96 protein-coding genes and 2 pseudogenes (2 of these 98 running past the window's edge) are annotated in these 115,343 nt (G+C 64.0%); 41 read left to right on the top strand and 57 right to left on the bottom strand.

What is annotated here, in order from left to right; genetic code table 11:
* Nucleotides 1-1,411, bottom strand: partial view of a DUF7125 family protein gene (locus tag AC0X69_RS06465; protein WP_482613319.1) — the 5' portion only. It extends 71 nt beyond the left edge of the window; 1,411 of the gene's 1,482 nt are visible here — the first part of the coding sequence; it begins with the start codon at nt 1,409-1,411; the stop codon falls past the left edge of the window.
* A gap of 590 nt (nt 1,412-2,001) precedes the next feature.
* On the opposite strand from AC0X69_RS06465, the gene AC0X69_RS06460 reads away from it, so the two are divergent.
* From AC0X69_RS06460 to AC0X69_RS06450, 3 genes and pseudogenes are all read left to right on the top strand, one after another.
* A complete protein-coding gene (locus tag AC0X69_RS06460) occupies nt 2,002-2,712 on the top strand; it encodes a L,D-transpeptidase (protein WP_482612422.1) in 711 nt (236 codons plus the stop codon).
* A 320-nt stretch (nt 2,713-3,032) separates the two neighbouring features.
* A pseudogene (locus tag AC0X69_RS06455) lies at nt 3,033-4,417 on the top strand (DUF1254 domain-containing protein).
* Nucleotides 4,418-4,670: 253 nt separating this feature from the next.
* Nucleotides 4,671-5,159 carry a hypothetical protein gene (locus tag AC0X69_RS06450; RefSeq protein ID WP_482612420.1) on the top strand — a complete coding sequence of 163 codons (489 nt, stop codon included), beginning with the start codon at nt 4,671-4,673 and terminating at the stop codon, nt 5,157-5,159.
* A gap of 146 nt (nt 5,160-5,305) precedes the next feature.
* Here the strand turns inward: AC0X69_RS06450 and AC0X69_RS06445 are convergent, their stop codons facing one another.
* From AC0X69_RS06445 to AC0X69_RS06420, 6 genes and pseudogenes are all read right to left on the bottom strand, one after another.
* On the bottom strand, nt 5,306-6,934 hold the full coding sequence (locus AC0X69_RS06445) for a hypothetical protein (RefSeq protein ID WP_482612418.1): 1,629 nt from the start codon (nt 6,932-6,934) through the stop codon (nt 5,306-5,308).
* Between the two features lie 128 nt (nt 6,935-7,062).
* Nucleotides 7,063-8,180: pseudogene (locus AC0X69_RS06440) on the bottom strand (ISAs1 family transposase).
* A gap of 78 nt (nt 8,181-8,258) precedes the next feature.
* The gene (locus AC0X69_RS06435) at nt 8,259-9,440 is read right to left on the bottom strand and encodes a patatin-like phospholipase family protein (protein WP_482612416.1); all 1,182 of its coding nucleotides are present in this window, start codon (nt 9,438-9,440) and stop codon (nt 8,259-8,261) included.
* Between the two features lie 257 nt (nt 9,441-9,697).
* Nucleotides 9,698-10,558 carry a tRNA nucleotidyltransferase/poly(A) polymerase-related protein gene (locus AC0X69_RS06430; protein ID WP_482612414.1) on the bottom strand — a complete coding sequence of 287 codons (861 nt, stop codon included), beginning with the start codon at nt 10,556-10,558 and terminating at the stop codon, nt 9,698-9,700.
* 94 nt (nt 10,559-10,652) lie between these two features.
* A complete protein-coding gene (locus AC0X69_RS06425) occupies nt 10,653-10,997 on the bottom strand; it encodes a hypothetical protein (protein ID WP_482612412.1) in 345 nt (114 codons plus the stop codon).
* A 66-nt stretch (nt 10,998-11,063) separates the two neighbouring features.
* A complete protein-coding gene (locus tag AC0X69_RS06420) occupies nt 11,064-12,032 on the bottom strand; it encodes a beta-ribofuranosylaminobenzene 5'-phosphate synthase family protein (protein ID WP_482612410.1) in 969 nt (322 codons plus the stop codon).
* A gap of 98 nt (nt 12,033-12,130) precedes the next feature.
* Here AC0X69_RS06420 and AC0X69_RS06415 point away from each other — a divergent pair, with 98 nt between their 5' ends.
* The 7 genes from AC0X69_RS06415 to AC0X69_RS06385 all read left to right on the top strand — a co-directional run bounded on the left by AC0X69_RS06415 (nt 12,131) and on the right by AC0X69_RS06385 (nt 18,968).
* A complete protein-coding gene (locus AC0X69_RS06415; RefSeq protein WP_482612408.1) occupies nt 12,131-12,508 on the top strand; it encodes a 4a-hydroxytetrahydrobiopterin dehydratase in 378 nt (125 codons plus the stop codon).
* An 11-nt stretch (nt 12,509-12,519) separates the two neighbouring features.
* On the top strand, nt 12,520-13,365 hold the full coding sequence (folP, locus tag AC0X69_RS06410) for a dihydropteroate synthase (RefSeq protein ID WP_482612406.1): 846 nt from the start codon (nt 12,520-12,522) through the stop codon (nt 13,363-13,365).
* A 6-nt stretch (nt 13,366-13,371) separates the two neighbouring features.
* On the top strand, nt 13,372-13,851 hold the full coding sequence (gene folK / locus AC0X69_RS06405) for a 2-amino-4-hydroxy-6-hydroxymethyldihydropteridine diphosphokinase (RefSeq protein WP_482612404.1): 480 nt from the start codon (nt 13,372-13,374) through the stop codon (nt 13,849-13,851).
* A gap of 543 nt (nt 13,852-14,394) precedes the next feature.
* Nucleotides 14,395-15,165 (top strand): bacterial ammonia monooxygenase, subunit AmoC, encoded by a 771-nt coding sequence (gene amoC / locus AC0X69_RS06400; RefSeq protein ID WP_482611377.1) that lies wholly within the window; start codon nt 14,395-14,397, stop codon nt 15,163-15,165.
* A gap of 274 nt (nt 15,166-15,439) precedes the next feature.
* Nucleotides 15,440-16,198: a bacterial ammonia monooxygenase, subunit AmoA gene (amoA, locus tag AC0X69_RS06395; RefSeq protein ID WP_482611375.1), complete on the top strand. Its 759-nt coding sequence runs from the start codon at nt 15,440-15,442 to the stop codon at nt 16,196-16,198.
* Nucleotides 16,199-16,359: 161 nt separating this feature from the next.
* Nucleotides 16,360-17,622, top strand: coding sequence for a bacterial ammonia monooxygenase, subunit AmoB (gene amoB, locus AC0X69_RS06390; protein ID WP_482612402.1), 1,263 nt, complete (start codon nt 16,360-16,362; stop codon nt 17,620-17,622).
* Nucleotides 17,623-17,960: 338 nt separating this feature from the next.
* Complete coding sequence (locus tag AC0X69_RS06385) at nt 17,961-18,968, top strand: nickel/cobalt efflux transporter (protein WP_482612400.1); 1,008 nt, start codon at nt 17,961-17,963, stop codon at nt 18,966-18,968.
* Between the two features lie 2 nt (nt 18,969-18,970).
* On the opposite strand, the gene AC0X69_RS06380 is transcribed toward AC0X69_RS06385, so the two are convergent.
* The 3 genes from AC0X69_RS06380 to AC0X69_RS06370 are packed head-to-tail and all read right to left on the bottom strand — an operon-like array spanning nt 18,971 to nt 23,188.
* Complete coding sequence (locus tag AC0X69_RS06380) at nt 18,971-19,870, bottom strand: SDR family oxidoreductase (protein ID WP_482612398.1); 900 nt, start codon at nt 19,868-19,870, stop codon at nt 18,971-18,973.
* Nucleotides 19,871-19,912: 42 nt separating this feature from the next.
* On the bottom strand, nt 19,913-22,666 hold the full coding sequence (locus AC0X69_RS06375; protein WP_482612396.1) for a heavy metal translocating P-type ATPase: 2,754 nt from the start codon (nt 22,664-22,666) through the stop codon (nt 19,913-19,915).
* Nucleotides 22,667-22,702: 36 nt separating this feature from the next.
* On the bottom strand, nt 22,703-23,188 hold the full coding sequence (locus tag AC0X69_RS06370) for a methyltransferase family protein (protein ID WP_482612394.1): 486 nt from the start codon (nt 23,186-23,188) through the stop codon (nt 22,703-22,705).
* Nucleotides 23,189-23,316: 128 nt separating this feature from the next.
* Between AC0X69_RS06370 and AC0X69_RS06365 the strand changes: the two genes are divergently transcribed.
* The 4 genes from AC0X69_RS06365 to AC0X69_RS06350 are packed head-to-tail and all read left to right on the top strand — an operon-like array spanning nt 23,317 to nt 26,709.
* Entirely contained in the window at nt 23,317-23,661 is a 345-nt protein-coding gene (locus AC0X69_RS06365; RefSeq protein WP_482612392.1) for a ClpX C4-type zinc finger protein, read from the top strand.
* A 17-nt stretch (nt 23,662-23,678) separates the two neighbouring features.
* Nucleotides 23,679-24,812 (top strand): 8-amino-7-oxononanoate synthase, encoded by a 1,134-nt coding sequence (locus AC0X69_RS06360; protein WP_482612390.1) that lies wholly within the window; start codon nt 23,679-23,681, stop codon nt 24,810-24,812.
* Nucleotides 24,809-25,444, top strand: coding sequence for a dethiobiotin synthase (gene bioD, locus AC0X69_RS06355; protein WP_482612388.1), 636 nt, complete (start codon nt 24,809-24,811; stop codon nt 25,442-25,444). Before AC0X69_RS06360 ends, bioD begins: the two co-directional genes overlap by 4 nt.
* On the top strand, nt 25,441-26,709 hold the full coding sequence (locus AC0X69_RS06350; protein ID WP_482612386.1) for an adenosylmethionine--8-amino-7-oxononanoate transaminase: 1,269 nt from the start codon (nt 25,441-25,443) through the stop codon (nt 26,707-26,709). Before bioD ends, AC0X69_RS06350 begins: the two co-directional genes overlap by 4 nt.
* Here the strand turns inward: AC0X69_RS06350 and AC0X69_RS06345 are convergent.
* From AC0X69_RS06345 to AC0X69_RS06335, 3 genes are all read right to left on the bottom strand, one after another.
* Entirely contained in the window at nt 26,706-28,463 is a 1,758-nt protein-coding gene (locus AC0X69_RS06345) for an AMP-binding protein (RefSeq protein ID WP_482612384.1), read from the bottom strand. The two genes, AC0X69_RS06350 and AC0X69_RS06345, sit on opposite strands and share 4 nt — an antisense overlap.
* Before the next feature lie 144 nt (nt 28,464-28,607).
* A complete protein-coding gene (locus AC0X69_RS06340; RefSeq protein WP_482612382.1) occupies nt 28,608-29,609 on the bottom strand; it encodes a nickel/cobalt transporter in 1,002 nt (333 codons plus the stop codon).
* Complete coding sequence (locus AC0X69_RS06335) at nt 29,606-30,250, bottom strand: DUF1007 family protein (protein ID WP_482612380.1); 645 nt, start codon at nt 30,248-30,250, stop codon at nt 29,606-29,608. The genes AC0X69_RS06340 and AC0X69_RS06335 overlap by 4 nt, the downstream gene beginning before the upstream one ends.
* 275 nt (nt 30,251-30,525) lie before the next feature.
* Here AC0X69_RS06335 and AC0X69_RS06330 point away from each other — a divergent pair, with 275 nt between their 5' ends.
* The 6 genes from AC0X69_RS06330 to AC0X69_RS06305 all read left to right on the top strand — a co-directional run bounded on the left by AC0X69_RS06330 (nt 30,526) and on the right by AC0X69_RS06305 (nt 38,668).
* A complete protein-coding gene (locus AC0X69_RS06330) occupies nt 30,526-34,041 on the top strand; it encodes an indolepyruvate ferredoxin oxidoreductase family protein (protein WP_482612378.1) in 3,516 nt (1,171 codons plus the stop codon).
* Between the two features lie 180 nt (nt 34,042-34,221).
* A complete protein-coding gene (locus AC0X69_RS06325) occupies nt 34,222-35,028 on the top strand; it encodes a cobalt-precorrin-6A reductase (RefSeq protein WP_482612376.1) in 807 nt (268 codons plus the stop codon).
* Complete coding sequence (locus AC0X69_RS06320; protein WP_482612374.1) at nt 35,025-36,482, top strand: cobyric acid synthase; 1,458 nt, start codon at nt 35,025-35,027, stop codon at nt 36,480-36,482. The genes AC0X69_RS06325 and AC0X69_RS06320 overlap by 4 nt, the downstream gene beginning before the upstream one ends.
* Complete coding sequence (gene cobD, locus AC0X69_RS06315) at nt 36,479-37,507, top strand: threonine-phosphate decarboxylase CobD (RefSeq protein ID WP_482612372.1); 1,029 nt, start codon at nt 36,479-36,481, stop codon at nt 37,505-37,507. The genes AC0X69_RS06320 and cobD overlap by 4 nt, the downstream gene beginning before the upstream one ends.
* Nucleotides 37,497-38,225, top strand: a complete 729-nt coding sequence (bluB, locus tag AC0X69_RS06310) for a 5,6-dimethylbenzimidazole synthase (RefSeq protein ID WP_482612370.1) — start codon at nt 37,497-37,499, stop codon at nt 38,223-38,225. The genes cobD and bluB overlap by 11 nt, the downstream gene beginning before the upstream one ends.
* Nucleotides 38,226-38,377: 152 nt before the next feature.
* Entirely contained in the window at nt 38,378-38,668 is a 291-nt protein-coding gene (locus AC0X69_RS06305; RefSeq protein WP_482612368.1) for a hypothetical protein, read from the top strand.
* A gap of 1 nt (nt 38,669) precedes the next feature.
* Here AC0X69_RS06305 and AC0X69_RS06300 read toward each other — a convergent pair whose 3' ends face one another.
* From AC0X69_RS06300 to AC0X69_RS06260, 9 genes are all read right to left on the bottom strand, one after another.
* Nucleotides 38,670-41,780: an efflux RND transporter permease subunit gene (locus AC0X69_RS06300; protein WP_482612366.1), complete on the bottom strand. Its 3,111-nt coding sequence runs from the start codon at nt 41,778-41,780 to the stop codon at nt 38,670-38,672.
* Nucleotides 41,777-44,935, bottom strand: a complete 3,159-nt coding sequence (locus tag AC0X69_RS06295) for an efflux RND transporter permease subunit (RefSeq protein WP_482612364.1) — start codon at nt 44,933-44,935, stop codon at nt 41,777-41,779. The genes AC0X69_RS06300 and AC0X69_RS06295 overlap by 4 nt, the downstream gene beginning before the upstream one ends.
* The gene (locus AC0X69_RS06290) at nt 44,932-46,197 is read right to left on the bottom strand and encodes an efflux RND transporter periplasmic adaptor subunit (protein WP_482612362.1); all 1,266 of its coding nucleotides are present in this window, start codon (nt 46,195-46,197) and stop codon (nt 44,932-44,934) included. Before AC0X69_RS06290 ends, AC0X69_RS06295 begins: the two co-directional genes overlap by 4 nt.
* Complete coding sequence (locus AC0X69_RS06285; protein WP_482612360.1) at nt 46,194-47,735, bottom strand: efflux transporter outer membrane subunit; 1,542 nt, start codon at nt 47,733-47,735, stop codon at nt 46,194-46,196. The genes AC0X69_RS06290 and AC0X69_RS06285 overlap by 4 nt, the downstream gene beginning before the upstream one ends.
* A gap of 281 nt (nt 47,736-48,016) precedes the next feature.
* Nucleotides 48,017-48,586, bottom strand: a complete 570-nt coding sequence (locus tag AC0X69_RS06280) for a DUF2147 domain-containing protein (protein ID WP_482612358.1) — start codon at nt 48,584-48,586, stop codon at nt 48,017-48,019.
* Nucleotides 48,587-48,658: 72 nt separating this feature from the next.
* Entirely contained in the window at nt 48,659-51,253 is a 2,595-nt protein-coding gene (locus tag AC0X69_RS06275; protein WP_482612356.1) for an MMPL family transporter, read from the bottom strand.
* Nucleotides 51,254-51,409: 156 nt separating this feature from the next.
* On the bottom strand, nt 51,410-52,627 hold the full coding sequence (locus AC0X69_RS06270) for an acetyltransferase domain-containing protein (protein WP_482612354.1): 1,218 nt from the start codon (nt 52,625-52,627) through the stop codon (nt 51,410-51,412).
* On the bottom strand, nt 52,585-53,313 hold the full coding sequence (locus AC0X69_RS06265; RefSeq protein WP_482612352.1) for a cytochrome c biogenesis CcdA family protein: 729 nt from the start codon (nt 53,311-53,313) through the stop codon (nt 52,585-52,587). Before AC0X69_RS06265 ends, AC0X69_RS06270 begins: the two co-directional genes overlap by 43 nt.
* Before the next feature lie 113 nt (nt 53,314-53,426).
* Nucleotides 53,427-54,194, bottom strand: a complete 768-nt coding sequence (locus AC0X69_RS06260; RefSeq protein WP_482612350.1) for a Bax inhibitor-1/YccA family protein — start codon at nt 54,192-54,194, stop codon at nt 53,427-53,429.
* A gap of 464 nt (nt 54,195-54,658) precedes the next feature.
* Between AC0X69_RS06260 and AC0X69_RS06255 the strand changes: the two genes are divergently transcribed.
* Nucleotides 54,659-55,402, top strand: coding sequence for a hypothetical protein (locus tag AC0X69_RS06255; protein ID WP_482612348.1), 744 nt, complete (start codon nt 54,659-54,661; stop codon nt 55,400-55,402).
* Between the two features lie 74 nt (nt 55,403-55,476).
* On the opposite strand, the gene AC0X69_RS06250 is transcribed toward AC0X69_RS06255, so the two are convergent.
* Nucleotides 55,477-56,286, bottom strand: a complete 810-nt coding sequence (locus tag AC0X69_RS06250) for a lytic murein transglycosylase (RefSeq protein WP_482612346.1) — start codon at nt 56,284-56,286, stop codon at nt 55,477-55,479.
* Between the two features lie 307 nt (nt 56,287-56,593).
* Here AC0X69_RS06250 and AC0X69_RS06245 point away from each other — a divergent pair, with 307 nt between their 5' ends.
* On the top strand, nt 56,594-57,889 hold the full coding sequence (locus AC0X69_RS06245) for a hypothetical protein (protein ID WP_482612344.1): 1,296 nt from the start codon (nt 56,594-56,596) through the stop codon (nt 57,887-57,889).
* A gap of 183 nt (nt 57,890-58,072) precedes the next feature.
* Nucleotides 58,073-59,524: a tryptophanase gene (locus AC0X69_RS06240; RefSeq protein ID WP_482612342.1), complete on the top strand. Its 1,452-nt coding sequence runs from the start codon at nt 58,073-58,075 to the stop codon at nt 59,522-59,524.
* Between the two features lie 42 nt (nt 59,525-59,566).
* On the opposite strand, the gene AC0X69_RS06235 is transcribed toward AC0X69_RS06240, so the two are convergent.
* The 3 genes from AC0X69_RS06235 to AC0X69_RS06225 form a co-directional block, all read right to left on the bottom strand.
* Nucleotides 59,567-59,836 (bottom strand): hypothetical protein, encoded by a 270-nt coding sequence (locus tag AC0X69_RS06235; protein WP_482612340.1) that lies wholly within the window; start codon nt 59,834-59,836, stop codon nt 59,567-59,569.
* Nucleotides 59,837-59,929: 93 nt separating this feature from the next.
* Nucleotides 59,930-60,775, bottom strand: a complete 846-nt coding sequence (locus tag AC0X69_RS06230; RefSeq protein WP_482612338.1) for a class I SAM-dependent methyltransferase — start codon at nt 60,773-60,775, stop codon at nt 59,930-59,932.
* A 33-nt stretch (nt 60,776-60,808) separates the two neighbouring features.
* Complete coding sequence (locus tag AC0X69_RS06225; protein ID WP_482612336.1) at nt 60,809-61,576, bottom strand: bestrophin-like domain; 768 nt, start codon at nt 61,574-61,576, stop codon at nt 60,809-60,811.
* A 273-nt stretch (nt 61,577-61,849) separates the two neighbouring features.
* Here AC0X69_RS06225 and AC0X69_RS06220 point away from each other — a divergent pair, with 273 nt between their 5' ends.
* Nucleotides 61,850-64,267 carry a GAF domain-containing protein gene (locus AC0X69_RS06220; protein WP_482612334.1) on the top strand — a complete coding sequence of 806 codons (2,418 nt, stop codon included), beginning with the start codon at nt 61,850-61,852 and terminating at the stop codon, nt 64,265-64,267.
* 480 nt (nt 64,268-64,747) lie between these two features.
* Here AC0X69_RS06220 and AC0X69_RS06215 read toward each other — a convergent pair whose 3' ends face one another.
* Together AC0X69_RS06215 and AC0X69_RS06210 are read right to left on the bottom strand one after the other, a co-directional pair.
* Nucleotides 64,748-65,020 carry a hypothetical protein gene (locus AC0X69_RS06215; RefSeq protein WP_482612332.1) on the bottom strand — a complete coding sequence of 91 codons (273 nt, stop codon included), beginning with the start codon at nt 65,018-65,020 and terminating at the stop codon, nt 64,748-64,750.
* Nucleotides 65,021-65,045: 25 nt separating this feature from the next.
* Entirely contained in the window at nt 65,046-65,462 is a 417-nt protein-coding gene (locus AC0X69_RS06210) for an Lrp/AsnC family transcriptional regulator (protein ID WP_482612330.1), read from the bottom strand.
* A gap of 136 nt (nt 65,463-65,598) precedes the next feature.
* Here AC0X69_RS06210 and ocd point away from each other — a divergent pair, with 136 nt between their 5' ends.
* Together ocd and AC0X69_RS06200 are read left to right on the top strand one after the other, a co-directional pair.
* A complete protein-coding gene (gene ocd / locus AC0X69_RS06205) occupies nt 65,599-66,657 on the top strand; it encodes an ornithine cyclodeaminase (protein WP_482612328.1) in 1,059 nt (352 codons plus the stop codon).
* 41 nt (nt 66,658-66,698) lie between these two features.
* Complete coding sequence (locus AC0X69_RS06200) at nt 66,699-67,619, top strand: dimethylarginine dimethylaminohydrolase family protein (protein WP_482612326.1); 921 nt, start codon at nt 66,699-66,701, stop codon at nt 67,617-67,619.
* Here the strand turns inward: AC0X69_RS06200 and AC0X69_RS06195 are convergent.
* From AC0X69_RS06195 to AC0X69_RS06185, 3 genes are read right to left on the bottom strand one after another with little or no spacing between them, the layout of a single operon-like run.
* Nucleotides 67,603-68,160, bottom strand: coding sequence for a peroxiredoxin (locus AC0X69_RS06195; protein ID WP_482612324.1), 558 nt, complete (start codon nt 68,158-68,160; stop codon nt 67,603-67,605). The two genes, AC0X69_RS06200 and AC0X69_RS06195, sit on opposite strands and share 17 nt — an antisense overlap.
* Before the next feature lie 30 nt (nt 68,161-68,190).
* Nucleotides 68,191-68,496: an antibiotic biosynthesis monooxygenase family protein gene (locus AC0X69_RS06190; protein ID WP_482612322.1), complete on the bottom strand. Its 306-nt coding sequence runs from the start codon at nt 68,494-68,496 to the stop codon at nt 68,191-68,193.
* 32 nt (nt 68,497-68,528) lie between these two features.
* On the bottom strand, nt 68,529-68,768 hold the full coding sequence (locus AC0X69_RS06185) for a hypothetical protein (protein ID WP_482612320.1): 240 nt from the start codon (nt 68,766-68,768) through the stop codon (nt 68,529-68,531).
* Nucleotides 68,769-69,101: 333 nt separating this feature from the next.
* Between AC0X69_RS06185 and AC0X69_RS06180 the strand changes: the two genes are divergently transcribed.
* Nucleotides 69,102-69,401 carry a YMGG-like glycine zipper-containing protein gene (locus AC0X69_RS06180; protein ID WP_482612318.1) on the top strand — a complete coding sequence of 100 codons (300 nt, stop codon included), beginning with the start codon at nt 69,102-69,104 and terminating at the stop codon, nt 69,399-69,401.
* 18 nt (nt 69,402-69,419) lie between these two features.
* Nucleotides 69,420-70,094, top strand: a complete 675-nt coding sequence (locus AC0X69_RS06175; RefSeq protein ID WP_482612316.1) for an SOS response-associated peptidase — start codon at nt 69,420-69,422, stop codon at nt 70,092-70,094.
* A 36-nt stretch (nt 70,095-70,130) separates the two neighbouring features.
* Here AC0X69_RS06175 and AC0X69_RS06170 read toward each other — a convergent pair whose 3' ends face one another.
* Genes AC0X69_RS06170 through AC0X69_RS06160 form a run of 3 tightly spaced genes read right to left on the bottom strand, consistent with a single transcriptional unit; the run spans nt 70,131 to nt 73,243 of the window.
* Nucleotides 70,131-70,973 carry a GNAT family N-acetyltransferase gene (locus AC0X69_RS06170; RefSeq protein ID WP_482612314.1) on the bottom strand — a complete coding sequence of 281 codons (843 nt, stop codon included), beginning with the start codon at nt 70,971-70,973 and terminating at the stop codon, nt 70,131-70,133.
* Nucleotides 70,974-71,027: 54 nt separating this feature from the next.
* On the bottom strand, nt 71,028-72,545 hold the full coding sequence (locus AC0X69_RS06165) for a ribose-phosphate diphosphokinase (RefSeq protein WP_482612312.1): 1,518 nt from the start codon (nt 72,543-72,545) through the stop codon (nt 71,028-71,030).
* A 38-nt stretch (nt 72,546-72,583) separates the two neighbouring features.
* A complete protein-coding gene (locus AC0X69_RS06160) occupies nt 72,584-73,243 on the bottom strand; it encodes a dienelactone hydrolase family protein (RefSeq protein ID WP_482612310.1) in 660 nt (219 codons plus the stop codon).
* A gap of 139 nt (nt 73,244-73,382) precedes the next feature.
* Here AC0X69_RS06160 and AC0X69_RS06155 point away from each other — a divergent pair, with 139 nt between their 5' ends.
* Genes AC0X69_RS06155 through AC0X69_RS06130 form a run of 6 tightly spaced genes read left to right on the top strand, consistent with a single transcriptional unit; the run spans nt 73,383 to nt 78,473 of the window.
* A complete protein-coding gene (locus tag AC0X69_RS06155; RefSeq protein ID WP_482612308.1) occupies nt 73,383-73,946 on the top strand; it encodes a cold shock domain-containing protein in 564 nt (187 codons plus the stop codon).
* Nucleotides 73,946-74,398, top strand: coding sequence for an archease (locus AC0X69_RS06150; protein WP_482612306.1), 453 nt, complete (start codon nt 73,946-73,948; stop codon nt 74,396-74,398). The genes AC0X69_RS06155 and AC0X69_RS06150 overlap by 1 nt, the downstream gene beginning before the upstream one ends.
* 15 nt (nt 74,399-74,413) lie before the next feature.
* Nucleotides 74,414-75,844, top strand: coding sequence for an RtcB family protein (locus AC0X69_RS06145; RefSeq protein ID WP_482612304.1), 1,431 nt, complete (start codon nt 74,414-74,416; stop codon nt 75,842-75,844).
* Nucleotides 75,844-76,911, top strand: coding sequence for a hypothetical protein (locus AC0X69_RS06140; protein ID WP_482612302.1), 1,068 nt, complete (start codon nt 75,844-75,846; stop codon nt 76,909-76,911). Before AC0X69_RS06145 ends, AC0X69_RS06140 begins: the two co-directional genes overlap by 1 nt.
* Nucleotides 76,912-76,933: 22 nt before the next feature.
* Complete coding sequence (locus AC0X69_RS06135; protein WP_482612300.1) at nt 76,934-77,605, top strand: phosphoribosyltransferase; 672 nt, start codon at nt 76,934-76,936, stop codon at nt 77,603-77,605.
* 16 nt (nt 77,606-77,621) lie between these two features.
* Entirely contained in the window at nt 77,622-78,473 is an 852-nt protein-coding gene (locus AC0X69_RS06130) for an ROK family protein (RefSeq protein ID WP_482612298.1), read from the top strand.
* On the opposite strand, the gene AC0X69_RS06125 is transcribed toward AC0X69_RS06130, so the two are convergent.
* A complete protein-coding gene (locus AC0X69_RS06125) occupies nt 78,422-80,236 on the bottom strand; it encodes an ABC transporter ATP-binding protein/permease (protein ID WP_482612296.1) in 1,815 nt (604 codons plus the stop codon). The genes AC0X69_RS06130 and AC0X69_RS06125 overlap by 52 nt on opposite strands.
* A 158-nt stretch (nt 80,237-80,394) precedes the next feature.
* Between AC0X69_RS06125 and AC0X69_RS06120 the strand changes: the two genes are divergently transcribed.
* From AC0X69_RS06120 to AC0X69_RS06110, 3 genes are all read left to right on the top strand, one after another.
* Nucleotides 80,395-82,524, top strand: coding sequence for a glycoside hydrolase family 3 N-terminal domain-containing protein (locus AC0X69_RS06120; protein ID WP_482612294.1), 2,130 nt, complete (start codon nt 80,395-80,397; stop codon nt 82,522-82,524).
* Between the two features lie 18 nt (nt 82,525-82,542).
* Nucleotides 82,543-84,129, top strand: coding sequence for an alpha-amylase family glycosyl hydrolase (locus AC0X69_RS06115; RefSeq protein WP_482612292.1), 1,587 nt, complete (start codon nt 82,543-82,545; stop codon nt 84,127-84,129).
* A 96-nt stretch (nt 84,130-84,225) separates the two neighbouring features.
* Nucleotides 84,226-84,795, top strand: a complete 570-nt coding sequence (locus AC0X69_RS06110; RefSeq protein ID WP_482612290.1) for a L,D-transpeptidase — start codon at nt 84,226-84,228, stop codon at nt 84,793-84,795.
* Here AC0X69_RS06110 and yidD read toward each other — a convergent pair.
* The 13 genes from yidD to AC0X69_RS06045 all read right to left on the bottom strand — a co-directional run bounded on the left by yidD (nt 84,792) and on the right by AC0X69_RS06045 (nt 103,084).
* The gene (gene yidD / locus AC0X69_RS06105) at nt 84,792-85,136 is read right to left on the bottom strand and encodes a membrane protein insertion efficiency factor YidD (protein ID WP_482612288.1); all 345 of its coding nucleotides are present in this window, start codon (nt 85,134-85,136) and stop codon (nt 84,792-84,794) included. The genes AC0X69_RS06110 and yidD overlap by 4 nt on opposite strands.
* Before the next feature lie 122 nt (nt 85,137-85,258).
* Entirely contained in the window at nt 85,259-89,437 is a 4,179-nt protein-coding gene (gene rpoC / locus AC0X69_RS06100; RefSeq protein WP_482612286.1) for a DNA-directed RNA polymerase subunit beta', read from the bottom strand.
* A gap of 137 nt (nt 89,438-89,574) precedes the next feature.
* The gene (rpoB, locus tag AC0X69_RS06095; RefSeq protein ID WP_482612284.1) at nt 89,575-93,714 is read right to left on the bottom strand and encodes a DNA-directed RNA polymerase subunit beta; all 4,140 of its coding nucleotides are present in this window, start codon (nt 93,712-93,714) and stop codon (nt 89,575-89,577) included.
* Nucleotides 93,715-93,901: 187 nt separating this feature from the next.
* Nucleotides 93,902-94,285, bottom strand: a complete 384-nt coding sequence (gene rplL, locus AC0X69_RS06090) for a 50S ribosomal protein L7/L12 (RefSeq protein WP_482612282.1) — start codon at nt 94,283-94,285, stop codon at nt 93,902-93,904.
* A gap of 39 nt (nt 94,286-94,324) precedes the next feature.
* Nucleotides 94,325-94,840, bottom strand: a complete 516-nt coding sequence (rplJ, locus tag AC0X69_RS06085) for a 50S ribosomal protein L10 (protein ID WP_482612280.1) — start codon at nt 94,838-94,840, stop codon at nt 94,325-94,327.
* A gap of 511 nt (nt 94,841-95,351) precedes the next feature.
* On the bottom strand, nt 95,352-95,690 hold the full coding sequence (locus AC0X69_RS06080; protein ID WP_482612278.1) for a hypothetical protein: 339 nt from the start codon (nt 95,688-95,690) through the stop codon (nt 95,352-95,354).
* On the bottom strand, nt 95,687-98,098 hold the full coding sequence (gene pheT, locus AC0X69_RS06075) for a phenylalanine--tRNA ligase subunit beta (RefSeq protein WP_482612276.1): 2,412 nt from the start codon (nt 98,096-98,098) through the stop codon (nt 95,687-95,689). The genes AC0X69_RS06080 and pheT overlap by 4 nt, the downstream gene beginning before the upstream one ends.
* 191 nt (nt 98,099-98,289) lie before the next feature.
* Nucleotides 98,290-99,369 (bottom strand): phenylalanine--tRNA ligase subunit alpha, encoded by a 1,080-nt coding sequence (gene pheS / locus AC0X69_RS06070; protein ID WP_482612274.1) that lies wholly within the window; start codon nt 99,367-99,369, stop codon nt 98,290-98,292.
* A gap of 232 nt (nt 99,370-99,601) precedes the next feature.
* Nucleotides 99,602-100,594 carry a bifunctional enoyl-CoA hydratase/phosphate acetyltransferase gene (locus AC0X69_RS06065; RefSeq protein ID WP_482612273.1) on the bottom strand — a complete coding sequence of 331 codons (993 nt, stop codon included), beginning with the start codon at nt 100,592-100,594 and terminating at the stop codon, nt 99,602-99,604.
* 15 nt (nt 100,595-100,609) lie between these two features.
* A complete protein-coding gene (locus tag AC0X69_RS06060; protein ID WP_482612271.1) occupies nt 100,610-101,137 on the bottom strand; it encodes a DUF3280 domain-containing protein in 528 nt (175 codons plus the stop codon).
* On the bottom strand, nt 101,134-101,901 hold the full coding sequence (locus AC0X69_RS06055) for a M48 family metallopeptidase (protein ID WP_482613318.1): 768 nt from the start codon (nt 101,899-101,901) through the stop codon (nt 101,134-101,136). Before AC0X69_RS06055 ends, AC0X69_RS06060 begins: the two co-directional genes overlap by 4 nt.
* A gap of 116 nt (nt 101,902-102,017) precedes the next feature.
* Entirely contained in the window at nt 102,018-102,665 is a 648-nt protein-coding gene (locus AC0X69_RS06050; RefSeq protein ID WP_482612269.1) for an SCO family protein, read from the bottom strand.
* A gap of 74 nt (nt 102,666-102,739) precedes the next feature.
* Nucleotides 102,740-103,084: a hypothetical protein gene (locus AC0X69_RS06045; RefSeq protein ID WP_482612267.1), complete on the bottom strand. Its 345-nt coding sequence runs from the start codon at nt 103,082-103,084 to the stop codon at nt 102,740-102,742.
* Nucleotides 103,085-103,241: 157 nt separating this feature from the next.
* Here AC0X69_RS06045 and AC0X69_RS06040 point away from each other — a divergent pair, with 157 nt between their 5' ends.
* The 3 genes from AC0X69_RS06040 to rpoH all read left to right on the top strand — a co-directional run bounded on the left by AC0X69_RS06040 (nt 103,242) and on the right by rpoH (nt 106,333).
* Complete coding sequence (locus AC0X69_RS06040; RefSeq protein WP_482612265.1) at nt 103,242-104,759, top strand: helicase HerA-like domain-containing protein; 1,518 nt, start codon at nt 103,242-103,244, stop codon at nt 104,757-104,759.
* Between the two features lie 295 nt (nt 104,760-105,054).
* Nucleotides 105,055-105,270: a DUF2283 domain-containing protein gene (locus AC0X69_RS06035; RefSeq protein ID WP_482612263.1), complete on the top strand. Its 216-nt coding sequence runs from the start codon at nt 105,055-105,057 to the stop codon at nt 105,268-105,270.
* Nucleotides 105,271-105,448: 178 nt separating this feature from the next.
* Nucleotides 105,449-106,333, top strand: a complete 885-nt coding sequence (rpoH, locus tag AC0X69_RS06030) for an RNA polymerase sigma factor RpoH (RefSeq protein WP_482612261.1) — start codon at nt 105,449-105,451, stop codon at nt 106,331-106,333.
* 6 nt (nt 106,334-106,339) lie between these two features.
* On the opposite strand, the gene AC0X69_RS06025 is transcribed toward rpoH, so the two are convergent.
* The 3 genes from AC0X69_RS06025 to AC0X69_RS06015 all read right to left on the bottom strand — a co-directional run bounded on the left by AC0X69_RS06025 (nt 106,340) and on the right by AC0X69_RS06015 (nt 109,374).
* The gene (locus AC0X69_RS06025) at nt 106,340-107,248 is read right to left on the bottom strand and encodes a M48 family metallopeptidase (RefSeq protein WP_482613317.1); all 909 of its coding nucleotides are present in this window, start codon (nt 107,246-107,248) and stop codon (nt 106,340-106,342) included.
* Between the two features lie 75 nt (nt 107,249-107,323).
* On the bottom strand, nt 107,324-108,310 hold the full coding sequence (locus tag AC0X69_RS06020; protein WP_482612259.1) for a transposase: 987 nt from the start codon (nt 108,308-108,310) through the stop codon (nt 107,324-107,326).
* A gap of 35 nt (nt 108,311-108,345) precedes the next feature.
* A complete protein-coding gene (locus AC0X69_RS06015) occupies nt 108,346-109,374 on the bottom strand; it encodes a YjgN family protein (protein WP_482612257.1) in 1,029 nt (342 codons plus the stop codon).
* 128 nt (nt 109,375-109,502) lie between these two features.
* Here AC0X69_RS06015 and AC0X69_RS06010 point away from each other — a divergent pair, with 128 nt between their 5' ends.
* Entirely contained in the window at nt 109,503-110,180 is a 678-nt protein-coding gene (locus AC0X69_RS06010) for an SDR family oxidoreductase (RefSeq protein ID WP_482612255.1), read from the top strand.
* A gap of 430 nt (nt 110,181-110,610) precedes the next feature.
* On the opposite strand, the gene AC0X69_RS06005 is transcribed toward AC0X69_RS06010, so the two are convergent.
* From AC0X69_RS06005 to AC0X69_RS05980, 6 genes are all read right to left on the bottom strand, one after another.
* Entirely contained in the window at nt 110,611-111,384 is a 774-nt protein-coding gene (locus AC0X69_RS06005; protein ID WP_482612253.1) for an ABC transporter ATP-binding protein, read from the bottom strand.
* Complete coding sequence (locus AC0X69_RS06000; protein ID WP_482612251.1) at nt 111,326-112,081, bottom strand: ABC transporter permease; 756 nt, start codon at nt 112,079-112,081, stop codon at nt 111,326-111,328. The genes AC0X69_RS06005 and AC0X69_RS06000 overlap by 59 nt, the downstream gene beginning before the upstream one ends.
* Complete coding sequence (locus AC0X69_RS05995; RefSeq protein WP_482612249.1) at nt 112,078-113,061, bottom strand: ABC transporter substrate-binding protein; 984 nt, start codon at nt 113,059-113,061, stop codon at nt 112,078-112,080. Before AC0X69_RS05995 ends, AC0X69_RS06000 begins: the two co-directional genes overlap by 4 nt.
* A gap of 176 nt (nt 113,062-113,237) precedes the next feature.
* Nucleotides 113,238-113,981 (bottom strand): oxygen-binding di-iron domain-containing protein, encoded by a 744-nt coding sequence (locus AC0X69_RS05990; RefSeq protein ID WP_482612247.1) that lies wholly within the window; start codon nt 113,979-113,981, stop codon nt 113,238-113,240.
* A gap of 49 nt (nt 113,982-114,030) precedes the next feature.
* Nucleotides 114,031-114,525 (bottom strand): DUF6790 family protein, encoded by a 495-nt coding sequence (locus AC0X69_RS05985; RefSeq protein ID WP_482612245.1) that lies wholly within the window; start codon nt 114,523-114,525, stop codon nt 114,031-114,033.
* Nucleotides 114,522-115,343, bottom strand: partial view of an alpha/beta hydrolase family protein gene (locus AC0X69_RS05980; protein WP_482612243.1) — the 3' portion only. Its footprint extends 726 nt past the window's final position; only the last 822 of its 1,548 coding nucleotides appear in the window; its start codon lies off the right edge, out of view; it ends in the stop codon at nt 114,522-114,524. The genes AC0X69_RS05985 and AC0X69_RS05980 overlap by 4 nt, the downstream gene beginning before the upstream one ends.

Below are 115,343 nucleotides of genomic sequence, written 5' to 3'. Positions count from 1 at the left end.
GCGGCTCGCTGACGTCGACGCCTCCCGTTCTCATCGTCAGCTTGCGGATTGTGTGCTCGTGTCGGCCGCCACGCTTCTTGACGACCGACAAAGCCTTGTGCAGGGCGCCGTCAAGCTCGAAAAAGCGCAGCAGGAACACATTGTCGGCCAGGAAGCTGAAGTCCAGCGGCGCGGAGAGTTCCGTTCCAAAGAGTCCGTGCTGGGTCAGCGTCATGAGGGTGACAATCTGACGACGGCTCATAAAGGAGAGCAGCTCCCTGATGTGAAGAATGACGCTCGGTTCTTCCATCGCGGATTGCAGATACCCGTTCAGCGTGTCCATCACGACGAGCTTCACGTCCTGCTTCTCGATTCGATCCACAAGCAGGGAGGCGATCTCGCCGACGCTCAGTTCGGCCGGATCAAGATGCCTGAGGTCGATGCGTCCGGCTTCGACTTCAGCGCGCATGTCGAGGCCTAATCCCTCGCTGCGCTTCATATAGCTCTCCTCGCTCTCATCGAACAGCAGGACGGCGCATTTTTCGCCGCGCTTGGCCGCAGCCATTGCGTAGAGAGATGAAATGGTCGATTTGCCCACGCCTGCGGGTCCGATGACGAGCGTGTTCGAACCGCGGGGAAGCCCGCCGCCGACAAGCGCGTCAATCTCCGGATTGCCGGAGTCGAGCGGCGGCCCCGCCGTGAGGCTCGGAAAGCTCTGCGCGACGAGGCGAGGGTGCACGGTCAGCCCGCCTGCGGCGATCGTCACGTCATGCGAGCCGCTCACATAGCTGCAGCCGCGCAGCTTTTTCACGCGCAATGCGCGGCGGTCGGCGCCGTATGCAGACGGCTTTTGCCGCAATTCGATGATGCCGTCGGACATCGTCTGGCTGCGAAGATCCTTTTCCCCCGTCGATGCTTCATCCAGCATGACCGTCGTGCAGTCGCGCGCCGCCATGAAGTCGCGAATACGTTTCAGTTGGCGCCGGTGGAAGGCCGGCGTCGGCGCCATAATGCGCAGACTCGAGATGGTGTCGAGCACCAGCAGCTTCGGTTTCAAGCGTTCGACTTCGGAAAAAAGATGGTCGAACGTCTCGCCGATCTCGACCTCCGCTTCGGGGAACAGCGTGTAATCGAGCCATTTGTCTTCGGCGCTCGGCGGCTCGGACAGGCCCGTGATATTGACCCCGTCGAGACTCCATCCGTGCGAGGCGGCGATCGAGCGCAGCTGTTGCGGCGACTCGGCGCTTGTCGCGAGCAGGCAGGTTTCACCCGCGCGAACCGCCTGGAACAGGAACTGCAGCGCCATGGTGGTCTTGCCGCTGCCGGGCGGGCCTTCGATGAGAATCAGCGCGCAGCGCGGAAGACCGCCGTGAAGAACTCTGTCGAGTCCCGGAACGCCTGTCGGAAAACGCGGAGTGGACTCTATGGGCACGGACAATGAGGCGCGCTCCCGACAATCGTGACTGACCAATGTACAGCACCGGAATTATTCGACAATGTCGCACTTCGCAACGCTTCTTGACCGCGGCCTTCATCGCGACGAGACGGATGCATTCGCAGGCTTGACTGTGCGGCGACGGTTCTCCGCGATCGTGGCGCAAATCTCCCCGCAAGCGGGGAGAGGCGGCGGCTATGCCACGCCAGTTCGACCGAGCTGCATAGCGAACGAAGCGCGCGAGCGGCCTGCTTCGCCAACGAAGGGCGCGATCGATCTTCGGAGCCCCCGCGCGCCTGAAATGCGCGGAAGCGCCGCCTCGGGGCGACGCATCCGCGCAACATCATAATTCTTCAAAGCAATTTCTCAGCCGACGCGGCGCCATGAGCGGACGGGGTAGGCGGCAGGACGATGCGCTTCGTCGCGCGTGGCGGACGGCGCCACAGAATGACCGAAATCACGCGGCAAAGCCGACGTTCTTTACATTCCGAAAAGCAAGTTATGGCTATCTCGGCTCAGCCAAAACGCTCAGCGGGTTTATGCCGGAGCATTCTCTGATCGGCGACAGGGGTGGGGACTCCAAAATCATGAACATGGACAACGGGATCGCCGGCGCCGGCGAAAGCAGCGATGAAGCTCAACATGGGCTTGCGTCGGGGCGCCTCAGCCGCCGGTCGTTTCTGGTCGGCTCCGCCGCCGGCATAGGCGCCGCCGGCCTCGCCGGCTGCGTATCGTCCGACGACTTGCTGCGCGCCGAGGCGGCGAAGTTTTACGCGGCCGTGCCGAGCGAGAAATTCCCGATCCCTGCAGTCGACATCAGCAGAGTCGATCCGAAATATTTTCGCCAGAAGGTGCGCTACGACAGCAAGGAAGCGCCGGGCACGATCATCATCGATCCCGGCAAGTTCCATCTCTACCGCATCGAAGGCGATGGAATGGCGACGCGCTACGGCGCCAATGTCAGCCGACCCGGGTTTCTCTGGAGCGGCGAAGTCTATGTCGGGCGCAAGGCCGAATGGCCCACATGGACGCCGCCCAAGGAGATGATGGCGCGCCAGCCGGAGGCGCGCAAATACGCCGGCGGCATGCCGGGAGGTCTGGAGAATCCGCTCGGCGCGCGCGTGCTGTATCTCTATAAGAACGGCGTTTACACGGTCTACACGATCTACAGCACCAGCGACCCCGACACGCTCGGGCAGGGCATCACGAGCGGCTGCACCGGCCTCCTCAGTCAGGACATGCTCGACCTCTATTCGCGAACGCCGGTCAAGACGAAAGTGATCATGCTGCCGGCATAGTCAGCCGGAACGGTCGCGCGCTCTCTTCCCGCCGCCGTTCGATATGGCGCGCGGCGCCATCACGAAGTAGCTGAATCCGTTTTTTATTTCGCGCGGGCGCCGATTCTTTCGACGATGCGCAATCGAGAATTTTGTTGGCGCCGGCGTAAGGCCGCGCCGATCGAAGCGCGTTCGCGCGCCGGCTATCCGCGCCGTCTTTGTTTCGCCCCGAGTGGAATCGGCTAGTATGGCGAGGCGGCCGGGCTCTGTTTGCGCTCTCTGTCGCGTCCATAAAAAGGAGGCGGCCAGTGCGTCTGCATTTTGGAATTCAGATTGTCGCCATAGCGGCGCTTGGGCTGGGATCGATCGCCTTTCAGCACGCCGCCCGCGCCGCCGAGCCGATCACTGAACAGGAAGCCTATGAGATCGGCAAGGAGGCCTATCTCTACTTCTATCCGCTGATCAGCATGGACGTGACGCGAAAAGTCATGACCAACATCGAGGCGGGAAAGAAGCCGGGCGCAGGACCGATGAACGAATTCCACCACGTGCGGACCTATCCGCCGGCGGACTTTCGCGACGTCGTGCGCCCCAATTTCGATACGCTCTACTCCATCGCCTGGCTCGATCTGACCAAGGAGCCGATCATCCTTTCGACGCCCGACACCAAGGGGCGCTACTACCTGCTGCCGTTGCTCGACATGTGGACGGACGTCTTCGCCGTCCCCGGCAAGCGCACCAGCGGCGCGGGCGCCGGCGATTTCGCCATCGTCCCGCAGAATTGGAAAGGGCGACTCCCCGCCGGCGTGAAGCGGATCGATTCGCCGACGCCCTATGTCTGGATCGTCGGGCGCACGCAAACGATGGTCCCAAGGATTATGACGCCGTCCACGCCGTTCAGGACGGCTACAGGCTCACTCCGCTTTCGCATTGGCGCAAACCGGCAAAGCCCGCAGCGACGAAGATCGACCCGAACGTCGATATGAAGACGCCGCCGCTCGAGCAGGTCGACTCGATGCCGGCGGCCAAATTCTTCGCCCATGGCGCCGAGCTGATGAAAGCCAACCCGCCGCATGGGACGGACTGGTCGCAGCTCACGCGCTTGAAGCGCATCGGCGTCGAGCGCGGCAAGAGCTTCAATTTCGACTCCGCCGATCCCGCCGTGAAGCGCGCGCTCGAGAAGGCGCGCACAGATGGTCTTGCGCTGATGAAGGAAAAGACGCCGACGCTGGCGCGCGTCGTGAACGGCTGGCAGATGAACACCGATACGATGGGCGTCTATGGGAACTATTATCTGAAACGCGCCATCGTCGCGCAGGTGGGACTCGGCGCGAACCAGCCCGAGGACGCGATCTACCCGCTCAATCTCGCCGACAGCGACGGCAAGCCGCTCAAGGGCGAGGAGAAATACGTCCTGCATTTCACGAAGGCCGAGCTGCCCCCCGTCGACGCTTTCTGGTCGATCACGCTTTACGACGGCGCCGGCTTTCAAGTCGCCAATGCGCTGAACCGCTTTGCGATCGGCGACCGCGATCCGCTGAAATACAACGCCGACGGCTCGCTCGATCTTTACATTCAGAGCGCCAATCCCGGGCCCGACAAGGAGTCCAACTGGCTTCCGTCCCCGGCGAGCGGCAGCGAGAACATCACGATGCGCCTCTATGCGCCAAAGCCGCCGGCGCTCGATGGCCGCTGGGCGCCGCCGCCGATCCGGCGTGCGGAATAAGATCGAGCGCCGGGTTTGCCGCGGCGGCTCTTCGCGCCGCGGATGACGGTCCGCGATCGGCGCGATGCGGATCTCTGATCGGAGACAAGCTCCGCGCCGCTGCATTCGATAAGGTTGCGCGCGGAAGGCGTGGCAACGCGTCGCGGGCGCCCGCAGCGCGGATGTGTCGCGCGGCGGGAATGAGAATCCCTTGGCGCGGCCAGCCTCGCCGGGATTAGCATTCGGCCGTTCTCGCCGTTTTTGAGAGGCGCATATGAAACATCGCATTGTCGCCGCAGCCGCTTTCATCGCCCTGGCGCTCGCCGGCGCCGGCGCGTCGGCCTCGACCGCCGCGCAGCGCGAATACAAGCGCGGCTACGCCGATTGCAAGGCCGGCCGCTGGGACGAGAACCAGCACGGCGAATCCTACAAGAGGGGCTGCCGCGCCGCCGAGGATCAGCGCGCCGGTTCAGGGGAGGGCGCCGGAGCCGTGGCAGGTGCGGGAGCAGGGACCGCGACGAAGCCGGCCGACGGCGCGTCGCCCGCCGGCGCTGGCGGGCTGCGCGGCGACAAGACCGCCTGCCTGCTCGCCGTGAAGCGCAAGACCAACAATCCGAAGGTCGTCGTTCTCAACGTCGAAACCGCGGAGGCGAACAATACGGTGACGATCGGCGTCGGACCCGACCGCGCGCCCTGGCGCTGCCTCGTCAAGCGCGGAATCGTCGCCGACGTCATGTCGCTGACGGATGAGGGGAAGCTGTGAGGGCAGGGCGGTGTGCATTCAGTGCCACCTGCCAAAAAAATTCTCTTAATCGCGTCGGTTATGCGGCTTCAAAAGCAAGGGGGCGAAGGAAATCGCCAATGTATCTTACGGGCGTTCTGCACAAACACTGCTCGCCTATAGACGTGTTACACCCTGCTGAGTTCTTTGTTGACATCAAGGTAATGCTCGACGTGCTCACAAAAATCGAGAAGATCCACAATCTCGGGCGATTGGGGAGGCCAATTAGTCGTCTTTGCGGCAGGATCGCGTAGCCCAGTCATCATTTTGATCGCATGTTCACCGAGTGCTCGGTAGCTTTCAAACTGCGATTCAGTGAACCACTGGTTCAAGGTTATATCGTGTGGAAACTTTGCGTTGGCAGCGGCATAGGCCTTGACGTCGGCGGGGGCGTCGACGTAGAGACCGGGCTTGATGTAAATAATTTTGCCATCTTTCGCGCCCTTCTCCGGATATCGTACACGGCCAACAGCTGCATATATTCCTGTCTTCGGCAGCATCTTTTCACGTGCTCGCACATCAATCCGTTCAAAATCTATTTCAACCCCGAGATCAATGTAAATCTTTCTTACTGCGTTGCCGAGGTCCTCTAACGTACAATCAAAGTCAGCGCCCGCGTCGCAGACAACGATGACGTGGCATCGGCGCCTAACCATTTCATAGAGGGCCAAGTTTTCGAAATGCCCGCCGTCCGAAAGATAAACGAAAGGTTGCTTGTCGGACGCGAATCCTAGCGCCTCCTGTATGAAGCGCCGGTAACTAGCATCGGGGCCGTTCTTGTTCCAACCCGTGGGATCTTTCGGATTGCCAAACCACCCGCCTAGGCGGGCGTTGAAAATCGTCATGACAAAGCTCGTCGCTGTGGAGGAATGGTAGCCCCAATTGGGGCTGACCGCGGCACCTGACAGCGACATAGCGGTTCCGAGCGTTATACCGTTGCAGTAAGCTTTCGAACTCCGATACCCGACAAGATTTCCGCCGGTGTGCAGAGGCGTGCATATAAAAGATGCGGCCTTGGGCTCTTGCCACGCCCTATTATCAGTAGCAGTCAAGTTAAGCGTGATGTTGACGACGTGGAACAGTTTGGCTTTGGGGCCGCGACGAAGTTCGTGCATCTCAAGATTATCACTGTCCGCAAAGCCATCAAATGAGCTGCGATCCTTAGCGCCTGCGTTCGAGGCACCGAGGAATGCCCGTACAAGGCGATTACGATACATCGCGTTTAAAGAAAAATAGTTCACGTTGACGTAGAATGACGTTACGAGGCTGAAAATGAAAAGCGCTAATGTGGCGAGAACGGTCGACTTGAGGTTAACCTCGGCGGTCGTAGCATTTGGTAGTGTCTCAGGATCCAACTCCAAAAACGGAACTGGCGACATCGCTTCAAGCAATAGCATTGACGAATGAGCGATCCAAATTGCAAGGCAGAGCAAGAAGACGATCGACGCCAGGGTAAGCAATTTGGCGACGGAAAGCTTGATTCCTTTCAAGGTTTCGCCCAATGTGCCTGAGATTGGACTGGCGCCGAGAAGGCTAATCGCGCCGGATCCTCCTGCGACGGCGAGCATCTCGGTTTGCAGATGCTTCACCGCGTCCCAACCAAATATCACGAGCCAAAACGCCGCGACCCACATAACGGCCCACGCCCCGTAGTAGCCGCTGGCTCGCGCCCACCACTCTCGGTGCCGATCGCCGGCCTTGGGATACAACCTGCTCGTCAATGCGGCCAAGAGAACTTGGCCGAGAAGGAAGGCCATCAAATACCATGGGACGCCAAACACTGCGTCATACTTGATTGCGTCTTCAGGATGACCACGAGTTGTTACATGCCTTAGCCAAAGTCCCGACCAGATAAGGGCACCTATAACGCAGGGCTGTTTAGTTCTCAACAAATCCAATGCATTTTTAGGACTTCGTTGAGATCGATAGCGTTGCGCCATCTGGCGTTTTTGATGTTTTGGCAGCCGTCTGCGCGCAGCAGATTGTAGGCGAATGAGCGTATGCGTGCGACGATGTCGGGGTTTTTGCGGATGCGCGAGGCGTCTTCGGCGAAGGCGACGTCGCGCACATAATGACTGCCGTTCTCGATGCGCCAATGGCCTCTGATCCATTCGTTCCATTGTTCCGGCGGCGAGCCGACGGCGGAAGAAACCCAAAAGACGATCTCCGTCGTTTGTTTGAAAAGCCCGGTCGCCGGATTGCGCCGGCAAACCGTGCGCTCAAGCCGCAATACGGTTTTGATCAGCGGCTCCCAAGGCGTATGGCGGAACCACGCCTTGGCGGGAAAGACCGTCAGTTCGCGCGTCTCCCAACGGTTGCGGCCTTTCGCCATGCTCTTGGCATAGCCGCTCGGCTTGCGGCCCGCGGCGCCCAGTTCGAGCCGGCTCCGCAGCTTGGGTTGATTGTCTTTCACCTGGGTCAGCAGATGATTGCCGCATGCAATCACGCGTTCGAACAATTTTTTTGGCAATGTTCGGCGTCGAGCGTGAACAGGCAATCCTTCAGCCCCAAGGCTTCGATCAATTCGGGCGCCGCAGGAATTTCATTACTCTTTTCCGCCACCATCACATGTGCGAGCACGATCTGGTCGACGTGACGCAGCGCCGACATCATATGCGCGGCCTTGCGATCAGCGAAGGCGTCGAAGCTGCCGCGTAGCGTTTTTCCGTCAACGGCGATTGCGGTCAGCTCCTCTGCCTGCGGCGGACGCGGCAAGCTCGCGGCGTGACGACGGAACGCCGTCTCCAGCGCCGCCGGGTCGATGCTTTGCAGGATCAGACGCAATCCGGTGTAGGACGGAGAATAAGGCAGCTCCAGGCCAAACGCCGCATTGAGCCGTTGCAGATGCGCACGGATGAACTCATGCATCTGCCGGTAGGAATTCGCGCCGGCGACCATGGCGAGGATCGAGTAAAGCAGCACGGTCGCCAAATCGAACCGCTTGCCTTCTCGCCGACGATGGTCCGGTATCTCGCGCAAAATCTCCAGCAGCGACGCCTGCATGCGACAACCTCCGATTCGGGTTGTCGCATATAGATTCACATATCTACCGAGCCGGGAATCGGGAAAATGCCTCACAGTTCAGAGAACTGAACAGCCCTGACCTATAACGGCTCCTGCAACTATCTGTGCACAGAACTCTAGCCCCGCTCTCCTAAGCTTACCGAAGTTGAGTTTCTCTTTACGCACCCAGAAGATGATTCCAGCCATCCATGCGAAGGCGAGGACGTAAGCGACGCAGAAGGCTGCTGCACCATAGGTAACCCACTCGAGAAACTGCTTCTCATCGGGGAGGGAGCCGTTTGGCACCCAGTAGCAACTTTGCATGACGAGCAGGAAAGCCCCCACGACGAGCGGAAGCATCACCCAATTTCTAAAGCCATCTTCGTCGAGAGCCTCCGTCGCATTCCGGGATCGATTCACGATCGAGTTTACAAGACCCCAGATGACGAGAACTACTCCTATCGAATCGAGCCAATAATGCCAGTCCCAAAAAAACTGCAGCGGCTGCTGCTGCGGTATTTTTCCCATGGCGAGATCCCAAAAATGATAACCCACCGCGAGGAGAAACGTGTCTGCGCCTTCCTTCGATTTTGTCCAGGCGACCAGTAGCCATTCAACCACTCTGGGCACAAACAAGATTGAAGCAACGAGCGGAAGGAACACCAGCCAATTCAGGAGCATGTTTCGGATGATAATAGACATTGCTGCCCAGGTATCGGCGGAGCCCAGACCAATCTTTGGGGTGATGAATGCGTGATTCTGTCGTAATTCAACGAGAGGCTTCGGCTCGATTCCAGTGCGGCACCCACTTGCACCGCAGGTCTTCGCGAGTTGATTCTCGATTTCACCGAGCTGCACTTCGCGCAGGCTGAACTCCCGTGTGGCCCAGGCCGACAGCCAGCCGCCGATGTAACCACCGCCGGAAACTGTTGACAGATAGTCAAACTGGGAAAGCAATTTGAGACGAGCAAGACCCTGCATTATTCCAAGACAGAACGCTGCGCTTCGAATGCCGCCGCCAGACAAACAAAGCGCGGTCTGCCCAGCATGCTTGTCGTTTTTTTTTAGGCTATGGACCGCTTCGTTGTAAACGTCCTGTAACCGCTTCTCTTCTTCTTCGCTTCGATGGCGCGCATTTTTCTGTTTACTGGCGTCGGGCACCGTTATGCGATTGACTTCGTCTGGGTGCAAATTTCTAAATTCATCGAACAAGACATCGCTGGTTAGTAGTAACCCGGTGATTTCGGAGCCTTCAATCATTTTTCAACTCTCTGGAAACATCAAATAGCGCAAAGATTAGGTGATTTGTGAGCATTCAAAATGGTCTTAAAACAATTAAGAGAAATCAAAACGGCGACGTCAACACCCTCGTATGAACTTAACTCGACCACGTTGGGCCAGTCCCCTTCAAAACGTCCGCTCAATTAGAGAGGTTCGGTCGACGGGATCGATGTACGACTCGCAAGAACATCGATCATGGGCGTACGGAAGTCTCTGAGAAGGCGAATCACTATTTCCTACCCCACTTCGCTCGACCAGCGCTCCGAGCGAAAGGCAAGCGCGATCGCCTCGGCGCGGGCGCTCTGGCGCGCCTCGGCTGACTCGTTCTCCGTAACGCCGGCGCAGGCCTTGAGCGCGATCTCCAGCAGCGCCGCCTTCGGATAGTTTTGGCCCTCGCGACCGGGGTGGGCGCCAAAATCGCAGGCGCAGACGATCATCAAGTCGCGAAAGCGCTCCGGCGCGTCGAAGGCGCCCAAACGTTCCAGCATCAGGGCGACGGGGCCCGCGCGCATTTTCGTCACGCGGTGCACGCGTTCGCATTCGCCAAGCGCCAGCAGCGCGAGATCGCGGCATTCGGCCGGCGCGCCGAAGCGCGCGCAGATTTCTTCAATGCGCGGGCGCCCGCGCTCGACATGCCGGTAATGCACGGGCAGATGCTCGCGCGGCGAATCCGACTTGCCGACATGCATCGCGAGCAGCGCGAAACGCACGGGTAACGGCGCGCCGCGTTTCGCCGCTTCATCGAGCGTCTTCAGCAGGTGTTCGCCAAGATCGACCTCGGCCTCGCCGTCGGACATCTGCGGCACGCCGACGAGCGCGGCGACCTCGGGCAGGATTTCGAAGAGCGCGCCGCATTCGCGCAGCGTCCTGATCATCTTCGAGGGCGCGGGGCTCATCAGCCCGCGCACGAGCTCCGGCCACATTTTTTCGGGCGCGGCGTCGACGAGATGGCCGGCCTCGACCTGTTCGAAGAGGAGATCGAGAGTCTCGTCATCCGGGCCGGCGCCCGATTCGGCGATCAGCGCCGCCATCCGCAGCACGGCGAGGCCAGGATCGGTTTGTCCGAAGTCGGACGCGGAATCGGGTTCAAAGGCCATGGGGACGCAACCGTGGGGGAGAACCCGGCGCGACATGCAAGGCGCTTGCCGCAGCAGTCTTGCGGCGCGATGCGCCGGTTGGCGTCGCGCCGCGCTAGCGGGCGGGCTTCGCCGGCGCTTCGGGCCGGGCGACGCCGGCCGCCCGGCGGCGGTTCTCGGCGGCGGCGGCTTCGAGTCCGGCGGCGAGGGCGCGCACGTCGGCCGCGGATTTCTTCTTGGGGTCCTTCGGCGGCGTCGGATCGAAGGCGCGGTACTCGAGCCGGTCGGGCCGCGAGGCGCGGACGAAATCCTGCGCCTGCGGCGCCGGGCTGCGCAAGCCGGTGGCGTCGAACAGGCGGCCGATGAAGGCGCCGCCGCTCGAGGGCGGGGCCTCCTGGGCGAGGGCCGCGGCGGGGCCGAGCCCGGCGATCAGAATAAGGGCGATGCGCGCGTAGTTCATGGCGGCGAGCAGGCCATAAAAATGCGGCGCCAGTGGGTCGGCGCCGCGTGCGGTTTGAAGCGCGCTCTAGGCGATCTGCGCGTAGACCGCGTCGATCTTCGCGCCCCGGTTGAGGCCGCGATGGATCGAAATGTCCAGCCCTTCCTCGCGCGCCTTCGCGCCGTGGCGTCCGAGCAGTCGGCGCGCCGCCATGTCGCTGTCGACGAAGGCGAAGCCGGTCGGCCCCCATGAGGTCTGGCCGCCGCCGGTCGCGCCGTCGGCGAGCAGCTGGGCGACGGTCGCCTCGACCCTGGCGCTGGTGAAGCGGCGTCCGCCCTGCGCCGCGGCGAAATGGTCGCCGACGAGCGCCTGGATGCGCGTCAGCGCCGCGCCGAAGGGCGCGAGCTCCTTTTCGGCGAGCGCCGGCAGGATCTGCATCAGCACCAGCCGGCACACTTCGCCGCTCATCGCCGCGTCGACGGGCGGCAGTTCGGCGAAGGCGTCGCGCTCGTCGGCCCCATGCAGCCCGGCATGGCCGGGATCGCAGACCAGCAGCACGCGCCAGTCCTCGGGAAAGGCGGCGCGGGCGACGACCGGCGGCGTTATCGTGTGCGGGCCGCGGCCGCCGTCGACGACGACGCCGCCGAGCTGGAACAGGCCGGCGCCGAGCCCCGAGCGCGCGCCGCGCGCCATCAGCGCCGCGTCGGCGGCGGGATCATGCGGCAGGTCCTCGAGGCGGCGCAGCGCCGCGCTGACGGCGAGCGCCAGCTGTGTGCCGGAGCCAAAGCCGGCATGGGCGGGAATCGCCTCCTCCAGCGTCAGCCGGTGGCGGCGCGCGACGCCAAGCGCCTCCTGCGCGCGCTCCAGCAGAGCAGAGGCGCGCGCGCTTTCGGGGCCCTCGACTAAATTCCGGTCGGCGCGGGTCAGCGTCAGCCGCGTCGCCGGCGCGTCGAGCGAGAGGCCGACGCCGCCGAACTTGCGTCCCAGGCCGCCGTTCATGTCGAGAAAACCGAGATGCAGCCGCGCGCTCGCCGCGACGCTCACACTAGCCGGCATGGCGCCTCTTGTGTCGGAGGGAAGACTTCGGGCCGGTTTAGGCTATAACGCGTCTCGACGAAAGAATGTTGCGTCGCAAGCGCAGGAGGGGAGCCGTCATGGCAAAGGAAGAGCGCGCCTATTCCGAAGACGAGATCGCCGCGCGGCTGAAGAGCGAACTGCCGCACTGGCGATACGAGAACGGCTGGATCCGGCGAAGATTCAAGACGCACAGCTGGAAGGGCACGCTGATGGTCGTCAATACGGTCGGCCATCTCGCCGAGGCCGCCTGGCACCATCCCGACATCGCCGCCTCCTACGCCTGGGTCGAGGTGAAGCTTCAGACCCATACTGCGAAGGGCATCACCGACAAGGACTTCGAGCTCGCCAGAAAGATCGAGGAGGTCGTCTCCTGGCGGCCCGGCAAGGCCGGCGGCGCGCTCGAAGGCACGCCCGAGACCGATCAGCGCTTCGCCTATGTGAAATACGACGACTGACGGGACCCGGCTTGGCCTTCGACCTGCAGGCGATCGCGACGCAGCGCGATCGCTTCCTTTCGCTGATCGGGACGCGCCCGGTGATCATGGGCATCGTCAACGTCACGCCCGATTCCTTCTCGGACGGCGGGCTTTTCGCCAGTCGCGAAGCGGCGCTGGCGCAGGCGAAGCGGCTCGTGGGGGAGGGCGCCGACATCGTCGACGTCGGCGCCGAGTCGACGCGCCCGGGCCACACCCCGCTGACGGCCGAGGAGGAGTGGGCGCGCCTCGCGCCGCTGCTCGCCGCGCTGGTCGCGGAGGCGGGCGCGCCGGTGTCGATCGACACCTACAAGGCGGAGACGGCGCGCCGCGCGCTCGGCCTCGGCGTCTGCCTCGTCAACGACATCTGGGGCCTGCAGCGCGATCCCGAGATGGCGCAAACGATCGCGCAGGCCGGCGCGGCGGTCGTCATCATGCACAACCGCGAGACGACCGAGCCCGAGATCGACATCGTCGCAGATATCAAGCGATTCTTCGCCCGCTCGCTCGACATCGCGCGCCGCGCCGGCGTGCCGGAGCGCCACATTCTGCTCGATCCGGGCGTCGGCTTCGGCAAGAGCCGCCAGCAGAACTATGATGCGCTGCGCGCCATTCCGGAGCTGCTGACGCTCGGCTTTCCGCTGCTGATCGGCGTCTCGCGCAAATCGCTGTTCAAGGGCCTGGGCGAGGGGCTTCTCGAGGGACGGCTCGTCGGCACGCTCGCGGCCAATCTGCTCGCGGCGCGCGACGGCGCGCAGGTCTTCCGCGTGCATGACGCCGCCGAGCACCGCGCCGCCTTCGAAGTGCTGCGCACGCTCGGCGCGCGTCCGGGAGGTTGAGAGACGATGCGAGTCGGATTTGGTCTTGGCAGCAACATCGGCGACAAGCCGGCCAATATTCGCGAGGCGCTGCGGCTGGTCGAGGCGCGGGGGCTGGCGCGGCTCGAGAGAGTCTCGCGAATCTATCGCACCCCTCCGTGGGGCGACCTCGACCAGGGCGATTTCGCCAACGCCTGCGCCATCGGCGACACCGCGCTCGCGCCCTATGAGCTGCTCGCGGGGGTCAAGAAGATCGAGGCCGACATGGGCCGCGCGCCGACGCGGCGCTGGGGGCCGCGGCTGATCGACGTCGACATCCTCTTCCTCGGCGAGCATGCGATCGACGATCCCGAGCTGACGCTGCCGCACAAGGAGCTTTTCCGCCGCGGCTTCGTTCTCGCGCCGCTCGCGGAGATCGCGCCGGACCTCGAGCTGGACGGCGTCACGATGCGCGATGCGCTCGCCGGCGCCGACGCGACCGGCGTGCGCCCATGGTCGGAGAAATAGCCGCCCACCCCGGATGGTTGCCGCTCTTCGCGGCGCAGCAATTCACGAGATCGCGCCGGCGAACGCTGATACGCTGATCGTAAATATCGCGTTGTTCCAGCGACATGGATGAAATGATGCGCTGCGCTGAGATTCTTCGCGGAGCTCCGTAGGGGTGGGCTTTTAACTATCCCCTAGGGTTGCATTGGCTATTCGATAGATTGTTTTGCTCTATACCAAGGGGTATTGTGGTTAGGGGGGCGTTGTTGGAATTGTTGCGGCACGCTGAGCTGGGTCTGTTGTCTGCCCTTTCAAGGGGGCGGGTTTGGATTTTGGCTTAGGCGGCGACGTCGGTGTTCGTCCGATAACAACAAGCAGCCGGGTTCCGGGGATTCCGCGATTTCCGGGAAGGCTGCGGCAAGACAAGGGCGGGTTTGCGTGTTTTTAGCAAGAAGACGCGCTTTCGCTTTATGCAAGAAACGAGGACGAAGCGGCTCCGTTGTGGGAGGCGGAGCGATACCGGTCACGCGCAATTCCCTGGGAGCACATTAGGAGGAGAAAGGTATGAGCTCGACGACTGACACAGCAGCCCGGGCTGCTGCTGGCACGGAAGCTGTAGTTGACCTTAAGGGCATGTGGATTGGCCTTGCGGTTCTGAACGGCTTCTATCTTGTTGTCCGGATTTACGAGCAGATTTACGGCTGGCGCGCTGGCCTTGACTCGTTTGCTCCTGAATTCCAGACGTATTGGATGTCGATCCTTTGGACCGAGATCCCGCTCGAGCTGATCTCGGGCGTTGGCCTTGCCGGCTTCCTTTGGAAGACGCGCACGCGCGATTTCTCGACCCTGACGGCCCGCGAAGAGATGCGCCGGCTTGTGGTCGAGGTTCAGTGGCTGGTGGTTTACGCGGCCGCCATTTACTGGGGCGCGTCGTTCTTCACTGAGCAGGACGGCACCTGGCACATGACGGTGATTCGCGACACGGACTTCACGCCGTCGCACATCATCGAGTTCTACATGAGCTACCCGATTTATTCGGTTATCGCGGTTGGCGGCTTCTTCTATGCGAAGACTCGTCTTCCGTATTTCGCGAAGGGGTACTCTGTCGCGTATCTGATCGTGGCGATTGGCCCGTTCATGATCATCCCGAACGTCGGCCTGAATGAGTGGGGCCACACGTTCTGGTTCATGGAAGAGCTGTTCGTTGCGCCGCTGCACTGGGGCTTCGTGTTCTTCGGCTGGATGGCGCTTGGCGTGTTCGGCGTCGTGCTTCAGCTGCTGATCAACATTCAGCGTCTGATCGGCAAGGAAGGCGTCGCCCTCCTGACCGAGTAATCGAGACCCGCGCCGCCCGCTTCGCGGCGGGCGGCGTCACGGCTCTGAGCTTTCGCTAAAAGCAGAGATCTTCGCCTTTCGCTTTGTGAGCGTGGGTTGGGTTTCTGCGGCCTGGATCGGGGGTTTCGGTTAGGAGCCCTGGCGGGCGAAGGCTTTGAAGGATGCGGGCGGCGGGCGATCCGCCGTCCGGGCGCCGGCGGCGGGAAGGCTGCCGGGAGCCATAAGGAAAGAACTCGGGCTTTTACGGGTTCGAGAAACACCAAGGAGAAGAGTGATGTCACAATCGAAAAGCGGGGGGGCGGTCGGTCCGTTCAACTCCGTCGCTGAGGCGGCGGGTTGCGTCCAGACGGTCGACTGGATGCTTCTTGTTCTTCTGTTCTTCGCCGTTCTTGGCGGCTACCACGTCCACTTCATGCTGACGGCGGGCGACTGGGACTTCTGGGTTGACTGGAAGGATCGTCGTATGTGGCCGACGGTCGTGCCGATTCTGGGCGTGACCTTCTGCGCGGCGTCGCAGGCGTTCTGGTGGGTGAACTTCCGTCTGCCGTTCGGCGCGGTGTTCGCGGCTCTCGGCCTCCTGATTGGCGAGTGGATCAACCGCTACGTCAACTTCTGGGGCTGGACCTACTTCCCGATCAGCCTTGTGTTCCCGTCCGCTCTGATCGTTCCGGCGATCTGGCTTGACGTGATCCTGCTTCTGTCGGGCTCCTATGTGATCACGGCGATTGTTGGTTCGCTGGGCTGGGGTCTGTTGTTCTACCCGAACAACTGGCCGGCGATTGCGGCGTTCCACCAGGCGACGGAGCAGCATGGTCAGCTGATGACGCTTGCGGATCTGATCGGCTTCCACTTCGTCCGCACGTCGATGCCGGAATATATCCGCATGGTCGAGCGCGGCACGCTGCGCACCTTCGGTAAGGACGTTGTGCCGGTTGCGGCGTTCTTCTCGGGCTTCGTGTCGATGATGGTTTACTTCCTGTGGTGGTTCATGGGTCGTTGGTATTCGACGACCAAGATCATCGACACGATCTAAGCATCGTCGCTTGCTGCGGCGCTTTAAGAGGGGCGCCGCGGCGGCCTGCAAGGAAAGAAGAGCGGCGGACTGTGGCTGTTGGCTTTAAGTCCGCTGCGAGAAGCAAGACCGGTTGGCGCGCGAGGCGGCGGCCGGTGAAGAGGAACCTGGGAGGTTTATCGATGAAAAAGTTCGTCAAGCTCGCCGCGATTGGCGCGGCGGCGGCTGTGGCGGCGACCCTGGGAGCGGTTGCTCCCGCGTCGGCCCACGGCGAGAAGTCGCAGCAGGCGTTTCTTCGGATGCGCACGCTGAACTGGTATGACGTTCAGTGGTCGAAGACGACGGTGAACGTCAATGAAGAGATGGTGCTGTCGGGCAAGATCCATGTGTTCTCGGCCTGGCCGCAGGCGGTCGCCAATCCGCGCGTGTCGTTCCTGAACGCCGGCGAGCCCGGTCCGGTTCTGGTTCGCACGGCGCAGTTCATCGGCGAGCAGTTTGCGCCGCGTTCGGTGTCGCTGGTTCCCGGCAACGACTACGCCTTCTCGATCAACCTGCGCGGTCGTCGCGCCGGCCGTTGGCATGTTCACGCTCAGATCAACGTCGAGGGCGGCGGTCCGATCATCGGCCCCGGCCAGTGGATCGAGATCAAGGGCGACATGAAGGACTTCACCGATCCGGTGACGTTGCTTGACGGCTCGACGGTCGATCTCGAGACCTATGGCATCAGCCGCGTTTATGCGTGGCATCTGCCGTGGCTTGCGGTCGGCGCTGCGTGGATCCTGTTCTGGTTCGTGCGTAAGGGCGTCATCGCCTCTTATCTGCGCGTCGCCACCGGCAAGGTCGACGAGCAGGTGACGGACGACGACAAGCGCATTGGCGCGATTGTTCTCGCGCTGACCATCCTGGCGACGATCGTCGGCTACGCCGTGACGAACTCGACCTTCCCGCGCACGATCCCGCTTCAGGCGGGCTTGCAGAAGCCTCTGACGCCGATCGTGACTGACGGCACGGCGGGCGTCGGCAAGGAGCGCGTGTCGGCTGAGCTGAACGGCGGCGTCTACAAGGTCCCTGGCCGTGAGCTGACGATCAACGTCAAGGTCACGAACACGACCTCCGAGCCGCTTCGCCTTGGCGAATATACGGCGGCCGGCCTGCGCTTCCTGAACCCTGACGTGTTCACGACGAAGCCCGACTTCCCGGACTATCTGTTGGCCGACCGCGGTCTGTCGACGGACCCGACGCCGATCGCGCCGGGCGAGACCAAGGAAATCGCCGTGAAGGTGCAGGACGCGCGTTGGGACATCGAGCGTCTGTCTGACCTGGCTTACGACACCGACAGCCAGATCGGCGGCCTCCTGATGTTCTTCTCGCCGTCGGGACGCCGCTTCGCGGCCGAAATCGGCGGTCCGGTCATTCCGAAGTTCGTCGCCGGCGATATGCCCTAAGCGATACTGAAGAATTAGGACAAAAGCCCCCGGCCCAAAAAGCCGGGGGTTTTCTTTTTGAGGAGGCGCCGCGCTCACAGGCGCCCGCGCCGCATGCGCCGCGCCTGTCTTGACTGCGCGGGCAGCGCTCCAAACGGGAACCTAAGCGCTCCGAAGCTTCGAGCGTTCGCGCGCCCCGCTTCGTCGGTTCGAGTCCCGCAAGAGCTTGTTTCATTGGGGGACGCTGACTATAAAGTAGACAGAGTCAGACGTTCTCGTGAAGGCGGAGCGTCGAGCGCCGCCGCAAGGCTGGCCCCTCCGTCACCTCCGACATACGCCTGGAGCTCACGGCGAATTCGATGTCCGATCTCTCCGAAGTCTTCCGCGCCGGCGCAGCGAATGCTTGGATTTTTGCGCCGAGCGCCGTGGCTCTAGGCGCGCTGCACGGGCTCGAGCCCGGCCATTCGAAAACCATGATGGCCGCCTTCATCGTCGCGGTTCGCGGCACTGTGGCGCAGGCGATTCTGCTCGGCGTGGCGGCGACAATCTCCCACACGGCGATCGTCTGGGCGGTCGCGCTGACCGGCCTTTATCTTGGCGCGCAACTCAACGTCGAAGCGAACGAGCCCTATCTCCAGATCCTCTCTGGCGCGCTGATCGTCGCCGTCGCCCTCTGGATGACATGGCGAAGCTGGCGAGAGGTGGCGGCCGGCCGAGCCGCGACGGCGTCGGCGCGGGAGGATGGCCTGATCGCGCTCGGCGCAGGCGCGGGTCATGGCCACGTGGGTCATGCCCAGGCGGATCACAGCCACACGGATCATGGCCACGCGGGTCATGGACACGCGGGTCATCGTCACACGCACCTCGGCGCCCATGTTCATGCGCATGACGCCAGCGTTGCTCACAGCCATCAGCACGATGGCGGCGTTCCGCACACACATGAGGAAGAGGAATTCGAGAGCGAGCTTCTCGACGTGGATCCGACCGTCTATGCCGACGCGCATGAGCGCGAACATGCGCTCGAGATCGAGCGGCGTTTCGCCAATCGGCAGGCGACGACCGGCCAGATCATTCTCTTCGGCCTGACCGGAGGTCTCATTCCCTGTCCGGCGTCGATAACCGTGCTGCTCCTGTGCCTGCAGGTCGGACGCATCGGACTGGGCGCGCTGCTCGTGCTGTGCTTCAGCATCGGTCTCGCGCTGACTCTCGTGCTCGTTGGCGTCGCCGCGGCGCTCGGCATGCGCCACGCAACCTCGCGCTGGCCCGGATTGAATGCGCTGGCGATGCGCGCGCCCTATTTTTCGGGCGCGCTCGTCGCGGCTGTCGGCGTCTATACGATCGCGGCCGGCGCAGCCGCGCTCGGATAAGTCTATTTGCGGAGATGAAAGGCTGACTTCGTCACCTTCGCGCTGATCGGCGCGTCGAGAAAGAAGTCGAGCACGGCGTCTTCTCGCGGGTCGACGGCGTAGGCGGAGAAGTCGGTCATGCCTTCTTCCGCGAGCACGCGCACGTCGATGAAGAAATTGCCGCTGCAGCTCTTTGCCGGGCGAATGAGAATGGCGTGCGCCGCGTCCGCGACGATCTCCGGCTTGCGAGACCGGCGCAGCAGCTCGTCGCCGCCGAGAAGATTGCCGACGGCGGCCGTGGCGATCGCCGTTTCGGGCCACAGCGAATTGACGCCGACGCCGTCGGACTCGAGGTCCCTCGCGAGTCCAAGCGTCACGAGGCTCATCCCATATTTCGACATCGTGTAGGCGAGATTGGGCGAGAACCACTTCGGGTTCAGATCGAGCGGCGGCGATAGCGTCAATATGTGCGGATTGGCGGATTTGCGGAGATGCGGCAGCGCCGCCTTGCAGCACAGATAGGTTCCGCGCGCATTGATCTGATGCATCAGATCGAAGCGCTTCATCTCCAGCGCGTCGATGCCGCGCAGATCGATGGCGCTGGCGTTGTTGACGAGGATGTCGATCTCGCCGAAGCAGGATACGGCCTGATTGATCGCCGCCTCGACCTGATCCTCGAAGCGAATGTCGCAGGCGACGGCGAGCGCCTGTCCGCCCGCCGCTTCGATCTCCGCAGCGGCGGTATAGATCGTGCCGGGAATTCTCGGATTTTCGATCACGCTCTTGGCCGCAATGACGACATTCGCGCCGTCACGCGCGGCGCGCATGGCGATCGCGAGGCCGATGCCGCGGCTCGCGCCGGTAATGAACAGGGTCTTGCCGGCGAGCGAGCGCGTCACTGCGTCAGTCATGGCGTCAGTCATGGCGCGCGCATGCCGTCATTGGCCGCGAGAAAGGGCGCCGCCTCACGCGGCGACCTGCGCCGGATAGCCGGCTTCGGTGATCGCCTTGGCGAGCGCCTCGGCGTCCCTGGGCGCCGGCGTCACGTCCACTTTGCCGCTGGCGAGATCGACTTTGACGTCGGCGTTCGGCTCGACCGCCTGCACCGCCTTGGTGACATGTTTCACGCACATATTGCAGGTCATGTCCTTCACATTGAACGTCGTCATCGCTTCCTCCTTGATCTCTTTATCCGTCGCTTCCGTTTCGATCGGCGCCGTCTGATCGGCGATTTCCGCGGCCGCGACAAGCGGCGGCTCGAAGCGGCGCAGGCGCAGCGCGTTGGTGAGCACGAAAACGCTCGAGAGCGCCATGGCCGCGGCGCCGAACATCGGCGAGAGCAGCATGCCGTTCACAGGATAGAGCGCGCCAGCCGCGACGGGAATGAGCACGACGTTGTAGCCGAAGGCCCAGAACAGATTCTGCTTAATGTTGCGCATCGTCGCATGAGAGATCGCCAGCGCCGCTGGCACCTTGGCGAGATCGCCCGACATCAGCACGACATCGGCGGCCTCGATCGCGATGTCGGTTCCCGTGCCGATGGCGATTCCGGCGTCGGCGGCGGCGAGGGCCGGCGCGTCATTCACGCCGTCGCCCACGAAGGCAATTTTATCGGCTTCGCGCAGGCGCTCCAGCGTCGCGACCTTTCCGTCGGGCAGCACGCCCGCGACGACCTCGTCGATTCCCAATCTCCGGGCGATGGCCTGCGCCGTGCGCGCGTCGTCGCCGGTGATCATCGCCGTCTTCACGCCTATCGAATGGATGGCGTCGATGGCGGCGCGGCTCGTCGGCTTCAGATCGTCCGCGACGGAGAGGATCGCGGCTAGCTTGCCGTCGATCGCGACGTAAAGCGGCGTCTTGCCTTCCTCGGCGAGTCGCTGGGCGTCGGCTGCGAAGAACGCGGCGTCGAGCCCGAGCGACGTCATGAAGCGCTCGGCGCCGATCGCGACATTCTTGCGGTCGACGGTTCCCGTGACCCCCATGCCGGCGACGGACTTGAAGTCGGCGCAGGGCGAAAGCGGAAGATCCGCGGCCCTGGCCGCGGCGACGAGCGCCGCGCCCACGGGGTGTTCGGATTGCGATTCGACGCTCGCGGCGAGCCGCAGCAGTTCCTGCTCGCTCTTGCCGGGCATGGCGACGAGATCGGTCAGGCGCGGCTTGCCATGGGTTAGCGTGCCGGTCTTGTCGAAGGCGATGAGCGTCACGTCGCGCAGCGTCTGCAGCGCCTCGCCCTTACGGAACAGCACGCCGAGCTCCGCGGCGCGTCCCGTGCCGGTCATGATCGCCGCCGGCGTCGCCAGCCCCATGGCGCAGGGGCAGGCGATGATCAGCACGGCGACCGCGTTGACGAGCGCGTACGTGAGGCGCGGCTCAGGTCCGATCAGCATCCAGACGACGAAGGTCAGCGCCGCGACGGCGAAAACCGCGGGGACGAAGACGGCGGTGACGCGATCGACCAGCGCCTGGATCGGCAGCTTGGCGCCCTGCGCCTGCTCGACCATGCGGATGATGCCGGCGAGCGTCGTATCCGCGCCGACGCGGGTCGCGCGGAACGAGAATGCGCCGGACCCGTTGACGGTCGCCCCCGTGACGGCGGCGCCGGGTCTTTTTGCGACCGGCGTCGGTTCGCCCGTCACCATCGACTCGTCGACATGGGATGCGCCTTGCGTGACCACGCCGTCGGTTGGAATGCGTTCGCCCGGCCGCACCAGAACGATGTCGCCGACGCGCACGTCGTCGATATCCACGTCGACGGTCGCGCCGTCGCGTTCGACGCGGGCGGTCTTCGGCTGAAGGCGCGCGAGCGCGCGGATCGCCTCCGAGGTGCGGCCTTTGGCGCGGGCCTCCATATAGCGGCCGAACAGGATGAGGGTGACGATGACGACCGCGGCCTCGTAGTAGACATGAACAGAGCCGGGCGGCAGCACATCGGGCGCGAAGGTTGCGACGACCGAATAGAGATAGGCGCTGAGCGTGCCGGTGGCGACGAGCGCGTTCATGTCGGGCTGGCGCCGCAGCAGCGACGGAACGCCCTTTAGGAAGAAGACCAGGCCGGGGCCAAACAGCACGACGGTCGTGAGCAGGAAGGAAATCTCGCGGATCCTCGCCTCGCCGATCGTGCTCATCGCCCAGTGATGGACCGGCGGGATGAGATGACCGCCCATTTCGACCGCGAAGATCGGCGCCGTCAGAACGGCGGCGACCGCCAGACGGAAGCGCAGCGCCCGCATCTCCTCCTCGCGCCGCATCCGTTCGCGATCCGCGCCGGCGGAATCCGCTTCGATGGCGCGCGGCTCGTAGCCGGCCCCCGAAATGGCCCGGCGCAGCCGGTCGGTGAGGCCGGGGCCGGCGAGCGCGCGCACGGACGCGCGCTCGGTCGCGAGATTGACTTTCGCCTCGAGAACGCCTGGAACCGCGTTCAGCGCCTTCTCGACATGCGCGACGCAGGAGGCGCAGGTCATGCCGCCGACGCCGATCTCGATCGTCTCGACGACAGCCTCATAGCCGGCGTCGGAGACGGATTTGACGAGCCGGGCGAGATTTGCGTCGGGCGCGAGAGAAACCTCCGCCCGTTCAGTCGCGAGATTGACGCTCGCGGCGTTTACCCCGGGCGTGTGCGCAAGCGCCTTCTCGACATGCGACACGCAGGAGGCGCAGGTCATGCCCCGGACGGTGAAGTCAAGGCGTTCGCCGCCCGGTAGAGGAGTTTGAGCGTTCATGTTTGCCGCCTCGTTCACAACGCCCTTGCGGTCAGTTTAGAGCCACCGCCGCGTGTGCGCCATATACGACCGATAGTCGTCGCCGAATTTCCCAAGAAGATGCCGCTCTTCGGGCTCGATGGCGAGCTTTGTCAGCCCGATCGCGAGAAGCGGCGTCAACAACAGCGTGAAGGGCGAGCCGAGGAACAGACCCAGTCCAAAGATCAGCGCGACATGCGACACATAGATGGGATTGCGCGAAAAGCGGAACGGCCCCTCAGTGACGAGATAGGAAGCCGCGCGGTGCGGCATGATCGTCGTTTGATGTCGCGAGAGAATGCGAAAGCACCAGACATCATTGGCCAGCGCCAGGAGGACGATCGCCACGCCCGCGATATGTGGCAGCAAGGAGGAAGCGCGATCGACGAGCGAAGCCCCGGTGGCGGCGTCGAGCGCCATCCCGGCCGCGAGCGTCGCCGCCATGAGGATCGGGGGCCAGGGGATCGGCGAGGGCGGGGCGCTGGAGCGTACCGGCGCGTGCATTGCAGCTGCTCCGTGGGAAACTTTAATCTTAAATCGCGTTTCAGCGTGGCGGTTTCAAGTGGGCTGTCAAGACCGACTTGACGATCCTCGGGCAAGCTGTCAAGAAGATCTTGACGGAGACGCTGGCCATGCTCACTGTCCCCAAACGTAAACTGCGCTGCTCGTTCTGCAAGAAGTCGGAGACCGAAGTCTCGCGGCTGATCGGCGGCGCCGCCGGCGGCTACATCTGCGAGGACTGCGTCGGCGTCTGCAACAAGATTCTCGACGCTTCGCCTTCGCCTTTCAAGAGCTGGGACGATCTTTCCGACGAGCAGCTGCTGTCGTCAGTCAAGGCCAGCGAGGCCAGCGTCGCGGCGCTGCAGTCGCTCATGCATGTGCAAGTCGCGGCGCTCCGCAAGCGCGACGTGAGCTGGACCGCGATCGGCAAGGCTCTCGGCGTTTCGAGGCAGGCGGCCTGGGAGCGATTCTCCTGATCGAAGATCGGCCCTCGATGCTCGATCGCTACGCGCAGGATCTCGCGAGCCTCGCCGCGCGCGGCAGGCTGCGCGCGCTCGCGCCTCGCGCCGGAATCGATTTCGCTTCGAATGATTATCTTGGGCTCGCCGAGTCGCCGGAACTCGCCGCGGCTCTGGCGGCGGCGCTCGCGCGCGGCGTTCCTGTCGGCGCCGGCGGCTCGAGGCTCTTGCGCGGCAATCATCCGGAGCATGAAGCCCTGGAAGAGGAGGCGGCGCGCTTCTTTGGCGCGGAAAGCGCGCTCTATTTCAGCGGCGGCTTTACGGCCAATGAGGCGCTGCTCTCCACCGCACCGCAGCGCGACGATTTCATTCTTTATGACGCGCTTGCGCATGCGAGTGCCCATGAAGGCATGCGGTTGGCGCGCGCGCCGAACGCGGGATTTGCGCATAATGACGTGGGCGCCGCCGAGGACGCGATCCGCCTCTGGCGCGAAAAGGGCGGACGCGGAAAAGTCTGGATCGTGGTCGAAAGCCTTTACAGCATGGACGGCGACAAGGCGCCTCTCGAGGATCTCTATGCGCTCGCCGCAAAAAGCGACGCCTTTCTCTTGATCGATGAGGCGCACGCCACGGGCGTTTACGGCCCCAGCGGGCGTGGACTCGCCGCGCGTTTCGAAGGCGCGGAGAATGTCATCAGTCTGCACACCTGCGGCAAGGCGATGGGAGTCGTCGGCGGACTTCTCTGTCTGCCGCGCATCTTGCGCGATTTCATGATCAACCGCTGCCGGCCGTTCATCTTCGCCACCGCGCCGTCGCCGGTTATGGCCGCTTGCGTCCGCGCTGCGCTAAGGATCGTCGCGGCGGCTGACGCGCGGCGCGCGGAACTCATGACGCGCATCGATTGCGTCGGCGCGGAGCTGCGTCGCCTTTGCGCCATCGAACCATCGGGGAGCCAGATCCAGCCCATCATCGTCGGCTCGGACGTTCGCGCGACGACGCTTGCATCGCGCATGCAGGCGCATGGCTATGACATTCGCGCCATCCGTCCCCCGACCGTGCCAGACGGCTCCGCTCGCCTGCGCATCGCGCTGACGCTCAATGCAAGCACGGAAGATATGACGCGCATGGTCGCGCATCTTGGCGAAGAACTGGCGAGGCTTGAAGCATGAACCGCCGATTTGTCATCGTTGGCACGGATACGGACGTCGGCAAGACCGTCGTCTCGGCGGCGATCGTCGGCGCGCTTAACGCCTTTTATTGGAAGCCGGTGCAGTCGGGGCTCGACGGCGAGACGGACTCGCAGACCGTCGCGCGGCTATCGGATGCGCCGCCTCGCCAAATTGTTCCAGAAGCATGGCGACTGCGTCGGCCGGCTTCGCCGCATCTCGCCGCGCGCGACGAAGGCGTTGAAATCGACGTCGTCGCGCTCAACCCGCCGCGCTGCGACGGACCTCTCATCATCGAGACGGCCGGCGGCGTGATGACGCCGCTCAGCACCCGCGCGCTGACGATCGATCTGCTTGAGCGTTGGCGACTGCCGGTCATACTGGTCGCCCGCACGCGCCTCGGCACGATCAATCACAGCCTGCTGACGCTCGAAGCGCTGCGCAGACGCGCGATACCGATAACGGGAATCGTCTTTTCGGGAGACGCCGACGCCGATGCGCAGCATTCGATCGAGACGATCGGCGGCGCGCGCATTCTCGGCCGGCTGCCGAGACTCGATCCCCTGACTCAGAAAACGCTGCGCGCGGCGTTTGACGCCGCGATCGACCGCGACGCCTTCGGAAGCGACGCATGAGCTTTGTCACCGACTCGCCGGTCTGGCGGCCGTTCACGCAGCATGCGCTACAGCCCGGCGCCTTCAAGATCGCGCGCGCCGAAGGCGCCTGGCTCGAAGCCGAGGACGGCAAGCGTTTTCTCGACGCCATCTCGTCGTGGTGGGTGATCACCCATGGACATCGCCACCCCGCGGTCATGCAGGCGATCCGCGAAGCAACCGGGCGTCTCGACCAGATCATCTTCGCCGGCTTCACCCATGAGCCCGCGGAAACTCTGGCGCGGCGTCTCGTCGCGCTGACGCCGCCCGGCCTCGACTATGTCTTCTATTCCGACGGCGGCTCGACCTGCGTCGAAGTGGCGATCAAGATGGCGCTCGGCTTCTGGCGCAACCGCGGAGAATCGCGCACGCGGATTGTCGCGCTTGAGCACGGCTATCATGGCGACACGATCGGCGCGATGTCCGTCGGCGCGCGCTCGCCCTTCAATGCGCCTTACGAGCCGCTGCTTTATGAGGTCTCGCGCATTCCCTTCCCTACGCGCGGCCGTGAGCAGGACACGCTCGACGCGCTGGAGCGCGCCTGTCGCGACGCGCCTGCCGCCCTGCTGGTCGAGCCGCTGCTTCTGGGCGCGGGCGGCATGCTCATGTATGGCGCCGATACGCTCGCGGAGATGCAGCGCATCTGCGCGCGTTACGGCGTGCTGTTCATCGCCGATGAAGTGATGACCGGCTTCGGCCGCACCGGAACGCTCTTCGCCTGCGAGCAGGCGAAATTCGTTCCCGACATCGCCTGCTACGCCAAGGGACTTACCGGGGGCGCGCTGCCGCTCGCCGTCACCATGTGCAAGAGCGAGATTTTCGAGGCGCATCTGTCGCCGGAGCGCGCCCGCGCCTTTTTTCACTCGAGTTCCTATACGGCGAATCCGATCGCCTGCGCCGCAGCGCTCGCCAATCTCGACGTCTGGGCGACTGGAGAACCCGCCGCCCGCGTCGCGGCGCTCTGCGACATGCAGGCGGCGCGAATCGCGCGCTTTACGGACGATGCGCGTTTCTCCAACGCACGCCGGCTCGGCATCGTTGCGGCGCTTGATCTGAAGATCGCGCAGAGCGGCTATCTTGCGACGATCGCGCTCGATCTGATGCGCTTCTTCAACGAGCGCGGGCTCGTGCTGCGTCCGCTGGGGCCGACGCTCTATGTCTTTCCGCCGTACTGCGTCGAGGCGTCCGAACTCGATCTCGTTTACGATGCGATCAGCGAGGCGGCGGACCGTTTCGGCGAGCGCTAGCGGCCGAGTTCGGTCCGCACGCTCTTGCCGCGCCCTTCGTCCGCGACGGTATTCTTGCGCGCGAGAAATTCCTCCTTGAGCGCGCGGCGCAGGATCTTGCCGACATTGGTCTTCGGCAGGCTCTCGCGGAATTCGTAATAGCGCGGCACCTTGTAGCTGGTGAGCTGCTCATGTGCGAAAGCCCGCAACTCCTCGCGCGTGAGGCTGCTGTCGCGCGCCACGACAAAGGCCATGGGCGCTTCGCCGGAATGTTCATTCGGCACGCCGATGACCGCCGCTTCCTTGACCTTGGGATGCTCGACCAGCACCGATTCGACTTCGTTCGGATAGACGTTGAAACCCGAGACGAGGATCATGTCTTTCAGCCGGTCGACGATCTTGATCAGCCCGTCAGGCGACATCACCGCAATGTCGCCTGTCCTGAGGAAGCCGTCGGCTGTCAGCGCGTTTTCGGTTTCATCCGGCCTGCGCCAGTAGCCGCCCATCAGTTGCGGCCCCTTGATGCAGAGTTCGCCGCGCTCGCCGATCGGAACCGGCTCGCCTTCGGGCGAGCGCACCGAGATTTCCGTCGATGGCACGGGATAGCCGATCGCGCCGGTGAATTCCGTGATCGTTGGCTTGTTGACCGTGGCGATCGGCGAGGTTTCGGTCAGCCCATAGCCTTCGACGATCGGCTTTCCGGTCAGCGCCTTCCACTTCTGCGCCACGACTTCCTGAGTCGACATGCCGCCGGAGATGGTGAGAAGCAGGTTGGAATAGTCGACGGACTTCGCGGTCGAATGGTCGGCGATCGCCGCATAAAGCGTGTTGACGCCGGAGAACAGCGTGAAATCCGATTTGCGCAGCGTCGCGATCAGGCCCTTGATGTCGCGCGGATTGGCGATCAGCAGACAGCAGCCGCCGGTCTTCACCACGAGCATCAGGCACGCCGTCAGTCCGAAGATGTGATAGAGCGGCAAGGCCGTCACCATGATCAGCGGCTTGCCTTCGAGATAGGGTTTCAGCCAGGCCCATGACTGTTCGACATTGGCGGCGACGTTGCGATGCAGCAGCATGGCGCCCTTGGCGACGCCGGTCGTGCCGCCGGTGTACTGCAGGAACGCGACGTCGTCGGGTCCGATCGGCGGCGGCTTGAACGGCTCCTCGGCGCCCGCCTGCAGCACTTGCGCGAAGCCGACGCAGCCGGGCAGCCGATAGGCCGGGACCATGCGCTTGACCCATCGCGAAACGAAATTGACGATCATTCCGCGCAGTCCCATCAGATCGCCGGGTTTGACGATGACCGCACGTTCGATTTTCATGTGCGGCCAAGCGGTCGCCGCTGTATGCGCGAAGTTTTCAAAGACGAACAAGAAGCGCGCGCCCGAGTCGTTCATCTGATGTTCGAGTTCATGCGGCGTGTACAGCGGATTGACGTTCACGACGACGCCGCCGGCGAGCAGGACGCCAAAGAGGATGGCCGGATAGGCGAGGACGTTCGGCGACATGATCGCGACTCGATCGCCCTTCTTCAGTCCGCGCGTCTGCAGCCAGGCGGCGACGGCGACGGCGGCGCGGCCGAGCTCTTCGAAAGTGAGCGTCGCGCCGAAACTCTCCATCGCGGTTCTGTCGGCGAATTCCGCGACGCTTGCGTTGAAGATCCGAATGAGCGTCGAATATGACGATTCGTCGATATCAGCCGGAACGCCGGCGGGGTAGGAGGAAAGCCAGGGCCGCTTCGCGTAGGGGTCCTCTTTCTTTTCTGCGCCTGTCATGTCGCTTTGGACCTCCGCGAGCGGGCGTGAACGCGCGCTGCGAATCGCGCGCGCGCCTAACTGCTTTTGTTCAAGATAGCGCGTCCGGCGCCGAATGACGCCATCTCCCGCCGCAATGATCATGCTGCGTCGCCGCGAGCCGCGTCACGCGGCTCCCGCGGTCGTCGGCGCAAGGCCGAAGAGCAGCGTGACGCCGAGCGCCAGAACAAGCATTGCGGCGATGAACTCGCCGCCGCGCGCGATGATGAGGGCGCGTCGCGAGTCCTTCGCGCCAAGCCGCGCCGCGGCGCTCTTTGCGTAAACGGCCGTGGCGGCGAGGGCGCCCGTGGTGATCGCGGTTCCGGCTGACATGGCGATGACCGCCCCGGCGCCGGCGGCGAACAGTCCCTGTGACAGGGTGAAGACAAGCACCAGAATGGCGCCGGAGCAGGGGCGCAGTCCGGCGGCGATCACCGTCGCCGCCGCGTCGGCGAGCCGAAACTTCGGCCCCCCCAGAGTCGACGGGTCCGGCGCATGCCGGCAGGTCTCGTCATGCACATGCGTCGGATCGTCGATCGCCTCACAAACGAAGCCCCGCGCGGACGGAACGATCGCGGGCGCGCGAAGCGCCGCAGCCAGCGCGCAGCCTTTCACCCAGGCGAGCCGCGCGCCGAGCGCCGCAACCGCGGCATAGCTTGCAAGTTCGATCAGCCGCGTCGCGTCGCTCATCTGGCTCGCGGTTGCGCGGAAGAACGCCGCCGCCGCGCCGACGACGGCGATCGCGACGACCCCCTGCAGCAACGCGGCGAGCGCCGCAAGCAGCAAGCCCCGGCGCAGCGCCGTTTCATTGGCGAGCATGTAGGAGGCGAGCACCGCCTTGCCGTGGCCCGGTCCCGCGGCGTGAAAGGCGCCATAGGCGAAGCTCGCCGCCGCGAGCGCAAGAAAGGCTGAAGGGTCGGTCTTGAGCGCCCGGACGGCGGCCTGCAGCTCGGCGTGGAACTTGGCTTGCCACGCCAGAATGAGCCCGGCGAGGCCTGTCGCCGCAGCTGTCGACTCCTGAGCGCCGACGGCGAATGGATGGCGCGGCGCGCACCAGGCAGGCGAAACGGCGGCCGCGGCGAAGATCGCGATCAGGCCCAGCCCGACCGCCCACCGGCTGATCTTCACGGACAGGCCACGATCGCGCGCGTGGCCAGTTTCACGCCGAAATCGGCGCCCGGCGACATGTTCTGAAAGAATGCTTCGCTGAGCTTCTGGTTCTCATTCGCCAGGAGCGGCGCGGGGTCGACGAGGCTGAGCGAGCATCCGGAGGGCGCGCCTGCGAGCGTCACCGGATCTTTCTTCTCGAGTCCGAAGGAAACGAAATATGTCGGGTCATAGACCTGAAATGAGAATGGCTTTTTGGCCGCGACCGGCGTCTCCAGCGGCAGGAAGAAGTGTAGTGTGACGATCTTCTTGTCGTTGGCTTCGAGCGTCACATTCTCCGGCGGCTTGAACGCGAGCTTGGCGCTGCTCTGCTTGGCGAAGGTGAAAAACTCGAATTCAGCCAGCGACTCGACGTTCGTCTTGGCGAGCGGCGCAAGTTCTTCCTTCGTGGGCGGCTTGCCGTCCTTACCGAGTCCCTGTACGGCATAGGCCGAATACATCTCGTCGAACTCCCAGGCGTGCCTGACGCCGGTGATCTTGCCGTCGGGGGCGAACACGACTTCGCTGCGCACAGCCACCCAGACGTGGGGGTGGGCGGCGGCCGCGCCAATTCCTGCAGCGGTCGTCAAAAGGATGAGAATCGTCTTGAATTTCAACTTCATGCGAGTCTCGCGCTTAGGCGACGAAGGCGGCAAAACCGCGGCGCACAGGCTCCCCATATGAGCCTGTGTATGTTAGCAGATCCATTCTTGAAAAGGCGCTTCCCTGTGGCATAAGGTGGAAGTTGCAGAGTCGGCGCCTGAGGGCGCTGTGCGGCGGCAGGCCGCGAGCGGCTGGGTCGTTAATCCGTATTCGTTCACGGGTTGATCCTTGTCTTTTAGCGTGTGAGCGCAAGAGTCGAAAGCGCGCTTCGCCGATTTCGCGCAGGAGAGCAGTAATGGCGGAAATTGCCGCCGGCGACGCAAAGACCGGCTCCGCCTTCGCCGAGGCGTCGCTCTCCGATAGATTTGATCTCGACAAATCGCGTGTGCTGATCACCGGCACCCAGGCGATTGTGCGTCTCCTCCTCATGCAGAAGGAGTCCGACCGCCGCGCCGGACTGAACACCGCGGGCTTTGTGACCGGCTATCGGGGTTCGCCTCTGGGCGGCGTCGACGCGCAGATGCACAAGGCCAAGGCGCTGTTTGACGCCAACAATATTCTCTACATGCCGGGCCTTAACGAGGACCTCGCGGCGACCGCGATCTGGGGCGCGCAGCAGGCCGAGATGCGCGGCGAGGGCAAATATGACGGCGTCTTTTCGCTGTGGTACGGCAAAGGTCCCGGCATCGACCGCAGCGGCGACGCGTTCCGGCACGTCAATCTCGCCGGCGTCTCGCGCTATGGCGGCGCGCTGGCGCTCATGGGCGACGATCACACGGCCGAATCCTCAACGACCGCGCATCAGTCGGATTATCATTTCGTCGACGTCATGATCCCCATCCTGTCGCCGGCCGGCGTGCAGGAAATCCTCGATTACGGGCTCTATGGCTTCGCTCTGTCGCGCTTCGCCGGCGTGTGGGTCGGACTGAAGCTCCTCAAGGACACCGTCGAATCGACGGCTTCGATCGACGCGTCGCTCGGTCGCATCCGCCCGATAGCGCCCGCGGATTTCTTCATGCCGCCGGGCGGCCTCAATATCCGGCCTGGCGATCCGGTGCTCGCTCAGGAAGAGCGCATGCAGGAGAGCAAGCGCGACGCGATGCTCGCCTTCATTCGCGCCAATCGCTTGAACCGCATCATCACGTCGGGCGGCGCCAATCCGAAGATCGGCGTCATCACGGTCGGCAAGTCCTATCTCGACGTGCGTCAGGCGATGGACGATCTCGGGCTCGACGAGGTGAAGGCGAACGATCTCGGGTTGCGCCTGTACAAGATCGCCGCGCCCTGGCCGCTGGAGCCGCAGGGCCTGCGCGAATTCGCGCGCGGACTCGATCTGATCATCGTCGTCGAAGAGAAGCGCTCGCTCATTGAAGTGCAGCTGCGCGAGGAATTATACGGCGCGCCGCATCAGCCGCTCTGCATCGGCAAGAAGGACGAGCGCGGCGAATGGCTGTTCCCGGTCAAGGGCGCGCTCGACGCCAATGACGTCGCCATCGCCATCGGGCGACGGCTGCTGAAATATCATCCGCTCGAGGAGCTCGAGGCCCGCGTGCGCCGGCTCGAGAAACTGCAGGATCGCCGGCGGACGATGACGGACGTCACCGTTCGCGTGCCGCATTTTTGCGCCGGCTGTCCGCATTCGACGTCGACCCACGTGCCCGAGGGCTCGCGCGCCTATACCGGCATCGGCTGCCACTACATGGCGCAATGGATGGACCGCTCGACCGAGGGGTACACCCATATGGGCGGCGAGGGCGCGAACTGGATCGGCGAAGCGCCGTTCTCGACGCGCAAGCATATGTTCCAGAACCTCGGCGACGGCACCTATAATCATTCAGGGTCGCTCGCCATCCGCTTCGCCGTCGCGACCAACACCAACATCACCTTCAAGATTCTCTTCAACGGCGTCGTCGCGATGACCGGCGGCCAGAAGCATGAAGGCGAATTGACGGTCGAAACGATCGCCCGCCAGGTCGCGGCCGAAGGCGTCAGTAAGATCGCGCTGGTCAGCGACGAGCCCGGCAAATATGCGCCGACGATCGTCTGGCCGCCTGGCCTGACCATTCACCACCGCAACGTCCTCAACGAGGTGCAGCGCGATCTGGCGCAGACGGAAGGCGTCACCGTGCTGATCTACGATCAGACCTGCGCCACGGAAAAGCGCCGCCTGCGCAAACGCGGCCTGATGACCGATCCGGATTCCCGCGTCATCATCAACGAACTCGTGTGTGAAGGCTGCGGCGATTGCGGCACGGCGTCGAACTGCGTCGCGGTGCAGCCTGTCGAAACCGAATTCGGACGCAAGCGGCGCATCGACCAGTCCGCCTGCAACAAGGACTTCTCGTGTCTTGAGGGCTTCTGCCCGAGCTTCGTGACCGTACATGGCGGGCGAATGAAAAAAGCGCCGCTACCCTCCAAGGAAGACGCCAGCGTACAGCCGGCGCTGCCGGAGCCGCGCATCGCCGAGATCGGCAAAACGCCCTATGGCGTTCTGGTTGCGGGCCTCGGCGGCACCGGCGTCGTCACCGTTTCCGCCATTCTCGGCATGGCCGCGCATCTCGAGGGCAAAGGCGTCGGCGTCATCGACATGGCCGGCCTCGCGCAGAAGGGCGGGGCGGTTTACTGCCATGTGAAGATCGGCCGCACGCCCGCGGACGTTCACGCCATACGCATCGCCGCCGGCGAAGCCGATCTGATGCTGGGCTGCGATCTTGTCGTCGCCGGCGCCAAGCAGGTGCTCTCCGCCGTGGAGCAGGGCAAGACGGCGGTGCTCGTGAACTGCGCCGAGGTGTTCCCCGGCGACATCGAACGCAATCCCGATTTCGTTCTGCCGTCGGAAGAGATCAAACAGGCGATCCGCCGCGCAGGCGGGCCGGAGTCGACCTTCATCGACACCACGGCGCTCTCGCAGGCGCTGCTCGGGGACTCGATCGCCGCGAATATCTTCATCCTCGGCTACGCCTGGCAAAAGGGCCTGCTGCCGCTTTCCGACGCTGCGATCCTGCGCGCGATCGAACTGAACGGCGAATCCGTGCCGATGAATCAATCGGCCTTTCTTTGGGGCCGGCGCGCCGCACATGATTTGAAGAGCGTGCTCGCCGTCGTCGAGTCGCTGCGCCAACCCAACCGCAGCCGCGAGAAGTCCAAAACTCTCGACGAGATCATCGAACGTCGCACGGCGTTCCTCGTGGACTATCAGAACGACGCCTACGCCGGCCGCTATCGCGCCCGCGTCGAGCAGATCAAGCGGCTCGAAGCCGCGCGCGCGCCGGGCTCCCGCGAATTGACCGACGCGGTCGCGCGCTACCTCTTCAAGCTGATGGCGGCGAAGGACTATTATGAAGTCGCGCGGCTCTACACCGACGGCGCCTTCCAGCGCCAGCTCAATGAAACCTTCGAAGGCGATCTGCGCCTCGAACTGCATCTCGCGCCCAATCTCCCAGCGCTCCAGCGCAAGACCGACTTCGGCGGCTCGCGCAAGTTCACCTTCGGGCCCTGGATGTTCAAGGTGCTGCGGGTGCTGGCGCGGATGAAGAGCTTGCGCAACACTTGGCTCGACGTGTTCCGCTTTGATCACGACCGCGTCGTCGAGCGCAGGCTCCTGAGCGATTACGAAGCCCTGCTCGACGAATTCTCGGTTACTTTGACCCCCGAAAATTACGCCAGCGCCGTCGCGCTCGCGCGACTGCCGGAGCACATTCGGGGCTTCGGCCATGTCAAGGCGCGCCACATCGCGGCGGCCGATGCCGAGCGCGAACGGCTCATCGCCGAATATCGCCACCCGGCGGCGGTGAAACTCGCCGCCGAGTGAGCCGCGCGCTCGACGGCGCTGTGATATAAGCGCTCCAACCGCCGCTTCAGGGCTGTCATTCCCGGCGAACCGAAGGTCCGACCGTCCAGAGCAGCTACGGGAACCTTTGAAGCTGGATTCCCGATCGCGCGCGTTGCGCGTCGGGAATGACATGCGAAAACTTTGATTGGTTGTTGTGGCGTGAATGACTCAACGTGCAATGGCGTGAGAGATGCGGGTTCGGCGGCGCTTCTGTCGTCGGCGCCAACCGAACGCCGCCGCGTGCTCGTTCTCGGCGGCTCGAGCGAAGCCCGCCAGCTTGCGACGCGCATCGCCGGCGACGCCCGTCTCGACGGCGTGATTTCGCTCGCCGGCCGCACCAGCGCGCCGCTCGCGCATGATCTGCCGACCCGCACAGGCGGCTTTGGCGGCGTCGAAGGGCTGACGCGCTATCTCATCGAGGAGCGCATTTCGCATGTGATCGATGCGACGCATCCTTTCGCGGCGCAAATCTCCGCCAACGCGCGCGCCGCCTGCGCCGCCGCCGGCGCGCCGCTGCTTGTGCTGACTCGCGCCCCATGGGTCCCTGGCGACGGCGATCGCTGGATCGATGTCAAAAATAACGCCGAGGCGGCGCGCGCGCTGGGCGCGGAGCCCCGCCGGGTATTTCTCGCTATTGGCCGGCAAGGCGTCGCCGATTTCCGTCTCGCGCCGCAGCATGATTATCTCCTGCGGGTGATCGAACCGCCGAACGCCGACGATCTTCCGCCCTCCTGCGATGTGATCTTCGGCCGCGGTCCCTTCACGCTCGAGGACGAGATCGCGCTGATGCGCGACAAGCGCATCGAGCTCGTCGTCACCAAGAACAGCGGCGGCGCGCTTGCCTATGCCAAGATCGAGGCGGCGCGCACGCTGGGCCTCGAGGTCGTCATGATCGCGCGGCCGGCGAGCGGTGACGCGGCGACGACGGACAGCATCGACGCGGCGATGGCCTTCCTCGCGTCATGAGCCGCACGCTGATGATCCAGGGCACAGGCTCCGACGTCGGCAAATCGCTGATCGTCGCCGGTCTCGCGCGCGCCTTCGCCAATCGCGGCGTCAAGGTCGCGCCGTTCAAGCCGCAGAACATGTCGAACAATGCGGCAGTGACCGCAGACGGCGGCGAGATCGGCCGCGCCCAGGCCTTGCAGGCGCGCGCCGCGCGGCTTACGCCTCGCATCGACATGAATCCCGTGCTGCTCAAACCGCAAGGCGCGTCGGGCGCGCAAATCGTCGTGCAGGGGCGCGTCGCCGGGCAGGCGAAGGCGCGCGACTATCAGGAATTGAAGCCGCGCCTGATGCAGCCGGTGCTCGAAAGTTTCGAGCGCCTCAAAGCCGAGGCCGATATCATCATCGTCGAAGGCGCCGGCAGCGCCGCCGAGATCAATCTGCGCAGGAACGACATCGCCAATATGGGCTTCGCGCGCGAAGTCGACGCCCCGGTCGCGCTCGTCGGCGATATCGACCGCGGCGGCGTCATCGCGCAGCTCGTCGGCTGCAAGGCGGCGCTCGACGAGGAAGATGCGGCGATGATCGAAGGCTTCATCGTCAACAAGTTCCGCGGCGACGCCTCGCTGTTCGACGACGGCCTGCGCTTTGTCGAAGCGCGGACCGGCTGGCGATCGCTCGGTCTCGTGCCGTATTTCGAAGCCGCCGGTCGGCTGCCGGCGGAGGACGCTTTCGGGCTGCGTGCGAAAAGCCGCGATCGGCGCGACGGCGTCGTCATCGCCGTTCCGCTATTGCCGCACATCGCCAATTTCGACGATCTCGATCCGCTGAAGGCGGAGCAGGGCGTGCGCGTGATCTTTCTGAAGGATGGAGAGCCGCTGCCGCCGGAGACGCAACTTGTGATCCTGCCCGGATCGAAAGCGACGATCGCCGATCTTGCGGCTCTGCGCGCCAACGGCTGGGACATCGACATCCTCGCGCATGCGCGCCGCGGCGGCCGCGTCTTCGGCATATGCGGCGGCTATCAGATGCTCGGCCGCGTCATTCGCGATCCGCTCGGCGTCGAAGGCGCCGCGGGAGAAGCGCAGGGGTTGAGTTTACTGGACGTCGCGACCTCGCTGACCGGAGAAAAGACGCTGTCGCCTGTGAGCGGCCATGCGTCGATCTTCGACGCGCCGTTCAGCGGCTATGAAATGCATGTCGGCGAAACCTCGGGCGCCGACTGCGCACGACCGGCGCTGCAGCTTGCAGAGGGGCGCGCGGATGGCGCGACGTCGCGCGACGGGCGTGTGGCGGGCGCCTATGCGCATGGGATCTTCGCCGATGATGGCTTGCGCGCGTCGCTGCTGCGCATCCTCGGCGCGCCGCCGTCCGCGCTGCGCTACGAAGAGTCGATCGATGAGACGCTCGACGCGCTCGCCGCGCATTGCGCGCGCCATATCGATCTCGACGCGCTTTGGGAGATGGCGCGATGACGGCGCATCCCGCAATCGGCGCGCCGCCGATCGTCGCGCATGGCGGGCGACTCGACGCGGCGCGTCGACGTTATCCCGACGCGCCGCAACCCTGGATCGACCTGTCAACGGGCGTCAATCCCCGCGCCTATCCGCTCCCCTCGCTCGCCGATGATGTCTTTACGCGGCTTCCCGACGACGACGCTTTCGCGGCGCTCGACAGCGCCGCGCGCGGCGCCTATGGCGCGCCTGCCGGCGTCGAGATCGTGGCGGGCGGCGGCGCGCAGGCGTTCATCCAGATGCTGCCCCGCGTCTTTCCGGCGAAGCGGGTCGCGATTCTCGGCTTCACCTATGCGGAGCACGCCGCCCGCTGGGCCGCGACGGGCGCGCGGGTCGAGAGGGTGGAGACGTTGGACGCGTTTGCGAAGGCGGACGTCGGCGTGATCGTCAATCCCAACAACCCGGACGGACGCATCGTCTCGCCCGACGAAATTCTGTCCGCCGCCAAGCAAATGTCGCAGCGCGGCGGCCTGCTGGTGGTCGACGAATCCTTTATGGACTTCACGCCGGAACATAGCGTCGCGCGTTTCGCTCACGACGGAAGTCTTCTCGTGCTGCGCTCTTTCGGCAAGGCTTACGGGCTTCCTGGATTGCGCCTCGGCTTTGCGCTCTGTTCGCGCCCGTGCGCGGCGGCGCTTCGCGGCGCGCTGGGGCCGTGGGCGGTTTCGGGTCCGGCGCTCGCCATCGGCGCCCGAGCGCTCGCCGATGACGCCTGGCGCAGGAGCGCCGCGCAGATCTGCGTGCGGGAGGCGTCGCGCCTTGACGCGCTGTTGAGCCCGTTGGGATTCCAGATCCTGGGCGGAACGACGCTATTTCGGCTGACGGCGCATCCGCAGGCCTCCCGATGGTTTGCGCATCTCGCCGCCCGCGGCATATTGACCCGCAACTTCGCCGAGCGGCCAGATTGGATACGGTTCGGCCTGCCGCCAAGCGAGGCCGTCTGGGCGCGCCTCGCCGCGGCGTTGGAGAGCGTCAATGGCGGCTGAAGCGCCCAAGGAAAGCGACGCGCCGCAGGCGGCGGATCTGGCGCCCGCCGCAGCATTCAGCGAAGCTGAGCGCGCGGCGATCTATCGCGTCATCCACGCGCGCCGCGACGTAAGAGACGAGTTCCTTCCCGACGACGTGCCGCGCGACGTTTTGCTGCGCATCCTCGACGCGGCGCATCACGCGCCGTCCGTCGGCTTCATGCAGCCATGGAACTTCATCGTCATCAAGGACGTCGAGAAGCGCCGCGCCGCCTACGCCGCCTTTCGGGACGCCTGCGAAGCCGAAGAACAAGCGCTGGAGCCGGAGCGTCGTTCGCTCTATCGCAGCCTGAAGCTGCAGGGCATCCTGAAGGCGCCGCTCAATATCTGCGTCACCTGCGATCGGTCGCGGTTCGGCGCGACCGGGCTCGGACGAACGCAGCAGCCCGACACGGATATTCTCAGCACCGCCTGCGCGGTTCAGAACCTGTGGCTTGCGGCGCGCGCGGAAGGCGTCGGCGTTGGCTGGGTGAGCATTGTCCGGGACGCCGATCTCCGACGGATCTTGAAGATCCCCAATGAGATAGCGATCGTCGCCTATCTCTGCGTTGGCTATGTCGCGCAGGCCTACAGGCTCCCCGAACTCCAAGTTAAACGCTGGGCGTCGCGCCTTCCGCTAGAGAATCTGATCTTCGAGGACGGCTGGGGAGAACTGGCCGCGTCCACAAACCCGCCTTAAATGACTGAAAGGCTGAGCCCAGCTTTCCTGTGGACTCCTGGTGACAACCTGTTAGCGTAGCTCGTCTTTTTAGCGTGACGCGTGAGAGGTTGCAGCGTTAGGAAATCGCCGGATAGTCGAAGCTCCATTTCGGGGGCGTCGGAGACGCGAACATGGCGCCGGTTAATTTGGAACAGCTGTTCGAGAAAGCTTTCCCGCTCGCCAACAACACCATCCTCACCGTTACGGAAGTGCCAGACTGCGAAGAGCAGCTGCTGAAATTGTTCGAGCGCGCCATGCTGCGCGGGTTCGACAATCATGCGCGGCTGACGCAGATCCAGTTGCCCATGGAGCGCTTCCCCGACCTCGACTCGAAATTCTGGCATGTGCCGATCGAGGACTGCGGCGCGGCCCAGGTGTTGCGTTTCTTCTTCGAGGCGCCGCCGCACGCGCCTGCGCAATAGGTTATACGCCGTGGGCCTTTAGCGGCGTCACCCGCTCGTGCGGGGGCGCCGCTGGCTTTTTGCGCCGAAGCTTGCTCATCAACAGATAGATCACCGGCGTCGTGTAGAGCGTCAGCGCCTGGCTGAGCAGCAGGCCGCCAATGATGGTGATGCCGAGCGGACGCCGAAGCTCGGCGCCGATCCCGGTCGCAAAGGCCAGCGGCAGCGCGCCGAAGGTCGCCGCCAGAGTCGTCATCAGAATGGGGCGGAAGCGTTCGCGCGCCGCCGCGAGCGCGGCGTCATGCACGGACATGCCGCCTTCGCGCTCGGCCTGCAGCGCGAAATCGACGAGCATGATGCCGTTCTTCTTGACGATGCCGATCAGCAGCAGAATGCCGATGAAGGCGATGATAGTGAATTCGACGCCGAACAGTTCAAGCGACAGCAGCGCGCCGAGGCCCGCCGAGGGCAGCGTCGAGATGATCGTGATCGGATGGACGAGGCTTTCGTAAAGAATGCCGAGAATGATGTAGACCGAAAGCAGCGCGGCGAGGATCAGCACCGCCATGCCCGCCGCCACCTTGCGGAAATCCGCCACGTCGCCGGCGAATTCGGTGCGCAGATCGCCTGGAGGATTAAGTTCGGCGATCGCCTTCTCGATGGCCGTGACGGTGGCGTCGAGACTGTAGCCCGGCGCGACATTGTAGGAGATCGTCGTCGCCGGCGTCACGCCCTGATGATGGACGACAAGAGGCATCGAGCTGCGCTCGATATGAGCGAGCGCGGTGAGCGGAATCTGTTCGCCCGACATCGACGTGACGTAAATTCCGGCGAGATCGCGAATGTCGCGCTGACGTTCGGGCGGCGTCTCGTAGACGACGCGATATTGGTTGCGCTGGGTGTAGACGATCGCATCCTGCCGCTGGCCGAAGGCGCTGTTCAGCGCCGCGTCGATGGCGGCGATCTGGACATTCATTCGGGAGGCGGCATTGCGATCAATGACGACTTTGGCGCGCAGCCCTCCGCGCTCCTGATCGGAGGTCACGTCGATGAGCTCCGGCTCCTGCTTTAGTCGCTGGAGCACCTTGTCGCGCCACGTCTCCAGCACTTCGATCGAGGGGCTCGAGAGGGTGAACTGATATTGGGCTTTGCTCAGCCGACCGCCGGATCGCAAATCCTGCGAAGGCACCATGAACACGGCCAGGCCGGGGATTTTCGCGAATTCCCGACGCAGGCGCGCGATGACTTCCTTGCTGGACGCGCGCCGCTCGTCGGCCGACTTCAGAGCGACGAACAGGCGGCCCTGGTTCATCGATGAGGTCAGATGCTGCGCGCCGATGAAGGAGCCGACATTGACGACGTCGGGGTCGGCGAGCAGCGTCTCGGAAGCAAGCCGCTGCAAGCGCGACATCTCCGCGAATGAAACATCGCCGGACGCCTCGGTGGTTCCGTTGATCAGGCCGATATCGTCCTGTGGCAGGGTGCCCTTGGGGATCGTCTCATAGAGACGGACGGTCCAGAAGATGACGATGACCACCACCATGAGCGTGGCCCATGGGTGATCGATCACCGGCCTCAGGCTTCGCGCATAGAAATCCACCACCCAGTCGAGACTGCCTTCGATGATCCGGTCGAAGCGCGAAGGCGCCTTCTCGCGCGGCGCCGGCAAGCGCGCGCAAATCATCGGCGTCACGGTCAGCGAGATCACAGTCGAGATCGCGATGGCGAAGGTCAGCGTCCAGGAGAATTCGCGCAGCAGCCGCCCCATCACGCCTTCCATGAAGAGCAGCGGAATGAACACGGCGACCAGCGACAGGCTGATCGAGACGACCGTGAAGCCGATCTGCTTCGAGCCCACCAGCGCCGCTTCGAGTCGGTTGAGACCGCGCTCGGCGTTGCTCTGAATGTTCTCGATCATGACGATGGCGTCGTCGACGACGAAGCCGACCGAGATGGTCAGCGCCATCAGCGACAGATTGTCGATCGAGAAGCCGGCGACCCACATCGCCGCGCAGGTGCCGACCAGAGAAAGCGGCACGGTGACGCCAGCCGCAATCACCGGCGTCGACCGGCGCAGAAACACATAGACGACCATCATCACCAGCATGACGGAGATCGCCAGCGTGCGCTGAATGTCTTCAATGCTGGCGCGGATCGTCTGCGTGCGATCGGCGAGCACGTCGATCTTGACGCCGCTCGGCACCCATTCCCGCAGCCGCGGCAGTAGCGCCTTAATCTGATCGACGGTTTCGATCACATTGGCGTTGGGCTGCTTCGTGACGATCAGCAGCACGGCCGGTTTGCCATTGAACCAGCCTGCGGCGTTGCGGTTTTTTACGCCGAGCTCAACCGTGGCGACGTCGCCGAGCTTGACCACCGCGCCGTTGTTCGACGCGATGACGATGTTGCGATAGTCCTCGGGCGTCGACAGCTGATCGGTGGTCGCAAGCGTTATTTCTCGCGCATCGCCGCTGAGCGCGCCGACGGCGGAGTGGGCGTTGGCGGCGTTGAGCGCATTGGCGACCGCGTCGACGCCGAGTCTCATGGCCGCAAGACGCGCGCTGTCCACCTGGACGCGGATGGCCGGCTGCTCGGCGCCGGCGAGGCGCGCCTCGGCGACGCCGGGAACCTGCGAAACGCGCTGCGCGATCACGGAATCGGCGGCGTCGAAAATCGCGCTGGTCGGCAGCGTGTCCGAGGTCATCGCCAGCACGAGCACCGGCATGCTCGACTGGCTCGCCTTTCGATAGGTCGGCGCGGTCGGCAGATCCGAGGGCAGGTCTGTGATCGAGGCGTTGATCGCCGCCTGAACGTCGCGAGCCGCCGCGTCGAGCGGCCGCGAGATGTCGAACTGGGCGATGATCTGCGTCGAACCCAGCGAATTCGACGATGTCAGCTCGTTCAGGCCGGCGATGGTCGCCAGGCGCCGTTCGAGCGGCGCCGCCACCGAGGCGGCCATGGTCTGCGGATCGGCGCCGGGCCGCGCCGCGGAGATGCCGATGACCGGAAAATCCACCGCCGGCAGGCTCGCCACCGGCAGGAAGAAGTAGGCGACGGCGCCCAGCAGAAACAACGCGCTCGCAAGCAGCGTGGTCGCGACCGGCCGCTTGATGAAGGGCGCGGAGACGTTCACTCGGCCGCCTCCCGGGTGGGCGGCTTCGGCAAGTCGTCGGCGGGCTCAAGGTCGCCTTGTGCTTCCTCCGCCGTCTGCGACTCGGTCGGCCCTGAAAGACGGACGCGCAGACGCTCGACGGCGAGATAGATGACCGGCGTCGTGTAAAGAGTCAGCGCCTGCGAGAGGAGCAGGCCGCCGATGATCGCGACCCCCAGCGGAATGCGCAGCTCGCTGCCCGGCCCGTGAGACAGCGCCAGCGGCAGCGCGCCGAAGAGGGCGGCGAGCGTCGTCATCATGATGGGGCGGAAACGCAGATGGCAGGCGCGCACGATCGCATCGCGCGCGGAGAGTCCTTCGTCCCGTTCGGCGTCCAGGGCGAAGTCGATCATCATGATCGCATTCTTCTTGACGATGCCCATCAGCAGAACGACGCCGATCAGCGCGACGATGGACATTTCGATGTTAAAGGCGAGCAGCGCGAGCAGCGCCCCGACGCCCGCCGACGGCAGCGTCGTCAAAACCGTGAACGGGTGCGCGAAGCTCTCATAGAGGACGCCGAGCACCACATAGATCGACACGATCGCCGCGAGAATGAGCCAGGGTTCGCTCGCGAGAGACTTGTTGAACTCGGCGGCGTCGGCGCTGAACACGCCGATGATCGAGGACGGCATGCCGATGGAGGCTTCTGCGTCGGCGATCATTTTCACCGCATCGCCGAGCGCGTAGCCCTGAGCAAGGTCGAAACTGATCGTGGACGCCGGGAATTGATCCTGATGCGCGACCGACAGCGGCGCGGAGAGATTCTCGAACCGCACGAATGCGCCCAGCGGCGTTTGCGGCCCGCCGCCGAGCGGCGCGACATAGAGCTTCTGCAAGGCCGACGGATCGCGTTGATACTGCGGCGCGGCTTCGAGAATGACGCGATACTGGTTGGATTGCGTATAGATCGTCGAGATCTGCCGCTGGCCGAAAGCGTCGTTGAGCACGTCGTCGACCATCTGCGCGGTAATGCCGAGCCGCCCCATTTTTTCGCGGTCGATGTGCATCAGCGTGCGCAGGCCGCCGTCCTGCGTTTCGGCGGCGACATTGCGCAGACCAGGGGACTCCCGGAGGCGATCAAGCAGGCGGTTCGACCAGGTCAGCAATTCCCCGGTGTCGGCGGAGGTCAGCGTATATTGATATTGTGAGCGGCTCGGCTTGGTCGTGATCTGAATGTCCTGAACTGGCTGGATGTAAAGCGCGACGCCAGGCGTCTTTTCGCCAACCGCTTTCAGCCGGTCTGCGATCTTTTCGGAGCTATCGTGGCGCTGGCCATGCGGCTTCAGCATCAGGGTAAGCCGCGCGACATTGGTGGTCGCGTTGAGCGGTCCAACGCCGAGCACGGAAGTCACCGCCTTGACGTCGGGGTCGTGGCGAAATTCCTCCGCGATCTTCGCTTGCAGCTCCGTCATCCTGTCGAAGGAGGCGTCCGCCGACGCCTCCAGCACGGCCGACAGCACGCCCGTGTCCTGCCGCGGCAGGAATCCCTTGGGAATGACGATGTAGAGCGCGATTGTGAGCGCGAGCGTCGCGACGGTGAGCGCGAGCATGAACGTCTCGCGCTTGAGCGCCCAGTCGAGCGACGCGTGATAGGCGCGATCGAGCGCGAGCGAAAGCGTTTCCCAGCGGGAGCGTTCGCGGCGCCGGCCGTGCGGCGCGAATCGCAGCAGAACCGCGCAAAGCATGGGCGTCAGGGTCAGCGAGATCGCCGCCGACACGACGACCGCTATGGTCAGCGTCAGCGCGAACTCGCGGAACATCCGTCCGACGATGCCGGTCATGAACAGCAGCGGAATGAAGACGGCGATCAGCGAAACGGTGAGCGATACGACGGTGAAGCCGATCTGGCGCGCGCCGTCGAGCGCCGCCTGACGCGGCGGTTTGCCCTGCTCGATATTGCGCACGATGTTCTCGATCATCACGATCGCGTCGTCGACGATGAAGCCCGTGCCGATGGTCAGCGCCATCAGCGACAGATTGTCGAGCGAGAAGCCCGCGGCCCACATGATCGAGAAAGTGGCGATGATCGAGAGCGGCAGGCTGACGCCCGCGATGATCGTGGCGCGCCAGCTGCGCAGAAACATCAGCACGACGAGCACGACCAGGGCCGCGGCGATGACGAGCGTCAACTGCACTTCGAAAATCGAGGCCCTGATCGTCACGGTGCGGTCGTTGACGATCTCAAGCGACATGCCGGCGGGGAGCGCCCGCTGAATCTGCGGCAGCTCCGCCTTCACCAGCTCGACGGTGTTGATGATATTGGCGCCCGGCTGGCGCAGCACGTCGAGCAGGACCGTCTGCTCGCCATTGTGCCAGCCGCCGACGCGGGCGTTCTCCAGGCCATCGATGACTTGCGCCACGTCGCGCAGCATCACCGGCGCCCCATTGCGCCAGGTGACGATGATATCGTTGTACTGCCGCGCGCGCAGGATCTGGTCGTTGGCGTCGAGCGTGTACGATTGCCGCCTGCCGTCGAGCGAGCCTTTGGCGCCGGCGATATTCGCCGCCGCGATCGCAAGGCGCAGATCCTCCATGCTGATGCGATTGGCGGCGAGCCGGGCGAGATCGGCCTGGATGCGCACCGCCGGACGCACGCCGCCCTGCACCGATACGCGGCCCACGCCCGTGACCTGCGAGAGCTGCGGCGCGATCAGCGTATCGGCGCGATCGCTCAGATCCCGCAACGTCGCGGTTTTCGAGCGCAGCGTCAGGGTCAGGATCGGCGTGTCGGCGGGATTAACCTTGGCGTAGACGGGCGGGTAGGGAAGATTGCGCGGCAGCGTCGAGGCGGCGGCGTTGATCGCCGCCTGAACGTCCTGCGCGGCTGCGTCGATGTCTCGGTCGAGATCGAACTGCAGCGTGATCTGCGAAAGCCCGAAGGAGCTTTGCGACGACATGCTGGTCAGCGACGGAATCTGGCCGAACTGGCGTTCGAGCGAAGCCGTCACCAGTGACGCGATCGTGTCGGGATTGGCGCCTGGAAGCTGCGTCGTCACCTGAATGGTGGGGAAGTCCACCTGCGGCAGCGGCGAGACGGGAAGTTTCAGATAGCCCATCACGCCAAACAGCAGCACGGCGAACGCCAAGAGCGACGTCGCCACCGGCCGGTGGATGAAGGGCGCCGATACGTTCATCGCGTCGTCCGATCACCTCCACGCGCGTCGTCGCTGCGCGCGCCGCGCGCGCGGCGGTCGTCTTCGCCGGCGACGGCCTCATTCTGGGCGTTCGCGGGCGCCGGCGCGTCTATCACGCGCGTTTTCGCGCCGTCCGAGAGACGCGAGAAGCCGCTCGTGATGACGAATTCCCCCGGCTGCAGTCCCGAAGCGATGACGGCGATTTTCTCATCCTGCCGGCCTGTCGTCACCTCGCGCATGATGGCGATGTCGTCAGGCCCCAACACATATACGAAGGCGCCGCTCGGCCCGCGCTGCACGGCCGGGCTCGGCGCGACGACGACGCTTTTCAGAGTGTCGAGCATCAGCCGGACGTTGACGAACTGCCCCGGCCAGAGCGACAGCTTCGGATTCGCAAAGGTCGCCTTGAGACGAACCGTGCCCGTCTGCTGGTCGATCTGGTTATCGATGACGGTCAGTTCGCCGTTTTCGATCGCCGTGGCGTTGTCCGGTCCAAGCGCCACGACCTTGGCCCTGCCTTGAGCTTGCGCCTTCTGCACCGCAGGCAACGCCTGCTGAGGCAAAGTGAACACCACATAGATCGGCTTCAGCTGCGTTATGACGACGATGCCTGTCTGGTCGGAGGCGTGCAGGATATTGCCAACGTCGACGAGGCGGATGCCGGCGCGCCCGTCGATCGGCGAGCGGATCGTCGCGTAGTCGAGCGTCGTCTTGGCGTTGTCGATCGCCGCCTTGTCGGCGCGCACCAGCGCTTCGAGCTGGGCGACGGTCGCCTTCTGTGTGGCGTGCTGCTGCTTGGACGCGTAATTGCCGACGACGAGCTTTTCATAACGCGCGAGATCGACGCGGGCGTTGGCGAGATTGGCCTCGTCCTGCGCCTTTTTAGCGACAGCCTGATCATACTGCGCCTGATAAAGCGCCGGATCGATTTCGGCCAATATGTCGCCTTTGCGGACGTCCTGCCCCTCGGTGAAAGCGAGCCGCATCAGCCGCCCGTCCACCTGCGTGCGGATCGTAACTGTGTTGAGGGCCTGCACGGTGCCGACGGCGTCGATGGTCACCGGCACGTCGTCGACGTGGACCTTGGCGGCGGTGACGGTCGTGATCTGGTCGCCGCGGGACCCGCCGCTGCGCGCCGTCGGCGCGCCCTGGTCTTTGGCGGGGAAGCCCGGCAGCTTGCCGGCCTGATACGCCCAGGCAAAGGCGCCGACGAGCGCGAGCGCGCCGATCGCAAGCAGCACCCTTCGGCTGACGCGGGTCATGGCCATGGTCCTCTGTCAGCCTCATAGGCGGCGTTGGAGCGCGCGATCTCGATTTCGCGCGTCGTCGGCGACCAGCCGCCGCCGAGCGCCTGGTAAAGGCTCGTCGCCGCCTGAAAATAGGAAAGCCGCGCGACCGCAAGCTGATCCTGCGTCTGGAAATAACTGGTCTGCGTCTGCGCCAGCGTCACGATATCGATTGTCCCTTCCCGCAGACGCATCTCTGCGGCGTCCAGCGCCCGGCGGGCCGCCGAGACGGCGACGCCCAGGAGCTTCATCTGGCGGTCCGTTTCGCGTATTGCAATCAGCGCATTCTCAGTATCGGACAGCGCGGTTAGAATCTGCTTGCGATAAAGCGCCGCGAGTTCCGAATAGCGACCCTTCTGCAGGTCGTATTGCCCTTGAAGGTTCCAGCCGTCGAACACGGGCTGGGTGAGCGTCCCCGCGATCTGCCAGGCGATGGCGTCCGGCCTCATGACCAGCGTCGAGAGCAGCGCGCTTTGGAAGCCGTAAAGACCCGTGAGCGTGATCGAGGGAAAAAAGGCGGCCCGCGCCTGCAGAACGGAGAATTCCTGCGAGGCGAGCCGCGCTTCCGCCTCGGCCACGTCCGGCCGCCGCAGCAGAACTTCCGATGGAAGCCCCGGCGCAACGGGCGGAAACTTGAGCTTCGTCAAAGACCCGCCCTTGATGGTCATGCTTTCGGGCGTCTGGCCCAGCAGCACCGCAAGCGTGTTGCGCGTTTGTCGCAGAGTCTGTTCGAGCGGAGGGATGGTCGCGCGCTGTTGAGCAAGGATCGTTTCCTGCTGTGAGGTGTCGAGCACGGTCGCCGTTCCGACTTCGAGCCGGGCGTTGATGGCGTCCATGACGCCCTGTGCGATGGCGACGTTTTGGTAGGCGATGCGCAAGCGATCCTGCGCCGTGAGCACTTGGAAATAGGCGTTCATTACCGCGGCGACGGTCGAGATCTCGACGACGTTGCGGTTGAAGCGGGAGGCGTTGGCGAGAATGCGGGCGGCCTTGGAGGCGTCTTCATTCTTGCCCCAGAAATCGATTTCATAGCTCGCCGTGAGGCCGAGCTGGAAAAACCCAAAGGTGCGGGCGTCGAAAACCGGCTGCGAGCCGGTGTTGGACGTCGCCGGGTTAAAGCCCGTGCCGGCGGAGCCGACGTTGATCGTCGTTCCCGGGACGCGCGTCGAGCGCGCGATGTTCGTCATGTTGACCGAGGGCCATTGCGCGGCGCTGGAAACGCGGGCCTGCGCGTCCGCCTGGACGATGCGGCCGATGGCGGCGGCGAGGTCGAGGTTGTCGTCGAGCGCCCGCTCGACGAGCTCCGTCAGCTCCTTCGAGCCGAATTTTTCGGCAAAATCTCGGCCGCCGGGGATCGGCGGCTGCGGATGCGGCTTCGCTTCCTTGAACCGCGCGGGCGGAGGCGCCGACAGATCAGGCTTGTCCCACTCGAGATCGCAGCCGCCAAGCGCCGCGGCGAGCATCGCGGCCGCCAGCGCCGAGCGAGAGGTGCGAGACAGGGCGGGCGCGGTCAAGTAGCAGACGTCTCCGGAGGGCCCGCGGAACGGCCCGAGCGTCCCCTTCCTTAAGCGCCGGCGAAGGCGCCGGGAAGGCCCGCCGGTTGTCTCTGCGGCTCGGCTTCGCTCGTCTGAACTCTGACGAGCGGCGAGTCGCTAGCCTTCTGAGCGGCGGCGGGGAGGCGCGCGATGGCCGTCACCGCGCGAAAAGCTGTGAATTGAAGCTCGCGCGGGACAGAGCCAGGGTCAAGTTACCTATCGGTAAGATCGGGCCGCCCGCGGCGGCCCGAATCGCGATTCTACTCCGCCTCGCCCGCAGGGGCGGCGGACTTGCCCTTTCCGGCCTTGCCGGCCTTGGCCGCCGGCTTCGCCGCAGGCTCATGAGCGGCGGGCTTCGCCGTGATCTCCTTGGCCGTGGTCTCCTTGGCTTCCGGCGCGGCCGCTTTGGCCGCAGGCTCATGCGCCGACGGCTTGGCGTCGGCCGCGGGCTTCGTGGGGCCGGAGACCTTCGTCCAGGTCTCGCTCTGGCACAGGAAGGCGACGAGACAGCCTGTCATCGTCAGCGCGGTCGGAGAATCGAGCGCGATCTTGCCGATATAGGTCTTGCCGCTTTCGGGATCATTGATCTCGCCCTCCCAGTGATTGGGCGTGGTCTTCGCGGCGTTGCGCAGGACTTGCGGGGGCGGCGAACCATCCGGCATCGGCTCGATGCCCTTGGCGCAAAGCTTGCCAGAGCAATCGTAGAACTCGAGCTTGTCTGTCGGATGTCCTTCGCGCACCCAGACGCCGTAAATGGCGTCGACGGCGTTCGCCGCGGTGGGCGCGCAGAGGGCCGTCGCCATCGCGATGCGTAGAAGTGCTTTTCTCATGACGCCGGATCCCTGTCTGGTTGCGATAAATGCGATTCGCTCAAGGTAGCGAACGGCGGTACGCCGACTCCGTCAAGCCGTGTCGCCCGCATCCGTTGCAGGCGCGCGCGGCGGACCAAGAAACGCCGGCACGATAATGAAGGCGGCGAGCAATGTGAAGAACAGGGAAATGGCGAGAAGTTGGCCCATGCTCGCCGTTCCAGGATGGCTTGACAGAATCAAGCTGCCGAAAGCGGTGCCTGTCGTCAGCGAACTGAAAAAGATCGCGCGCGTCAGGCTCGACGCCAGCATGTCGACAACGCCCTTCCGCCAGGCGATCACGTAATAAATGTGGAAGGCGACGCCGACGCCGAACATCAGCGGGAGCGCGATGATGTTGGCGAAATTGAGCGACATGCCGAGCAGGTCGGCGGCCTGGAGGCTCATGATTCCGGCGAGCACCAGCGGGCCCAGAGTCAGCGCGACGTCGAGAGGATTGCGAAGCGCCACCGCCAGGATGATGAAGATCGCAATGAACGCGTAGAGACCGGCTTCGAGAAACGCGCGCGTAATCGTCTTTTGCGCTTCCGACACGATCACCGGCGGCCCGCTCGCATCGGGCGCGATCGCCTGAATCGCCTCGGCGAATTCCGTCATGACGACGCGATCGTTGCTGTCGCCTTTCGGCGTCGCCTCGACGCGCACCAAGCCAGTTTCAGAAATCCAGTCGCGGCGCAGATCCTCGGGCAGGGTGTCGATCGTCACGCGTTGCGCTTGCAGCGCTTGCCGGATTTCGCCGAGCATCGTGTCAAAGCCGCCGAACACCGCCTGACGCGCTTTTGCGCGCGTCTCGGGACTTGCTTTCGCGAGCGCGTCGAGGTCGTTCGCGAAGCGCGTCACGGCGGGCAGCGGCTTCTTTGCAGTGGCCCGGCGCAGCGCCTTGGCCGCGTTCGTCAGCGCTTTGACGGTTTCCGCGTCGCTCGGCGGCGCCTTCGCTTTGGGATTCAACACGCCGCGCAGCTGCGACACCGCCATGTCGACGAGGGCGAGCTTGTCGTCTTGCTCCTTCGGAATCAGGGAATCGATCGTATCGACGTGATCGACTTCAGGCAGCGCCGCGATCCTTTTCTGCAGTTCGCGCGCGGCTTCGAGCGACGGCGCCAAGACCTCGATTTTGTTCGGCGCGGTCTTGGGGTCCTTGGAGAGATCAAGGAAGGTCGCGACCGATTCGACCCTTTGATCGCGCAGATTCATCGGATTTGAATCGAACGTCAGATGCAGCAGCGCGGGCATGCCGGCGAGCACGACGATCGCCGTGCCGATCAGCACGACGGCGCGGTGGTGCGCGATCCAATGGTCGACGGCGGCGAGGGATGTCGTCGCAATCGGAATATGTTCGGCGCGCGGGCGCAGCAATTTGATCGCAGCCGGCAGGAAGGTAAGCGTCGCGATATAGGCGACGATCATCCCGACGCCGGCGATGAGTCCGAGTTCGGACACGCCGCTGAACGAGGTGGGCAGGAAGCAGAAGAAGCCGGCAAGCAGGGACACGGCGGCTAGAGTGAGCGAGCCGCCGATGCCGCTGGTGGCCGAGAGCAGCGAGCGCTCCAAATTGTCGTCGTTGTGGCGCTCCTCGCGATATTTGGTCGCGAACTGAATGCCGAAATCCACGCCGAGCCCGATGAACAGCGCGGCGAAGGCGACCGAGATCAGGTTGAAACGGCCGATCATCAAGATGCCGAGCCCCGACGTGATGGCGAGTCCGGCGAGCAGCGTGATGAGAACCGCGAGGATCAGCTTTGGAGAACGCAGCGCGGCGAACAGGATGAGCGTCACCACCGCGAGCGTGCCGGTGGTGTTCAGGGCCATGTTTTCCGAGATGGTGGCGAATTCGTCGTCGGCGAGCGGGATCTGACCCGTCAGGCGCAGCTTGATTCCGTGCTCTTCGTCGAGATGCAGGTCGGCTGCCGTCTTTCGCACCAGCTTTATCGCATCGCCGCCGGGCTGCAGGTCGGAATAGTCGACGATCGGCTTGGCGATCACGATCCTTCGCTTATCCTGTTCCGGCGTGGCGGGCGCGCTTCCGCCAGAGGCCAGCAGCTTGCCCCAGTCGACCTCCGACTGTTTTCCCGCGAGGGCCGCTTCGATGGCGGCGGAAAACTCCTCGACGCCGCTAATGTACATGTTCAAGGCGCGTTCGCTGCCGGACGCCGACTTGAAGTTGCCGACGAGGACGTTCGACAGTCCGCGCAGGCTGGGATCCTCGGCGAGCGGTTGCAGAACGTCGCGCTGGCCGATCATGACGCCGACATGTTTTTCGATGTCGGCGGCGGGGAGGAACAGCAGCCCGTTCTTGCGGAAATATTCGTGTTCGTCCGGACGCCATACCCGCGACAGGAGCGGCTGACCCTGCAGGGCGTCGTTGAGACGTTTCGCGGCGCTGTCGGCCTCTTCGCCCGTCTTGGCGTCGATCACGACGACAATGACGTCAAGAAGGTCCGGGAAAGCCTTGTAGAGCGCCGCTTCGTTCTTCCGCCAGGCGACCTCCGGCGAGAAGAGATTCCCGGTCTCGGTGTCGATCGCAAATCGTTCGACGGTGATGTATACGCCCCCCGCCGTCAGACCGAGGGTGAGCAGAACCACTGTCCATGGCCAGCGGAGGCAAAAGGCGACCAGCTTTTCGAGCATTCGTTTTTTCCCGCCTTCTGGCGATAAGACCTCTTATGAGCGGGAAACCGGCGCCCTACGGTCGGCTCCCTCTATACAAGCGCGTTGCGCGACGACCAAGGCGGCTTACGTCGAAACCTTAACAGGGACATGATGCGTCAATTTGACGCGGCGTCGTTACAGATAGGTCAGCCACCAGAGATCGCGGCGTCGGCGCTTTACGTCCGCAAACCAGCGGCACAGCGGGTAAAGAGCGACGACGACCAGGATCCAGGCGACATAGGCGCCGGTCAGCCCCGCGCCGAATTCCGGCGGGGGTCCTCCGCCTTTCGCCCAGGCCGCGACGTCTTCCAGGGAATAGCCGCGCGCCAGCGTGAGCGCCAGCGCTGCGGCGACCCCGACATAAAGATGCAGGACATAGAAGAAAAGCGGCGTGCGGCCGAAGACCGTCAGCGCTGCGCCGAGCCTTCGGCCGGCCCGGGCGAGGGCGGGCAGCGCCAGCGCCGCGCCGCCGAGCGTCACGAGAAGGTAGAGCAGCGAGGGCGGATATTTGGTGACGTTGAGAAAGGAGAGCAGCGTGAAAAGGGCGTCGCGCTGCGGGGTCCAGGGCCGCGGATCGCCGTAAAGATTCGAGAAGCGCAGCGCGACGAAAAGCGCCAGCGCCGCGCCGCCGGCGAGAAGCAGCACACGGTCGCGCCGCTTCGCTGGATCAAGGAATAGCGGTCCGATTCCGTAGCCGAGCGCGCCGACGCCGATCCAGGGCAGGGCCGGATAAAGCACGCCGCCCGGCACATCAAAGGGCAGCTTGCCGGGTTCGTGCAGAAGGCTCCACCACGGGCCGAACGCGCCGAGGTCGGCGGCGTGAACGCCGTCGAGAAGGTTGTGGCTGAAGGTGATCGCGACGCCGATGAGCAGCACCGTCCGCGGCGACAGACGCGACAGGGCGGCGAGCGCCAGCAGGCTGCAGCCGATCGCCCAAAGCGTCGCGAGTTCGATCCGTCCCCAGCCCATGCCCCAGACTGGGCTTATCAGGGCGGCCTCCAGCAAGATCAGCCACACGCCCCGCGCGGCGAGAAATCTCGACAGCGCCGCCGGATCCTTGACCTTCACGCCGTAGAGATAGGCGCTTACGCCGGCGAGAATGGTGAAGGTGGGCGCGCAGAAATGCGTGATGAAGCGCGTGAAGAACAGCAAGGGATAGGTGCGATCGAGATCCGTCGGCGAGAAGCGCATGACGTCGGCGTCGAAAAAATCGCGCATGTGGTCGAGCGCCATGAGCACCATGACGAGCCCGCGCAGCCGGTCGATCTCCGGCAGCCGATGTTCGTCATAGAGCGGGTTTTGACCCTCGCCTATCCGAGCTTGGCGAGGCCGGGAAGCAGCTCCAGTAGCCAATAGGACATCTCCTGCACGCCGCCCGTGAGAAAGGCGACGCCGGTGAAGACGAGCAGCACGCCGACGACCTTTTCGACCTTGCCGAAATGCCGGCGGAAGCGCGCCACGAAGGCGAGGAAGCGGCCAAGCGCCAAGCCGGCGCCGATGAAGGGCAGGCCGAGACCGAGCGAATAGGTTGCCAGCAAGGCGGCGCCGAGAGGGACCGTCTCCTGCGTGCCGGCGACGGCCAGGATCGCGGCGAGAATCGGCCCGATGCACGGCGTCCAGCCAAAAGCGAAGGCGAGCCCCATGACATAGGAGCCGAAAAGCCCCATCGGCTTGGTGATCTCGGCCCGTTTCTCGCGATACAGAAGGCCGACTTTCAGCAGGCCGATGAAGTGCAGGCCCATCAGAATGATGATGCCGCCCGCGATCCATGACAGAATATGCAGGTTGGCGCGCAGCACGGATCCAAAGGCGCTGGCGGTCGCGCCAAGCGCAACGAAGACCGTCGTAAAGCCGAGAACGAACAGAACCGACGACAGCAGAATGTCGCGCCGCGCGGCGGAGCGCGTCTCGATCTCGAGGTCCTCCATGCTGACGCCGGCGAGATAGGTCAGGTAGGGCGGCACCAGCGGCAGTACGCAGGGAGAGAGAAAGGATAGAAGTCCCGCCGCCGCCGCCGCCGGGAATGTGACGTCCGCCATCAAGGGTCCTCATTGGATCGCTTGCGGCCTTCTGCCACAAGCCGGCGCGCGGGCAAAGGCTTACGCAAGAAAAAGCCCCGCCGGAGCGGGGCTTTTGTCAGGCGGATCGCGCGTTAGTCGTTGCGCTGGCCGAACAGGAACAGCAGCGACTGGAACATGTTGATGAAGTCCAGATAAAGCGAGAGCGCGCCAAAGATGCTCTTCTTCTGGGCGACCTCATAGCTGTCGCTGTCGTAATACATGTCCTTGATGTTCTGGGTGTCCCAGGCCGTCAGGCCGGCGAAGACCAGAACCGCGATGATCGACAGCGCGAACTGCAAGCCCGTCGACTGCAGGAACAGATTGACCAGGCCGGCGATCACGAGACCCCAGACGCCCATCACCAGGAAGGAGCCGAAGGCCGAAAGATCGCGCTGGGTCATGTAGCCGTAAAGGCTCAGCCCGCCGAACGCCGCCGCCGTGATGAAGAAGATGCGTGCGACCGATACGCCGGTGAAGACGAGCAGAAGCGACGACATCGACAATCCCATCACCGCCGCGAAGGCGAGGAAGAGATTGCGCGCGGTGGCCGCCGAAATCGTGTTCGCGCGGGCGCCGATAAAGAAAATGAACGCGAGCGGCGACAGAATCACCACCCAGCGCAGGGGCGTGGCGTAAAGCATGTGCCCGAAGGACGTCAGCTCGATCGCGCCGGGCGCCACTTTTGACACGGCGAGCATATAAGTGCCGAGCGCGACGAGTCCGGTCACGCCGAGGCCGAGCGTCATATAATTATAGACGCCGAGCATATAGGCGCGCAGGCCCTGGTCGATCTCAGCCGTCGTCGGCCGCGCGACCCCGCGCCCGTAGCCGAAGCTGGTGTTGCGGTCGAAATTGGACATGTGATCCTCTTGGTCTGCTGGCTGGTTGCGCTTTCCGGGCGCTCCCGGCCTCGGGGCTGAATATGGCTCCGCCTTAATTGGGTGGCAAGCTGGCCGCGAATGAACTCTTGTTAAGGTGGTCTCATTAGGGGTTTTTTTGAGTCCGACCTGATCCTCGACGTTTTTTTCTGATCTGTGTCAATTCTATTGCGCGCTGCAAAATCCATTCCTCAGCCGAGCTTTCCCTTGGGTCGCTGGCCCCCGGAAATAGCCGCGCACGAAGGCGGTTGGATTCATTGCGCGACGCGGAATAGCGACCGATCGTCGCACCCTTGCTGATACGCTGGAATCCGCTAACATCAAAGCTGAGACGTTGTGGGGAGCGGCCTGCTCGAGCGTCAGCTTGACGGACCGGCTTGTGCGGCGCAAAGGCAACATTTCTGAGAGTCGCGTGTTCTTGTCACACGAAGACCCAGGAGGTCATCATGCGTGATGGAAATCCGGATGCGTATTCCGCGCCGAATTTGAGCGAAGATTGTTTCGCTCGGCGAGACGTTCGGCGTCTTGCCAGAGGGCTTCGCCTTGCTGTTTTGTCCGCCGCGACGCTTGTCATAGCGGCGGTCGCCGGCGCTCCGACTCCGGCGAAGGCGCATGGGCGCCTGGGCGCGGCGGAAGGCCGGTGCCGGCTGTTCATCGGCCCAGACATCATGAATTTCACCGGCTACCTGCCGGAAGCGTCGAAAAACGAATTCTGCGAGGACATTCCGGCGACCGGGCCGATGATCATGGTCCTGGACGCGGAGCAGGACGAACTTCGCGACATGAAGGTCGAATTGCGCATCGTGAAAGATGTCGGCGGCGAGGATAAGGAGAACGAGAATCTCGAATCCGTCACCGTCGCCTATCGCGAGCCGAAGAGCTATCCGACCGGCACGATCAATTTCGAGCATACTTTTAATGAGCCGGGCTATTTCGTCGGCATCGTCACGGTCACGGGCGATCACGGCGAGCGCTGGGTGTCGCGATTCCCCTTCTCGGTGGGGAAAAGCTTTATGCGCGACCTGCCGGTTTACCTGACGCTAGGGCTCGGGACGCTTGCCGCGTTCACCATCTACCTCGTGCACCGCCGCCGCGAAACGGCCGCGACCAACGCTCAGAAACCGCCGCCGCCGCCGCCGCCGAGCGCGCCGGATGAGGATCATGGTCCCGAGGCCACCCCAGCGGAATGAAGAGTGTCGACTCTGGTTCGCTGTCTGAATTGACGCCGGCGCGGATCGCGCCGGCTTTTTTCTGGCCTAACGGCTCATTGCTGATAGGGCGAAGCGCCGCCGCCGCCGTCAATCTGGCGGCCGATCTGCGCGATGGCGCGCTGGTAGACCGAGGCGGCGTTCCAGGCCTGGATCGCCGCGAAATTGCTTTCGCCGGGCTGATAGCCGCCGCCCGCGCGCCACCCGTGCGCGTGAAGGAAATTCGCCGTCGCGTTGAGCGCGGCCGCCGAATTGTCGAGATTGCCGCCGCCGGCATAGTTGAGGATATTTTTCGGCAGAAACTGCGTCTGGCCGATTTCCCCATGCATTGAGCCTCGCGCGCTCGGCGAGAGCGCCCCGCGATCGACCAGGGTCAGCGCGGCGTAGAGCTGATCGGTGAAATAGTCGGAGCGGCGGCAGTCATAAGCCAGCGTCGCCACGGCCGACAGCGCGTGCTGATTGCCATGCACCGCGCCAAAGCCGGTCTCCATCCCCCAGATTGCAAGCAGAGGTCCCGGCGGCACGCCGTAGCGCTGCTCGATTTGCGCGAAGAGTCCGCCGTATGAGCGCTTGAGCGCGCGGCCGCGCGCCACGATGGCGGGGCCGCCGCGCTTCGCCAGAAACTGATCGAGCGAAAGATGGAAGCTCTTCTGCCCGCGGTCGGCCGAAATCGTTGGGGCGTTATAGTGCGTGCCCATGAGCGCGCTGATTCCCGCCTGACCGATGCCTTGCGCGCGCGCCTCCTGAGCGAACTCCTGTTTCCAATTGTCAAAGCCCGCCGCCGAGCGTCCGCACTGGGCCGCAGTCGCTGGATGAATGCCCGCAGTAAACGCGAGCGCAATCGCAATTGTGAGGGCAGTCCGCATAGCTGTTTCCCCTTGATCTCGGCTATCTCTTTTACTCTCTTCGGCGACGCCCGTGGACGCTCGCTGCAGCTTTGGCTAACGCGGCCTTTCGTTTTTGTCTCCAGCGGCCAGCGAGAGCTTACCCTCATTTCTGCGCAACCGTCACGTGGAGCGCCCTAAGCTCGACAGTCTCGGACCATGCCAGGGCTTGGCCGCTGAAAGGAGGATGATTGACGCTCGTTCTCAGTCGGCTAGCATCGCATGTCTGTAAACCTCATGCGTTCCCGGATGATCGTCGCTGCGCGATGCGCGGCGGCGGAGCCGGTGAGTGGGGAAAAGCTTGGAAAAAATTCTCGAAAGCGATTGGACGCTCGCCGCCGTCAAGCGTCGCGAAGAGGAGCGGCTCAAGGGCGAGCGCGCCCCAGCCCCGACCGATGTCGAAGCGGCGCCAGCGCGTCCTGCCCGCGATCTATCGGGCAATAGTTGGATCGCTGAAGCCTTCAGGCGCCGACAGGAGGAAGAGCGGAGAAAAGCGGCGAGTCAACTGTCTCGTGGCGGCGGGCGCGCGGATGCGGCGGACAGGGAAGTTCCTGTCGACAATTGGCTCATCGAAGGCTTCAAGCGTCACCAGGAAGAAGAACGGCGACGGGAAGCGATTCCTCCCCTAGACGAATCCGCGGCTGTTCCGGATGACGGTTCGACCTTGGACCTGGAGCCGTCGGCTTCGCAGGATGTCGTGGCCGCGATGCAGGTCAGTCTGTCCTCGGATCTCGCCGGCCGGCTGCTGGCGCCGGACGCCGACGATGAGGCGCCGGTGGGAGGCGCCGCACCCCTGTCCGCCCCCCTCGATCGAGCAGCGGTCGACCGGCGGCAGGGCCGCGCCGCCCGCTGGACCACAATCGCCGGTCTGCTCGCGGTGGGCGGGGTGATCTCCTACATCGGGCTCAAAGCGGCGCTTTGGAGCCCTCCCGAGTCTTCCCGAGGCTTCGATCGAGGCGATGCGCCAGGCGCGGCGCCGCCGGCTAAGCTCGAAGACGCGGTGCCAGGCGTATCTCCAAGCGTCGAGACATCAGCGCCTTCAAAGACAGAGCCCGAGAAGAAGGAAGAGAGTGCGCCGACGGATGGTCCGGCGGCCCATCCCCGCGACGTCGAGCCGCCGACGGCCAGCGACGCCCTGACGGGTCCTGCGCCAGCATCCCAAGCGCCGGAAAAGTCCGAGCCGAATCCTGCCACGCCGCGCGCCGAGGAGGACAGCAAAGCGCAGGCTCCGTCAGCGGAGCCAAGCGACAAGGCTGTTCAAGAGAATGGCGCAGCGCCCGAGGCGCTTCCGCCTGCCCCCTTCCCGCGTCCCGCCACAGGCGCCGCGCCGCCGGAGAAGAAGCCAAACGCCGAGCCTGCGGCCGTCGCGCCAGAAAGAGCGCGTGAGCAGATCAAGCCCGAACACGAGCAGAACGCCTCTGAGACCAAGCGCCGATCGAATGTGGACGCCAAACCGAAACAGCAGGCGAAGGAAAAGAACGCCGGCCGACACGCGGGTCGAAAGGCCGACGGGCTCACCACCTTTCTGAAGCGAACCGCAAACTCCGTTCGCAAATTTTTCGGACGCCTTGGCGAAAGGCAGTAGCGCGCCGGCGCGCGAGGCCGTCGTTTAAAGTACAGCCCAACGCTCGACGCGCTCAAGATCGTCACCGCAGCGCGTGACGAACCGCCGAATCCGAGCGGTCAGATAACCTACGACGCAGGACAGCGCGCCCAGCGGCGCTCGGGGCCACGGCGTCATGTGGACCGGCTGCGCGACGATGCCCATTTGAAGAGCAACGCGCCCGACAATCCATTGTCGAAGGAACGATCGGTTGCGGCTTTCAACGAGGCGAGCATTCCCGTGAGAACGATCATCGAGCCGTTTCGCATCAAGATGACAGAGGCGCTGCCGATCACCACGCGCAGCGAGCGCGAGGCGCTTCTCGCCAGGGCGCACAACAATGTTTTCCTCCTCGACGCCGACCACGTCACCATCGACTTGCTGACCGATAGCGGCACGGGCGCGATGTCGGACCGTCAGTGGTCGGCGCTCATGCTTGGCGACGAGAGCTACGCCGGAAGCCGCTCCTGGCGGCGCTTCGAGCAAACCGTGCGCGAGATTACCGGATTCAAACACATTTTTCCCACGCATCAGGGGCGCGCGGCCGAGCGAATCCTCGCCGCCACGCGTCTCAAGAGAGGCAACGTCATTCCCAACAACGGCCACTTCGACACGACGCGCGCGAACATCGAATATGTCGGCGCGATCGCGACCGATCTGCCGTCGACCGAAGCGCGCGACCTCCAGTCCGAGAAGCGCTTCAAGGGGAATATGGATATCGACCGACTGCAAAGAGTGATCGACGCGGAAGGCGCCGAAAATATCCCTTTCTGCATGATCACCGTGACCAACAACACCGGCGGCGGCCAGCCGGTGTCGATGGAGAATGTGGCTCGCGTCAAGAAAACGCTCGAGAAGCACAATATTCCGTTGATCATCGACGCTTGCCGCTTTGCGGAGAACGCCTTCTTCATAAAGGAGCGCGAGCAGGGCTTCGCCGATCGAAGCCTGCTGGAGATTGCGCGCGAGATGTTTTCATTCGCAGATGGGGCGACGATGAGCGCAAAGAAGGACGGGCTCGCAAATATCGGAGGGTTTCTCGCCTGCAACGAGGATTCCTGGGCCGCCGACTTCCGCAACCTGCTCATCCTCACCGAAGGATTTCCGACATACGGCGGCTTGGCGGGGCGCGACCTCGAAGCGATCTCCGTCGGCCTCATGGAGGCTCTGGAATACGACTATCAGCGCTATCGTCACGCGACCGTCGAATATGTCGCCAAGGCGCTGGTCGCGCGCGACATCCCTATCGTGCGTCCGGCCGGGGGTCACGCCATATTCATCGACGCAGCCGCCTTCTGTCCGCATCTAAAGGCAAGCGACTATCCCGGAATCGGGCTCGTCAACGCGCTCTATCTCGAAGGCGGGGTTCGCGCCGTGGAGCTCGGCAGCGTGATGTTCGGAAAACCCGCGCCGGGCGGCGGAGAGGAAATCGCGGCGCCGCATGAATTGGTGCGCCTCGCGTTTCCGCGCCGGGTCTATACGCAGAGCCACTTCGACTATCTGATCGAAGTGCTGGATGTCATCGCGCGCCAGCGCGCCGCGATCAAAGCCTATCGGATCACTGAGCAAGCGCCATTCCTAAGACACTTCACGGCGCATTACGCACAGGCCGGTTGAGCCCGCAAACTGCGGGAAGCATGCGCGAGGTTGCGTCGCCGCTCAGGCCGTCGACGACGGTCCGCCTTGAGCCGCCTGAAACTGCTTGAGTTCAGTCGCCGAATACTCGCCGCTTGCATTGCAGTTTGGGCAGGTCACGCGGAATGTGGCGGTTCCGGACAGCTCCAAGGCTCCCGTGCCTGTCGGTTCGCTCAAGATGGCGAAGTGCTGGTGGCACTGCTTGCATGCAAATCCGATATACCAGCTGCCTGGAATAAGCGCCGTCAACACGGATATATCATAAGCGCCGGTGAACTGGATGCCTTGGGCCATAGAGCGCCTCCTAAATCAGATTTCGATATCATGTAGCGCCGGGAGCGCTTGACGGCGATCCTTGGCAGGTTTGCGCTCGCCGGGGTCTGGCGGCTAGCGGCTGGAACTGCCTTGAGGCGTCGCATTCCTGAGCGTGCAAATTGAATAATACCCGTAAATAGGCGACGCCAACGGCTCGGTCGGCCAATAGGTTCGATGCAGGTCGGCGAGCGTGACGTGATCCAGCACGCTCGCGCCGCAACGAGCGGCGAGTTCGGGAAGATCGTCGAAGCCGTACGTCCAGGGGGCTCCCATCGCGGCGAATCTTCCGACGACGTCCGTGATTTCAGGGTCGCCAGTCGTGTTTTCAATCACCTCCTCGGCGAGATAGTCGAATGACGCCGAGCAGCTTCCGATATGGCGCATGAGGTCTGTCAGGATCTGCGAAACGGAAGCTTCGTTCAGATACATCGTGTTGCCTTCCCAGATGACATGCGTGGGAAGGTTGAACCGACATCCGCTTCGCTGAAGGAGATCGAGCATGCCGTCGGTCACGTAATCAGCCCCGATGTATCGGGTGTTGGGATCGACTCCGTCTTCTTGGAGTTTCGCTTCCTTGAACGCCTGGATTCCGGGGGCGTCGATCTCGAAATAGGTGACGCCGTCGTCCGCGATCCGTTGCGGCCTGGTGTCGAGGCCGGCGCCAAGTATGACGACCTGCCGGGCCCCCTGCGCGATCTGATCGCGAAGCCGGTCGTCGATGTAGCGCGTCCTTAAGCGCACATTATTCCTTATCGGCGGAAACGACTGCGAAATGCGATCCGCGGCTTTTTTCGAATCCTCATCAAGGAACAGATGGACAAAGGGATCGCGGTAGAGCGGATGCGCCTCTTTGTTCTCGTCATTGCGGTATTCGGCGACGACGAAAGCGGTTCCAACCACCTTTTGTATTCTGGTCATCTGGCTTCCCGATCTGACCGCTCGCCGTCGAAGTCATTTCTGAGGATAGCGCTCGAGCAATTGCGCGAGCGGTTCGGAATTCACGGCATTGGGCGGCGAATAGGGTTCATCGACGGAGGCGACGAGCGATATCGGCACGATCGCCGCCAGAGCGAAGATGGCCTGCGCGAGAAGCTGCGGCCGGGGTCGATCGAGATGCGCGACCGCGATAGCCACTTGCGTGATGAAGGCGATGATGATCACCGCCGCCCATTTGCGATCGTCGGGAAAGCCGCCCGCGAGCGCGAGCCGCTGTTCCCGCGCTGACCGCAGACGCATCACCGTATCGATCAGCGTGCGCTGGAATACGGGCTCGATTTTAGCGTCGGCGACGACGCGCGTGAGCCTGTTCAGCGCGGCCTCCGTCTCGGGCGCCTCCTTGCCGTCCTCCATGGTTTTCCATTCGAGGCCGACGACGGTCTCCACATAGTCGCGCACCGCGCGCGGGATGTCATTCGTGTTATCTCCATTGCTGGAGAGCGCCGTGAGCATCGCAAGTTGTTCACGCTCCAGCGTGACGGCGCGATAGGCGCTGCGATTCGCCTCCCAGACGTCCTGCGAAAGGAACGTCATCATCAGGCCGAAGAGCGTCGCCGGAACGGCGACGAAGGGCGGAACGACGCCTTTCCAGTTCTGCGCATAGGCTGAAAAGCGCGAAGCGAAGCTCAGCCAGCAGAGCAAGAGCGCAAAGGCCGCCATCGCCCCCGTGAGCATGAGACCCATGACGAAGGTCGTCTGCGACATCCAGAATTTTAAGAGCACGCGTCCCCTCGAATCGACAGCCCCGGCCTGGAGACATCCTAATCGAATTTCCCGCGAGATCGCGCGTCCCTTACGCCGGATGGAGACTTGTGGAGGGTATCGACGCGCGCGCTCCCAACCGGTCGCCAAAGCGACGATCCCCGTCAACGTGGGGGCGCTCCCTCTGACGGCCGGGACGGTCGTCAGATTTCGCCCTCCGTCCCGCGTTCCGGGGTTCCTCTCGCGCCCAAGCGCGTTACCTTTCGCGGAGTTGCCGCCCCGAGCTGAAAAGGCATGGCAAGCAAAAGCGACATGTCCTCTTATGCGGGTTCGATCCTGGAGGCCGTATGCCTGCCTTTGTTGGCGCTTGACCCACAGCTCAGGGTCGAGGTCGCCAATGACGCCTTTCTAAGACATTTTCACCTCACGCGGGAGGAGGCGGTCGGCCGACGCGTCTATGCGCTCTGCGACGGTCAGTGGGACATTCCGGAGCTGCGGCGCGCGCTGGAAGAAATTCTCCCGCGGCAATCAAGTTTCGATGATCTCGAAATCGAACATGCCTTCGCGCACATCGGCCGTCGCGTGATGCTGCTGAACGTCCGCCGGCTCGATGATATCGGTCTCATCATTCTCGCGATACGCGACATCACGGAGCAGCGGGGCAGGGAGGCCACGCGCCGCGAAGGCGAGTCCCGAGAGACGCTGCTCCAAGAGCTGAACGACGGGCTGCGTTCACTCCATGATCCGCACGCGATCCAGGCCAGGGGCAGCGAGATCTTGGCCCGCCATCTTCGAGCGGAGCAGGTCGCCTTTGCCGAGATCGACGAGGCGGGCGGATGCGAGCGGACCCAAGACGGCGCATCGCCCGATAGCGCCGGGCGCGACATGCTCGCGAGTCTCGTCGTGCCGTTCATCGGCGATCTGAAGCGCGGCAGGACAGTCGTGGTTGACGACATCCACAGCGACCCGCGAACGGCGTCGGCGGAAATCGCCCGCGGCTTTGAGAATCGGTCAGTCTCGGCGTTGATCGATGTTCCCGTGCTCGAGGACGGCCGGCTTGTCGCGACGCTCGCCATTCATTCCGGCGCGCCCCGAAAGTGGAGCGCGTCTGAGGCGGCGATTGCGGAGGACGTCGCCGGCCGCGCCTGGCCGGCCATGTCGCGGGCCCGGGCGGAAACGGCGCTGCGCGATTGCGAAGCGCGGCTCGCGGGATTGCGGGAGGCGCTCGAAGCGGCCCTGAACGACGCGCCCTTGGACGTATCGCTTGGGGTATTGGCGCGCATGGCGACCGCGCGGCTGGGAGGGAACGCCCGGGTCGCATTTTACCTCGCCAACCCTCAGCGGACGGAAATCCATCATGTCGTCGGCATGCCCGCGGACTACGCCGTGGCGGTCGATGGACTGAAAGTCGGTCCGGAGTCTTTGGCGTGCGGGCTCGCCGCTTACTCCCGGTCGCCGGTCCTCACCAGCGACGTCGCCGAGGAGCCACGCTGGGCGTCATGGCTCTGGCTGGCGGAAAAATTCGGATATCGAGGCTGCTGGAGCTTCCCGATTTATACCAGGACCGGCGCGTTCGTAGGGTCATTCGCGGTCTATTCGCCCCACCCGCGACAGGCGACCACGCGCGACATCGAACTCGCCGGGCTGATCACCCAGACCGCCGCCATCATCATCGCCCGACACGCAGAAGCCGAACTGCGCAAGCAGGGTGAAGAGGCGCTCCGCGAGAGCGAAGCGCGCTATCGCTTCCTATTTGAATCAATCGACGAAAGTTTCACCGTCGTCGAGCCGCTCTATGAGGAGGGACAGTCTGTCGACTATCGCTTCATCGAGGTCAATCCGGCGTTTGAAGCGATTACCGGACTGAAGAACGCGGTCGGCCGCACCGGCCGCGAACTCATCCCCAGCCTGGAAAAGGACTGGATCGACACAATCGGCAGAGTCGCCGCGACCGGCAAAGCCGAACGCGTCCTTCGCAGGGCGCGATCGCTTGGCAAGATTTTCGACGCCTTCGTCTTCCGCGTCGAGGGATGGAAAAGCGGTCGGGTCGCGATCCTGTCGCGGGACGTGACCGAGCGTGTTCGCGCCGAAGAGCAGCGCAGCCTTCTCATGCGGGAGCTCAATCACCGCTCGAAGAACATGCTGAGCATCGTGTTGGCCATCGCGCGGGCGACAACGGGGAAACAGGGACGCGACTTCGAAGACAAATTTCAGGAACGGATCTTGTCTCTCTCGACGAACCAGGACCTGCTTGTCGCCAGCAATTGGCAAGGCGTCCTGCTGCAGGATCTCGTGCGTTCGCAGCTGGCGCATCTGGAGGATCTGCTTGACGGCCGCGTCACGATCAGCGGCCCGCCGCTCACCATATCGGCTGCGGCGTCGCAATCATTCAGCATGGCGCTGCATGAACTTGCGACCAACGCCGTCAAATATGGCGCGCTGTCCAATTCGGATGGTCGCGTCGACATCGAATGGGGCATCGAGACGCAGGGGGACGCAAGCCGACGGTTCGCCATGCGCTGGCGCGAGACGGGCGGCCCGGCGGTTGTCGCCCCCGCGCGCGGCGGCTTTGGCTCCACCGTCATTCGCGACATGATCAGATTGAACCTTCGAGGCGACGCACGGCTGGAATACGACAGTTCGGGCGTGCTTTGGGAGTTCGACTGTCCGGTCGAGAATGTGCTGGAGGCGGCGGCGTTTCCGAAGGCGTGACGCCGGCGTAGAGCGTTTCGAGCACGCTGGCGGGCTGACAATCCAAGCAAGCCGACATGAGAGGAAGCCGACGCCTATGGCGCGCCGCCGCAACAAGGAGCGCTCGGTCGGCGGTGGTCTGCGGGCTCTTTTGCCGCTCTCAACGAAGAACGCCCCGCCGTTACATCCACGGTCGGGGCGCTTTCCGGAAGCGCCGTCGGCGCTTCGGTCCTGAAGGTGCGGCGGCGCATCCGCCGCGCCGTAATCTATCGGCGATCGCCCTGGTGATTGAGGCCGGATGAACTGCGCGACAATCTCGGCCGCGGCTGGCTCAACCAGCCGCCTGAGTGCGGCAGATTATCTTCGCAGAACGGGCGAATTTCGAGGTTTTGCAGAAGCGTCCTGATGGCGCTTCGCCTTCGCTGAAGCCTTCTGCTGGTCATTGGAAATCTCCTTCTTTAGAGACGGACCACAGAAACAACCGATTTATCGAGCGTCATCCTAACAACGATTGAAATCAAGCTCTGTTCCGAACTTCTCGCCGTACTGATCGACGAATTTCGTCAAGCGTTGCAAATTTGTCGCCACGTTTTTTGCAGCGCAACCGACAGAGTTCTGACGAGCGCCGTTGCAATGAACGCCCTGCTGCAACGCAAAAGCTAGTTGCGCAAGACGCATGATTGGAGCGCGAGAAAGCCTGCTGCACATGCACGGAAAACCTGCTGCACATGCACGGGAATTGAACTGCGACGGAATCCATTTTCCGATAACCAATCGATCACTCCAGGCCGCGAGATCTTCAGGCGGGCGCAAGCAGCAGGCTCGTTTCGCTTCGCGCGATGCCTTCGATCATTCTCACGCTCGACAGCACGCGATCGAACTCCTCAAGGTTGGCGCATTCGATTTCCGCGATGAGGTCGAATGGCCCGTTGGTGCTGTAGAGTGCGTGGATCTGCGGCAGTCCGCGCAGTGCATGCGCCACGCGGCGGGAATTCTTGCCGGCGACTTCGACCATCATGATCGCCCGGATGCGATCAGGCGCGGCTGGGTTCTTGAGCCGAACGGTAAAGCCAAGGATCACGTCGGACGCGATCAGCTTGTCGAGCCGGTTTTGAACCGTCCCGCGCGAGACGCCCAGCGCCTTCGCGAGCTGCGAAAGGGAGGCGCGCGCGTCGGTCCGCAGCAGGGCGATCAGTCGATGGTCGAGGTCGTCCATGGCGCAACGCCGTTGTGATTTTTGCCAATACTTATGGCTGACACGACAAAAAGCGATTCATTTTGACAATTTATGGCGATTTCGGTTGGCGCCGCCGCGACTTAGGCTTTCTGCGTTCGCAATCAGTGGAGAACGCATGGTCACGTTTCTCAGCGCGCGAGACATCGCCCGCGTCGTCTCAGAGGTCGGCGCGCGCCGCTTCTGGCTGCGGCTCGTCGATTATCTGCGAGAGGATTTTACACGCTGGGACGCGTTCGAGAAATCGCCGCGATACGCCAGCCATTCGCCGGGCGGCGTCATTGAGCTGATGCCGACGCGCGACGGCGAGGCTTTCGCTTTCAAATTCGTTAACGGCCATCCCGGCAACACCAAATTCGGCCTTCAGACCGTGATCGCCTTCGGCGCGCTCGCCGACGTCGCAACCGGCTATCCGACGCTTATCGCGGATATGACGCTCGCCACCGCTTTTCGCACCGGCGCGATCTCTGCTCTGGCGGCGACGCATCTGGCGCGCGCCGACAGCAAGATCATGGCGCTGATCGGTCTTGGCGCTCAGTCGGAGTTTCAAGCCTGCGCCTTCAACGCGGCGCTGGGCGTCGATCGGCTTCGCGTCTTTGACGTCGATCCTGCGGCCGTCGACAAATTCGAACGCAACATGGCCGACTTCGGCGTGACGATCATTCGTTGCGCCGATGCGCGCAGCGCCGCCGCGGGCGCAGACATCATTACGACGATCACGGCGGACAAACGATACGCCACGATCCTCGAAGACGACATGGTCGCCCCCGGAACGCACATCAACGCGGTGGGCGGCGATTGCCCCGGCAAGACCGAGCTTGCGCGCGCGCTGTTGCTGCGCTCCGAGATCTTCGTCGAATATGCGCCGCAGACGCGCATCGAGGGTGAAATCCAGCAGCTTGCCGCCGATCATCCGGTGACGGAACTGCGCGAGGTGCTTGCCGGCGATCGGCCCGGACGCACGTCCACTGAAGCCGTGACCGTCTTCGACAGCGTTGGCTTCGCCGTCGAGGATTTTTCGGTGCTGCGTCTGCTGCGAGACGCCGCGAACGAGACGGGCGTCGGTCGCAAGATCGAGTTGATCGCGGAACCCGCAAACCCGAAAGATTTGTTCTCGCTGCTGCACCCGCTCGACGCGGAACAGGAAGACGCCGCGCTTCTCCTTAGCGCGGAGTAGAAGGCGTGACTGACGGTCGTTCAACGCAAAAGGAACCGCTGATGAACTTCGACGCTGAAGCCGCTGTCCTTGGGGACGTGCCGCACGCGCTTGCGCGAGAAGACGCGGCGCCGAAGCGCGCGCCGGCGCCTGGCGGGCTTTTAATGTGCGCGCCGGACTATTTCGGCGTCGACTACATCATCAATCCATGGATGGAGAATCAGGTCGGACGCGCGGCGCTGCCGCGCGCCCGGGCGCAGTGGGAGAATTTGCGCCGTAATCTTTCGGCGCATAGCCATATTGCGCTTGTCGCGCCGACGCCTGGCCTGCCCGACATGGTTTTCACTGCCAATGCGGGACTGGCGATCGGCGACAAGGCCGTCGTCAGTCGATTCCACGCCAGGGAGCGGCGGCCCGAAGAGCGTCTGTTTTGTGAATGGTTCGAAGCGCAGGGCTATTCGATCGCGCAGTGGCCGCGCGACATTCCCTTCGAAGGCGCCGGCGACGCGCTTCTCGATCATGCGCGAGGCGTCATCTGGTGCGGCTACGGCTGGCGCTCAGGCGAAGAGTCGCCCAGGCATCTGCAGAAAATCTTCGGGCGTCGCGCGATCGCGCTGAAGCTCGTCGATCCCCGCTTCTATCATCTCGACACCTGCTTCTGCCCGCTGAGCGGCGGCTGGGTGATGTATTATCCGGCGGCCTTTGACATCGCGTCACTGGAAGCGATCCGCGCGATCGTTCCCGCCGAGAAGCGAATCGAAGTCGGCGAGAAGGACGCGCTCGCATTCGCCTGCAACGCCGTTGAAGTCGCCGGCCGGATTTTCCTCAACGCCTGTTCCGACGAGCTTCGCGCGCGTCTTATCGACGCCGGCTTCACGCCGGTCGTGACGCCCCTATCGGAGTTCATGAAGGCGGGCGGCGCCGCGAAATGCCTGACGTTGCGTCTGCCCGGCGCCGCCTCCCCCGTCACGCGGCAGGGCTGAGCGTCTCGCCGCCGACCGGCCGGTTGCAGGCGCACAGGGCGCCGGTCTGCAACGCGTCGAGCACGCGCAGCGTGTCTTCCGGCGCGCGGCCGACGTCGAGATTCGTCGCATAGACATGTTGAATGACGTTGTCGGGATCGACGACGAAGGTGGCGCGATAGGCGACGCCTGCAGGCGCGCGCACGCCGAGCCCATCGATCAGATTGCCCTTGGGATCGGCGAACTGCCAGATCGGCAGATTCTTCAGGTCCGCGTGATCGCGCCGCCAGGCAAGCTTCACGAATTCATTGTCGGTTGAGCCGCCGAGAACGACGGCGTCGCGCGCGGCGAATTCGTTCGACAGGCGCGCGAAGGCGGCGATTTCAGTCGGGCAAACGAAGGTGAAATCCTTTGGATAGAAGAAAATCACTTTCCACTTTCCCGGAAAGCTTTTCTCGCTGAGCGGTTCGAAAGCCGAATCGCCATTTTCTTCGATCTCGTTAAACCCGGGCTTGACGCCAATTATGGAAAACTGCGGCAGGCTGTCGCCGATTCCTAACATAACCTTCTCCCTGCGAGCGCCGTCGGCGCGCTATTGCGGATTGTCTCTGGAGACATTCGCGTCGAACTCCTCGAGCCGCGAGGCGCAGCGCGGTCCAATGCTTCCGCCGGGCGCGCCATAGAGTTCGGCGCGTCGCCAATCAATGAAGCGCTCTTCCGTCTCCCACATGGTGACCGAGAAGTAGAGAACGTGCGGGCCGATCTCCCTCCCTTTATGGAAGCGGAAGCCGATGAGTCCGGCCGCTTCCCGCAGCCGGACGCTTGTCTCTTTCCAAGCTGATTCGAACGTGTCTTCGCAGCCCTTGACGACCTTGAACTGGTTCGACGCCATGAACATCGCGCGTTCCCTCTTTGCCGCGGCCAAATGGCTCAGGACGTCTGCAGGGCGTGCTGCTGCGCGCGGCGCGACAGCACGACGAGCGCGGCGAATTCGTCGCATCTCTTGCGCATGCATTCATCCGAACAGGACAGCGCATAATGGCTGCGCAGCGCCGCAAGTCCGTGCCCGGCGAGTTCGATTTCATCGATCGATGTTCGAACCGAGTTCTGGTTCATCGCTTCGGCGAGAATCGAGTCAATGCGTTTTCTCTCGTGCGCAATTTCGCACATTGTTCTCTCCTTCAAGGATCAGAGCTTGAGGACGAGCATCCAGCTCAGAGGCGGGGAATCTCCGATGACGAAATCTCATCGACGCCGCGTGCATTGCGGTAAGATTTAGCAAGCAACTTCGTGCGTCAATACAATCCAACCCTGATCGGAAATCTTTCAGATAGCGTCTTTCAAACTATTCTTATTTGAAAGAATTGCCCGCCGCAGTGTGTCGTCGGCCACGTCGCCTCCGGCGGCATGGCCGTCATCCGTCAGGCCATCGTTCTGGCGCAAATCTGGGGTGATTGGCGATGCGCCGCAAAGGTCTGGCCTAAGCGCCATGCGGCGAAAACCATGAACAAGGGAACGAATATGAACAGCATCGCCACGCCCCGCCGCGCCAGGAAAGTCTTCGTCCTTGCGACGCTTCTGATGGCCTCAGCGCCGCTTTACGGCTGCTACACGCCGGCGGAGCGCGCTCTCGGCGGCGGCGTCATCGGGGGTCTCGGCGGCGCGGGCATCGGCGCGCTTGCCTCGGGCGGCCTCGCGGGGCCGACGCTCGCGACGGCGGCGGTTGGCGCGGCGGGCGGCGCGCTCGTTGGCGCCGCGACGGCGCCGCGCCCATATTACCGTCATCGGCGTCACTATTACTGAGCGGGACGGTCTCGCCCAATGTGCGGGCGTTTCACGCAGCATCTCTCCTGGGAAGAACTTCAACGGCTGGCCGACCTGATCGGCCAGCCGCGCAATCTGCAGCCGCGCTACAATGTGGCGCCCACGACGACGATCGAAGTTATCCGACCGTCGTCCGCGGGAAATGAACTCGTCCAGATGCGCTGGGGCCTGGCGCCGTCATGGTGGAAGAAGCCCTTGCGCGAACTTCCCGCGACCTTCAACGCGCGCGCCGAAACGATCGCCGAGAAGCCGATGTTTCGCTCCGCCTTCGCCGCGCGGCGCTGCATTATTCCGGCGTCGGGTTTCTATGAGTGGACGGGCGCGAAAGGCGCGAAGACGGCGCATTATTTTTTGGCCTCCGACCGCCGTCCGCTGGCTTTCGCCGGCTTGTACGAATGCTGTCGCAATATTGAGAGCGACGCCAAGGTGAATTCAGCGACGATCATCGTCGGTCCGGCGAATCGGTGGATGCGCCGCTTTCATGATCGCATGTCCGTCATCCTCGATTGGCGCGACGCCAACGCATGGATGAGGGGCGAGAACCCCGACGCATTGCTCCATCCGCCGCCCGAAGACGCTCTGCAGGAATGGATCGTGTCGCCGCGGGTCAACCGCTCCGGCGAAGCCGATGATGATCCGACGCTGATCGAGCCGAGCGTCACTGTCGCATGAAAGATCGGATTGAACGCAGGCGCGCGCCGCGCCGCGTTAGCCGAGTTCGAGTGTGGTGACGCCGTAGCAGCGGTCGATGCGGCCCGGCGGCGCCCCTCTCGTATACATGCGCGCAGTGTCGAACACGGTGGCCATCCGCCGCCGCTGAGCCAGTTCGATGGCGGCGGGGTTCGCTTCGGGCGCATCGAGAAACACCGGCGCGCCTGCGGCCCGCGCGCACAAGCCTTGAAACAACGCGTCGGCGATCGCCGGCTCGTCCGCGAACAGCGGTCCGATCTTGTAGCCTTCGCGGCAGGCGCGCAGCACGCCATAGCCGGCGAGCCGACCTTGCCTCATATAGGCGAGCGATGCGCCGCGCCGCTGAGAAATCCAGCTCGCAAGAAATTGCGAACGCGGTGCGGGAAAAATCGTCTGGTCGTACCGCAGGAGTTCGTCGAAGGGCGTCGACGCCAGTTCCGTCAACTCGGAAGGCGACTCGCCGCCGCCGACGCATTGATGACGTATGACGCGATAGGCATATTTGAACCCATAGCGGGCATAGGTTTCTTGCATGCCCATCGCGGCGTCGAGACCGACATTGCGTCCCTGCACATGGCGCAGCGCGACGTCGAAGAGGCGAAGACCGACGCCCTGTCCGCGATAGGGCGGACGAACGATGAAGAGTCCAACGTAACCGAAGCTCTCGTCATAGGCGACTGCCGAAACGCAGCCCAAGGGCTCGCCCGCCGATTCCGCGATAAAGAAGCCCTCCGGATCGACTGCATAGAAACACTCGGCGTCGTAAAGTCCGGGGTTCCAGCTTTCGGCAGCGGCCCAATCCAGCGCCACAGCAAGCTCGCCTTTGGACATTCGGCGAATGACGACGTCTTCAAGGTTCATGCAACGCTTGTGGCGCGAGTTCCTTCCGGACGCAACCTGAGCGTTGCGCGCACACTAGGCGCCTTCGAGAAGGTCGGTGATCGAACCGTTTCCGTGCAGTCGACGGATCGCTTCGGCGACGAGGCCGGAGACGCTGAGCAGCGTCAGTCTATCGCCGAGCGCGGTCGCCACGGCCGATTGCAGCGGCGCCGAATCGGTGATGATTAGTTCATCGATCGGGGCGTTCGCGAGAGTCGACGCGGCTTGCTCCGAAAAGACGCCATGCGTTGCCGCGACCCAGACGCGCGCCGCGCCATTCTTTCGGCAGGCCGCAGCGGTGCGCGCCACCGTGCCGCCGCCGGCGATGAGGTCGTCGATAATAATTGCGGTGCGATCCTTGACGTCGCCAGCGAAAATCTCGCCAGTGACGCGGCCTTCGCTGCGAACCTTATCCATGAAGGCTTTGGACACCGGCCGTTTCAGCACGCGCTCAAGCCGGAGCCGAAAAAGCTCCGCGCGCTTCTCGCCGCCGAGGTCCGGTGAAACGACGGCGACCGGCGAGTCTCCGATATTTGCGACGACATGACGCGCAAAGAGCGCCTGGGCGTCCAAATGGACGGTTTCGCAGCGAAAGGCGTTCTGAAAGGCGGCGATGTTATGCACGTCGATGCAGACCAGACGATCCGTGCCGAGCGCTTCAAAGAGCTGCGCGACATAACGCGTTGTGACGGGATCCCGCGGCTTCGTGCGTCGGTCCTTGCGCGCGAAACAAAGATAGGGGGTGACGGCGGTGACCCGCTCTGCGCCGGCGTCCTTCAGCGCGCCGATGAAGAATAGCAGCTTGCACAGCTTGTCGGCGCTGCTCGCGACATGATCGCCATTCAGGGTGAAGACGACATAGCAGTCGCGGCCGCGCACGTTTTCGAGCGGCCTGATCTTATACTCGCCGTCTTCGAACTCGCGGTCTTCGAGCGGCGTCAGCTCAGCGCCGAGCAATTGGGCGACATCTTCGCCAAATGACGTGCTTGCGCCCAGCGCAAAAATCGCAAGGCTGCGGTCCGCGGCCGCACGCGGCGCCCAGGCGGGCGCGCCATCCAGAACCTGCGCTGAGATTGCGGTGAGCGCCGAGTCGATCGTGCGCCCGTCTTCAGAGAGCGGCGCCGCCAGAATTTCCACGATCGCGCGATCGCGTCCATTTTCGACGCGCGTATATTGCGCGAGCACGGGTTGGCCTGTACGCCGCACTTCCGTCAACAGACGGCGCAGCCGCACAGCGCCGCGGCGATTGGCTGCTCCGCTCAATCTGTCGCCGATTTTGCAGGGGCCAAGCATCGCCGCCGCGGCAGACGCGCCTTCGGTCAGGACGCCGTCGTCGTTCCCCGCCTCGAAGCGATGTACGAACAGCGCCTCCGCGGCGGCGCGATCCTGCGGCGCGAAGCTGATCGCGCTTCTTTTGGGCGCTACGGCGCGGTCGCGCGCCGCCTCCCAGCGTTCATGCACGAGATCGAGCTCGAATCCTTGCGGCTGCGGCGCAAAATCCAGTCGCTCGAAAAGCCGTTTGAGCGGCGGATCGGTCAGCGCCATGGTCGTCATTTCGTCAAACCTTCCATCATCGTGCAAATTCGGCGAAACTATTCGCTCGCACTGCTCGGCGTCGCGCAAACATGCTCGATGAACCAATTGGTCGCGCGCTCGACGACGCTCTCCAACGTGCCGGGCTCCTCGAAGAGATGGGTGGCGCCGGGCACGATGTCGAGGCGGTTCCGACATCTGAGCAGCTGCTGCGCGCTGCGATTGAGTTCGATGACTCCATAGTCGAGTCCGCCGACGATCAGCAATGTCGGCGCTTGAACGCGCTCCAGCGCGTCGCCGGCAAGATCCGGCCGACCGCCCCGGGAGACGACGGCGGCCACGCGCGGTTCGTCGGCGGCGGCGACCAGCGCAGCCGCGGCGCCCGTGCTCGCCCCGAACAGGCCGATCGGCAGGGCGGAAGTCTTGCTCTCCGCGCCGGCCCAGGCGATCGCCTCAGTGACGCGCGCGCCGAGCAGCGGGATGTCGAAGACATTGCGGCGAAGTTCGCCTTCCTGGGCGGTCAGCAGGTCGAACAGCAAACAGGCGAAGCCCCGGGCGGCGAGACGCTCGGCGACGAGTCTGTTGCGAGGGCTGAAGCGTGAAGAGCCGCTGCCATGCGCGAAGATGATCAGCCCCCGCGGCGACTGAGGCAGGTACAGCGATCCCTCCAGCCGATGCGGCGCAATCGCGACGTCAGCGGTGGTGAAGTCGCTCGACATGGTCGGACCTCGTGTGAACTGGACGATTCAGCCTACATGGCGTTGCTTTATGAGTCTTCTATCTGGAGAAGCCGCTCAGCCCTCGCCATATCTCTCTTGGGACGCTCATCTGTGCGCCTTAGCTCTGGGAGGATTTTCGATGGAAACGCAGCCCAAGATTGATTTTCAGGGCGTTGAGCCTTCATCCGACCGGCAAGACAAAATCATGCGTCTGATCGAGAAGCTGGAGGAGCGCTACGGACGTGCGACAGCCTGTCGCGTCGTCGTCAAGGGCCCTGGCGCGCATCATCATACGGGCGGGCTCTATGAGATCAACCTGCATCTCGTCCTTCCCGACAAGCGCGAGGTGGCGATCGAGCGCACGCCGCAACTCGACGAGCGTTTTCAGGATTTCGATTTCGCGCTCAATGACGCGTTCAAGCGCGCGCGGCGCCGGCTGCAGGACCAGGTGCGGCGCATGCGCGGCAAGGTGAAGCATCACGAGTCGCCGCCGACCGGCGTCGTGAAGAAAATGATGGCGGAGGAGGGGTATGGCTTCATCGAAGGCCCCGATGGCCGAGAGATCTACTTCCACCGCAACAGCGTCGAAGATCCCGGCTTTGACGCATTGAAGCCCGGCGCTCGCGTTCGCTACCGGGAGGAGGACGGCAAGGAAGGCCCGCAAGCGAGCCGCGTCACGCCTCTCGGCCGCGACGCCGCGTGATGCCGGCGATCGCCGCCGTCAGCGATCCCTCAGCGGTCGCGCGCTGGGAGCATTTTCCGCACGACGCCGACATTGGCGTGCGCGGCTATGGCGCGACGCCCGGCGAAGCCTGTGAACAGGCCGCCCTCGCCATGATGGCGACGATCCTTGATCCCGCGACCGTCCGGCTTGATGAGGCGGTCGAGGTCGCGGTGGAAGCGCCGCGCCTCGACTTGCTGCTCGTCGACTGGCTCAATGCGCTCATATACGAGATGGCGGAGCGCCGCATGGTGTTTGGCGCGTTCGACGTTAAGATCGAGAATAATCGTCTCGAGGGCCGCGCTCTCGGCGAAGGCGTGTCGCGCGCGCGACATGCGCCAGCCGTCGAAGCGAAGGGCGCGACCTACACAGAACTTGCCTTCGTCGAGGATCGGCCAGGACTATGGCGGGCGCAATGCGTGATTGACGTTTAGCCGCGGGAGGGTGCGATGGACGTTTCACGTTTCGAGAAGCTTTCGGACACGGCCTGGCGGATCGAGCCCTTCGCGGGCATGCGCGTCCCGGCGATCATTTACGCGACTGAAGACCTGATGAAGGAAATGGACGACAAGGTCTTCGATCAGGTGACGAATGTCGCGAAACTTCCGGGCATCGTGCGGGCTTCCTACGCCATGCCCGACGCGCATTGGGGCTACGGCTTCCCCATCGGCGGCGTTGCGGCCTTCGATGCGGATGAAGGCGGCGTCGTGTCCGCGGGCGGCGTCGGGTTCGACGTCTCATGCGGCGTGCGGACGCATCTCACGCATCTGACGCGCGAACAGGTCGTCTCCGTTCAGCAGGAGCTCGCCGACGCGCTGTTCGAACATGTTCCGGCCGGCGTCGGCTCGGAGGGCGAGATCTCCCTCGACGAAGAGGACATGAACGCCATGCTGCTTGGCGGCGCGCAATGGGCGGTTGCGCGCGGCTTGGGCCGCACGGAGGATCTCGATCGCATCGAGGAGGAAGGCTGCGCCGCCGGCGCCGAACCGGCGGCGGTGTCGGAACATGCACGTAAGCGGCAGCGCCGCGAAATGGGCACGCTGGGGTCGGGGAATCACTACCTCGAGGTGCAGGAAGTCGCCGGGGTTTTCGATGCGAAAACCGCCGCCGCATATGGCCTCGTCAAGGGCGAATGCGTCGTCACGATCCATTGCGGTTCGCGCGGCCTCGGTCACCAGATCGGCACGGAATATCTTCGCGAGATGGTGCTGTCGGCGCAAGGCTACGGGATTGATCTGCCGGATCGCGAATTGGCCTGTGCGCCGATCACATCCGAGCTTGGGCAAAAATATCTCGGGGCCATGCGCGCCGCGATCAATTGTGCGCTCGCGAATCGCGAGATTATCGGCCATCTGGCGCGACAGGTCTTCGCCAGGTTTTTCGCGCATGGAGAATTGCCGCTCATGTTTGACGTTTCACACAACACCTGCAAGGTGGAGCGTCATGCGATCGACGGCGAGACACGCCAGCTCTTCGTTCATCGCAAAGGCGCGACGCGCGCGTTTGGCCCCGGCCATGAACGTCTGCCCGAGGCGCTCAAGCCACATGGCCAGCCGGTGCTGATCGGCGGCAGCATGGGCGCAGGCTCCTATGTGCTCGCCGGCATGCAGACGAGCGAACGGCAGGCGTTTTCCTCGGCCTGTCATGGCGCGGGACGGCGCATGAGCCGCCATGCGGCGACGCGCGCCTGGGGCGGTCGCCAAGTCGTTGACGATCTTCGCGCTCAAGGAATCATCGTCAAGAGTCCCTCGCTGCGCGGCGTCGCTGAAGAGGCGCCCGGCGCCTACAAGGACGTGCGCGCGGTCGTGGATTCCGCGGAGGCGGCAGGATTGGCGAGGAAGGTCGCCTTTCTGAAGCCGCTCATTTGCGTCAAGGGCTGATGAGCGGCGCGACGATGCAGTCGATCCCGCAAAACCGGGCAAGCGCTGTTTGCGACAGGGGCGCGCCCCTAACCGCGGACAAGGTTCGATTTCTCAGCGCGCCCGAGGCCTATCCGCATGCGCCGGCGTCGGTCACCGTGCTCGAAACGCATATGTCCTATGTTTTTCTCGCAGGCGAGAGGGTCTACAAGCTCAAGAAGCCTGTCCGTTATCCCTTTCTCGATTTCTCGACGCTCGGCGCCCGCGAACACAATTGTCGCGAGGAGGTGCGCCTCAACCGCCGGCTCGCGCCCGATGTTTATTTGGGAGTCGTTCCGCTGACCTATAGTCTGGAGCGGGGCATGGCGCTTGGCGGCGACGCCGCCGCCGTCGACTGGCTCGTCGCGATGCGTCGTCTGCCGCAGGAAGCGATGCTCGATCGGCTGATCGCTGAAGATCGGCTGACCATGCCGCAGATTGACGCGCTCTCCGATACGCTGGCGGATTTCTATCGCCGTGTGGAGCGCTCTTCGATCAGCGCCGAGGATTATGCGCTGCGTTTCTTCCGGGAGCAGGAAAAGAACCGGGATATTCTGACGCGGCGGGATTTCGCGCTCGATCATGGACGCACGCCCATTCTGCTCGATCTTCTCGACGCGAGACTCGCGGCCAGCCGATCGCAGTTGCAGGACCGCGTGCTTGAAGGCCGCGTCGTCGATGGACATGGCGATCTGCGGCCAGAGCATATCTGCTTTCGCGATCCCATCGCCATATTCGACTGTCTGGAGTTCAACGCCGAGCTGCGTCAGGTCGATCCCTTCGACGAACTCGCCTATCTTGGCGTCGAATGCGCGCTCATTGGCGCGAAGACGCTTGGCGCCGACATCGCCGAAAAAGTCGCGCAGCGGCTCTCCTGCGAAGCGCCGCGAAGTTTAGTTTCACTCTACGCCGCTTGGCGCGCGATGCTGCGCGCGCGGCAGTCCGTGGCGCATCTTCTTGACGATACGCCGCGCGAGCCGGCGAAATGGGAGCCGCTGGCGACGCGCTATCTTAATCTCGCGCAATCGGCGCTGGCTGCAGACAATTAGACAGGGAAGGCGAGGGGTCATCATGTCCTTCTACGACCGAACCGACGCAGGACGCCGCCTCGCCGCCGAGCTTGAGAAATTCAAGGGCGAGGATGTCGTCGTCTTCGCCCTGCCGCGCGGCGGCGCGCCGGTTGCAGAGCCGATTGCGACTTCGCTCAATGCGCCCCTTGATCTCGTGCTCGTCAGGAAGATCGGCGTGCCCTTTCAGCCGGAGCTTGCGATGGGCGCCGTGGCGGATGGCGGCGATCCGGTCGTCGTGCGTAACGAGGATGTGATCGCCATGGCGGATGTCAGCGAGCAGGCGTTTCAGGAGGTATGCGCACGCGAGCTTGAAGAGATCGAGCGTCGCCGTCGACTCTATCTCGGCGGGCGTCCGCGTCCTGAGGCGAGAGGCCGGGTCGCGATCGTCGTCGATGACGGCGTCGCCACAGGCGCGACCACACGCGCGGCCTTGCGCGCCGTTCGCGCACGCGCGCCGAAGAAGCTTGTGCTGGCGGTTCCGGTCGCGCCGCCGGATACGCTCGAGTCGCTCGCGCCCGAGGCTGACGAGATCGTCTGCCTCGAGACGCACCGCGCTTTTGGCGCGATCGGGTTTTTCTACCGCGACTTTCGTCAGATCAGCGACGAGGAAGTGATCGAAATCCTCAATCGGCAGGCGCGAAAAGTCGCCGGCGCGCCGAAGTCCGGAACCTGAACATCGGAGCAGATGGATGTATGTCGTCGCCGATGTGGGGGGAACCAAGACGCGGGTCGCCGGCGCGTTGGATCACGCCGAACTCGCCGAGCCCGCCATCGCGGAAACGCCGAGCGATTATCGCGACGCGCTGGAGTTCCTATGCGCGGCGGCGTCAAAGGCGGCGGCGGGCGCGCGGATTCGCGGGGTCGCCATCGGCGTTCCGGGCGTGTTGTCGCGGGACAAGCGCATTCTCGTCAATGCGGCCAACCTTCCAAAATGGAATGGCGCCGCGCTGGCGGAAGACGTTGAAGCCAGGCTCGGCGCTCCGGTCTTGCTGGAGAATGACACGGCGCTGGTGGGGCTTGGCGAGGCGAGCGTCGGAGCGGGCAAAGGCTCCGCCATTCTCGCCTATGTCACGATCTCGACCGGCGTGAATGGCGTGCGCATCGTCGACGGGCGAATCGACAGGGCGACATATGGTTTTGAAATCGGTGAGCAATTTATCGACTGCGGCGCGCTCAACTTCGAAGAGCTGGTTTCAGGAGCCGCCATCGCCCGCCGCTTCGGAGCGGAGCCGCGCACCCTCGGCGCGGATCATCCAGTGTGGGATGAACTCGCCGCGATAACGGCGCGCGCGCTGCATAACACGATTGCGCACTGGTCGCCGGATCGGATCGTCATGGGCGGCGCCATGATGAGCGAGATCGGCATTTCGATCGATCGCATAGCGACGCATTTACGGGCCTTGCCGCACAAGAACCCGGCGCTTCCCGATATTGTTCGCGCGAAGCTTGGCGATTGCGGCGGTTTGTGGGGCGCGCTTGCAACACTGCGTCAGGAAGGTGATCGCAGACCAGCGGCGGCGGGAAGTTCGTCGGTTGGCTGATTAGGCGCCGCTTCCGCTGAACCAAGCCGCGTATCGAGCGTCAAATGCAGGACTCGGCGGAAAAACAGGTCTTGGCTCTTTGGTCCGCCGATATGCACCAGCGCCGTATCTGCGAGCTCCTTGTCGAGCGCGTCGAAGAAAAGCTGGCGGGCGTGCGACGATAGCGAGTCGAGCGCTTCATCAACAATGACGAAACGCGGCTTGTGAAGCGCCACTCGGGCGAAGGCCAGCTCCTGCTGCTCAACGTCCGTCAGCTCCTGTTCCCATCGCGCGACCCGATCGAGCCAAGGCGTGAAATGCGCTAGATCAAGCTGCGTCAGCGCCGCGATATAGGCGTCATCGGCAAAGCTCGCCGGGGGCAGCGGATAAGAAAGCGCGCTCCGCAGCGCAAGATCGGGAAGATAAGCGCGCTTAGGGATAAAGAGCATGTGCTCGGGCGGCGGCGCGCGCACGACGCCGCTCCCCACGTTCCACAGACGGGCGAGCGCCTGGAACAGATGCGTCTTGCCCGACTTGCGCTCGCCGACGATCAGCACGTGATCGCCGGGCGCGATCTCGACGTGGGATTCGCTCAAGCTTGTGCGGCCGGCATAGGACAGGATTCGCAGCTCGTCGATGACTAGAAGATCTTTGTCAGTCCGCTCGAACGAGATGCGAGGCGCGCGGGGAGGGACGCTGTCGGCTTCCAGAAGCGCCGCGCGAAAGCCAGCGACGCGATGCAAGGTGGCGCGCCAGTCGGCGATGACGCTCGCATTATCAACGAACCAGCGCAGCGACTGCTGCACCTGCGTGAACGCTCCGACCGCCATCAGCAGGCCGCCGAATGTGAGATTTCCTGCGAAATAGGCCGGCGATGCGACGATGATTGGCGCGACGATGGTGAACCAGCCGTATCCTGCGGTGACCCAGGTCAGATTCGTCGTCGCCGTGACGAGCCGGCGCAGCACCGTCAGCAGGCGATCGAATTCCCGATGCAGACGGCTTTCCTCGACATCCTCGCCCCTGCAGACCGCGATCGCCTCGACATGCTCGTTGACGCGCATGAGCGCGAAGCGCAGCTCGGACTCTCGTCCATAGCGCTCGGCGCCGAGTTCGACGAGCGGCCGGCCGACCCTCCAGCTGCCGAAGGAAGCGATGCTCGCGTAGAGCAGCGCGCTCCACACCATGTAGCCGGGAATGGCGATTCTTGTTCCGGCAATGTCGAAGGTGACGCCTGCTGACAGCGCCCAGAGGACGCCGATAAAGCTCACGAGCAGCAATGTCGCCTGTAACAGACCCACGCCGAGATCGGTCGACACTTCGGCGAGACGCTGCGCGTCGGCATGTATGCGCTGGTCGGGGTTGACGCCGATTTCGCCCATCGCTGCAATGCGGAAACCGCGGTGCGGCGTCAGCCACTGAAGGAACAGGTCGCGGGTCAGCGCCTCTCGCAGTTTCAGCTTGGTCATGCTCGCGAGCCAGGTCTGCGACACATTGAGGACGAGCAGCGCGCCGGCGATGATCGCGAAGACGATAAGCTGGTCGCGGACGCCGGAGAGATCCTTGCGCGCCAGCGCGTCATAGAAGGGCTCGTTCCAGGCGTTGAGCCGAATCTGGCCATAGGCCGTTGCGGCGACGATGACCACAAGACCGGCGCCCAGCCAGATCAGCGCCGACCGCTGGCGCGAGCATTTCAGCGCGGCGACAACCAATCTCAGGTGCGACGGGAGATCGTCGGCCGCAGTCCTGCGCGTGTTTACGGGCTGAGCTTCTGTGTTCGCCATCTCAGGACCGATCGCCCCGCTTTCCGTCTCGACCGCGATTGCTTTGTGACATTGCGGTCTAACAATCCGCTTATGATAGCTTCAGCTTAGAACGGATCGTTGCGCCGAAGCGAGGCTCATATTTCGCTGCGGCGCACGCCAAACGGCGGGCGACTTACTTGAACCGTATCGATGCCTTGCTGCGCGCGATGACGCTCGACGAAAAGCTCGGCCAGCTCAACCTCGTCACGGCTGGCCAGGCCATCACCGGACCAGTTGTCAGCGGGAATACGAGCGAAGACATTTGCGCCGGCAGGGTCGGCGGCGTCTTCAATCTCTGGGGCGTTGAGACGCTCATGCGCGCGCAGCGCTGCGCGATCGAAGAGAGCCGGCTGGGCGTGCCGCTGCTCTTCGGTCTCGACGTGCTGCATGGCTTTCGGACGATTTTTCCCATTCCGCTCGCGGAAGCCTGCGCCTTCGATCCTGATTTATGGGAGCGCACGGCGCGTGCGGCGGCGCTGGAGGCCGCGAGCGAGGGAATCCATCTCACTTTCGCACCGATGCTCGACGTCTCGCGCGATCCGCGATGGGGGCGAATCGCGGAAGGCCCCGGCGAGGACCCCCTGGTGGGAGAGAAATTCGCGCAGGCGAAAGTGAAAGGCTTCCAGGGCGACGACGTTTCGCGGTTTTATCCGCTAGCGGCCACCGCCAAGCATTTCTGCGCGGGGGGCGCGGCGACGGCGGGACGCGACTACGCCGCGGTCGACGTCTCCGAACGCGCGTTGCATGAAGTCTATCTGCCGCCGTTTCGCGCCGCCGTGGCGGCCGGCTGCGCGGCGATCATGACGGCGTTCAACAATGTCAATGGCGCGCCGATGTCGGCGCAAGGCCGATTGCTGGACGGATATCTCAGGGGCCGGCTGAGGTTCGACGGCGTCATCATGAGCGACTACACGGCGATCGCCGAACTCGTCGAGCATGGCGTCGCCGCCGATCCGGTCGAAGCGGCGGCGATCGCGCTTAAGGCCGGCGTCGACATGGATATGGTCAGCGGCGTCTATCTCGCGCACATGCCGGAGGCGCTGGCGCGCGGCCTCATCGAGGCGCGTGACGTCGACGCCGCGGTCGCGCGCGTGCTGCGGTTGAAGGAGCGGCTGGGGCTTTTCGACGATCCCTATCGCGCCGCTCGGCTCGATGGCGACGTCAAGGAAGCGCATCGCGCGCTTGCGCTCGAAGCGGCGCGGCGGTCGGCGACTCTCCTGACCAACCGCGGGCTTCTGCCGCTTTCCGCCAATGTGCGCCGCCTTGCGGTCATCGGCCCTCTGGCGGACGCCAGCGCGCAGATGCTCGGCCCCTGGTCGGCGGCGGGCGCCGCCGAGAATTGCATCACGATCCTCGAAGGGCTGCGCCGCGCTCTCCCCAATTGCGAGATCGCGCATCACAGCGGCGTCGCGATAGAGGGCGACGATGAGAGCGGGATCGCGCCCGCCTGCGCTCTGGCGGAAGGCGCCGACGCCGTCGTGCTCTGTCTCGGCGAGTCAGCGGGCATGAGCGGCGAGGCCGCCTGCCGCGCCGCTCTTGGACTTCCCGGCAAGCAGCGCCCGCTTGCGGAGCGCGTCATGAGCGCCCGCGCCCCGACGGTCGCGCTCCTGTCCTGTGGGCGACCGCTGACCCTCCCCTGGCTTTTCGAACGCGCGCAGGCCGTCGTCGCGACCTGGTTTCTCGGCGACAGGGCAGGCGAGGCGATCGCCGACATTCTGACGGGCCGCTTCAATCCTGGCGCGCGACTCGCCGTCACTTGGCCGCGCGATGCAGGACAAGTTCCGATTTTCTATTCCGCGCGATCGACCGGCCGGCCTTTCGACGCCGCCAATTTCTACACAAGCAGATATCTCGACTGTCCGAACGATCCACAGTTTCCTTTCGGCCATGGTCTTTCGTTTGCGCGCACGACCTTGTCGAATTTGCGCATCGACCGCGCCGAACTGAGCGCAAACCAACCGGCAAGGCTGAGCGTCGACGTGCGCAACGAGAGCGACATCGCGACCGAGGAAACGATCTTTCTCTTCGCGCATGACAGGGTTGCGAGCGTGGCGCGCCCGCTGCTGGAGCTGAAGGACTGGACGAAGATCACGCTGCAGCCGCAACAAAGCGCGAAGGTCGATTTCCTTCTCCACGCGGAGACGTTCCAGTTTCCCGGCGAGGACATGGAGCCGATCGTTGAGCCCGGCGACGTTGATATTTTCGTTGGTTTCAGCGCCGATGCGGAGAAACTGCTTTCAGTTCGCCTGTGCATTGTTTCCACATAGCGCCGCGGGAGACGCGTCATGTCCGATGAGTGGTGGCGAGCGGCGGCGATCTACCAGATCTATCCGCGCTCCTTCCAAGATACGAATGGCGACGGCGTCGGCGACCTCAATGGCGTGCGTCGACGGCTCGACTATCTCGTCTGGCTCGGGATAGACGCGATCTGGCTTTCGCCCTTCTACCCGTCGCCCATGCATGATTTCGGCTATGACGTTTCGAACTACTGCGACGTCGATCCGCTGTTCGGATCGCTGAATGATTTCGACGCGCTGGTCTCGGCCGCGCATGCGAAGGGCTTGAAGATCATCATCGACTTCGTGCCCAACCACACGTCCAACGAACATCCGTGGTTTCGTGCGAGCAGAAGCAGGCGCGGCGATCCCAAGCGCGATTGGTATCTCTGGCGCGACGTTGCGCCGGGCGGCGGACCGCCCAACAACTGGTTCAGCCATTTCGGTGGCAGCGCCTGGAGCTGGGACGAGGGAACACGCCAATACTATCTGCATTCGTTCCTGCCGGAGCAGCCCGATCTCAACTGGCGCAATCCGCACGTGCGCGCCGCGATGTACGACGTGCTACGCTTTTGGCTGCGGCGCGGCGTTGACGGTTTTCGCGTCGACGTCATCTCGCATATCGTTAAGGACGCCGCCTTCAGGGATAATCCGGTCAATCCGGATTTCATCGGCGAGGGGCCGGACATCGCCCGTCTCGCTCAAACCTATTCGTCCGATCAGCCCGAAGTCCACGACGTGATCGCCGAGATGCGGCGCGTCGTCGATGAATTTCAGGGCCGCGTGCTGATCGGTGAAATCTATCTGCCGATTGAAAGGCTCATCACCTATTACGGCAGAGAACTCGGCGGCGTGCATCTGCCGTTCAATTTTCAGTTGCTCGACGCGCGCTGGGACGCCGCGACGATCGCCGCCATCATCGAAAAATATGAAACGGCGTTGCCGCCCGGCGCATGGCCGAACTGGGTGCTGAGCAATCACGACAGGCCGCGCATCGCGGCGCGCGTCGGCGCCGCGCAAGCGCGGGTCGCGACGATGCTGCTATTGACGCTGCGCGGCACGCCGACGCTCTTTTACGGCGACGAGATCGGAATCGGCCATGTCGATATACCGTCCGAGCGCGCGCAGGATCCCTGGGGGAAGCGTGAGCCCGGTCTTGGCGTCGGTCGCGATCCGTCACGAACGCCGATGCAATGGAACGCAGACGCCTTCGCCGGATTTTCGACGCGCGCGCCTTGGTTGCCGCTCACGCAAGACTTTGCGACGCGCAACGTCGCGGTCATGCGCGAGGACGACGCGTCTATCCTCCGCTTCACCAGCAAGCTGCTGCATTACCGACGTGCGAACGCCGCGCTTTGCACAGGTTCTCAGCGACTGCTTCACGCCAGCGATGAGGTTCTCGCCTATGAGCGGCGTCACGGGGCCGGTCGGCGTCTGGTCGCGCTGAATTTTTGTCATGACGCGCGACGCTTCACGCTGCCCGAGGGGCTTTCCGTCGCAATCGCGCTATCGACGCATGGCGACAGAAGCGGCGAACGCGTCGACGGCGAACTCGATCTTCGCGGCGACGAGGGGGTTGTGATAGAAGTCGTATAGCGGAGCTCGCTCGCTACTCATGAGTTGCACGACGCCGACCCGAAATCAGCCATAATCGCCCAAAAAGCTCTGCGCGCGGCTTTTGGGAGATCAGCCATGCGCAAAAAAAGCGGATCGATAGCTGTCGCCGCGCTTCTCGTGACCGCGGCGCCGGCGATCGCCTTCGACAGCCCGATCAATCGCGGGCCGCTCGCCGATTTCCTCAATGTGTTTCGCGAGCAGGCGATACCGCGGCAGATCGTTTACTGGCGCCATCCGCAATACAAGCGCGGCACGGTCGTCATCTCGACGACGGATCGCCGGCTCTATTATGTGCTCGGCGACGGACGCGCCATCGAATATGGCGTCGGCGTCGGCCGGATGGGCTTCACCTGGTCTGGCGTCAAGACGGTTTCGCGCAAGCGCGAGTGGCCGGACTGGAGTCCGCCGCCGCAGATGCTCAAGCGCCGACCGGATCTGCCGCGCCATATGGCGGGCGGCATGGACAATCCGCTTGGCGCCCGGGCGCTCTATCTCGGCTCGAGCCAATATCGCATCCACGGCTCCAATGAGCCGGACACGATCGGCGCCGCAGTATCGTCAGGCTGCATCCGCATGACCAACAAGGACGTCGTCGACCTTTACAGCCGCGTGAAGGTCGGGACGAAAGTCGTCGTGCTCAATTAAGCGCGATTGGAGTTGGTCTCGTCCTCGGGCGCGACCGCTTCGCAGACCGGGCGCTGGCGCCAGACGCCATAGCGCCAGGGCGTGAGCGGGTTCGCGTCGGCGCGCAAGGTCTCGGGCACGGGATCGAAGCCGGAGCCGCCGCCGGGCCGGCAGCGGCAGATTCGCGCGAAGCCCATCCAGCCCCCGGCCCACAGGCCGTGTTTCGCAATCGCCTCATCGGCGTATTGCGAGCAGGTCGGCGCGTAGCGGCAGAAACGCCCCGCTATCATCGAGAAAGTGACGCGATAGACCAGGATCAGCGCGCGCGCCGCGCGGGCGGGGAGGGATTGCACGGAGGACATGGCGCCAATCTATGTCGTCCACGCAGAGATCAGTAGGGCAATGAACTTCATTATCACCTGCTAACAAAAAGGCCGCCCGTGGGGCGGCCTTCTTTTAGCTTTCGGCGTCTGCCCGACTGCGCTCACTCCGCAGGCGGAAGGGCCGGCGCAGGCTCGGCCGATTCGGCGCGCTGCTCGATGATGAGCTCATCGCGCCCGCCCGCAATGGAGCGGAACTTCGACATCGCCGCGCCGGTGCCGGCCGGAATCAGCCTGCCGACGATGACGTTCTCCTTGAGGCCGACGAGCGGGTCGATCTTGCCGTTGACGGCGGCCTCGGTGAGGACGCGCGTCGTCTCCTGAAAGGACGCCGCCGAGAAGAAGGAGCGCGTCTGCAGCGAGGCCTTGGTGATGCCGAGCAGCACCGGCGTGCCCGTCGCAGGCTTGCCCCCATTCTCGATCGCCTTGGCGTTCGCCTCGTCGAGTTCGATATGGTCGACCTGCTCGCCTTCAAGGAAGCCGGTGTCGCCGGGATCGACGATGTCGATCTTCTGCAACATCTGACGCACGATCACTTCGATGTGCTTGTCGTTGATGTTGACGCCCTGCAACCGGTAGACCTCCTGGATTTCATTGACGAGGTAAGCCGCGAGCTCCTCCACGCCCTTGATCGCCAGAATGTCGTGCGGCGCCGGATTGCCGTCGACGATGTAATCGCCCTTCTCGACGACGTCGCCGTCCTGAAGGTGGATATGCTTGCCTTTCGGGATCAGATATTCGACCGGCTCGGCGCCATCCTCCTGCGGGACGATGGTGAGACGCTGCTTGTTCTTATAGTCCTTGCCGAACTGCACGATGCCGGAGATTTCCGCGATGATCGCGTGATCCTTCGGACGACGGGCTTCGAACAGCTCCGCGACGCGCGGCAGACCGCCGGTGATGTCGCGCGTCTTGGCGCTCTCCACCGAAATACGCGCGACAATGTCGCCCGCTTTCACCGTGCCGCCGGGCTCGACCGCGATGATCGAGTCGACAGGCAGCAGGTAGCGAGCGTCGCCGCCGCGTTGCAGCTTGCCGATCTTGCCGTCGGGGCCTTTGATCACGATCGACGGCTTGAGGCTCGCCGAGCGCAGGTTGAGGCGATAGTCCATGACCATGCGCTTGGAGATGCCGGTCGACTCGTCGGCGGTCTCCGACATCGACTGGCCTTCCACCAGGTCCTCGAAGCCGATGACGCCATCGATCTCGCTGATGATCGGCCGCGTATAGGGATCCCACTCGGCAAGGCGCTGGCCGCGCTTCACCTTGTCGCCCTCATCGACCTTCATCTTGGCGCCGTACTGGATGCGGTTCACCGCGCGCTCCTCGCCGTTCGGGCCGAGGATCACGATGGCGACGTTACGCGCCATGACGATCAGATCGCCATCCGAGTTGCGGGCGAGGTGGCGGTTGCGCACATGCACCTTGCCCTCGAAGTTCGACTCGATGAACGACTGGTCAGCCAGCTGCGCCGCGCCGCCGATGTGGAAGGTGCGCATGGTGAGCTGCGTGCCCGGCTCGCCGATCGACTGGGCCGCGATGACGCCGACCGCCTCGCCCATGTTGACGGGCGTGCCGCGCGCGAGATCGCGTCCATAGCACTTGGCGCAAACGCCGTTCTTGGCCTCGCAGGTCAGAACCGAGCGGATCTTCACCTCCTGAATGCCGGCGGCGTTGATCGCCTCGATGTGCTCCTCCTGGATCATCTCGCCGGCGGGCACGATCACGGTCTTGCCGTCCTGCGACCTCAGATCCTCGGCGGCGGTGCGGCCGAGGATACGCGAGGCGAGCGAGGCGACAACCTGGCCTGCGTCGATGATCGCGCGCATGCGGATGCCGTTCTCGGAGCCGCAATCCGTCGTCGCGATGATCGAATCCTGCGCGACGTCGACCAGACGGCGCGTGAGATAGCCGGAGTTCGCGGTCTTCAACGCCGTGTCGGCGAGGCCCTTGCGGGCGCCATGCGTGGAGTTGAAGTATTCAAGGACGGTGAGCCCTTCCTTGAAGTTCGAGATGATCGGGCTTTCGATGATCTCGCCCGAGGGCTTGGCCATCAGTCCGCGCATCGCGGCGAGCTGCTTCATCTGCTGCGGCGAGCCGCGGGCGCCCGAGTGCGACATCATGTAGATCGAATTGATCGGCATGTCGCGGCCGTGCTCGTCCTTCTTCACCGAGGAGATGCGAACCATCATCTCTTCGGCGAGCTTGTCCGTGCACTTCATCCAGGCGTCGACGACCTTGTTGTATTTCTCGCCCTGGGTGATGAGGCCGTCATTATACTGCTGCTCGTATTCCTTGGCGGCGGCGCGCGTCTCGGAGACGATCTTCTCCTTGTTTTCCGGCACGACCATGTCGTCCTTGCCGAAGGAGATGCCCGCCTTGAAGGCTTCGCGGAAGCCGAGCGCCATGATCCGGTCGCAGAAGATGACCGTCTCCTTCTGACCGCAGTTGCGGTAGACGGTGTCGATCATGTTCGAGATTTCCTTCTTCGTCATCAGCTTGTTGACGACGTCGAAGGGGATCTTGTTATGTCTGGGCATGAGCTGGCCGAGCATCATCCGGCCGGGCGTGGTGTCGAAAATCTTCGACACGCGCTTGCCTTTCTCGTCCCAGGTCCAGGCGCGTCCCTTGATCTTGCTGTGCAGCGTGATCGCCTTGGCGGCGAGCGCGTGCTCGATCTCGCCCTGGCTCGCGAAGGCCATGCCCTGTCCCGGCTCGCCGTCACGGTCGAGCGTGAGATAATAGAGGCCGAGAACGATGTCCTGCGACGGCACGATGATCGGCTGACCATTGGCCGGATGCAGGATGTTGTTCGTCGACATCATCAGGACGCGCGCTTCGAGCTGCGCCTCGAGCGACAGCGGCACGTGCACGGCCATCTGGTCGCCGTCGAAGTCGGCGTTAAAGGCGGCGCAGACGAGCGGATGCAGCTGGATCGCCTTGCCCTCGATCAGCACCGGCTCGAACGCCTGAATGCCGAGACGGTGCAGCGTGGGCGCGCGATTGAGCAGCACCGGATGCTCGCGAATGACCTCGTCGAGGATGTCCCAGACTTCGGGCTTCTCCTTTTCGACGAGCTTCTTCGCCTGCTTCACGGTCGCCGAATAGCCCTTCGCGTCGAGGCGCGAATAGATGAACGGCTTGAACAGCTCGAGCGCCATCTTCTTCGGCAGGCCGCACTGATGCAGCTTCAGCTCGGGACCGACGACGATCACCGAGCGGCCGGAGTAGTCGACGCGCTTGCCGAGCAGGTTCTGGCGGAAGCGGCCCTGCTTGCCTTTCAGCATGTCGGCGAGCGACTTCAGCGGACGCTTGTTGGCGCCCGTGATCACGCGTCCGCGGCGGCCGTTGTCGAACAGCGCGTCGACGGCCTCCTGCAACATGCGCTTCTCGTTGCGGATGATGATGTCCGGCGCGCGCAATTCGATCAGCCGCTTCAGACGATTGTTGCGGTTGATGACGCGGCGGTAGAGATCGTTGAGATCCGAGGTCGCGAAGCGGCCGCCGTCGAGCGGCACGAGCGGGCGCAGATCCGGCGGAATGACCGGGATCTCCTTGAGGATCATCCATTCCGGGCGATTGCCCGACTGGATGAAGGCCTCAATGATCTTCAGGCGCTTGGCGAGCTTCTTCGGCTTGAGTTCGGTCTTCGCCTCGGCGATCTCGATGCGCAGCGACGCCGCGATCGCTTCGAGGTCCATCGACTCGAGAAGCTTGCGGATCGCCTCCGCGCCGATCATGGCCGTGAACGTGTCCTGGCCATATTCGTCCTGCGCGCGCAGATATTCCTCTTCCGACAGCAGCTGACGCTCCTTGAGCGGCGTCAGGCCCGGATCGATGACGATGTAGGACTCGAAGTAGAGGATGCGCTCGAGATCCTTGAGCGTCATGTCCAGCAGCAGGCCGATGCGCGAGGGCAGCGACTTCAGGAACCAGATGTGGGCGACGGGCGCGGCGAGCGAGATGTGGCCCATGCGGTCGCGCCGCACGCGGGCGAGCGTCACTTCGACGCCGCACTTCTCGCAGATGACGCCCTTGTATTTCATCCGCTTGTATTTGCCGCACAGGCACTCATAGTCCTTGATCGGACCGAAAATGCGCGCGCAGAACAGTCCGTCGCGTTCGGGCTTGAACGTGCGGTAGTTGATCGTTTCAGGCTTTTTGATTTCGCCGTAAGACCAGGAAAGGATCTTCTCCGGGCTCGCGATCGAAATCTGAATCTGGTCGAAGGCCTGCGTCGCCACGACCGGATTGAAGAGATTCATCACCTCTTGCTGATTCATGGTCTTCTCCTAAGGCGCTGCGGAGCGGCTTCTGTCCGTTCCGCGCGCCGAAATCTCAATTCGGGTCGTCATGGCGAGGAGCGAAGCCATGAAGAGCTTGCGTCTTCTGAATGGCTTCGCTTGGCGCGCGATGACGTCTACTCCGCCGCCTCTGCGGGGGCTGTCGGCGGCGCTTCCTCTTCCGGCGCCGCATTGGTCAGTTCGACGTTCAGCGCCAGCGAGCGCATTTCCTTGATGAGCACGTTGAAGCTCTCCGGAATGCCCGACTCGAAGGTGTCGTCGCCGCGCACGATCGACTCATAGACCTTGGTGCGGCCGGCGACGTCGTCCGACTTGACCGTCAGCATCTCCTGCAGCGTGTAGGCGGCGCCATAGGCTTCGAGCGCCCAGACCTCCATTTCGCCGAAGCGCTGGCCGCCGAACTGCGCCTTGCCGCCCAGCGGCTGCTGAGTGACGAGCGAGTAGGGGCCGATCGAGCGCGCGTGGATCTTGTCGTCGACGAGGTGATGCAGCTTCAGCATATAGATGTAGCCGACGGTCACCTTTCGGTCGAAGGTCTCGCCGGTGCGCCCGTCGAAGAGCGTCACCTGGCCGGAGGAAGACAGTCCCGCCTTCTCCAGCATGTCGACAATGTCCTTCTCGCGCGCGCCGTCGAAGACGGGCGTCGCGATCGGAACGCCGCGCTTCAAATCCTTGCCAACGTCCACAAGGCTCCTCTCGTCGAGCGAGGCGAGCTCCTGATCGTCGCCGTAGATCTCGGTCAGCTTGCTGCGCAAAGGCTTGATGTCCTTGTCGCGATAGTAAGCGTCGACCGCACGGGACACCTGCTTGCCGAGGCCGGCGCAGGCCCAGCCGAGATGCGTCTCGAGAATCTGTCCGACGTTCATGCGGCTCGGCACGCCGAGCGGGTTGAGCACAATGTCGACAGGCGTGCCGTCCTCGAGGAAGGGCATGTCCTCCTGCGGCACGATCCGCGAGACGACGCCCTTGTTGCCGTGCCGGCCGGCCATCTTGTCGCCCGGCTGGATCTTGCGCTTCACCGCGACGAAGACCTTCACCATCTTCATCACGCCGGGCGGCAGCTCGTCGCCGCGCTGCAGCTTCTCGACCTTGTCGAGGAAGCGGTTCTCGAGCCCCTTCTTCGACTCGTCATATTGCTTGCGCACCGCTTCGATCGACGCCATCAGCGCGTCGTCCTCGATGACGAAGGTCCACCACTGCGAGCGGGGATATTCGTCGAGGGTCGCCTGCGTCAGCTTCTCGCCCTTCTTGAACGACTTGGGGCCGGCGATGGCCACCTTGCCGATCAGCGTCTCGGCGAGACGCGCATAGACGTTGCGGTCCAGGATCGCGAGCTCGTCGTCGCGGTCCTTGGCGAGCCGTTCGATCTCCTCGCGTTCGATCGCCTGGGCGCGCTCGTCCTTCTCGACGCCGTGGCGGTTGAAGACGCGCACTTCGACGATGGTTCCCTGAACGCCGGGCGGCACGCGCAGCGACGTGTCGCGCACGTCGGAGGCTTTTTCGCCGAAGATGGCGCGCAGCAGCTTCTCTTCCGGCGTCATCGGGCTTTCGCCCTTGGGCGTAATCTTGCCGACGAGAATGTCGCCCGCCTGCACTTCGGCGCCGATATAGACGATGCCCGCTTCGTCGAGATTCTTCAGCGTCTCTTCCGAGACGTTGGGAATATCGCGGGTGATCTCTTCCGGACCGAGCTTCGTGTCGCGCGCCATCACCTCGAATTCATCGATGTGAATCGAGGTGAAGACGTCGTCCTTGACGATGCGTTCGTTGAGGAGGATCGAGTCCTCGAAGTTGTAGCCGTTCCACGGCATGAAGGCGACGAGCACATTGCGTCCGAGCGCCAGATCGCCGAGATCGGTCGACGGACCATCGGCGATGATGTCGCCCTTCTGCACAAGATCGCCAACCCGAACGAGCGGCTTCTGGTTGATGCAGGTCGACTGGTTCGAACGCTGGAACTTCATCAGCCGGTAGATGTCGACGCCGGGCTTGGCCGGGTCGAGCTCTTCGGTCGCGCGGATGACGACACGCGTCGCGTCGATCTGGTCGACGACGCCGGTGCGACGCGCCGAAATGGCGGCGCCCGAGTCGCGCGCCACCACCGGCTCCATGCCGGTGCCGACGAGCGGCGCGTCGGCTTTCACCAACGGCACCGCCTGACGCTGCATGTTCGAGCCCATCAGCGCGCGGTTGGCGTCGTCGTTCTCGAGGAACGGAATCAGCGCGGCGGCGACCGAGACGAGCTGCTTGGGCGACACGTCCATCGCGTCGACCTTCTCGCGCGGCACGAGCATGACGTCGCCGGCATGACGGCAGAGCACGAGGTCCTCGGTCAGATTGCCGTCCTTGTCGACCTGGGCGTTCGCCTGGGCGACATGATATTTCGCCTCCTCCATCGCCGACAGATAGGCGACCTCGCCCGTCACCTTGCCGTCGCGCACGCGACGGTAAGGCGCTTCGATGAAGCCGTATTTGTTGACGCGGGCGAAGGTCGCGAGCGAATTGATCAGGCCGATGTTCGGACCTTCCGGGGTCTCGATCGGGCAGATGCGGCCGTAATGCGTCGGGTGCACGTCGCGCACCTCGAAGCCGGCGCGCTCGCGCGTCAGGCCGCCCGGACCGAGCGCCGAGAGACGGCGCTTATGGGTGATCTCCGACAGCGGATTGGTCTGGTCCATGAACTGCGACAGCTGCGAGGAGCCGAAGAACTCGCGCACGGCGGCCGCGGCCGGCTTGGCGTTGATCAGGTCCTGCGGCATGACCGTGTCGATATCGACCGACGACATGCGCTCCTTGATGGCGCGCTCCATGCGCAGTAGGCCGAGGCGATACTGATTTTCCATCAGCTCGCCGACCGAGCGCACGCGGCGGTTGCCGAGGTGGTCGATGTCGTCGATTTCGCCGCGACCGTCGCGCAGATCGACGAGCGCCTTGACGACCGCGAGAATGTCCTCGCGGCGCAGCGTGCGCGTCGTGTCCGGCGCGTCGAGATCGAGACGCATGTTCATCTTCACGCGGCCGACGGCCGAGAGGTCGTAGCGCTCCGCGTCGAAGAACAGCGAGTGGAACATGTTTTCCGCCGTGTCCATCGTCGGCGGTTCGCCCGGGCGCATGACGCGATAGATGTCGAACAGCGCTTCTTCGCGGTTCGAGTTCTTGTCGACGGCGAGCGTGTTGCGGATGTAGGGGCCGATATTGATGTGGTCGATGTCGAGCACCGGCAGTTCGTCGAAGCCCTTTTCGATCAGCAGCGGCAGCGTCTTCGCCGTGATCTCGTCGCCGGCCTCGGCGAAGATCTCGCCGGTCGCGGGATCGAAGAGGTCGTTGGCGAGATACTGTCCGTAAAGCTCTTCGGGCGCGACGCGGATCGCCTTCACGCCCTTCTCGGCGAGCTGGCGCGCGGCGCGCACGGCGAGCTTCTTTCCGGCTTCGAGAATCACCTGGCCCGTGTCGGCGTCGACCATATCGGCGACAGCCTTCACGCCCTTGATGCGCTCGGCGTCGAACGGCATGCGCCAGTTCTCGCCGTCCTGCGTGTAGGTGATCGTCTTGTAGAAGGTCGACAGGATTTCTTCGCCGTCGAGGCCGAGCGCGAACAGGAGCGACGTCACCGGGATCTTGCGGCGGCGGTCGATGCGCGCATAGACGATGTCCTTGGCGTCGAACTCAATGTCCAGCCAGGACCCGCGATAGGGGATGATGCGAGCCGCGAACAGCAGCTTGCCGGAAGAATGGCTCTTGCCCTTGTCGTGGTCGAAGAACACGCCCGGCGAGCGATGCATCTGCGAAACGATGACGCGCTCGGTGCCGTTGACGATGAAGGTGCCGTTCGACGTCATGAAGGGCATGTCGCCCATGTAGACGTCCTGCTCCTTGATGTCTTTGACCGACTTCGCCTGCGTGTCGGGATCGACGTCGAACACGATCAGGCGCAGCGTCACCTTGAGCGGCGCAGCAAAGGTCATGCCGCGCTGGCGGCATTCGTCGACGTCATATTTCGGCGCTTCGAACTCGTAGCGCACGAATTCGAGCAGGGAGACCTGCGAGAAGTCGGAGATCGGAAAGACGGACTTGAAGACAGCCTGCAACCCCTCGTCAGGACGGCCGCCCTTCGGCTCGTCGACAAGGAGGAACTGATCGTAGGAGGCCTTCTGGACCTCGATCAGATTGGGCATCTCCGCCGCTTCGCGGATATGACCGAAGAATTTGCGGATGCGCTTGCGACCGGTGAACTTTCTCGCCGACGTCTGAGCCATGTCGCCTTTCGAGCCTCTTTTTTCTGAGGGCCGACCTTCCCGCTGCGAGAGGTCCTTTGCCCGTCAGGCGCTCTTGCGTGCGGCGTGGGTTCCGCGTCCGTGAGCGCCTTCTTGTTTGTTGGCCGCAGCCCCGGAGCCCGGGACTGCGGCGATCGCGGCGCCGCCGTTAATTTGGCGGCGAAAGGATTTACTTGAGTTCGATCTTGGCGCCGACCTTCTCGAGGGCGGCCTTGATCTTCTCGGCTTCTTCCTTGCTCGCGCCTTCCTTGAGCGGCTTGGGCGCGCCTTCGACCAGATCCTTGGCCTCCTTGAGGCCGAGGCCGGTGATCGCGCGGACCTCCTTGATGACCTCGATCTTCTTCTCGCCGGCCGCGGCCAGGATCACGTTGAACTCTGTCTTCTCCTCGGCGGCCGGCGCGGCGGCTCCGCCACCCGCGCCAGGCGCGGCCGCGACGGCGACGGCCGCGGCGGCCGAGACGCCCCACTTCTCTTCGAGCATCTTGGCGAGTTCAGCCGCCTCGAGGACGGTGAGAGCCGAGAGGTCTTCGACGATCTTTTCCAGATTTGCCATGATTGACGTCCTTTGAATTTGGTTCTGAGTGATGGCCTCTTAGGCCGCGTCTCGGTTGGCGTAGGCTCCGAACACGCGCGCAAGCTTGGCGGCCGGCGCGGTGGAGAGCTGAGCGATCTTGGTCGCGGGCGCCTGGATGAGGCCCACGAGCTTCGCGCGCAGTTCGTCAAGGGACGGCATCGTCGCGAGCGACTTGACGCTGTCCGGATTCAGAGCAGTCTTGCCCATGGCGCCGCCGAGGATGACAAACTTGTTGTGATCCTTAGCGAAGGCCACGGCGACTTTCGGCGCCGCCACCGGATCGTCCGAATAGGCGATCAGGGTCGGCCCCTTGAGCAGGGGCGCGATGGAGGCGACGTCGGCGCCATCGAGAGCGATCTTGGCGAGGCGGTTCTTCGCGACCTGAACGGTGGCGCCGGCAGCGCGGGCCTGCTTGCGCAGGTTTTGCAGCTGGGCCACGGTCAGGCCGGAGTAGTGAGCGACGACGACGACGCCGGTCTTCGAAAAGACTTCGCGCAACGCCGCGACTGCTTCCTGTTTCTCCGCTCTGTCCACGGTTGCTCTCTCTAACTGGCGGGAAAATCCCGCCGGCTGCGACATGCCGCTTGCGTGAGGCAAGCGGCGCCGTAGATCCTGTCCCCGTCACGGGCGAGCCGCGGCGGTTGAAGGGGCGCGAACCAAATTCGAAGGACGCTTGCAGGAGACCCGCTTACGGCCTTTAAAATTCCGGTTTCCCCGTCTATGCAGGCCGCCTTCCGGAATGGATCGCTCCCTTCCATCGGGCCGATTGAGCCGCTGCAGGGCGTTAACCCCTTGCGTGCGCCGGCAGTCTCGGACAGGACATGGCCGGACGGGACACGAGGGAGAACCCCGGGTCCGCCGGCCTATCCACCGCCTTTTCCTAAGTCCTTGAAGCGACTTGGGTCGAGGCGGAAGCTCAAATCTGAAAACGGGGCCGCAGGTCGATTGGCCAGCCCCGGAGGGCCTTATTTAAGGGCGCTGGAGCGGTTTGCCAAGGGAAAAAATCACGTTTTTTCGCCCAATCCAGCGGCGCTTGCGCCGACGATCACCGCCGTCCGGGCGTGAACTCCATCCGCATCCGACCGCCCCGTCCGGAGGACAGCTGCGCCCCGCCAAAGCGCGGACGCGGGCGATAGGCGCCGCGGCCGGGGGCTTTGCCGCTGCGGGCGCCTTCGCTGGCGACGCCGGGGTAGCTCGCGCCGCGCTCGCCGCGCGTCGGCCCGAAGGAGGCGAGGCAGCGGTTATAGGCGTCGGCGTCCTTGATCGCCTCGCAATCGTCGATGCTCCGCGGCGCCGCGAGAGCGGGAACGCTCAGGAGGCACGCGACCATCGCGATCATCAAAGCGCCGCCGCGCGGTGCGCAAGCCGCAATATTGCCGGTCATCGCAGCGCCGCGCCGCACTTCTTTTCCGCCTCAGAGACGATCTTCTGCGCCACCGCGTCGATCTCCGCGTCCGTGAGCGTCTTCTCGCGCGGCTGCAGCGTGACGGCGAGGCCGATCGACTTCTTGCCCTCGGGCACGCCCTTCCCCTCATAGACGTCGAAGACCGCGACATCGGCGATCAAGGTCCGATCCGCACCCTGCGCGGCTCTCACCAGATCGCCGGCAGGGCTGGCGCGATCGACGATGAAGGCGAAGTCGCGCGAAACCGGCTGCAGATCGGAAATCTCGAGCTTCGGCTTGATCCTGGTGGGCTTCGCCTTGGGGGCGGGGAGCGCGTCCAGAATGATCTCGAACGCCGCAACGGGCCCCTCGACGTCCATCGTTTTCAAGGCGCGCGGATGCAATTCGCCGAAATGACCCACGATCGTCTTTGGCCCGAATTGCAGGGTCGCCGAGCGGCCGGGATGGAACCACGGCGGGCCGCCGGGAACGATCTGCAGACCGCCGGTCGGAACGCCGAGCGCGCCGAGCAGCGCCATGGCGTCGGTCTTGGCGTCGAAGGCGCCCGCCTCGCGCGCTGGCGCCGACCAGTGACGCCCCGCGCCGGCGAGTCCGCGCCTGACGCCCGCCGCCGCCTGACGCTGCCCGGTCTCGGTCGCATCCAAGAAGATCTGCCCCACCTCGAACAGATTCTGGTCTCCGAGCCCGCGCGCGGCGTTGCGGCCCGCCGCCGCGACAAGGCCCGGCAGCAGGCTCGGCCGCATGTCGGATAGATCGGCCGCGATCGGATTGGCGAGCGCGAGCGCCGGCTTGCCGCCCCCAAAGGCCTCCGCCTGCTCCTTGGAGACGAAGGACCAGGTCACCGCTTCGACGAGGCCCTGGCCGGCGAGCGCTCGGCGCGCGTTGCGCGCGCGCTTCTGCATCATGGTCAGCACGGGCGGCGCGACGCCCTCGGCGCGCGGCAGCGGAGTCGAGGGCACATTATCGACGCCGATCATGCGCACGACTTCCTCGACGATGTCGGCCTTGCCCTCGATGTCCGGACGCCAGGAGGGGGCAGCGATGCGCGCCTGACCGTCGCCGGCTTTCTCGACGGTGAAGCCGAGGCGTTCCAGGATGACGGCCGCTTGCGCGGGTTCGACGTCGATACCGGCAAGCCGCTTGATCTCGCTCCAGGGAAAATCGATGACGCGCGGCTCGCGCGGGACGGCCCCGGCAAGCTTGAGCTCCGACGGCTCGCCGCCGCAGAATTCGAGCACGAACTGCGTCGCGAGTTCAATGCCCGGCAGCGCGAAGGCGGGGTCGACGCCCCGCTCGAAGCGATAGCGCGCGTCGGAGACGATGCCGAGCTTGCGGCCGGTGTGCGCGATATTCATCGGGTCCCAGAGCGCCGTCTCGATCAGCACGTCGGTCGTCGATTCATCGCAGCCCGACGCCTCGCCGCCCATGACTCCCGCGAGCGATTCAGGGCCATTGTCGTCGCAGATGACGACCATGCCCTCGTCGAGCTCATAGGTGCGTCCGTCGAGCGCGAGCAGCGTCTCGCCCTTCCTGGCGCGGCGCACGACGAGATCGCCCTTCACCTTCTTTGCGTCGAAGACGTGAAGCGGGCGCGCGCGGTCGAAGGTGAGGAAATTGGTGATGTCGACAAGCGCATTGATCGGGCGAAGGCCGATCTCGCGCAGCCGCGCCTGCAGCCAGGCGGGGCTAGGGCCGTTCTTGACGCCGCGCACGAGGCGCAGGCCGAAGAAGGGCGCGAGATGCTTGTCCGCTTCGGCGAAGTCGAGCGTGACGCCGACGGGGCAGGGGAACTTGCCCTCGACCGGCAGAATGTCCTTGTTCTTCAGGACGCCGAGTCCCGCCGCCGCGAGATCGCGCGCGGCGCCATAGACGCCTGCGGCGTCGGGGCGATTGGGCGTCAGATTGATTTCGACGATTGGGTCGTCGAGCCCGGCCCATTGCGCATAGACGGCGCCGACGGGCGCGTCCTCGGGCAGATCGATGATGCCTTCATGATCGTTGGAAAGTTCGAGTTCGGCCGAAGAGCACAGCATGCCGAGCGACTCGACGCCGCGAATGACGCCCTTGCCGAGCGTGATCTTCTTACCGGGAATGTAGGTCCCCGGCGCCGAAAAGACGCTCTTCATGCCGGTGCGGGCGTTCGGCGCGCCGCAGACGACCTGCACGGGGGCGCCCGTTCCTGTATCGACCATGCAGACGCGCAAGCGATCCGCGTTCGGGTGCGGCTTCGCCTCGATCACCTTGGCGATGGTGAAGTCTTTCAGCTGCGCGGCGGGGTCGTGCACATATTCGACCTCGAGGCCGATGCGCGTCAGCGTTTCGACGATCTCGCTGAGCGAGGCCGACGTATCGAGATGTTCCTTGAGCCAGGAGAGGGTGAATTTCATTTGGCGCGAACTTTGAAGTTATTGAGCGCCGTCGCCAAGGGCTCGTCATGCCCGCGCTCGTCGCGGGCATCCACGCCGCTGGGCTGCGGAATGATGAAAGTTAGCGGAGCCATTCGTTTCGCGTCTCTATTATTGTTGGTCTTTGCGTGGATGGCCGGGACAAGCCCGGCCATGACGCGGAGAGTTTGTCGTTAGCCGCTCAACCCGCCCGCGAGCGTCGGGAAGTCGAGCGGCCTGAATCCATAATGCTCCAGCCAGCGCGCATCGGCGTCGAAGAAGGCGCGCAGGTCCGACATGCCATATTTCAGCATCGCCAGCCGGTCGACGCCGACGCCGAAGGCGAAGCCCTGATAGCGGTCGGGATCGATGCCGCAGTTTCTGAGCACGTTGGGGTGAACCATGCCGCAGCCCAAAATCTCCATCCAGTCCTCGCCCTCGCCGAAGCGGATCTCGCCGCCCTGGCGCCGGCACTGAACGTCGACCTCCATCGACGGCTCGGTGAAGGGGAAGAAGGACGGACGGAAGCGCAGCTTCACGCCCTTCACCTCGAAGAAGCTCTTTAAAAATTCTTCCAGCGTCCATTTGAGATGCCCAAGATGCGTCGTCTCGTCGATGACGAGCCCTTCGATCTGGTGGAACATCGGCGTGTGGGTCTGGTCGAAGTCGCAGCGATAGACCCGGCCGGGGCAGATCACGCGGATCGGCGGCGTTTGCGAAAGCATGGTGCGCACCTGCACGGGGCTCGTATGGGTGCGCAGCAGCCGCTTCTCGCCGCCTTCCGGCGCGAGGAAGAAAGTATCCTGCATCTCCCGAGCCGGATGCCCTTCCGGGAAGTTGAGCTTGGTGAAATTATAATCGTCGCTCTCGATGTCCGGCCCCTCGGCCACGGCGAAGCCCATGTCGGCGAAGATGATCGAGAGTTCGTCGGTGACCTGCGAGATCGGATGGATGCGCCCGCGCTCCAGCGGACCCGCCGGCGCAGGCAAGGTCATGTCGAGCGTTTCGGCCCTCAGGCGGCTCTCCAGCGCCGCCTCGGCAAGCGCTTCGCGCCGCGCGGCGATCGCCTCGGCCGCCCTGTCCTTCAGGGCGTTAATCTTCGCGCCTTCTGTCTTGCGCTCGTCGGGCGACATTTTGCCAAGCGTCGCGAGCAGCGCCGAAATCGCGCCTTTCTTGCCCAGCGCCGCAAGGCGCACCGCTTCGAGCCCGGCCTCGTCGGCGGCCTCGTCGATCTGGCGCAGCGTGTCTTCTTCGAGTTTGGCGATGTCGGTCATAGCGGTTTCTAATGTGGACGTTTCCTCGTCCTTCGAGACGCCCGCTCCGCGGGCTCCTCAGGATGAGGAAACGTAAAGCGCGCCGCCTGCGCCCTCATGCTGAGGAGGCTCCGCAGGAGCCGTCTCGAAGCATGTGGGCGAAGGTCAGCCGCCCTTTTCGGGAAATCTTGTCGGGCGGCGCCGCGTTCTGCCACGCGAGCGGCGTTCTGTCGAGAACGCTAGATCACGCGCCTTAAGGCGCGACGCGGGGGCGATGGGTGAAAATCTGCGCCAGCGCGGAAGAGACGACGCGGGAGTCGACGTCATCGGCGCGGCTCGTCAGCACGATCGGCACGCGCGCGCCGAGCACCAGCCCCGCCGTATCGGCCCCGCCGAGGAACACGAGCTGCTTGGCGAGTATATTGCCGGCCTCGAGATCAGGCGCGACGAGAATGTCGGCGTCGCCTGCAACCTCGGACTCTATATTCTTGGCGTCGGCCGCGTCCCGGGAAATGGCGTTATCGAAAGCCAGCGGGCCGTCAAGCACGGCGCCGGCGATCTGGCCCCGGTCGGCCATCTTGCACAGCGCCGCCGCCTCGATGGTCGACGGAATCTTGCCCTCGATCGTCTCCACAGCCGAAAGCAGCGCCACCTTTGGCCGTTCGATGCCGATCGCATGCGCGAGATCGACCGCGTTGCGAACGATGTCGCGCTTGAAATCCAGCGTCGGCGCGATGTTGATCGCGGCGTCGGTGACGAGCAGCAGCTTGTGATAATACGGCGCGTCGATCACGAAGACATGGCTGATCCGCCGGTCCGTGCGCAGCCCGGCGCCCTCGCGTATGACCGCGGTCATGACTTCGTCGGTGTGCAGCGCGCCCTTCATCAGCGCATGCAGCCGGCCACGGCGCACGAGCTCCACCGCCTGATCGGCGGCGGCGTGGCTATGCGGCGCGTCGACGATTTCGACGCCTTCGAGCGAAACGCCGCTCGCCCGGGCGGCGGCCTCGATCTTCGCGCGCGGGCCGATGAAGGTGGGCAAGATCAGCCCTCGATCGCGCGCGGCGATCGCGCCTTCGACCGAGCGCGCGTCGCAGGGGTGAATGACGCCCATGCGGATAGGCGGCAGCGCCTGCGCGCGCCGCACGAGCGCATCGAGCAACGCGCCGTGCGTGCGCGCTTGCGCCATCATCGACCATGGCGGACGCGACGTGGCCGTCGGTTCGCAGCCAGCGCTTTGGCTCATGCGCGCCCCCTTCGCTTAAGACGGCGGATCGCGGGCGATGCGGTCGACGAAGAATTTCGCCGCGCGGGCCCAGGACTGATCATTGTCGCCGCGAAAATCGAACCCTTGATGATAGATCGTTTCGCCCGTCGAGACGCGCGCGATTGAAACGCCCATGCTGAGAATGAGCGTGCTGACCTTGTTGACGACGCCGGTCAGAACGAAATCAGCGCCAGCCTTCTTGGCGAGCGACAGTTCACAGCCGTTGCAGGTGCGAATGTAGGTCTGTTTCAGGATCGCGTCGAGGTCCGCGGCGATCGCGGCCCTGTCGACGACGTCATAGACTCCCCGCGCGGCGAGTCCCGCGCCGATCTCATCACGCGCGCGCGCCAGTCTTTTCGCATGTTCGGCGCTTTGGTCGACGGGCTCTTTCGAGGTGTCGATCAGCTCGAAGTCGAGAACGAGCAGGCGCCGGCGCGGCTCTTCGGCCAAGGCGGCTTGGAAGGCGGCTAGGGACAGCGGCAGGAGCAGAGCGAGTCCGAACAGTCTGCGGCGGCCGATCATCGCGCCTTGGCTCCATACTTATGAAGATGCGCGCCATGGGCGGAGAGCCAGGCTTCGGCGCGATCGGTGTCGGCGCAAAGCTGCCGGGTCAGCTTCCAGAATCGTGGCGAGTGATCGAGGTGCACGAGATGCGCGACTTCATGCGCCGCGAGATAGTCGAGCACGAACGGCGGCGCCATAATCAGCCGCCAGGAAAAGTTCAGCGAGCCTGACGCCGAACACGATCCCCATCGGCTGATCGGGTCTCGCAGGCCGACGCCGCGCGGCGGCAGTGCGAGCGCGGCGGTGTGACGGGCGACAGCTTCTTCGAGGTCGCGGCGGGCTTCCCGCTTGAGATGGTCCTGAACGCGTCGATGCACATGTTCGGTCTGGCCGGCGACGCAAAGCGCGAACGGAACCTCGGCGTTGTCCCTGGATTCGATCCAGGTGACGCCGCGGCGCTCCGGACGATGGTCGATCAGATGATCGACGCCGCGCAGAGGCGCAACCGAACCATGCGCGAAGGGAATGGTCTCGGGAAGCCTGTCGAGACGCGCGGCGATCCAGGCGGCGTGGCGCTGCGCGAAATCGCGCGCGTCGCGCAAAGACGCGCGCTGCGGCATCGTCAACACCGCGTCGCGCGCCGCGAAGCGCACCCGCAATGTGAATCGCCGCGCATTCTGCGACCGACGCAAGGCGACGAGAATTGTTTCGCCGCCGTGAACCAATGTGAGAGTCGACGCGCCGCCAGTTGGCGCCGGTCCTTCGCGCAGGAGTCGAAGCATAGCGACCATGCTAGCGCAAAGGCCATATGAGTCGCGAGTTGGAAAATTGCGGCTTGCTCAAAAATTTCCCTTGCGTCGCGCTTTTCGCGCCGTCTGTGATGCGGCGGCCGTCAACGCTACAAATAGCGTCCGAGCTCGCGCGCGGCTTCGGCAGGGCGGCGCGCGACGTTGAACGGACTTACAAAGCGGCCGCTCTTGTCCATCAGATAAACGACGGTGGTGTGGTCGACGGAATAGTCCTCATCCTTGCCGGTAGCGCGCTTCGAGAAGATGCGATACTCGCGCAATACGGGATCGATCGACGCGCGTGGCCCCGTGACGCCGATGATTCGTGGATCGAAATTGGAGAGGTAATCCTTGAGAGTTTCGGGCGTATCCCGCTCCGGATCGACGGTGACGAACAGTGCGCCCACTTTCGCATCCGGCCCCATCGCCTTGAGGATCTCCGACATCTCGAAAAGCGTCGTATGACAGATGTCGGGACAGTGCGTATAGCCGAAGAAGACAAGGAAAGGCCGGCCCAGAAAATCCTGTTCAGTCACCTGCTGGCCAGTATGAGCGGTGAGCTGAAACGGTCCGCCGATGACTTCCGTCGAAGCCGGAGGCTTGCCGCTGGTGAGATAGACGAAAGCCCCGAAGACCAGCGCGAAGACGGCTCCAACGCCGATCAGCAGCGGCCTTGAGACGCCCGGCCCACTGGCGGATTGCGCCCCTTTGGCGCCGCGCTTGACTCCCTTTGCGCCATTCTTGGTTCCGTTCGCCATCGTGCGTTTCCTGCGATTGTTGTCGTGGGCGGCGCGTCGCCGCAGCGCGTCCGCAAAGCGGATCGCGAAGAAAATCAGTCCGCGAAAACTATATGGGCGTCATTGCACAAGTCCACGTCGCCTGAAACCTTCGCGTCGTCGAACGCCCAGCGCGCCTCAAATCTGCAGCCGCTGGCGCCGGTGAGCGGAAATCGGGCGCTGGCGCCGGCGGCCAGCGGCTGATCAAGCTTGCCGACGATAATCTCCGGCGCCGCGCCTTTCGCCGTCATGATGATCTCGAAGCTCTTCAGCGGCACGAAACGCTGGTTCTCCAGATTGACGGTTTGCGCCAGCTTCGCCGGTCGCGGTTTGGTTGCGCCGACCGCCTGGGCGACGCCGGCGGCGGCGACGACGCCGATCATCGCCAAGCGTAGCGTCATGGACCCTCTCCCCGATGCGGAACTTATCCCGACGTTTTGCATTCGCCAAGCGTCGTTCGCAACCTGAGCAGCGCGCCGAACAGGCCGGACATGCGCGTCCTGCGCCAATGGTGTAGCGTTGCGGCGTTCGATTCCTGATTGCGAAAGCGCTTTCACCATGAGCGAAACTCCAGGCGCCGTTCCCGGCAAAATCCTCGTCGGCGCAAGCGTGAAGGACGGCAAACCGCGCGATTACCGCTATCTTTTGCTGGCGCTCGGCAATCGCCACGGCTTGATCGCGGGCGCGACCGGCGGCGGCAAGACGGTCTCCCTGCAGAGGCTCGCCGAGGGCTTCTCCAACGCTGGAGCCTCTGTATTTCTCGCCGACGTCAAAGGCGATCTCGCCGGGCTGTCGCAGCCGGGCGAAGGCAAGCCCGCCTTCGTCGCACGCGCCAAGGAGATTGGCGTTGCTTACGAGCCCGACCGGTTTCCGGTCGCCTTCTGGGATGTTTTCGGCGAACAGGGTCACCCCGTTCGCGCCTCGATCTCCGAAATGGGACCGCTGCTGCTCTCTCGACTGCTCGACTTGAATGACGTTCAAGAGGGCGTTCTGAATGTCGTTTTCAAGGTTGCGGACGAGCAGGGGATGCTGCTGCTCGATTTGAAGGACCTGCGCGCGATGCTGGCGAATGTCGCCGAGAACGCCGCGGCCTATAAACAAAAATACGGAAATGTGGCGCCCGCGAGCGTCGGCGCCATTCAACGGCAGCTGCTGGTGCTGGAGAGCCAGGGCGGCGACAAGTTCTTTGGCGAGCCGGCGCTCGACATCATGGATTTTATGCGCGTCGATCGCGACGGGCGCGGCGTGATCAACATTCTCGCCGCCGATCGGCTGATGCGCGCGCCGCGGCTCTATGCGACCTTTCTGCTCTGGATGCTTTCGGAGCTTTTTGAAACGCTTCCGGAAGTCGGCGATCTCGACAAGCCGAAGCTCGTCTTTTTCTTCGACGAGGCGCATCTGCTGTTCAGCGATGCGCCGAAAGCGTTGCTGTCCGCAATCGAGCAGGTCGTGCGTCTCATCCGGTCGAAGGGCGTCGGCGTCTATTTCGTCACGCAGAATCCGCTCGACGTTCCGGATACGGTTCTGGGTCAGCTCGGCAACCGCATCCAGCATGTGCTGCGCGCATTCACGCCCCGCGATCAGAAGGCGGTGCGCGCGGCCGCCGAGACGTTTCGCGACAATCACGCCATCGAGGAAGCCGAGGCGATCATGCAGCTCGGGGTCGGCGAAGCGCTGGTCTCGATGCTCGACGCCAAGGGGACGCCCGAAGTCGTCGATCGGACCTTGATCGCGCCGCCGTCGGCGCGCGTCGGACCGATATCGCCACAGGAGCGCCAGGCGATCATCTCCGCGAGTCCGCTTGCGGGCAAATACGACACGATGGTCGATCGCGAGTCGGCCTTTGAAATGCTGCAGGCGCGCGCCGCGAAGGATGCGTCGGCGAGCGGCGCAGGCGGCGGTCTGCTCGGAACGCTCGGCGGCATATTGGGCGGGATCTTCGGCAAGGGCGACAAGAAGCGCATGTCGCCTGCGGAACTCGCGGCGCGCTCGGCGATCCAGTCGGCGGCGCGCTCGGCCGGCACGCAGATCGCGCGTCAAATTCTTCGCGGCGTGCTCGGCGGAATGTCCAAGTGAAAGGTCATGGCGAGGTCCGTCTGACTCCATGGTCTACTTTTCCGAACAGGTCTTGCGCAAACGACCTTATATTAAGGAGTCAATGTGTGAGGCTGTATATTAAGGAGTCAATGTGTGAGGCTGTCATAGCGTCGCCGCTTGAGCGAATCGTTCAGCCTGATGGTCGGCTACGGTATTGGGGACCTGTGATCGACATTCGGGACGGAATTGAGCGTATGTTGAGGGTCGTCACGCTCGAGGACGGCGAAACCTTGCACAATGCCTTTTTCGACCGAAACTTCAGGAAAGACACGTCATGAAACGCCACTACTACTCCGATACCGACAGTCTCTACATAGAGCTGAAGTCCGGCCCCGGTACGGAGACGCGCGAGATCGTGTCTGGCCTCAATGTGGATCTCGACGCCTCTGGCGAAGTCGTTGGATTCGATATTGACGGCGCCTCGCAGAAGCTGGACCTGACCACGCTTGAGACGATTTCCTTGCCTCTTCGAATCGCCAAAGTCGCGTAACCTCCCTCGGGCGCTTTGTTCACATTGCTGAAACTTAATCCGCGCTTTAGCCTCCCTTCACGCAATCGTCATTTTCCAGCCCTTGGGGGGCGCCCTATAATGTTTCCCTGTCGCGGTCGGCGTTTGTGACCGCGCATTGCGAACCCGCCGCATCCAGGGGGTTCGCCAGGAGGGACTTATGGCGAATGCCTTGCCCATCGTTTCAGAAGACGGCCTTGCCCGCTATCTATCTGAAATCAGACGGTTTCCTATGTTGGAGCCGCAGCAGGAATATATGCTCGCCAAGCGTTGGCGCGAGCATGATGATCCTAAGGCGGCGCAGGAGCTGATCACCTCGCATCTGCGACTCGTGGCGAAGATCGCCATGGGCTATCGCGGCTATGGCTTGCCGGTCGGCGAGATCATCTCGGAAGGCAACGTCGGCCTGATGCAGGCCGTCAAGCGCTTCGAGCCGGACCGTGGCTTCCGTCTCGCGACCTACGCGATGTGGTGGATCCGCGCCTCCATTCAAGAGTATATTCTGCGCTCCTGGTCGCTCGTGAAGATGGGCACCACGGCCAGCCAGAAGAAACTCTTCTTTAATCTTCGCAAGGCGAAGAGCCGCATCTCCGCCTTCGAGGAAGGCGATCTCAAGCCTGAGAACGTCAAGACCATCGCGCATCGGCTTGGCGTATCCGAGCAGGACGTCATCGAGATGAACCGCCGTATGGGCGGCGACGCCTCGCTCAACACGCCGCTGCGCGAAGAAGGCGAAGGCGAATGGCAGGATTGGCTCGTCGACGACAGCATCGATCAGGAGCGTCTGCTCGTCGCCCAGGAAGAGAGCGACAATCGGCTCAAGGCGCTGCGCGGCGCGCTTGACGTGCTCAACCCGCGCGAGCGGCGCATCTTTGAGGCGCGGCGTCTGTCGGACGATCCTGTCACGCTCGAAACGCTGTCCGAGGAATTCGGCGTCTCGCGCGAGCGCGTGCGGCAGATCGAGGTGCGCGCCTTCGAAAAGGTGCAGGCGGCGGTGCGCGACGGCGTTGCCCGCATCGAGTCGACGCATGCGCCGGCGATGTAGGCGAGGCTAGTCGCAGATCTTCTGCAACGCCTTCCACTCGTCGTCTGTGAGCACCGGATCCGCCGTAGCCTTGTCGGCGGCCGATAGCTTGGCGAGCCTGTCTTCGCTCAAGGGATGATCGTGGAGGATGGTGAGGAAGCCGTCCTTCTCCTTGCCCGTCACGCGCAGCAGCAGCTCACCCAGCGGCTTCGCTGGCCGGCCGAGGCCGGCAAGCGTTTTCGCCGCGAATGCGTCTGCCTGCGCCTCGGCCTCGCGTGAGTTCGCGGCGTTCAGCAGAGTCTTGCCGACGAAGACCACGGCGCCGCCGCCCGCCACGTCGCCAAAGAGCAGGCCGAAGAGATAGGCGATGCCGCTGTCGGCGATAAGGCGCCGCAGATGATCGCGGTTCTGCAAATGGCCGAACTCATGCGCCAGCACGCCCAGGACTTCATCCTGCGACTGCGCCTTCTCCAACAGTCCGGACAATATGAAAACCTTGCCCCCTGGCAGGGCGAAGGCGTTGGGCGTTTTCGAGGAGATCGCCTCGATCGTCGCAGGTAGGCGAAGGCCGGACGCGTCCTGCAGGCGCTGGGAAAGCTTCGCCAGCGCGGCGGCGCCCTTGGGCGACGCGCAGCTCTTGCCGTCAAACAATTCCCGCATCTGCCGTTCAGCCGCGTCGCCGAGACGTTTCTCCCAGGCGACGGGGACGAGCGGCGCGAGCCTGTCAGCCGCGAAAGGAACGCCGAACCAGATCAGACCCGCGATCGAAGCTGCCGCGGCGAGCGACCAGCCGACGATTCTAAGAGTCGAGCCGTCGGCGCGCCGCGACTCGTCCGCCGCAAGCATCGGGCAGCGGCGTTCGATTTCGCGTCGCGCTTCAGGATCGCGAACCTCGAGTTGCGCCAGTTCCGCAGCACCGATGGCGCGCAGCCGCATCACGTCGGACGGAGCCGGAACGCGCCGAACGTCGGCATAGGACCACGAGGCGATAACTGCGCCGCCCTCGCATAATCAGAGTCCCTTTTTTACGCCGTCGGCGACGGCCTGGCGCTCGGCGAACATTCCACAGGAGATCGCCCAGTAGAGGGCGATGCTCATGATCAGGATCAATCGTTCGAGACGATCGGGTTTTTGGATATGGCTTTGCATGAGGCCGAAGCCGCGGCTTTTGAAGTCGGAGAACATGTTCTCGATCCCCCAGCGCATTCCATAGTCGAGAACCGTGTATTTGCCAGGGTTGGCGTCCATCGCGATGATCCAGGGCTCCTTGTGGCCCTTCTCGTGCAGGATGCCGATGTTGGTGGAGACGCCGCTGCCGTAAAGCTCGGCGCCCATGACGCCTTGCGGCAAGCGCTGGGCGACCTCGCCGGTCGTCAGTTCGCCGCCCTCGTGAGCAAGGGTCAAGTTGCCCTTGAGGCGAATGCGATAGGACCAGCCGGCTTTTTGACACCATCCAATCAACTGCGCCGTTCCATAGAAACGGTCGGCGGCCAGCATGATGGAAACGTCTTTCGGCAACCACGTGCGCACGCTGTCGAGCAGTTCCTTTTGAATGGAAAAGCCAATGTTCCCCTGCGTCGACCGCACGCGCCACGCCACGGGAACGGCGCGTTTGCGCAAGCGCGCCGACAGCATCAAGACTTCATTCGCGTCGTTGATGTGGCTTTGATCCATCTGCAAGACGACGGTCTGCCCGCGCGCCGCCAGACGCTCGAGCGCCGCAAGAGCATAAGGCTTGATCGTCGCGCCGGCGTCGATCGCCTCGTTCTTCAACTGCCGTTCGATGTATTGATAGCGATGATCCGCCGCTCCGATCTCACGCGGTAGCGCAGCCGCCAACTCCATCAGATTGGCGCTGCGCGTCTCCAGCATCACCCCGGCCAGCGTCGTCAGCGCTTCGCGCCGCGACTTGTGGTAATTGGGAAGCCGTTGCTTGAAATCTTCCTCGATCGCCGCGATCAGCGCCGAACGCTCGACCATCAGAGCCTCCAGAATCAATGGAGACTCCTTGAATCACAGCAGATTCCGCGCAATCAAGAAACATTGAGGGGTGGTAAGGTTCGCCACAGGATCGAATATTGCACGATCAGCGCAAGATAGATCAGCACGCCCAAAATGATTCCGGGGATTTTGGGCATGAGCCCAATGGCGAGTCCGACTGTCAGCGCGGCCACTCCCGAAGCAAAGAGAAGGCCGACAAAAGTCCAGTAATTTCCCGTCAGCGCATGAGCTTCCAGCGTCGAGCTCGCCCGCACGTCGCCGATGCGTACGCCCTCGAGCCACCACTTCCACTGCAATGCCTTAAACCGCGCATATATGAAGACGGTGGCGGCAAGAGTCGGCAGCATCAACAGGAGCCAGACCGCTTCCTTCGTTATTTCAGTGAGGACTGGACCCGCAAGGTAAGCGGTCCCGGTGAGTGCAGCCCCGACCCAAAGTCGCCAGCCCTGCTTGAAGAAATCATCACCGGTCGCGACGAAATCGCCGGGAAGATCGCCGTAATATGTATGGCGCATCTTGTAGCCTTCCAACCCGGCCTGCATCCATGGCAAGGCCAATCCGAGGGATATGACCGTTAAGAGTCCCCAGCCCATGGCGTTTAGCGCGTAGGCAAGGCCGGAGCCCTCCATGTGAAAGCGCAGCCCTCGCCAGGCCGTGCGGTGCAGGCGATAGCGCCGCGCCCGATAGATGGCGAACTGCCAGAACGCCAGAAAAAACACGCCGACCAGCAACGAAGCAAAAGACATCTCGCGTTCGGCTTCGACGCCGAGCAGGAAGGAGGCGAGATAGATCGGCGCCAGGATGGCGATGGCGAAAAAGAAGCCGATGAGCAGTTCGCGCGCCGTGCCGAGATAGGCGAAGGCGTCGCCGTCGAGAATTGTATGCGACCACAGATGCTGGCGGATTTTGGTCGCGAGCCAGAATCGGTAGAAGCCGAAGGTGACGACTTCGAGAAGCGCGCCCTTGCGCAGGATGTCGCGAAATTCATCGTCGCGGCCGGTGAAAACAATATCGCCCGTCTCCGGCGCGTCTTGCGCCGCGCTAATCGCCACATCGTTCATGAAAAGCCCCCTTGAATAGCAAGAATACTGCACCGCGGCATCGCGCCCGGCAAGCTGTCCGCCGCCGCGCCGACGCTATATTCAGGCCAGTAGATCGATCCATCCTCAGAAACCCCTAGGTAGGCGACATGTCTCATTGGCTCATTGTCGGTGCCAGCCGCGGCATTGGCGTGGAGGCTGCGCGTCAGCTTTCGGCGCGGGGCGATCGCGTAACCGCGAGCGTCCGCAGCGCCGCCGGTCTGGCGGCGTTGAAGGCCGCCGCGCCGCACGCGACCACGTTGCAGTTCGACGTTCGCGACGAGCGGGCGGTGCGCGCCGCTGCGGCGCGAATAACCGATCCGGTCGACGTGCTGATCGTCAACGCCGGCGCCTATGGGCCACAGCGCCAGTCCTCCACCGACATGGATTTCGAGGGCGCGCTCGATCTACTCTCCATCAACACGCTCGGTCCGCTGCGCGTCGTCCAGGCGTTTCTGCCGCTCGTCAAACGCGGCGCTCGGCCGCGCATCGTGTTGATGTCGAGCATACTTGGCTCGATGTCGCTCGACGGGACGTTCAACGTCGCCTACCGCGTTTCAAAAGTTGGGCTGAATAAGATCGCGCAATGTCTCGCCGCCGATCTGAAGGCGGAAGGCGTCATCGTCGTCGCGATGCATCCCGGCTGGGTGCGCACCGACATGGGCGGACCGGATGCGACGCTCGACGTGCGCGACAGCGTGGCGGGCGTAATCCGAGTCGCCGAGTCTCTGACGCTCGCCGACACGCGCCGCTATCTCGACTATCGCGGCGAAGACCTTCCCTGGTGAACAGGAGATTTTCGAACGCGCGGCTGACGCCGTCGCACTTGGGCGGCGGCGTCACTGTAGGGCATCAATCCTTGCTTACCGCGGCCAATGCACGCACTTCGTGTCTATCCATTTGAAGTTCGGCGGACAGATATTGGCCCGGTCGCGACTCGAAATCGTCGGCCTCCAGCCGATTCGGCGCACGGACGCGCTCTGCTCAGCAGCTTGTCCCACCGAAACTCCGGCCGACGCGAAGGAAGGCGTGAGAAGCGTTGCCGCAACGAAGGCGGCGGCGGCGGATTTCGAAAGCAATGTCATCTCGATATCTCCTCTGAAATTTCGTCTCGCCCGAAATGTTTCAAATCTCTTTCGCGAGACTGACAAATGATGAATGGAATGCGCCTGGTTTTCTGTGCGTTTTCGCACGTCGGAGAAAAACTTCGGCGCGCGTTCAGGGATCGTCTCTTGACGTTCGCTCCGACGATGCTGCGCGCGCGGCGGCGAGCGCTTCCCGCGCCTGCGCCTCGAGCGCATCGGCGGCGTCCTTCTGCAGTCTGCGCGGCGCCGGCACATCGATCGTCGCGACGACATGGGCGGGGCGCGTCGACAGCAGAAACAGCCTGTCTCCAAGCGCAAGCGCTTCGTGCAGATCGTGAGTCACGATCAGCGTCGTAATGCGACGCTCGTCGATGAGCCGCGCGATCATGTCGCGCAGCTCCCGTGCGAGGACGGCGTCGAGCGAAACAAGCGGCTCGTCGAGCAGCAGAAGGTCGGGTTTGACCGCCAGGGCGCGCGCCAGCGCCACGCGCCGGGCGAGGCCGAGCGATAGTTCGCGCGGAAAATGCGCCGCGTGGTCGGCGAGACCGAGTTCATCGAGAAGCGCGGCGATCTCGTCGTCGCGCGCATGCGGCGCGGCGATGCGAATGTTGTCGATGACGCTGCGCCAGGGCAGCAGTCGCGGCTCCTGGAAGACCATGCCGAGCCGGCCGTGCTCGGGCAGAGCGATCGTTCCGACGTAATCCGCGTCAAGGCCGGCGATGAGCCGCAGCAAGGTGGTCTTCCCGCAGCCGGAAGGGCCGACGACGGCGCCCGCCTTTCCTGCCGGCAGAGTCAGCCGCAGATCTTCGAGCGCGCGAAGCGGCCCGCCGCTTGCAGAATGACAATCCTTAGACGCGATCGAGACGTTGAGAGACGCCGCGCCGCCAGCGTGAGACGTGTCGTTCAAGAGGCTGCACCAGAAAGGTTTCGACGCCGAGCATCAGCGCGACGAAGGGAAGCGCGTAAGCCAGCAGCAGCTTCATGTCGAAGAGCTGAAAGGCCATGTTGATTTCGAATCCCACGCCGTTGGAGCGCCCCAACAGCTCCACGACAAGGACGATCTTCCAGACGAGCGACAGGCCGGAGCGCGTCGCCGCGGCAAGATAGGGCGCGAGCTGCGGCAGGACGAGATGCCTGAAACGCGTGGCGGGAGAAAAGCGAAACACATGCGCCATGTCCTCAAGATGAGGATCGAGCGCGCGCGCGCCCTCGCGCACGACGACAATGGCGTTCGGCAGCTTGTTGAGCGCGACGGCGCCGATCGCGGCGACCTCGGTGAGGCCTGCCCAGACATAAGCGAGCACGATGACGACCAGCGCCGGCAGATTGAGCAGGGCGACGAGCCACGGGTCGAGCAGCCGGTCCGCGAGTCTGTTGCGGCCCATAAGATAGCCGATCGCCGTCCCGAAGTTCATGGCGAGCGCGAAGGCGGCGACGACGCGCGCAAGCGTGATCGCGAGATTGGCAAAGAGGGCCCCGGAGACCGCCTCTTCATAGATTTTCTCGAAGACGGCGGCGGGTCCGGGGAAGCGATGCGGATCGGACAGCCACGCCGCGATCTGCCAAAGCAGGAGCAGAGCGGCGAGCGAGGCGAAACGGATCAATGCGGCGTGCCCTTGGCGTCCTTGTAAAAGGTTCCGGGATCGAGCGTCTTGGCAGGGCCGACCAGCTTTTCGCCGCCGAGCGCGGCGAGCGCGCCATAGAGCGTGCGGGCGTCGGCTTCTTCCTGTGCGATCGGGCGCTTCGGCAAGCCGGCGACATAGCGCTTGCGGTAGACATCGAGTGTTCGCGCGTCCTTGCCGGCGAGGCGCTGCGTCTTGACCACATCCCAGGCCCGATCGGAGGTGGCGATCAGCTCTTTCGCCTTCTTCGTCATTGTGAAGAAGCGCGCGAGCGCGTCTTCGTCTTTCGCCGCGAAGCCTTCGTCGAAAACATAGCCCGTGACGACGACGTCGCTCTTGGCGCCGAGGGCCTTCTCGACCTCCGTGAGTTCGATGGCGCGCGCAAAGCCTTGCGCTTCGAGATCGGCGGCGAAATTCCAGAATTCGAGCGCGGCGTCGATCTCGCCCTGCAGCGCCTTCTCGGCGATGAGCGGCGGCGCGCCGTAGAGCACGGTGGCGGTCTTGTCGAGATCAACGCCCTCTTTGAGCGCATGGGCTTTGAGCATCAGCCAGCTCTTGTCGAGCGGCCCGCCCGCGACGCCAAGCTTCTTGCCCGCGAGATCCTTGACGCTCCTGATCGCGGGGTTCTTCGTCATCACCGCGCCGATCGCCGACGAGTGCGGGTAGAAGGTCAGCTTTTGACCTTGAGCGCGCTGTCGCGCGACCCATAGCCAGTCGGAGATGATGATGTCGGCGCCGCCGCCCTGAATGGCGATCTTGCCGGCGTCGGTCGAGGCGAGTTCAGTGGCCTCGATGTCGAGCTTCGCTTCCTTGTCGAGGTTGAACGCCTTGACGACGGCGAGCTCCCAGCCCAGCGTGCCGGTCTTTTGCAGCGCGATGCGCAGTTTTTCCGCCTGCGCCGGCGCCGCGAAAAGGGCGACGCTGGCGAGACAGGCGGCGAGCGTGACGAAGAAGCGTGGCATTTCTTCCCTTGGATTTTGCCTGAATGTCTTACCGCAGGATCGATGTGGCGTCGATGCGGGAAGCCTATCGCTGAAGGCTGGCGCAGACTCTCTTCGTCATGCTCGCGCGGGTCGCGGCATCCACGCGGCGTCGCTCCGCGCTTTGCAGCACGCGAGGGGCATCGAAAGGCTTGCCGTCAAGTGGAGGATGACGCGGCGCTCTTCGCCATGAGCGCCGTTTCGTAATAGTCGGCGAGCTGCGAGAGCAGGGCGGCGCAATCGCCCTCGTAGCTCGAGCCGTGCATGACGGCGAGGCGGCGCGGCTGCAGCGCCGCGAGCATGCGAATGGTCGGGCCTGTCGCAGGCGTCAGTGAAGTCGCCTGAAAGGCGTTTTCCGCCGTAATCGCCGCTTCGAGCAGGCTTTCGCCCGTGATCGGCGGCCCCTGGCCGATTTGCGTGAGGAGATCGCCGCAGAACAGCGTGCGAGTCGTCTCCTCGTAGATCAGCCCCGATTCCCATGCATGCGGCACATGCGGCGTATCGATGTAGCGCACGCGCCTGCCGCCGATATCCAGAACCTCGCCATTGGCGAGGGCGCGCGGCGGCCGGTCGGCGAGATCATTGAGCGACACCATGCACGCCGTTTGGCCATGGACCACTTGCGCCTTTGGCGCCGCGGCGAGCCAAAGGTTCATCGCGCCGCATTCATCAGCTTCGACATGGCCGAAGGAAATCCAGCGTAGCCGCTCGATCGCCATGATCGCGCCCAAGGCTTTGGACACGAGCGGAAACAGCGAACGCGGCCCGCAATGGAAGAGCAGCGGCGCGTCGGCGTCGATGAGGAACTGGTTGAAGGTGAAACCGGCCGGCGCCGCGACCTCCGGCACGAAGGTCGATAAGCGGTAGATGCGCTCGGCGATTTCATCGACCTTCGTTTCCATCTTCAACCTCAGGCTCAATTCAGTCGCCGCGTATCGTTTGCCGCGATTCCTATCTGCGTTCATCGTCCGTGGCGTCCCAGCGGCGCCACAGATAGAGAAGCAGGAGCAGCCAGAAGGCGACGAAGCCGTCGGAGAAGATCGTCAAGAAATTGTACGGCGCGTAATCGCCGGCGCGAATCGTTTGCATGACGTGGCCATAAGTCGCCCCCAGCATGAACAGCGACCATCCAAGCCCGGTCGCGAGCCGGAACGCGCCGCGAATCCAGATGCAGAGAAAGCCGAGAACGCCCCAGGCGCCGTCGTGAACGCCGACCTCGAACTGGAACGGGCTGCCCGGAGGCCAGCCGATCATCCGCGCCGTTTGATCGGGGAAGAACACATGCGGGATGAAGCCGAGCGGCAGACCGATGACGCCGACGTCGAGAACCAGCGCGTAAAGCAGCAGCAGGCGAATGACGCGAACGCGGGTTATCGGCGCCTTGCTGAGCGCCAGATGCGCCAGCGGTAGCAGCACGCTCAAAAGCGGGACGACCAAGGCGATCATGGCGCGCCCTGAATCGCGTCCGCCGCGGCGGCGGCGGCGACGCTGCGAGCGCTCGGCTTCAGCGCCTTGATCTGAGACTCTTCACACATGGCGCTCAATGCCGGGAGACCGCCATAAAGCTTCTCCGCGTCGCCATAGCCGATCGCGCCGAAGCGATAGATCAGCTGGCGCACCAGGCTGGGCTTCAGGAAATAGCCGGAGTGCACGTCGGCCTCGCCTTTGACATAGATCCAAAGCAGGCGGAGATGTCCGAGCCAGGACAGGTTCGGCGCCGTCCCCCGGGCCGCGTCCGTCACGACGCCGCGCCCGTCGGCGTCGATGCTGTCGGTGCAATCGAAATAGGTCAGCCTCTGCGCGAAGGATTCCTCCGGCTGCACGGCGCCCAGTTCCTCGTAAAGTTCGTGAAGCGTTCGGGAGCCGACGCGCAGATTGCCGAGCGTCAGCTCTTCGGAAAGCCCCCATGCGGTCAGCACGCCGACATTGCCGAGCCTGTAGCCGAAGCTGCGGCTCTTCGTCGGCAGCGAAAAGAAGTTCGCCGTCGTCGAAATGTTGCGCAGAACTTCATCGCCTTCGTTGGAAAAAAGATGCGCCTCCTGAAAGCGGATCAATGACGAATGCAGCGCATTGCTGCGGCCGGACAGCAGCACCTCAGCCGGAATGTCGGGCGAGACGAGCACGAGGCGGCGCAGGAGAAAATTCTTGCCGATCTTTGATCTGAGCTCCCGGCGCCTGCGCTCCTCTTCGCTGCCCGCGGCTTCCACGCTACGCATGGCGGCGATTGCGAGCGGGGAGAACACGTCGGACAGAATGCGCACGGC

The organism is Methylocystis sp. Uni0008, assembly GCF_056838045.1.
Note: the sequence above shows the minus strand (reverse complement) of the source record. Positions and strands in the feature narration are given on the sequence as shown.

Coding starts and splice junctions, on each gene's coding strand:
- AC0X69_RS06460 (WP_482612422.1), top strand. CDS start 2,002: ATGAACATGGACAACGGGATCGCCGGCGCCGGCGAAAGCAGCGATGAA.
- AC0X69_RS06450 (WP_482612420.1), top strand. CDS start 4,671: ATGAAACATCGCATTGTCGCCGCAGCCGCTTTCATCGCCCTGGCGCTC.
- AC0X69_RS06445 (WP_482612418.1), bottom strand. CDS start 6,934: ATGGCCTTCCTTCTCGGCCAAGTTCTCTTGGCCGCATTGACGAGCAGG.
- AC0X69_RS06435 (WP_482612416.1), bottom strand. CDS start 9,440: ATGATTGAAGGCTCCGAAATCACCGGGTTACTACTAACCAGCGATGTC.
- AC0X69_RS06430 (WP_482612414.1), bottom strand. CDS start 10,558: ATGGCCTTTGAACCCGATTCCGCGTCCGACTTCGGACAAACCGATCCT.
- AC0X69_RS06425 (WP_482612412.1), bottom strand. CDS start 10,997: ATGAACTACGCGCGCATCGCCCTTATTCTGATCGCCGGGCTCGGCCCC.
- AC0X69_RS06420 (WP_482612410.1), bottom strand. CDS start 12,032: ATGCCGGCTAGTGTGAGCGTCGCGGCGAGCGCGCGGCTGCATCTCGGT.
- AC0X69_RS06415 (WP_482612408.1), top strand. CDS start 12,131: ATGGCAAAGGAAGAGCGCGCCTATTCCGAAGACGAGATCGCCGCGCGG.
- folK (WP_482612404.1), top strand. CDS start 13,372: ATGCGAGTCGGATTTGGTCTTGGCAGCAACATCGGCGACAAGCCGGCC.
- amoC (WP_482611377.1), top strand. CDS start 14,395: ATGAGCTCGACGACTGACACAGCAGCCCGGGCTGCTGCTGGCACGGAA.
- amoA (WP_482611375.1), top strand. CDS start 15,440: ATGTCACAATCGAAAAGCGGGGGGGCGGTCGGTCCGTTCAACTCCGTC.
- amoB (WP_482612402.1), top strand. CDS start 16,360: ATGAAAAAGTTCGTCAAGCTCGCCGCGATTGGCGCGGCGGCGGCTGTG.
- AC0X69_RS06385 (WP_482612400.1), top strand. CDS start 17,961: ATGTCCGATCTCTCCGAAGTCTTCCGCGCCGGCGCAGCGAATGCTTGG.
- AC0X69_RS06380 (WP_482612398.1), bottom strand. CDS start 19,870: ATGACTGACGCCATGACTGACGCAGTGACGCGCTCGCTCGCCGGCAAG.
- AC0X69_RS06375 (WP_482612396.1), bottom strand. CDS start 22,666: ATGAACGCTCAAACTCCTCTACCGGGCGGCGAACGCCTTGACTTCACC.
- AC0X69_RS06370 (WP_482612394.1), bottom strand. CDS start 23,188: ATGCACGCGCCGGTACGCTCCAGCGCCCCGCCCTCGCCGATCCCCTGG.
- AC0X69_RS06365 (WP_482612392.1), top strand. CDS start 23,317: ATGCTCACTGTCCCCAAACGTAAACTGCGCTGCTCGTTCTGCAAGAAG.
- AC0X69_RS06360 (WP_482612390.1), top strand. CDS start 23,679: ATGCTCGATCGCTACGCGCAGGATCTCGCGAGCCTCGCCGCGCGCGGC.
- bioD (WP_482612388.1), top strand. CDS start 24,809: ATGAACCGCCGATTTGTCATCGTTGGCACGGATACGGACGTCGGCAAG.
- AC0X69_RS06350 (WP_482612386.1), top strand. CDS start 25,441: ATGAGCTTTGTCACCGACTCGCCGGTCTGGCGGCCGTTCACGCAGCAT.
- AC0X69_RS06345 (WP_482612384.1), bottom strand. CDS start 28,463: ATGACAGGCGCAGAAAAGAAAGAGGACCCCTACGCGAAGCGGCCCTGG.
- AC0X69_RS06335 (WP_482612380.1), bottom strand. CDS start 30,250: ATGAAGTTGAAATTCAAGACGATTCTCATCCTTTTGACGACCGCTGCA.
- AC0X69_RS06330 (WP_482612378.1), top strand. CDS start 30,526: ATGGCGGAAATTGCCGCCGGCGACGCAAAGACCGGCTCCGCCTTCGCC.
- AC0X69_RS06320 (WP_482612374.1), top strand. CDS start 35,025: ATGAGCCGCACGCTGATGATCCAGGGCACAGGCTCCGACGTCGGCAAA.
- cobD (WP_482612372.1), top strand. CDS start 36,479: ATGACGGCGCATCCCGCAATCGGCGCGCCGCCGATCGTCGCGCATGGC.
- bluB (WP_482612370.1), top strand. CDS start 37,497: ATGGCGGCTGAAGCGCCCAAGGAAAGCGACGCGCCGCAGGCGGCGGAT.
- AC0X69_RS06305 (WP_482612368.1), top strand. CDS start 38,378: ATGGCGCCGGTTAATTTGGAACAGCTGTTCGAGAAAGCTTTCCCGCTC.
- AC0X69_RS06295 (WP_482612364.1), bottom strand. CDS start 44,935: ATGAACGTATCGGCGCCCTTCATCCACCGGCCGGTGGCGACGTCGCTC.
- AC0X69_RS06290 (WP_482612362.1), bottom strand. CDS start 46,197: ATGACCCGCGTCAGCCGAAGGGTGCTGCTTGCGATCGGCGCGCTCGCG.
- AC0X69_RS06280 (WP_482612358.1), bottom strand. CDS start 48,586: ATGAGAAAAGCACTTCTACGCATCGCGATGGCGACGGCCCTCTGCGCG.
- AC0X69_RS06275 (WP_482612356.1), bottom strand. CDS start 51,253: ATGCTCGAAAAGCTGGTCGCCTTTTGCCTCCGCTGGCCATGGACAGTG.
- AC0X69_RS06265 (WP_482612352.1), bottom strand. CDS start 53,313: ATGGCGGACGTCACATTCCCGGCGGCGGCGGCGGCGGGACTTCTATCC.
- AC0X69_RS06260 (WP_482612350.1), bottom strand. CDS start 54,194: ATGTCCAATTTCGACCGCAACACCAGCTTCGGCTACGGGCGCGGGGTC.
- AC0X69_RS06255 (WP_482612348.1), top strand. CDS start 54,659: ATGCGTGATGGAAATCCGGATGCGTATTCCGCGCCGAATTTGAGCGAA.
- AC0X69_RS06250 (WP_482612346.1), bottom strand. CDS start 56,286: ATGCGGACTGCCCTCACAATTGCGATTGCGCTCGCGTTTACTGCGGGC.
- AC0X69_RS06235 (WP_482612340.1), bottom strand. CDS start 59,836: ATGGCCCAAGGCATCCAGTTCACCGGCGCTTATGATATATCCGTGTTG.
- AC0X69_RS06230 (WP_482612338.1), bottom strand. CDS start 60,775: ATGACCAGAATACAAAAGGTGGTTGGAACCGCTTTCGTCGTCGCCGAA.
- AC0X69_RS06220 (WP_482612334.1), top strand. CDS start 61,850: ATGGCAAGCAAAAGCGACATGTCCTCTTATGCGGGTTCGATCCTGGAG.
- AC0X69_RS06210 (WP_482612330.1), bottom strand. CDS start 65,462: ATGGACGACCTCGACCATCGACTGATCGCCCTGCTGCGGACCGACGCG.
- ocd (WP_482612328.1), top strand. CDS start 65,599: ATGGTCACGTTTCTCAGCGCGCGAGACATCGCCCGCGTCGTCTCAGAG.
- AC0X69_RS06200 (WP_482612326.1), top strand. CDS start 66,699: ATGAACTTCGACGCTGAAGCCGCTGTCCTTGGGGACGTGCCGCACGCG.
- AC0X69_RS06195 (WP_482612324.1), bottom strand. CDS start 68,160: ATGTTAGGAATCGGCGACAGCCTGCCGCAGTTTTCCATAATTGGCGTC.
- AC0X69_RS06190 (WP_482612322.1), bottom strand. CDS start 68,496: ATGTTCATGGCGTCGAACCAGTTCAAGGTCGTCAAGGGCTGCGAAGAC.
- AC0X69_RS06185 (WP_482612320.1), bottom strand. CDS start 68,768: ATGTGCGAAATTGCGCACGAGAGAAAACGCATTGACTCGATTCTCGCC.
- AC0X69_RS06180 (WP_482612318.1), top strand. CDS start 69,102: ATGAACAAGGGAACGAATATGAACAGCATCGCCACGCCCCGCCGCGCC.
- AC0X69_RS06175 (WP_482612316.1), top strand. CDS start 69,420: ATGTGCGGGCGTTTCACGCAGCATCTCTCCTGGGAAGAACTTCAACGG.
- AC0X69_RS06170 (WP_482612314.1), bottom strand. CDS start 70,973: ATGAACCTTGAAGACGTCGTCATTCGCCGAATGTCCAAAGGCGAGCTT.
- AC0X69_RS06165 (WP_482612312.1), bottom strand. CDS start 72,545: ATGACGACCATGGCGCTGACCGATCCGCCGCTCAAACGGCTTTTCGAG.
- AC0X69_RS06160 (WP_482612310.1), bottom strand. CDS start 73,243: ATGTCGAGCGACTTCACCACCGCTGACGTCGCGATTGCGCCGCATCGG.
- AC0X69_RS06155 (WP_482612308.1), top strand. CDS start 73,383: ATGGAAACGCAGCCCAAGATTGATTTTCAGGGCGTTGAGCCTTCATCC.
- AC0X69_RS06150 (WP_482612306.1), top strand. CDS start 73,946: ATGCCGGCGATCGCCGCCGTCAGCGATCCCTCAGCGGTCGCGCGCTGG.
- AC0X69_RS06145 (WP_482612304.1), top strand. CDS start 74,414: ATGGACGTTTCACGTTTCGAGAAGCTTTCGGACACGGCCTGGCGGATC.
- AC0X69_RS06140 (WP_482612302.1), top strand. CDS start 75,844: ATGAGCGGCGCGACGATGCAGTCGATCCCGCAAAACCGGGCAAGCGCT.
- AC0X69_RS06135 (WP_482612300.1), top strand. CDS start 76,934: ATGTCCTTCTACGACCGAACCGACGCAGGACGCCGCCTCGCCGCCGAG.
- AC0X69_RS06130 (WP_482612298.1), top strand. CDS start 77,622: ATGTATGTCGTCGCCGATGTGGGGGGAACCAAGACGCGGGTCGCCGGC.
- AC0X69_RS06125 (WP_482612296.1), bottom strand. CDS start 80,236: ATGGCGAACACAGAAGCTCAGCCCGTAAACACGCGCAGGACTGCGGCC.
- AC0X69_RS06115 (WP_482612292.1), top strand. CDS start 82,543: ATGTCCGATGAGTGGTGGCGAGCGGCGGCGATCTACCAGATCTATCCG.
- AC0X69_RS06110 (WP_482612290.1), top strand. CDS start 84,226: ATGCGCAAAAAAAGCGGATCGATAGCTGTCGCCGCGCTTCTCGTGACC.
- yidD (WP_482612288.1), bottom strand. CDS start 85,136: ATGTCCTCCGTGCAATCCCTCCCCGCCCGCGCGGCGCGCGCGCTGATC.
- rpoC (WP_482612286.1), bottom strand. CDS start 89,437: ATGAATCAGCAAGAGGTGATGAATCTCTTCAATCCGGTCGTGGCGACG.
- rpoB (WP_482612284.1), bottom strand. CDS start 93,714: ATGGCTCAGACGTCGGCGAGAAAGTTCACCGGTCGCAAGCGCATCCGC.
- rplL (WP_482612282.1), bottom strand. CDS start 94,285: ATGGCAAATCTGGAAAAGATCGTCGAAGACCTCTCGGCTCTCACCGTC.
- AC0X69_RS06080 (WP_482612278.1), bottom strand. CDS start 95,690: ATGACCGGCAATATTGCGGCTTGCGCACCGCGCGGCGGCGCTTTGATG.
- pheT (WP_482612276.1), bottom strand. CDS start 98,098: ATGAAATTCACCCTCTCCTGGCTCAAGGAACATCTCGATACGTCGGCC.
- pheS (WP_482612274.1), bottom strand. CDS start 99,369: ATGACCGACATCGCCAAACTCGAAGAAGACACGCTGCGCCAGATCGAC.
- AC0X69_RS06065 (WP_482612273.1), bottom strand. CDS start 100,594: ATGAGCCAAAGCGCTGGCTGCGAACCGACGGCCACGTCGCGTCCGCCA.
- AC0X69_RS06060 (WP_482612271.1), bottom strand. CDS start 101,137: ATGATCGGCCGCCGCAGACTGTTCGGACTCGCTCTGCTCCTGCCGCTG.
- AC0X69_RS06055 (WP_482613318.1), bottom strand. CDS start 101,901: ATGCTTCGACTCCTGCGCGAAGGACCGGCGCCAACTGGCGGCGCGTCG.
- AC0X69_RS06050 (WP_482612269.1), bottom strand. CDS start 102,665: ATGGCGAACGGAACCAAGAATGGCGCAAAGGGAGTCAAGCGCGGCGCC.
- AC0X69_RS06045 (WP_482612267.1), bottom strand. CDS start 103,084: ATGACGCTACGCTTGGCGATGATCGGCGTCGTCGCCGCCGCCGGCGTC.
- AC0X69_RS06040 (WP_482612265.1), top strand. CDS start 103,242: ATGAGCGAAACTCCAGGCGCCGTTCCCGGCAAAATCCTCGTCGGCGCA.
- AC0X69_RS06035 (WP_482612263.1), top strand. CDS start 105,055: ATGAAACGCCACTACTACTCCGATACCGACAGTCTCTACATAGAGCTG.
- rpoH (WP_482612261.1), top strand. CDS start 105,449: ATGGCGAATGCCTTGCCCATCGTTTCAGAAGACGGCCTTGCCCGCTAT.
- AC0X69_RS06025 (WP_482613317.1), bottom strand. CDS start 107,248: ATGCGGCTGCGCGCCATCGGTGCTGCGGAACTGGCGCAACTCGAGGTT.
- AC0X69_RS06015 (WP_482612257.1), bottom strand. CDS start 109,374: ATGAACGATGTGGCGATTAGCGCGGCGCAAGACGCGCCGGAGACGGGC.
- AC0X69_RS06010 (WP_482612255.1), top strand. CDS start 109,503: ATGTCTCATTGGCTCATTGTCGGTGCCAGCCGCGGCATTGGCGTGGAG.
- AC0X69_RS05995 (WP_482612249.1), bottom strand. CDS start 113,061: ATGCCACGCTTCTTCGTCACGCTCGCCGCCTGTCTCGCCAGCGTCGCC.
- AC0X69_RS05990 (WP_482612247.1), bottom strand. CDS start 113,981: ATGGAAACGAAGGTCGATGAAATCGCCGAGCGCATCTACCGCTTATCG.
- AC0X69_RS05985 (WP_482612245.1), bottom strand. CDS start 114,525: ATGATCGCCTTGGTCGTCCCGCTTTTGAGCGTGCTGCTACCGCTGGCG.